The 115,343-nt window shown below is 68.4% G+C and carries 104 protein-coding genes and 1 pseudogene (2 of these 105 running past the window's edge); 49 read left to right on the top strand and 56 right to left on the bottom strand.

Going from position 1 to position 115,343, the window contains the following annotated elements; genetic code table 11:
• The 9 genes from EXE57_RS05970 to EXE57_RS05930 form a co-directional block, all read right to left on the bottom strand.
• Positions 1–1,278: the 5' portion of a TraC family protein gene (locus EXE57_RS05970; RefSeq protein WP_135075015.1), read on the bottom strand. Its footprint begins 216 nt before the window's first position; the window shows 1,278 of its 1,494 coding nt (coding positions 1–1,278); the start codon lies at positions 1,276–1,278; its stop codon lies off the left edge, out of view.
• Entirely contained in the window at positions 1,275–1,682 is a 408-nt protein-coding gene (locus EXE57_RS05965; protein ID WP_135075012.1) for a hypothetical protein, read from the bottom strand. Before EXE57_RS05965 ends, EXE57_RS05970 begins: the two co-directional genes overlap by 4 nt.
• A 152-nt stretch (positions 1,683–1,834) precedes the next feature.
• Positions 1,835–4,174, bottom strand: a complete 2,340-nt coding sequence (locus tag EXE57_RS20135; RefSeq protein ID WP_244247010.1) for a hypothetical protein — start codon at positions 4,172–4,174, stop codon at positions 1,835–1,837.
• A complete protein-coding gene (locus EXE57_RS05955; RefSeq protein ID WP_135075009.1) occupies positions 4,171–4,515 on the bottom strand; it encodes a hypothetical protein in 345 nt (114 codons plus the stop codon). The genes EXE57_RS20135 and EXE57_RS05955 overlap by 4 nt, the downstream gene beginning before the upstream one ends.
• Positions 4,512–6,980 (bottom strand): AAA family ATPase, encoded by a 2,469-nt coding sequence (locus EXE57_RS05950; RefSeq protein WP_135075006.1) that lies wholly within the window; start codon positions 6,978–6,980, stop codon positions 4,512–4,514. Before EXE57_RS05950 ends, EXE57_RS05955 begins: the two co-directional genes overlap by 4 nt.
• Positions 6,981–7,108: 128 nt before the next feature.
• On the bottom strand, positions 7,109–8,557 hold the full coding sequence (locus EXE57_RS05945) for an SCO6880 family protein (protein ID WP_135075003.1): 1,449 nt from the start codon (positions 8,555–8,557) through the stop codon (positions 7,109–7,111).
• A 6-nt stretch (positions 8,558–8,563) separates the two neighbouring features.
• Complete coding sequence (locus EXE57_RS05940) at positions 8,564–9,841, bottom strand: TrbL/VirB6 family protein (protein ID WP_135075000.1); 1,278 nt, start codon at positions 9,839–9,841, stop codon at positions 8,564–8,566.
• 10 nt (positions 9,842–9,851) lie between these two features.
• On the bottom strand, positions 9,852–10,157 hold the full coding sequence (locus EXE57_RS05935; RefSeq protein WP_135074997.1) for a DUF6112 family protein: 306 nt from the start codon (positions 10,155–10,157) through the stop codon (positions 9,852–9,854).
• 32 nt (positions 10,158–10,189) lie between these two features.
• Positions 10,190–10,480, bottom strand: coding sequence for a DUF6112 family protein (locus tag EXE57_RS05930; RefSeq protein ID WP_244247009.1), 291 nt, complete (start codon positions 10,478–10,480; stop codon positions 10,190–10,192).
• A 126-nt stretch (positions 10,481–10,606) separates the two neighbouring features.
• Between EXE57_RS05930 and EXE57_RS05925 the strand changes: the two genes are divergently transcribed.
• Positions 10,607–13,003: an AAA family ATPase gene (locus tag EXE57_RS05925; protein ID WP_167305832.1), complete on the top strand. Its 2,397-nt coding sequence runs from the start codon at positions 10,607–10,609 to the stop codon at positions 13,001–13,003.
• A 15-nt stretch (positions 13,004–13,018) separates the two neighbouring features.
• Here the strand turns inward: EXE57_RS05925 and EXE57_RS05920 are convergent, their stop codons facing one another.
• The 6 genes from EXE57_RS05920 to EXE57_RS05895 all read right to left on the bottom strand — a co-directional run bounded on the left by EXE57_RS05920 (position 13,019) and on the right by EXE57_RS05895 (position 17,918).
• Positions 13,019–14,137 (bottom strand): C40 family peptidase, encoded by a 1,119-nt coding sequence (locus tag EXE57_RS05920; RefSeq protein ID WP_135074991.1) that lies wholly within the window; start codon positions 14,135–14,137, stop codon positions 13,019–13,021.
• 7 nt (positions 14,138–14,144) lie between these two features.
• The gene (locus tag EXE57_RS05915) at positions 14,145–14,810 is read right to left on the bottom strand and encodes a hypothetical protein (RefSeq protein WP_135074988.1); all 666 of its coding nucleotides are present in this window, start codon (positions 14,808–14,810) and stop codon (positions 14,145–14,147) included.
• Positions 14,811–14,895: 85 nt separating this feature from the next.
• Positions 14,896–15,834: a ParB N-terminal domain-containing protein gene (locus EXE57_RS05910; RefSeq protein WP_135074985.1), complete on the bottom strand. Its 939-nt coding sequence runs from the start codon at positions 15,832–15,834 to the stop codon at positions 14,896–14,898.
• Positions 15,827–16,675, bottom strand: coding sequence for a serine/arginine repetitive matrix protein 2 (locus EXE57_RS05905; protein WP_135074982.1), 849 nt, complete (start codon positions 16,673–16,675; stop codon positions 15,827–15,829). The genes EXE57_RS05910 and EXE57_RS05905 overlap by 8 nt, the downstream gene beginning before the upstream one ends.
• A complete protein-coding gene (locus EXE57_RS05900) occupies positions 16,672–17,016 on the bottom strand; it encodes a hypothetical protein (protein WP_135074978.1) in 345 nt (114 codons plus the stop codon). Before EXE57_RS05900 ends, EXE57_RS05905 begins: the two co-directional genes overlap by 4 nt.
• A complete protein-coding gene (locus tag EXE57_RS05895) occupies positions 17,013–17,918 on the bottom strand; it encodes a bifunctional DNA primase/polymerase (RefSeq protein WP_135074975.1) in 906 nt (301 codons plus the stop codon). Before EXE57_RS05895 ends, EXE57_RS05900 begins: the two co-directional genes overlap by 4 nt.
• A gap of 188 nt (positions 17,919–18,106) precedes the next feature.
• Here EXE57_RS05895 and EXE57_RS05890 point away from each other — a divergent pair, with 188 nt between their 5' ends.
• From EXE57_RS05890 to EXE57_RS05880, 3 genes are all read left to right on the top strand, one after another.
• Positions 18,107–18,961 carry a class I SAM-dependent methyltransferase gene (locus tag EXE57_RS05890; RefSeq protein ID WP_135074972.1) on the top strand — a complete coding sequence of 285 codons (855 nt, stop codon included), beginning with the start codon at positions 18,107–18,109 and terminating at the stop codon, positions 18,959–18,961.
• 71 nt (positions 18,962–19,032) lie between these two features.
• On the top strand, positions 19,033–20,370 hold the full coding sequence (locus EXE57_RS05885) for a DUF262 domain-containing protein (RefSeq protein ID WP_135074969.1): 1,338 nt from the start codon (positions 19,033–19,035) through the stop codon (positions 20,368–20,370).
• On the top strand, positions 20,367–22,313 hold the full coding sequence (locus tag EXE57_RS05880) for a DUF262 domain-containing protein (RefSeq protein ID WP_135074966.1): 1,947 nt from the start codon (positions 20,367–20,369) through the stop codon (positions 22,311–22,313). Before EXE57_RS05885 ends, EXE57_RS05880 begins: the two co-directional genes overlap by 4 nt.
• Positions 22,314–22,401: 88 nt before the next feature.
• Here the strand turns inward: EXE57_RS05880 and EXE57_RS05875 are convergent, their stop codons facing one another.
• The 12 genes from EXE57_RS05875 to EXE57_RS05820 all read right to left on the bottom strand — a co-directional run bounded on the left by EXE57_RS05875 (position 22,402) and on the right by EXE57_RS05820 (position 33,148).
• On the bottom strand, positions 22,402–25,455 hold the full coding sequence (locus EXE57_RS05875; RefSeq protein ID WP_135074963.1) for a LysM peptidoglycan-binding domain-containing protein: 3,054 nt from the start codon (positions 25,453–25,455) through the stop codon (positions 22,402–22,404).
• Complete coding sequence (locus tag EXE57_RS05870) at positions 25,452–25,871, bottom strand: TadE/TadG family type IV pilus assembly protein (protein ID WP_135074960.1); 420 nt, start codon at positions 25,869–25,871, stop codon at positions 25,452–25,454. The genes EXE57_RS05875 and EXE57_RS05870 overlap by 4 nt, the downstream gene beginning before the upstream one ends.
• Positions 25,868–26,290: a TadE/TadG family type IV pilus assembly protein gene (locus tag EXE57_RS05865; protein ID WP_135074957.1), complete on the bottom strand. Its 423-nt coding sequence runs from the start codon at positions 26,288–26,290 to the stop codon at positions 25,868–25,870. Before EXE57_RS05865 ends, EXE57_RS05870 begins: the two co-directional genes overlap by 4 nt.
• Positions 26,287–26,703, bottom strand: a complete 417-nt coding sequence (locus EXE57_RS05860) for a TadE/TadG family type IV pilus assembly protein (protein WP_135074954.1) — start codon at positions 26,701–26,703, stop codon at positions 26,287–26,289. The genes EXE57_RS05865 and EXE57_RS05860 overlap by 4 nt, the downstream gene beginning before the upstream one ends.
• Positions 26,672–26,866, bottom strand: a complete 195-nt coding sequence (locus EXE57_RS05855) for a hypothetical protein (RefSeq protein ID WP_135074951.1) — start codon at positions 26,864–26,866, stop codon at positions 26,672–26,674. The genes EXE57_RS05860 and EXE57_RS05855 overlap by 32 nt, the downstream gene beginning before the upstream one ends.
• A 31-nt stretch (positions 26,867–26,897) precedes the next feature.
• A complete protein-coding gene (locus EXE57_RS05850; protein ID WP_135074948.1) occupies positions 26,898–27,797 on the bottom strand; it encodes a type II secretion system F family protein in 900 nt (299 codons plus the stop codon).
• Positions 27,794–28,594: a type II secretion system F family protein gene (locus EXE57_RS05845; RefSeq protein WP_244247007.1), complete on the bottom strand. Its 801-nt coding sequence runs from the start codon at positions 28,592–28,594 to the stop codon at positions 27,794–27,796. Before EXE57_RS05845 ends, EXE57_RS05850 begins: the two co-directional genes overlap by 4 nt.
• A gap of 53 nt (positions 28,595–28,647) precedes the next feature.
• On the bottom strand, positions 28,648–30,123 hold the full coding sequence (locus EXE57_RS05840; RefSeq protein WP_135074942.1) for a TadA family conjugal transfer-associated ATPase: 1,476 nt from the start codon (positions 30,121–30,123) through the stop codon (positions 28,648–28,650).
• Complete coding sequence (locus EXE57_RS05835; protein ID WP_135074939.1) at positions 30,120–30,881, bottom strand: hypothetical protein; 762 nt, start codon at positions 30,879–30,881, stop codon at positions 30,120–30,122. Before EXE57_RS05835 ends, EXE57_RS05840 begins: the two co-directional genes overlap by 4 nt.
• Positions 30,881–31,447, bottom strand: coding sequence for an SAF domain-containing protein (locus tag EXE57_RS05830; RefSeq protein ID WP_244247006.1), 567 nt, complete (start codon positions 31,445–31,447; stop codon positions 30,881–30,883). Before EXE57_RS05830 ends, EXE57_RS05835 begins: the two co-directional genes overlap by 1 nt.
• 136 nt (positions 31,448–31,583) lie before the next feature.
• On the bottom strand, positions 31,584–32,543 hold the full coding sequence (locus EXE57_RS05825; RefSeq protein ID WP_135074933.1) for a hypothetical protein: 960 nt from the start codon (positions 32,541–32,543) through the stop codon (positions 31,584–31,586).
• Positions 32,528–33,148, bottom strand: coding sequence for a hypothetical protein (locus EXE57_RS05820; protein ID WP_135074930.1), 621 nt, complete (start codon positions 33,146–33,148; stop codon positions 32,528–32,530). The genes EXE57_RS05825 and EXE57_RS05820 overlap by 16 nt, the downstream gene beginning before the upstream one ends.
• 367 nt (positions 33,149–33,515) lie before the next feature.
• On the opposite strand from EXE57_RS05820, the gene mobF reads away from it, so the two are divergent.
• The 10 genes from mobF to EXE57_RS05770 all read left to right on the top strand — a co-directional run bounded on the left by mobF (position 33,516) and on the right by EXE57_RS05770 (position 46,014).
• On the top strand, positions 33,516–37,037 hold the full coding sequence (mobF, locus tag EXE57_RS05815; RefSeq protein WP_244247005.1) for a MobF family relaxase: 3,522 nt from the start codon (positions 33,516–33,518) through the stop codon (positions 37,035–37,037).
• Positions 37,038–37,529: 492 nt separating this feature from the next.
• Positions 37,530–38,615 (top strand): adenine-specific methyltransferase EcoRI family protein, encoded by a 1,086-nt coding sequence (locus EXE57_RS05810; RefSeq protein WP_208542985.1) that lies wholly within the window; start codon positions 37,530–37,532, stop codon positions 38,613–38,615.
• Between the two features lie 21 nt (positions 38,616–38,636).
• Complete coding sequence (locus EXE57_RS05805; RefSeq protein WP_135074927.1) at positions 38,637–39,659, top strand: DNA adenine methylase; 1,023 nt, start codon at positions 38,637–38,639, stop codon at positions 39,657–39,659.
• A 2-nt stretch (positions 39,660–39,661) separates the two neighbouring features.
• Entirely contained in the window at positions 39,662–40,219 is a 558-nt protein-coding gene (locus EXE57_RS05800) for a hypothetical protein (protein WP_135074925.1), read from the top strand.
• An 8-nt stretch (positions 40,220–40,227) separates the two neighbouring features.
• Complete coding sequence (locus tag EXE57_RS05795; RefSeq protein ID WP_135074922.1) at positions 40,228–41,409, top strand: AAA family ATPase; 1,182 nt, start codon at positions 40,228–40,230, stop codon at positions 41,407–41,409.
• On the top strand, positions 41,394–42,734 hold the full coding sequence (locus tag EXE57_RS05790; RefSeq protein WP_167305831.1) for a 5-methylcytosine restriction system specificity protein McrC: 1,341 nt from the start codon (positions 41,394–41,396) through the stop codon (positions 42,732–42,734). Before EXE57_RS05795 ends, EXE57_RS05790 begins: the two co-directional genes overlap by 16 nt.
• A gap of 31 nt (positions 42,735–42,765) precedes the next feature.
• Positions 42,766–43,557 carry a hypothetical protein gene (locus tag EXE57_RS05785; protein ID WP_135074916.1) on the top strand — a complete coding sequence of 264 codons (792 nt, stop codon included), beginning with the start codon at positions 42,766–42,768 and terminating at the stop codon, positions 43,555–43,557.
• Complete coding sequence (locus EXE57_RS05780; RefSeq protein ID WP_135074912.1) at positions 43,554–44,261, top strand: hypothetical protein; 708 nt, start codon at positions 43,554–43,556, stop codon at positions 44,259–44,261. The genes EXE57_RS05785 and EXE57_RS05780 overlap by 4 nt, the downstream gene beginning before the upstream one ends.
• On the top strand, positions 44,258–45,067 hold the full coding sequence (locus tag EXE57_RS05775; RefSeq protein ID WP_135074908.1) for a GIY-YIG nuclease family protein: 810 nt from the start codon (positions 44,258–44,260) through the stop codon (positions 45,065–45,067). Before EXE57_RS05780 ends, EXE57_RS05775 begins: the two co-directional genes overlap by 4 nt.
• Positions 45,068–45,108: 41 nt before the next feature.
• A complete protein-coding gene (locus EXE57_RS05770) occupies positions 45,109–46,014 on the top strand; it encodes a PGN_0703 family putative restriction endonuclease (RefSeq protein ID WP_135074905.1) in 906 nt (301 codons plus the stop codon).
• Positions 46,015–46,126: 112 nt separating this feature from the next.
• Here EXE57_RS05770 and EXE57_RS05765 read toward each other — a convergent pair whose 3' ends face one another.
• The 4 genes from EXE57_RS05765 to EXE57_RS05750 form a co-directional block, all read right to left on the bottom strand.
• Positions 46,127–47,626, bottom strand: coding sequence for an ADP-ribosylglycohydrolase family protein (locus tag EXE57_RS05765; protein ID WP_135074902.1), 1,500 nt, complete (start codon positions 47,624–47,626; stop codon positions 46,127–46,129).
• Entirely contained in the window at positions 47,623–47,907 is a 285-nt protein-coding gene (locus EXE57_RS05760) for a hypothetical protein (protein ID WP_135074899.1), read from the bottom strand. The genes EXE57_RS05765 and EXE57_RS05760 overlap by 4 nt, the downstream gene beginning before the upstream one ends.
• Before the next feature lie 11 nt (positions 47,908–47,918).
• Complete coding sequence (locus tag EXE57_RS05755) at positions 47,919–48,785, bottom strand: ARPP-1 family domain-containing protein (protein ID WP_135074896.1); 867 nt, start codon at positions 48,783–48,785, stop codon at positions 47,919–47,921.
• 73 nt (positions 48,786–48,858) lie between these two features.
• Entirely contained in the window at positions 48,859–49,569 is a 711-nt protein-coding gene (locus tag EXE57_RS05750) for a hypothetical protein (protein WP_135074893.1), read from the bottom strand.
• A gap of 100 nt (positions 49,570–49,669) precedes the next feature.
• Between EXE57_RS05750 and EXE57_RS05745 the strand changes: the two genes are divergently transcribed.
• Positions 49,670–51,586 (top strand): hypothetical protein, encoded by a 1,917-nt coding sequence (locus tag EXE57_RS05745; protein WP_135074890.1) that lies wholly within the window; start codon positions 49,670–49,672, stop codon positions 51,584–51,586.
• A 58-nt stretch (positions 51,587–51,644) separates the two neighbouring features.
• The gene (locus EXE57_RS05740; protein WP_135074887.1) at positions 51,645–52,052 is read left to right on the top strand and encodes a hypothetical protein; all 408 of its coding nucleotides are present in this window, start codon (positions 51,645–51,647) and stop codon (positions 52,050–52,052) included.
• A gap of 379 nt (positions 52,053–52,431) precedes the next feature.
• On the opposite strand, the gene EXE57_RS05730 is transcribed toward EXE57_RS05740, so the two are convergent.
• The 3 genes from EXE57_RS05730 to EXE57_RS05720 are packed head-to-tail and all read right to left on the bottom strand — an operon-like array spanning position 52,432 to position 53,791.
• Complete coding sequence (locus tag EXE57_RS05730; protein ID WP_135074881.1) at positions 52,432–53,223, bottom strand: protein NO VEIN domain-containing protein; 792 nt, start codon at positions 53,221–53,223, stop codon at positions 52,432–52,434.
• Positions 53,220–53,537, bottom strand: a complete 318-nt coding sequence (locus EXE57_RS05725) for a hypothetical protein (protein WP_135074878.1) — start codon at positions 53,535–53,537, stop codon at positions 53,220–53,222. Before EXE57_RS05725 ends, EXE57_RS05730 begins: the two co-directional genes overlap by 4 nt.
• Entirely contained in the window at positions 53,537–53,791 is a 255-nt protein-coding gene (locus EXE57_RS05720; protein WP_135074875.1) for a hypothetical protein, read from the bottom strand. Before EXE57_RS05720 ends, EXE57_RS05725 begins: the two co-directional genes overlap by 1 nt.
• 149 nt (positions 53,792–53,940) lie before the next feature.
• Between EXE57_RS05720 and EXE57_RS05715 the strand changes: the two genes are divergently transcribed.
• From EXE57_RS05715 to EXE57_RS05705, 3 genes are all read left to right on the top strand, one after another.
• Entirely contained in the window at positions 53,941–57,405 is a 3,465-nt protein-coding gene (locus EXE57_RS05715) for a TM0106 family RecB-like putative nuclease (RefSeq protein WP_135074872.1), read from the top strand.
• A 237-nt stretch (positions 57,406–57,642) separates the two neighbouring features.
• Positions 57,643–58,122, top strand: a complete 480-nt coding sequence (locus EXE57_RS05710) for a hypothetical protein (RefSeq protein ID WP_135074869.1) — start codon at positions 57,643–57,645, stop codon at positions 58,120–58,122.
• 357 nt (positions 58,123–58,479) lie between these two features.
• Positions 58,480–59,358 (top strand): phage tail tip lysozyme, encoded by an 879-nt coding sequence (locus EXE57_RS05705; RefSeq protein ID WP_135074866.1) that lies wholly within the window; start codon positions 58,480–58,482, stop codon positions 59,356–59,358.
• Between the two features lie 216 nt (positions 59,359–59,574).
• Here EXE57_RS05705 and EXE57_RS05700 read toward each other — a convergent pair whose 3' ends face one another.
• From EXE57_RS05700 to EXE57_RS05680, 5 genes are all read right to left on the bottom strand, one after another.
• Complete coding sequence (locus EXE57_RS05700; RefSeq protein ID WP_135074863.1) at positions 59,575–60,648, bottom strand: hypothetical protein; 1,074 nt, start codon at positions 60,646–60,648, stop codon at positions 59,575–59,577.
• Between the two features lie 1,342 nt (positions 60,649–61,990).
• Positions 61,991–63,517 (bottom strand): hypothetical protein, encoded by a 1,527-nt coding sequence (locus EXE57_RS05695; protein ID WP_135074860.1) that lies wholly within the window; start codon positions 63,515–63,517, stop codon positions 61,991–61,993.
• Between the two features lie 1,791 nt (positions 63,518–65,308).
• Complete coding sequence (locus EXE57_RS05690) at positions 65,309–66,589, bottom strand: alpha/beta hydrolase family protein (RefSeq protein ID WP_135074857.1); 1,281 nt, start codon at positions 66,587–66,589, stop codon at positions 65,309–65,311.
• Positions 66,582–67,586, bottom strand: a complete 1,005-nt coding sequence (locus EXE57_RS05685; protein ID WP_135074854.1) for an NAD(P)-dependent alcohol dehydrogenase — start codon at positions 67,584–67,586, stop codon at positions 66,582–66,584. The genes EXE57_RS05690 and EXE57_RS05685 overlap by 8 nt, the downstream gene beginning before the upstream one ends.
• The gene (locus tag EXE57_RS05680; RefSeq protein ID WP_135074852.1) at positions 67,583–68,371 is read right to left on the bottom strand and encodes a DUF4386 domain-containing protein; all 789 of its coding nucleotides are present in this window, start codon (positions 68,369–68,371) and stop codon (positions 67,583–67,585) included. Before EXE57_RS05680 ends, EXE57_RS05685 begins: the two co-directional genes overlap by 4 nt.
• 100 nt (positions 68,372–68,471) lie before the next feature.
• On the opposite strand from EXE57_RS05680, the gene EXE57_RS05675 reads away from it, so the two are divergent.
• Positions 68,472–71,366 (top strand): ATP-binding protein, encoded by a 2,895-nt coding sequence (locus EXE57_RS05675; RefSeq protein WP_167305830.1) that lies wholly within the window; start codon positions 68,472–68,474, stop codon positions 71,364–71,366.
• A gap of 275 nt (positions 71,367–71,641) precedes the next feature.
• Here EXE57_RS05675 and EXE57_RS05670 read toward each other — a convergent pair whose 3' ends face one another.
• The gene (locus EXE57_RS05670; RefSeq protein ID WP_244247004.1) at positions 71,642–72,283 is read right to left on the bottom strand and encodes a response regulator transcription factor; all 642 of its coding nucleotides are present in this window, start codon (positions 72,281–72,283) and stop codon (positions 71,642–71,644) included.
• A gap of 23 nt (positions 72,284–72,306) precedes the next feature.
• The gene (locus EXE57_RS05665; protein ID WP_167305829.1) at positions 72,307–74,043 is read right to left on the bottom strand and encodes a sensor histidine kinase; all 1,737 of its coding nucleotides are present in this window, start codon (positions 74,041–74,043) and stop codon (positions 72,307–72,309) included.
• Between the two features lie 107 nt (positions 74,044–74,150).
• Here EXE57_RS05665 and EXE57_RS05660 point away from each other — a divergent pair, with 107 nt between their 5' ends.
• From EXE57_RS05660 to EXE57_RS05650, 3 genes are all read left to right on the top strand, one after another.
• Entirely contained in the window at positions 74,151–74,801 is a 651-nt protein-coding gene (locus EXE57_RS05660) for a TRAP transporter substrate-binding protein (protein ID WP_167305828.1), read from the top strand.
• Positions 74,802–74,816: 15 nt separating this feature from the next.
• Complete coding sequence (locus EXE57_RS05655) at positions 74,817–75,572, top strand: hypothetical protein (RefSeq protein ID WP_135074838.1); 756 nt, start codon at positions 74,817–74,819, stop codon at positions 75,570–75,572.
• Between the two features lie 92 nt (positions 75,573–75,664).
• Positions 75,665–77,281: a right-handed parallel beta-helix repeat-containing protein gene (locus EXE57_RS05650; protein ID WP_135074835.1), complete on the top strand. Its 1,617-nt coding sequence runs from the start codon at positions 75,665–75,667 to the stop codon at positions 77,279–77,281.
• 472 nt (positions 77,282–77,753) lie between these two features.
• Here EXE57_RS05650 and EXE57_RS05645 read toward each other — a convergent pair whose 3' ends face one another.
• On the bottom strand, positions 77,754–78,722 hold the full coding sequence (locus tag EXE57_RS05645; RefSeq protein WP_167305827.1) for a GlxA family transcriptional regulator: 969 nt from the start codon (positions 78,720–78,722) through the stop codon (positions 77,754–77,756).
• A 421-nt stretch (positions 78,723–79,143) separates the two neighbouring features.
• Between EXE57_RS05645 and EXE57_RS20320 the strand changes: the two genes are divergently transcribed.
• The 8 genes from EXE57_RS20320 to EXE57_RS05610 all read left to right on the top strand — a co-directional run bounded on the left by EXE57_RS20320 (position 79,144) and on the right by EXE57_RS05610 (position 84,817).
• Entirely contained in the window at positions 79,144–79,272 is a 129-nt protein-coding gene (locus EXE57_RS20320) for a hypothetical protein (RefSeq protein WP_279633192.1), read from the top strand.
• Positions 79,273–79,312: 40 nt separating this feature from the next.
• Positions 79,313–80,113 carry an alpha/beta hydrolase gene (locus tag EXE57_RS05640; RefSeq protein ID WP_135074829.1) on the top strand — a complete coding sequence of 267 codons (801 nt, stop codon included), beginning with the start codon at positions 79,313–79,315 and terminating at the stop codon, positions 80,111–80,113.
• The gene (locus tag EXE57_RS05635) at positions 80,089–80,880 is read left to right on the top strand and encodes an MBL fold metallo-hydrolase (protein ID WP_135074826.1); all 792 of its coding nucleotides are present in this window, start codon (positions 80,089–80,091) and stop codon (positions 80,878–80,880) included. The genes EXE57_RS05640 and EXE57_RS05635 overlap by 25 nt, the downstream gene beginning before the upstream one ends.
• A gap of 279 nt (positions 80,881–81,159) precedes the next feature.
• Positions 81,160–81,771: a sulfite oxidase-like oxidoreductase gene (locus EXE57_RS05630; RefSeq protein WP_135074823.1), complete on the top strand. Its 612-nt coding sequence runs from the start codon at positions 81,160–81,162 to the stop codon at positions 81,769–81,771.
• Positions 81,768–82,490 carry an FAD-binding oxidoreductase gene (locus tag EXE57_RS05625; protein WP_244247003.1) on the top strand — a complete coding sequence of 241 codons (723 nt, stop codon included), beginning with the start codon at positions 81,768–81,770 and terminating at the stop codon, positions 82,488–82,490. Before EXE57_RS05630 ends, EXE57_RS05625 begins: the two co-directional genes overlap by 4 nt.
• Before the next feature lie 226 nt (positions 82,491–82,716).
• Positions 82,717–83,976, top strand: coding sequence for a type III sulfide quinone reductase, selenoprotein subtype (sqr, locus tag EXE57_RS05620; protein WP_135074820.1), 1,260 nt, complete (start codon positions 82,717–82,719; stop codon positions 83,974–83,976).
• 1 nt (position 83,977) lies between these two features.
• On the top strand, positions 83,978–84,292 hold the full coding sequence (locus EXE57_RS05615) for a TusE/DsrC/DsvC family sulfur relay protein (protein WP_135074817.1): 315 nt from the start codon (positions 83,978–83,980) through the stop codon (positions 84,290–84,292).
• Between the two features lie 15 nt (positions 84,293–84,307).
• Positions 84,308–84,817 carry a DsrE/DsrF/DrsH-like family protein gene (locus tag EXE57_RS05610; RefSeq protein WP_135074814.1) on the top strand — a complete coding sequence of 170 codons (510 nt, stop codon included), beginning with the start codon at positions 84,308–84,310 and terminating at the stop codon, positions 84,815–84,817.
• On the opposite strand, the gene EXE57_RS05605 is transcribed toward EXE57_RS05610, so the two are convergent.
• Positions 84,814–86,469, bottom strand: a complete 1,656-nt coding sequence (locus tag EXE57_RS05605) for an alkaline phosphatase family protein (RefSeq protein WP_135074811.1) — start codon at positions 86,467–86,469, stop codon at positions 84,814–84,816. The genes EXE57_RS05610 and EXE57_RS05605 overlap by 4 nt on opposite strands.
• A 211-nt stretch (positions 86,470–86,680) precedes the next feature.
• On the opposite strand from EXE57_RS05605, the gene EXE57_RS05600 reads away from it, so the two are divergent.
• The 5 genes from EXE57_RS05600 to EXE57_RS05580 are packed head-to-tail and all read left to right on the top strand — an operon-like array spanning position 86,681 to position 92,367.
• The gene (locus tag EXE57_RS05600) at positions 86,681–88,030 is read left to right on the top strand and encodes a (Fe-S)-binding protein (RefSeq protein ID WP_208542984.1); all 1,350 of its coding nucleotides are present in this window, start codon (positions 86,681–86,683) and stop codon (positions 88,028–88,030) included.
• Entirely contained in the window at positions 88,027–89,535 is a 1,509-nt protein-coding gene (locus EXE57_RS05595; RefSeq protein WP_135074808.1) for an FAD-binding oxidoreductase, read from the top strand. Before EXE57_RS05600 ends, EXE57_RS05595 begins: the two co-directional genes overlap by 4 nt.
• On the top strand, positions 89,535–89,834 hold the full coding sequence (locus EXE57_RS05590; protein ID WP_135074805.1) for a hypothetical protein: 300 nt from the start codon (positions 89,535–89,537) through the stop codon (positions 89,832–89,834). The genes EXE57_RS05595 and EXE57_RS05590 overlap by 1 nt, the downstream gene beginning before the upstream one ends.
• Entirely contained in the window at positions 89,834–91,321 is a 1,488-nt protein-coding gene (locus EXE57_RS05585) for an APC family permease (protein WP_135074802.1), read from the top strand. The genes EXE57_RS05590 and EXE57_RS05585 overlap by 1 nt, the downstream gene beginning before the upstream one ends.
• Positions 91,318–92,367: an LLM class flavin-dependent oxidoreductase gene (locus EXE57_RS05580; protein WP_135074799.1), complete on the top strand. Its 1,050-nt coding sequence runs from the start codon at positions 91,318–91,320 to the stop codon at positions 92,365–92,367. Before EXE57_RS05585 ends, EXE57_RS05580 begins: the two co-directional genes overlap by 4 nt.
• A 98-nt stretch (positions 92,368–92,465) precedes the next feature.
• Here EXE57_RS05580 and EXE57_RS20445 read toward each other — a convergent pair.
• Positions 92,466–92,639: pseudogene (locus EXE57_RS20445) on the bottom strand (hypothetical protein); the annotation flags it as partial.
• Between the two features lie 156 nt (positions 92,640–92,795).
• Between EXE57_RS20445 and EXE57_RS05570 the strand changes: the two are divergent.
• From EXE57_RS05570 to EXE57_RS19640, 4 genes are all read left to right on the top strand, one after another.
• Complete coding sequence (locus EXE57_RS05570; RefSeq protein ID WP_135074796.1) at positions 92,796–93,632, top strand: alpha/beta fold hydrolase; 837 nt, start codon at positions 92,796–92,798, stop codon at positions 93,630–93,632.
• Positions 93,633–93,756: 124 nt separating this feature from the next.
• Positions 93,757–93,882 carry a hypothetical protein gene (locus EXE57_RS20315; protein ID WP_279633191.1) on the top strand — a complete coding sequence of 42 codons (126 nt, stop codon included), beginning with the start codon at positions 93,757–93,759 and terminating at the stop codon, positions 93,880–93,882.
• A gap of 268 nt (positions 93,883–94,150) precedes the next feature.
• Positions 94,151–94,648, top strand: a complete 498-nt coding sequence (locus tag EXE57_RS05565) for a hypothetical protein (protein ID WP_135074793.1) — start codon at positions 94,151–94,153, stop codon at positions 94,646–94,648.
• 238 nt (positions 94,649–94,886) lie between these two features.
• The gene (locus EXE57_RS19640; protein ID WP_167305826.1) at positions 94,887–95,060 is read left to right on the top strand and encodes a hypothetical protein; all 174 of its coding nucleotides are present in this window, start codon (positions 94,887–94,889) and stop codon (positions 95,058–95,060) included.
• Between the two features lie 49 nt (positions 95,061–95,109).
• Here EXE57_RS19640 and EXE57_RS05560 read toward each other — a convergent pair whose 3' ends face one another.
• Both EXE57_RS05560 and EXE57_RS05555 read right to left on the bottom strand, forming a co-directional pair.
• Entirely contained in the window at positions 95,110–95,760 is a 651-nt protein-coding gene (locus EXE57_RS05560; protein ID WP_208542983.1) for a DUF4389 domain-containing protein, read from the bottom strand.
• A 123-nt stretch (positions 95,761–95,883) separates the two neighbouring features.
• Positions 95,884–96,897 (bottom strand): zinc-dependent alcohol dehydrogenase, encoded by a 1,014-nt coding sequence (locus EXE57_RS05555; protein ID WP_135074787.1) that lies wholly within the window; start codon positions 96,895–96,897, stop codon positions 95,884–95,886.
• 196 nt (positions 96,898–97,093) lie between these two features.
• Here EXE57_RS05555 and EXE57_RS05550 point away from each other — a divergent pair, with 196 nt between their 5' ends.
• Positions 97,094–97,780: an SRPBCC family protein gene (locus EXE57_RS05550; RefSeq protein WP_135074784.1), complete on the top strand. Its 687-nt coding sequence runs from the start codon at positions 97,094–97,096 to the stop codon at positions 97,778–97,780.
• A gap of 7 nt (positions 97,781–97,787) precedes the next feature.
• Here the strand turns inward: EXE57_RS05550 and EXE57_RS05545 are convergent, their stop codons facing one another.
• Genes EXE57_RS05545 through EXE57_RS05530 form a run of 4 tightly spaced genes read right to left on the bottom strand, consistent with a single transcriptional unit; the run spans position 97,788 to position 102,272 of the window.
• Positions 97,788–99,413 (bottom strand): NAD(P)-binding protein, encoded by a 1,626-nt coding sequence (locus EXE57_RS05545; RefSeq protein ID WP_208542982.1) that lies wholly within the window; start codon positions 99,411–99,413, stop codon positions 97,788–97,790.
• Positions 99,413–100,414 (bottom strand): thiamine pyrophosphate-dependent enzyme, encoded by a 1,002-nt coding sequence (locus EXE57_RS05540; RefSeq protein WP_135074778.1) that lies wholly within the window; start codon positions 100,412–100,414, stop codon positions 99,413–99,415. The genes EXE57_RS05545 and EXE57_RS05540 overlap by 1 nt, the downstream gene beginning before the upstream one ends.
• A gap of 9 nt (positions 100,415–100,423) precedes the next feature.
• Complete coding sequence (locus EXE57_RS05535; RefSeq protein ID WP_135074775.1) at positions 100,424–101,698, bottom strand: transketolase C-terminal domain-containing protein; 1,275 nt, start codon at positions 101,696–101,698, stop codon at positions 100,424–100,426.
• On the bottom strand, positions 101,691–102,272 hold the full coding sequence (locus EXE57_RS05530; protein ID WP_135074772.1) for a 2-oxoacid:acceptor oxidoreductase family protein: 582 nt from the start codon (positions 102,270–102,272) through the stop codon (positions 101,691–101,693). Before EXE57_RS05530 ends, EXE57_RS05535 begins: the two co-directional genes overlap by 8 nt.
• Positions 102,273–102,444: 172 nt before the next feature.
• Between EXE57_RS05530 and EXE57_RS05525 the strand changes: the two genes are divergently transcribed.
• From EXE57_RS05525 to EXE57_RS19925, 4 genes are all read left to right on the top strand, one after another.
• On the top strand, positions 102,445–103,929 hold the full coding sequence (locus EXE57_RS05525) for a glycosyltransferase (RefSeq protein WP_167305825.1): 1,485 nt from the start codon (positions 102,445–102,447) through the stop codon (positions 103,927–103,929).
• A 93-nt stretch (positions 103,930–104,022) separates the two neighbouring features.
• Positions 104,023–105,174, top strand: coding sequence for a YibE/F family protein (locus EXE57_RS05520; RefSeq protein ID WP_135074766.1), 1,152 nt, complete (start codon positions 104,023–104,025; stop codon positions 105,172–105,174).
• Positions 105,175–105,245: 71 nt separating this feature from the next.
• The gene (locus tag EXE57_RS05515; RefSeq protein ID WP_135074763.1) at positions 105,246–106,754 is read left to right on the top strand and encodes an MFS transporter; all 1,509 of its coding nucleotides are present in this window, start codon (positions 105,246–105,248) and stop codon (positions 106,752–106,754) included.
• A gap of 22 nt (positions 106,755–106,776) precedes the next feature.
• Positions 106,777–107,007 (top strand): hypothetical protein, encoded by a 231-nt coding sequence (locus EXE57_RS19925; RefSeq protein WP_208542981.1) that lies wholly within the window; start codon positions 106,777–106,779, stop codon positions 107,005–107,007.
• On the opposite strand, the gene EXE57_RS05505 is transcribed toward EXE57_RS19925, so the two are convergent.
• Positions 106,971–107,444: a MarR family winged helix-turn-helix transcriptional regulator gene (locus EXE57_RS05505; RefSeq protein ID WP_135074760.1), complete on the bottom strand. Its 474-nt coding sequence runs from the start codon at positions 107,442–107,444 to the stop codon at positions 106,971–106,973. The two genes, EXE57_RS19925 and EXE57_RS05505, sit on opposite strands and share 37 nt — an antisense overlap.
• A 246-nt stretch (positions 107,445–107,690) precedes the next feature.
• Here EXE57_RS05505 and EXE57_RS05500 point away from each other — a divergent pair, with 246 nt between their 5' ends.
• Positions 107,691–108,638: an endonuclease/exonuclease/phosphatase family protein gene (locus EXE57_RS05500; protein WP_135074757.1), complete on the top strand. Its 948-nt coding sequence runs from the start codon at positions 107,691–107,693 to the stop codon at positions 108,636–108,638.
• Here EXE57_RS05500 and EXE57_RS05495 read toward each other — a convergent pair.
• From EXE57_RS05495 to EXE57_RS05485, 3 genes are all read right to left on the bottom strand, one after another.
• Entirely contained in the window at positions 108,628–109,275 is a 648-nt protein-coding gene (locus tag EXE57_RS05495; RefSeq protein ID WP_135074755.1) for a DUF2238 domain-containing protein, read from the bottom strand. The genes EXE57_RS05500 and EXE57_RS05495 overlap by 11 nt on opposite strands.
• A 48-nt stretch (positions 109,276–109,323) precedes the next feature.
• Positions 109,324–110,499 carry a hypothetical protein gene (locus tag EXE57_RS05490; RefSeq protein ID WP_135074752.1) on the bottom strand — a complete coding sequence of 392 codons (1,176 nt, stop codon included), beginning with the start codon at positions 110,497–110,499 and terminating at the stop codon, positions 109,324–109,326.
• A gap of 124 nt (positions 110,500–110,623) precedes the next feature.
• Positions 110,624–111,586 carry an NAD(P)/FAD-dependent oxidoreductase gene (locus EXE57_RS05485; RefSeq protein WP_135074749.1) on the bottom strand — a complete coding sequence of 321 codons (963 nt, stop codon included), beginning with the start codon at positions 111,584–111,586 and terminating at the stop codon, positions 110,624–110,626.
• Positions 111,587–111,651: 65 nt separating this feature from the next.
• Between EXE57_RS05485 and EXE57_RS05480 the strand changes: the two genes are divergently transcribed.
• From EXE57_RS05480 to EXE57_RS05470, 3 genes are all read left to right on the top strand, one after another.
• A complete protein-coding gene (locus tag EXE57_RS05480) occupies positions 111,652–112,242 on the top strand; it encodes a helix-turn-helix domain-containing protein (RefSeq protein ID WP_135074746.1) in 591 nt (196 codons plus the stop codon).
• Positions 112,243–112,351: 109 nt separating this feature from the next.
• Positions 112,352–112,909: an HdeD family acid-resistance protein gene (locus EXE57_RS05475; protein ID WP_135074743.1), complete on the top strand. Its 558-nt coding sequence runs from the start codon at positions 112,352–112,354 to the stop codon at positions 112,907–112,909.
• 76 nt (positions 112,910–112,985) lie between these two features.
• Positions 112,986–114,206, top strand: a complete 1,221-nt coding sequence (locus EXE57_RS05470) for an endonuclease/exonuclease/phosphatase family protein (RefSeq protein WP_135074740.1) — start codon at positions 112,986–112,988, stop codon at positions 114,204–114,206.
• An 8-nt stretch (positions 114,207–114,214) separates the two neighbouring features.
• On the opposite strand, the gene EXE57_RS05465 is transcribed toward EXE57_RS05470, so the two are convergent.
• A complete protein-coding gene (locus EXE57_RS05465) occupies positions 114,215–115,042 on the bottom strand; it encodes a hypothetical protein (RefSeq protein WP_135074737.1) in 828 nt (275 codons plus the stop codon).
• 24 nt (positions 115,043–115,066) lie between these two features.
• Positions 115,067–115,343, bottom strand: the 3' end of a protein-coding gene (locus EXE57_RS05460; protein WP_135074734.1) for an MXAN_6640 family putative metalloprotease. The gene runs 1,199 nt beyond the window's last position; 277 of the gene's 1,476 nt are visible here — the last part of the coding sequence; its start codon lies beyond the right edge, outside the window; the stop codon is at positions 115,067–115,069.

Genomic DNA, 115,343 nt, shown 5'->3' with positions numbered 1-115,343 from the left:
CTCGGCGTTGGCGAGGAGTGACGAAGCGAGCGCGCGCATGGCGGAGCCGGAGTCGCCGACGTTGTCGAGGTCGGTGAGCTTGTGGAAGATCAGCATGTTCGCGATGCCGTAGTGCCGTGCGAGGCGCCAGTGGGCGTCCATCCGGCGCAGTAGTGCGGGGTGGGACATCAGGCGCCAGGCCTCGTCGTACACGACCCAGCGCTGGCCGCCGTTCGGGTCAAGCAACGCCGACTCCATCCAGGCCGAGGCGCACGTCATCAGGACAGAGATGAGGGTGGCGTTCTCGGTGACGCGGGACAGGTCGAGGGAGATCATCGGGAGGCTCGGGTCGAACGCCACCGTCGAGGGACCGTCGAAGAGCCCCGCGAGGTCGCCCGCGACGAGGCGACGGAGAGCGTGACCGACCAGTCGTCCGTCCTCCGTGAGTCGGCCGTCGGGATCGTCGGCCGGATCCGGGGCAAGGAGCCGGTCGACGACCATCGGGAGGACTGGGACGTCGGCGCCGCGGACGGTGCGGTCGATGGCGATGTCGACAGCTGTGTGCTCGAGTGGGGTTAGGCGGCGGTCGAGCACGGTCTCCGCCAGGGCACCCACGAGGTCGCGGCGACGGGATGCGACCTGGCTCGCCCACTGGGCGTCGTCGTGCCCGGACGGACGGTGGCCCTCGTCGAGCGGGTTCAGGCGGTTGGCCATGCCATGTCCCAGCGCGATGGCCCGACCGCCGACGGCTTCTGCGACGGCGGTGTGCTCGCCCTTGGGGTCGCCGGGGACGTAGACGCGGCGGCCGAAGGGGATCGATCTTGTGTAGAGGCTCTTGGCGAGGCAGGACTTGCCGGAACCGACGATCCCGGCGAGTACGAGGTTCGGTGCGGTGATGAGGTCGCGGGCGTAGAGGATCCAGGGGTCGTAGACGAACGAGCTCCCCGAGTAGAGGTCCTGGCCGACGAACACGCCTTCGCTGCCGAGGCCGCCTTCGGCGAGGAAGGGGTACGCGCCCGCCAAGGTCGCCGAGGTGTCCTGGTGGCGTGGGACGCGGAACCGTCCGGGCGTCCGCAGTGTGGCGGGGCCGGGTTCGCCGGCCCGGGGGAGCGTCACGGTCGCGCGCTTCTCGGCCGACAGTTCCTCGGCCTTGCGCTTGGCTTCGGCGCGCCGGGCTTCGCGGTTGGCGGAGAGGAGTTCTCGTGCCGCGGCCTTGCGGAGCCTGCGATCGTGCCGCCGTTCTCGTCCCGGCGAGACGAGTACGGCGGAGTGGAGGCGCCCGTCCTGCCACCCGGTCACAGCGACATCCCTGGCTGGTGCGTGGAGCGCTGAACTGGAGCGAATGACGGGTAGTCGCGGATGTCGTAAGCGATCGTCGCCTCGATCTCGTGTGCCCGATCTACGCATTCGGCGACCTGGTGGATCATTTCGGCCGCGCGATGGAGTTCCCAGGACTCCCTGTACGACGCTGCCCGCCCGGCGTAGGCATCGCCGTTCATCCAAGCCTGCTTGCGGGTCGGCCCGTCGTGGAACTCCCCGAGCTGGTGCAGTGACTGGCTCAGCGATGCGAGAGCGGAACTGATGGAACCCAGAACTGCGTAGATCGCGGTCGGATCGTCGATCGTGCGCGTCGCGTGAGCAAGGCCGCGGACTGCTTCCCGGAGTTCGTCAGCGTCGGCGACCGGGTCATTGAAGGTGGGCATAGGTGGCTCCCTCGGTCGATGGGTCTCATCGATGAGGTGCGCCTGCTGCTCCGTGGTGTCGACTGAAGAGCACCCAGGGTTCGACGTTCCCTTCATCGGGGGTATCGACGCAGGGGTCAAACAGGCAGTACCGCTGATCTGTTTGCTTGGCTCTACAGCCTCACCCTGTGCCAGTTGGCCATCTCGCGCCAGGCGGGCGTTTGGAATGCCCATGCCGCGATCAGGGCGTGTGCGGCACGCATGCCGTCCACGGTTGTCCCGTAGTGGTGGTCGGGGCCTCCATCCCGATACTCGACGAGATAGGTGCCGTCGTCATTCCGTGAGGTCTGCGCATATGTCTGGCCGCTGTCGTCGTCGAGGACGTCGACAATCAAGTAGGAGCTCTCGCCTGACTCGACGCCTACGAGCATCATGAACAGGGCGTCTTCGGAGGGGTGGTCAAGCGTGTCGCCCGATTCTGACGTAGCTCGCAGGCCGGTGCCCTCCACTCCGCCGACAACCGTCCACGATTCGTCCCCGGCGTCGACATCCCGTTCGATGAGGGCCGTCCGCCCTTCGCTGACGGCGATTGATCCAGCGCTGCCGACCGAGTAGATGGCAGGTTGAAAGGGCAGAGGCCAGACGATGGCGGTGACCTGCGGCAGGTTCTGGTCGTAGGGATGAGCCATGACCTCTCGGTGATACCCGAGCGCGGGCAAGGACGACCCACCAACTATGAAGCCGAATCGCTCGTCGGACGCCAATCGAAGGTAGACGTACGTGTAGCTCGGGGACTCGGACTTGTTGAAGCAGCGGATGGCATCCGAGGTTGCGACGAAGATGTCGTGCTCGGTCTCAATGGTCGTGGAATGGGCGCCTCGCTCTGTCACCGCCCGGCGGGCCGTTGCGTGCTCGCTGGTCAGGTCGGCGCCGGCCCAAAGCTTCTGGGCGCTTGGCAGTACGCCAGCCCTGGCCCCAGTTCCAGAGCGATGGTATGAACCCAGCGCTGCGGTGACGATCGCCGCGGGGGACATGGCTGGGGCACCAGTGGAACTTGCCCGGATCATGTCCTGGACCACGTTTTCGTTCTGGCACGCGATCAGTTGAAGCAGGTGGGCGTACTCCACATCGAGCGAGCGCCGAGCTGCGCGGAGGAGCACCTCGGCGAAGGAATACGAACTTCGTAGGTCCTCGCTAAGGGGATACTCGACCAGCAGATCAACGAGCGTTCGCCACTCGTCGCTCTTAGGATCCCCATCCAGCAGGCGGCTGATCGTACTTTTGTCTTCGTTGCGAAGGGCCAGCACTGGTTCGAACTCGGCGCGTCCGGCCTCTGACGCTCGCAAGGCGGTCTCATCGTCACAAAACATTAGGATCTCTGGTTCCGCGGATGCTAACTCCAGCGCAAGACCCGCTGGAAGTGGGCGCATGCGGTGAGCGGCCGCCATTTCTGGACGCATCCAGGGCGACGGGTACTTGTCCAGAAGCGCTCGGAGAACGTCTTCGCCGAGGTCGCCGGCGTGCGCATAGCGGTCGATCAGGGCTTCTGAGATGCGGCGCGAGCCCAAATGCGCCAGGCGCATTTGAAGAGTTTGATCGTCTGTCTCAGCCGCCAGCTCTTCCCGCTCAGCCACTGTCATGCTTGAGAACGACTTGGGTCGACTTCGCGGAGTCGGAGGGGGCGCCAGGCGCCACGAAGATCCTGTACCGATCAGTTCCGGGACTCGAACACACAATGGATCGTCGTCTTCAAGGTCGGCCCCGGTGCTCCGGTCCAGGAGTCTCTCAAGTCGTCCGGAAGAAACCGCGAGGGCCTCTGCCACGACCTTCTTGGGCTTGCCCATAGAGACAAGGATCTTGGCGGCAGACGCATATCTGTCCTGTACGCGCTCCTCCTCGGTCTCTTTGGCCGATCGTTGGGCGAAGTAGGCAATCCAGCCGCGCCGGCGTGACGACGCGGCGCCGATCCAGTCAGCCAGAAGCGCTTCTCGATCGGCGTTCCGGCTGCATAGAACTAGCCGGTCCATTACCTCGCGGGGAAGGCCCAGGAGGATCTCTTGGGCAACTCGTTGAACTTCATCTCGGGCCCGCTCTTGGCGCTCCCGGTAGTTGGCTGATGCCCACAGCTGCTGTTCAATCTCGGACCGGAGGCGTGGGTCGCGCCCGGCGACCTGCGTGGCGAAGTAGTCGTCGGCCGGATCCTCGCCTCCCCATTCCTGGAGTGCGTCGAAGTCAGGATCCGCGAGTGCGCCCTGAACGATCCTCTCTGCCTCGCGTTCGAGATCCTTGCCAACGGTCGTGTTGAAGACCTCCCAGGCGGCGTTCTCGATCCTCCTCCTCCGCTCCTCTGGCAGGTGGGCGGCCAGATCGGCTGCGACCTCTCTGCCTTCGTGCCCTCGGGTGAAACGAGGGTCATGAGCGATCCGGTCGATCAGGTCGCGTGTCTCCGCGTCGAAGAGCCTGTCGTTATCCCAATCGAAGTAGGGCGACTCGAAGTCGTCGGATTCGCTCATGCCGACTCCCGACGCTGGGTCAACTCGGCCACGAGACCGATGAGGTGCTCCGCCTCTGAGTACGTAGGCGCAAGCTGATAAGCGTGTTGGTGGCATGCCTCGCTGAGTCGGTTCCACGCGAACTCGGCCTTGAATGTCAGGTCTCGCTCGTCTGCGTAAGCGCCCTCGAGGCACGACAGCTTGCTTCTCTCGGAGGACAACTCCGCGCTAATGCCCTTGGCTCGGAGGAGGTCGAGGATGAGCGCTTCAAGCGCGGTTCGAGCAAGCCAGCACGCGCGTCGCACGGCGAGCGCCGTGTCCAGCTCTAGTTGCGCTTCCGCCTTCGCGAGCAGGGTGCTCATTTGGCGCCGGTCCGAATATCGTCCACCAGTCGCTTTGCCTTGTAGTGCGCGTCGTCCGGGTCGACCCACCCGCTCAGACCTTTGTGGAACCCGGATGCGGCGATGCCCAGAGCTGCTTTCCGGTGCTCAGGGCTGGACCACGCCTGGGCTAGGTGTTCTGCTGGTTGACCGCCGAAGATGGCGAGGTTCACTCGGCGCTTGGTGGCATGGGTGTCTGTCCAGACCTTCTCGAGCTCATGAATGCTGGCCCCGTGTTGCAACTGCGTGGCGAAGTACCGGTCTTTTGCGGCGGACTCGATCGCGAACCGATAGAGGCCAGGGAGTGTCCGGCGCAGGTCGTCCTCTGAGAGGTTGCCGTTCTCCCACTCTTTGATGAGTCCATGCGCGTCCGCGAGATAGCGAATCGTTGGGTCTTGCGACGTCGTGACCGTCACGTGTGAGTTCGAACCGCGGTTGACCTCGAGGATCGTCGCGTCGTACGACGAGCGTCGCAGGGCGGCGGGCAGCCGGTCGTCGTGCGAGAAGACGATGACCTGTCGAGTCCTGCTCAGCTCCCCTAAGAGTTCGACGAGGCCATCGACCTTCGCCGGGTCCATCGCCTGCACGGGATCGTCCAGGACGACGAACCGGAACGGCGAATCTGCAAGCGTTGCCCGCGGCAGGAAGAGCGCCAAGGTGAGGGCATGGAGTTCACCTTGGCTGAAGACTGCAAACGAGCCGACGGGTTCGCCATCGATCGCCCCACTGACCCGGAGGCGTCGCGAGGTGTTGGTGCCGGTGAGCTCCAGGCCGCCAAGCTCGACGTTGCTCTCCTGACGTAGCCGCTGCCACGCTTCACGAGCCTGGGCCGCTATGGGCGCCAGCCGTTCGTTCTTCAGGCGGAGGTCGTTCTCCTTCAGCCATTTCTCTGCCGCCTGCAAGTGTTTGACGATCGGCTCGGTCTGCTTCCACGACTCCCACTCATCGCACCAGCCCGCTATCGCACCAGCCAGCGGCTGCCACTGATCATCGAGCGCCGAAACTTCCGCCGCCGCAGCCTCTCGGAGTGACGTGACCGCGGCGGTGAGAGAAGGGAGGGAGGCCTCGACATGGGTTGCGAGTGCATCAGCGCCGTCAGCGTCCTTGGAGACCGAAACGTTGCTCCAAGCGCTCCAGGCCTCGTTGGCCCCTTCCACTGCCGCAGCGACGGATTGCGTCGGCGAGGACCGCAGCACCGCCGGAGGAGGCTGTAGCAGCCTTCGGAGTGCGTCGAAAGCATGCTCGAAGGTCTGGTGCGCCAGTTCAACATCCTCGAATTGCTTCCGCGAATGCTCAGCGAGCTCTCTGCTCGTCTCCGCCCAACTGGCATCCAAGTCGCCAGCACGGCAGACGGGGCAGGTCTGGTCGCCGTGGGTCGCATGCAAGAGGAGCCCCTGCTCCAGCAGTTTCAATCGGTCCCGGTTGCGTTGTGAGACCTTCGCGCCAGCGTCGGCCAGCCCGTTCTTCGCATCCCGGAGCCTCCTGACCGCCGCGGCGGTGGCCAGGTCCTCGGGCGAGGAAAGCGTCGCGAGCACGCGGAGTCCGGGCAGCGGGCCGCGATCCACTTGCTGGCCACCAGTCGCCAGTGCGCGCAGGGCGGCGGTGTCGGGGTCGGTCCTACGTAGCAGCCTCGCTGCCTCGACGGCGCGCTCGTCGGTCGATTGGGCGGCCCGGGCTTGGAGTTCCCGACGCTTCGCCCCAGCGACGGTCCCCGGGCCCTTCCGTACGTCCGATCTGGCCTTGAGTCGCTTGACGGCGTCCCCGAGTTGTTCCACACCCAGGATGCTGGCCAAGGCGTCGTACAGCTCGGACTGCTTACCTTCAAGCATTCCGCCAAGTTCGTCATACGACAGGATCGGTCGGAACTGCTCGAGCGCTCTTCGCCAGCCCAGATGGTCGATCCCGTCGACCTGGGGCTCGCCGCGTACCTGCGCCTTTACGCTGCGCGATTCGACCGACTTCTCGTTGGCGGCCCAAGTCGCTGACACCGTGATCGGACCGACGCCTTCCTCCACAAGGCTAACGGAGACCTTGGAGGAGGGGTGATGAAGGTTGCGCCACTGATCACGCCACTCGGCACTCTTGTTCGTCCAGCGGTACGTCCCACCCGTGAGCACGAGCTCGAGTGCTTCGGAGAAGCTCGACTTACCCGATCCATTCCGTCCCGCGACGACTGTGAGTCCCGGTTTCGGTGCGATCCTGAGTTCCGATTCCTGTCCAATACCGCGGAATCCTTCGACGGTGATGGACGTCAACACCACGCCGTTCGCGTCGGGCCCCCCGACGGCAATGGATCGCTCAGGGCGGCTTACGGGCTGACCATCGTTGAGATAGCCGTCCAAGGCCTCGTCACGCTCGAGAGCGGCCAGGACAAGGAGGGCTGCCTCGTCATCGAGGTCCGTCTCGCGGAGTTGCTCGTCTACCCACTCAGTGAGGTTCTGGGACACGCGTTGAAGTTACCGAATAGCGCCGACGGAATACGAGGGTTGAGCTGACCTCGAATCGCCGCGGCCGTGCTTTGTCGGCAGCGCGGTACCGACCTGCTTCTTGTTCTGGTGGAAGGAGCGCTCGCGCGTCAAAGAGCGCGGCACAGGGGGAGCGATGCGACGGCGAAAGCCTGGGCCTGTTGGCCCCAGAGCCGCCGCGTCTCGCACGACGCCTGGATTGCGGCTTGCTCGATCGCAGCAACCGCCCGCTCGAGCTCATCAGGATCCGATGCGCTGACGGCGACGAACCCACTCGTCCTCAGCACCCCGTGGCCGGCGGTGAGGTCCGCCTCCTGCTGGAGCACGTCCTGGTACTCCGCAGTCTGCTGGGCATCCTCGATCTGGCCGATCTTCTGACGCTGGGCCGCGTCGGAGATGTACTCGGTCTTCATCTTGCGGATGTCGCGGGCAGCGCGGTCGGTGCGCATCGGCGTGTAGAGGAGTGTGAAGGTCCGCCGGATCCCCGAGGACAGCAGCAAGGGCGCGAGGAAGTCGGGGTACACGAGCGACCGCGGCCACTCGCTGATCCAGAGCACGCAGTGGTGCGCGGAGTCGCTGCGCAACGAGTCCCAAGATTCGGTGACCGCGACGGGGCCTGCGGTGGCGAGGTCCCGGCCGATGTCGCCCTGGCGCTCAAGTGCGCCCGCAACGGCAGGGTCGTACGCGGACCGCAAGATCAGCGCAAGGTCGCCCGCCGTCAGCCACTCGCCGGGGGAGAGGTCGGCAGACCGAAGAGCGGCCAGCATGGTCGCCATCTCCTGCCGGAGTACGGCCGCCGCCCCTCGCATGCCTCCGCCGGCAGCCCGGATCGCTCGCCCGGCAACCTTCATGTCCAACGAGATGGAAACGGTCGAGGCATGGCGCTCACCCGCGGGCCCAGCGCGGTCGACCAGCTCGCCGTACGTCGTCGACGCCCACGAGCCTGAGCGGTTGCCGTGCTGCTCCCACCACTCCGCCAGACCCTTGCCGGAGTCAGGGAGCGTCCGCTCCATCACCTGGACGGAGGCGATTCGCCCGGAGCGGCATGCCGTCGCGAGGACCCGGCCCCACGAGACGACACGGCGTTCCTGCTCAGCTGGGTCGAGGAGCACGAACGCGGGATGGGAGACACCGACGATCGCGGTCAGGGTCGCCGCGTGCGGGTCGTGAACCATCACGGCCGCGGTCTCGGGATCGACCCACTGATGCAGCCGAGCCGCGTCACCGGGCAGCGCCAGCGTTCCCGCGGGACGCGGCTTCACGACGCGACGGCGATACAGCAACTGCCCGCCCGCTGATCGCCACAGCCAGCGCGCGCCGATCGGCGCCCACTCGATGAGCTTGCGCCCGCCGACACCGACGAACGCAAGCGCGACGAAGAACAGGATGATCGGGAAGGTCATCACCACGGCGCCGACGTACAGACCGATGATCAACGTGCCCGACGCGAGGCTGGCCATCACGAGTTGGGGGCCGGAGAGACCGAGCAGAACGCCGCGTCGGGTCAGCCGCGAGAACTTGATCGGGGTCAGCGCCGGTTCGCGGGTCGTCGTGGCCACGGCCGCTCACTTCTTCCCTGCGGTGTCGACCAGCGTCGAGTCCGCGACTGGGGGTGGGACGGTCGAAGGACTGGCGGACTCATGTGCCTGTGCCTGGCCGGTCGCCTGGGCGGCGACGAAGTTGCCGAGCTGAGGACCGGCCGCGGCCGCCTCCTTCGCGACCACGACTCCGCCGGCAACTGCACCGCCCGCCGCCGCAGCACCTCCGGGGGCGCCACCTGCTGCGGCGCCTCCGCCGCCGGTTCCACCTGATGGTCCTGTGGCCGCAGGCGAGGCGCCGGACGTCGTACCGCCGCCACCGCCCGCGCTGCTGTCGCCCAAGACCTTCGCCGGCTCGCTGCCGGTGCGGCGCGAGAGCAGGATCGGCATCGGCCGGTTGAGTGATGCCTTGGCCTCCTGCTCGGCCGACATCGCGTGGTACATGTCAAAGCCCATGAAGGCGATAGCCTTGTAGGTCAGGTACGGCGCGAACCCGGCCATCAGCATCAGTACGACGCCCGCCATTGGCTGGCTGACGGACTCCAGATCGGCATCGACCGGCGCCGAGACCTGGGCGGTGGCGAGCAGGAAGATCACCATGAGGACGACCTTCGACAGGATCATCGCGATCACGAACGTCGCCCACCGGCTCAGCCACGTCCTGGTGTGGTCCCAGCTGGCGCCGGCGAGGGCGATCGGTGCGAAGACGATCGCGATGAGAAGGAGTGCCTTGCGGATCAGGAGGCTGATCCAGACCACCATCGCGCCGATGATGGCGAGGCTGGCGAGGAAGATCGTCAGGATCGCTCCGGCGCCGGGGGCGCTGAGGTTGATGGCGCCGAGTCCTGCGGCGAGTACGGCGACCTTGTCACCCATCTCGTTCATGTTGGTGCCGGCGGCGTTGACGATGCCGATGCAGAGCTGGTCGGTGACCTCGAGCGCGGTCGCGAGGAGGGCGAGCGCAACGAAGGATCCGAGGATCGACTTGGCTAGTCCCAGCGCGGCTCTGGACAGGGCCGCTGGTTCGCGGCGGATCATGCCGCCGATGACCTGGAGCATGAAGAAGCCGAGCATCACGAAGACGCCGACGCCGAACATGATGTTGTAGACCTTCGTGTACTCGCCGCTGGTCACGTCGACGTACGTCGTGGTGTCGATGACCTTCCAGACGGAGGTGAACATCCACTCGGCCGCGCCACCCATGCCCTGAGCAAGCCAATCGAACGGTGCCGTGACGACAGCCCCGGCCGCGTCGCCGGCGGCGTTGCAGACCTCGTGGATAACGGGTACGTCGCAGAGGCCCATGATCGATCCCTCAGACCTGCTGGCCGACGTTCCAGAAGAAGTTCACGAGAGTCACCGACGCGCCGCAGACGATGGCGGCACCGAGGGCTACGAGTGCGCCGAGCTTGCCCCGGCCCGCGAGGTGCGGGTTCGACGAGTTGGCACCCAGCGCCCACACGATCGCCGAGATGATCAACGCGAGGACGGCGAGGACCAGCCCGACCGTCATCGAGGCGCCGACGATCTTCTTGAGCTGGCCGATCCCTGGCAGGCCGTTCGAGTTCGGGTCGATCGAGATGTCGAGGGGGAGCAGGAGTGCTGCTGTGAGTAGGTCCATCGGAGGCTCCTGACGTCGGACGGGCGGACGCCTTAGAGGTGCGGGCCGATGTCCAGCAGCCAGTTGGCCCACGTGAGCGCGGCCCCCGTGAGCACTGCTCCGCCGATGGCGACGAAGCAGCCGAGCTTCGCCTTCTGGGCGGTGTGCCAGCTGCCCGAGCTGGAAGCGATCGCCCAGGTCGTTGCCGAGATGACCAGCATCAGCACAGCGACGATCAGTCCGTATGTCAGGAGGGCGCCGACGATCGCACGGAGTTCGCCAGAGCCACCGACGGCGCCGAAGTTGGGATTGACATCATCGGCCAGAGCCAGACTTTGGATCACACAAGGTAGGTGGCCGAACTCGTCCGATCAGGTCCCTAGGGCGCGATTGCTGAAATGAACCTGCTGCGGCCGCTGGGGTTGGCTAGCCTTCTTGGGCTAGCGCCCGCTGGAGATGCAGGAGTTGAGATGGCACACCTGCACACCCCGCTGCCATCCGGTGACGGGATGGGCGGTGAGCGGATCCACGCCGAAGCTCATGTCTCGTTTGGTGGCGACGACAGCCATCTTTGGTTCGGAGTGAACTATCTCGCGGGAGTCACGGACCTTGACGCGATCGTGGCTGTGGAGTCACTAGGTGTCTTCGTGATTGAGGTGAAGGGAGTCCCGCTCTCGGAAATCGAGCATTACGGCCAGGGCTCTTGCAAGATCAGGAATCGGCCGGGCACCAAGACTCCTCTCCAGCAGGCGCTCAAGGGACAACAGCGGCTGGTTCAGTTCCTTCGCTCGTCCTCGGGAATGAAGCACATCCCATTCGTGCACGTGACGGCTGCTTTCCCCAGGATTCGCCGCAGCGACTTCGTCTCGAAGTGGGCACATCCGGGAGTGATCGCTCAGGCGAAGAGCATGATCTTCGAGGAGGATCTTCAGTCTGCCGAAGCCCTCCGGGCGGTCCTCGCCTCTGTCATCGACCACCCGCCTATTGGGGGTGGTGAAGACCGACGGTTTCCGCTCACAGCGTCAGCGATTCAGAGCATCGCGTCCGCCATCTCCCCGGATGAGGCAGTTGGGCCCACGAGCAACGACGTAGAGCGCATGCGGGTGGTGGAGCAGTCTCTCAACAAGACCCGCCGCCTATACGTCCAACCCGTCGATGGCACCGGCATCCGAGAGGTGCTGTTCAGCGGACCGCCGGGCACTGGCAAGACCTTCCGGCTCCTGGAGATTGCTCTCGGTCATGCACGAGCGGGGCGGAACGTGGTGCTAGCTTGCCACAACAAGGTCTTAGCCTCGGAGCTTCGTCGCATGCTGCTGGCGGACGTGGTGACTGGTGATCGGTCCGAGAACCTCGACGTGCTTGACGTTCATCAGCTGCTCGAACGATACCCGAATGTCAGTGAGGACCACGAGAACGCGAGCGGGTTCGATGGATGGGTGTTGGCGAAGGTCCGACGACTGATTCGGGACGAGCAGCCCACCGAGCGGTTCAGCACGGTGCTTGTCGACGAAGCCCAAGATGTTGAGGACTGGATGTACGAGCTGCTGCGCTGGTCGAGCGAGCCAGATGCGGAGTGGTTCGTCGCCGAGGGACGAGGCCAAGCCCTGTACCGCGATGACCCGGCCCCGTGGCTGACCGCCTACAAGTCTCGTGTCGAGAGCGCGAAGCGTGCACACCGGATGCAGCGGGTTTACCGGAGCGGGAGGGCGGACCACCTCGTCGCCCGCTGCACGCACGAAGTCTCCCCAAGTCTGGATGGCATCCCGGATTTCGTGGCTCGTCACCCGGTCGTCGAGGACCAACTGACGCTCGACCTGGGTGGCGAGGAGTTTGATCGGTTGGGTGAGCCCCCGGCCTTTGCCAACCTTCCCGCGTTGCCTGACGAGCTGACAGTCGCCGAGTACCGGGACGGAATGGTTCGTGCCTATGCGCGCCTCATTACCGAAGAGCTTGAACTACTCGAACGTCTTGGCTCTCCCGGAGACCTCGCCATCCTGGTGCCGAAGCCCCACGCCCACCAGCAGCGTGGCAACGCCGGTGACTACGTCGGGCAACGTGTCATCCGCGCACTCGAGCTCGTTGGATGCCCGTACATCGATCAGGTCGACAACGAAGCGCGACGTAGCCTCCGTCCCGAAGGTGCCGTACGTCTGGTGACGTACCACTCGTCCCGCGGTGTCGAGGCCTCCCGGGTTCTCATCTTGGGATTCGAGGAACTCGGACGGAGCATGGGCGGGCCTCTCGCCCGACAACGCAACCTCGCCTACGTCACGTTGACCCGTGCGAAGTTTGGTTGCCGCTTGGCTGTGTCGGCCGCGCGGACAGGTCCGCACCTCGACTTCGTTCAGGCGGCGGCCGGGGCTGTCCGGCGCGAGCTGGAGTTGGCTGAATCGCAGGCGACGACGGATCCGGAACCTATCCCGGCTCAGGTCGGCTGGGAGGAGGGGGAGGTCGTCAGGTATGTCGCCGACCGGGGCTTCGGGTTCATCGCATGCACGGACCGTGAAGTGTTCTTCCACCTCGGCAACGTCTTCGGCGTCCTGGACGCGGACGTCACGCCAGGTCTCCGCGTCTGCTTCGCCTCAGGCTCGCAGGACGGAAAGGAGCGTGCGACCTTCGTAGCTTCCGAGCAGCCGGCAGGACTGCAGGAGCCGCCCCTTCAGGATCACTCGGCGGCGCTCGTCGCGGAGCCCATTGGAGATCGAGGCTTCGGCTTCGCGTTGTCGCCAGTCCACGGGCGAGTCCTGATGCACAAGTCCGTGCTTCCCGTCGCAGTTGACGCTCTGACGGTGGGTACGCGCGTCGATATCAAGGTGGAATCTGGGGCAGACGGCAGGATGCGCGCGACAGATGCGGTGTTGCGCTAGAACGATCCGCAGGTGCTAGCCGAGCCGACGGATCGTGATGACCTCGCCCGAAAATTCACCGATCGTCCCGTAGCGGACGACGTCGCCAGTCCGGGGCGCATGGAGGATCCGGTCACCGCCAACGTAGATCGCGACGTGATGCGGGCCGCCCGCACCCGGGTAGCTGAAGAAGATCAGGTCCCCGGGCTTCTTCTTGTCAGAGGGGATGCTCGTGCCGGCGTGGATCTGGTCGCCGGAGTAGTGGGGGAGACGGATGCGTCCGCCCGACGCTTGGTACGCGGCGTACAGGACAAGCCCGGAGCAGTCGAAGCCACCGCTTGTGGGCCCCTCGAAGTTGCCGCCGCCCCAGACGTAGGGCTTGCCGAGCTGGGATGCGGCGGCCTTGATGAAGTCGCCAGCGAACCCTGGGGGAAGATTCATCGGCACGTCGCCCACCGGCTGAGCACACGCGAGGTCGCTCGAGAGCGATACGCCGCTCAGCGTCGCCAGGACCTTCTCCGCGATTGGCTGGTTGACGGCGTACCGGTCGGGATAGGCCGAGACCTGCACGGCCTGGGCCGCGGCGCCGGGGTCCATCGATGCCCATCCGTCGATGTCGAGCAGGCCACGGGGCGAGCCGTGGTTCGGGCCGCTGGGTCCGCCGTAGAAGGCGCGGGATGACCAGACGGGGTCCATCAGGTTCTCGACGCTGCCCCATCCGGCGGCGGGGCGTTGCTGGAAGAGGCCCACGGAGTCGTGGTCGCTGCCGTCACCGTCGTTCGGGATGTTGCCGGAGTTGGGGTAGGCGCCGATGTTCGACAGGACCCGCAGCGACGACTCGATCAGCGCGGTCATGATCGCGATCATCTGGCCACGGGCCGGGACGTTCTCGCTCTGGCCGGTGGCGATGATCGCGGCGGCGCGGGTGAGCTGCTGCTGGTTCAGGGTGACGGTCTCGCCGCTGGTGTTCGTCGCGCTGAGGCTGTCAGGCACCGGGCCGCTGACGCCGAGGCTCTCGGTCGCTTGACCATCCCACATGCAACTGCCCGAACCGGCCGCCGCCGGGCTGATGAGCGTCGCGACGCCCAGGACTGCTGCGCCGGGGGCGAGGAGTACGGCGGCCGCCGCGCCAACCGCGAACAGCTTGAAGCCCACGGCGTCGTCACCTGAGTGGGTTGTCGACCTGCGAGAGCCGCAAGACGTGACAGCGATCGAACGAGGGCTCGCAAGCGACGAAGACGGTGAACGCGACCGGGTGCGAGGACTCAGCACTCTCGCCGTTCCAGACGCCCGTCCGGTGCCGCGTCCCAGCGATGGTGACGGCCGTCGTGCCCGGTCGAAGGTGCCCGTGGGCTTGCTGGACCGCAGCGGTCCAGGACTCGGGGACGTACGCGTCATCAATCTCGAGCGTCTGCCGTACTTCCATTGCCCCGAGGTCGAGCCATTGGTCGACGGTCGGCAGGTAGGTGGCCACGTCGGCGATCAGGCCGGGCGTCTCCTCACCGGAGGGGTCGGCGTCGGCCAGGACGGCGGCGGTGTAGTCGGTGGGCAGGAAGCCGAGGCTGGTGTCCCAGTCGAACAGTGACGACGCGACGGCGCGTGAGTACGCGATCGGATCGCTCGTGTGGGGGAGCGCGCGATCTTTGAGCGTGACCACCGGCGTCGCCTGCTCCGGGATCGCCTCGAACTCTCCGGGCGGTGGAGGCGCCGGGGTGGACTCGGCGGACTGAGGTCCACGCACGAGTCCGTAGACGCCGACGGCGAGGGTCGCGAGGGTGAGAACGCAGCCGAGGATGACGGCGATCTGGCGCCAGGTGAGGTTGCGCATCGAGGCTCCGAGGTCGAGGTGGCGGACACTCGGGAGGTACGCCGATCAGGCCGACGCGGCCGCCGTACGTACTTCGTGGAGCCGGTCACGCAGCTCGATCGTCTCGGCGACGACGCGCTCGAAGCGCGCCCAGTCGTCGTCCTTGAGTGCAGCCGCAAGCTCCGGCGACGTCGTACAGCGCGGTCCACCCCTCGAGCTCGGACCACATCAGCACGAACGACCGCGGACTGTGGTGCTTCGGAGCGCGCTTGGCCTTGCTCCGCAGAGCCCGGAGCCGCTGGGCGTTCTCTTCCTCCTGGACGCGCTTAAGCGCCTCGGCGGCGAGCCGGGCGACCTCGTCCTGCTCCTCATGTGACGGGGAAGGCGGCTGGCTCGCCAGTTCGACGGCGGCCTTCACACGGTTGTACGCCGGAGCGACCGGCGCGTCGTTGTCGATCTGGCGCAGCATGTTGGCGGCGAACTCGCGGACGGACCCGCCGAGGCTGTTGTCCTCGGCGACAGATCTGATCCAGTTGATCCGCTCAAGGCGCTGAGACGCGTTGGTGCCTGTCACGATGTGCGCGGCGATCGAGCGGGACTTCCCGCGCGGTGGTGATGACTCATCACCACCGGTGGCTTTGCCATCACTGCCGGTGCGGCCGAACCACGTCGCTGACTGTCGCCGCTGCGAGTCTTCTTTCTCCAAGACCTTGATCTCGTCGTACAGGCGTGCGGCCTCGACGGGCGAGAGCGGCTTGCGCTGCTCGTTCTCGTCCTGTTGAGCCAGCAGGTGCGAGAGTTGGTCGGAGATGCCCGAGCGGACCCACACGCTCAAGGTGCGCCGGCCGAGCCGACGCAGCGCCTCGAGGCGGCGCCAGCCGCATACGAGGACACCGTCGGGGGTGACGGTCACGGGCTGGAGGAGGCCGACCTCCTCGATCGACCGCATCAGGGCGCTCATATCGCCGAGGTCGCGACGATGGCGTACCCCGACGGTGATCGAGTCGATCTGGCGCTCGAGCTCGATGTGGCCCTTGTCAGACATCGATCCTCCTCGCGACCTTCGGGGCAGAGTCTCGGATCTCCACGACGAGCCCGTCGTCGGCGAGCAGGTCGACGACCTTCCAGTCGCAGACGAGCATGGCAAGCACGCCGACGCCGGCACGTGTGGCGGCCGTGGCCTTGTCGGGGTTGCCGAGCACGACCCGGAGCACGGTCGCCCAGGAGTCGCGGTCCAGGTCGAGTGCGGCTCGGCCGGCCTGGTCGCGCCGGAGGTAGGCGTGGGCGACGTGCCTGTTGCCGGCCCCCATCAGCCGTGTGGCGATGTAGTCGAGGGTGCAGGTCGCGCTGTTGGCAGGCCAGCCCAGGGCGACGAACATGCTGATCACCAGGTTGAGCGCCTCGAACGCCGTGGTCGGGGCGGTCTCGCCGAGTTTTGGCCGCGGCTCGGACGGGGCCGGATCGACGGTTGACGGGCCGCGGCTCTCGGCGAGGAGTTCGAGGAAGCCTGTCTCGTCCTCGCCGAAGCGACGCGCGTCGTGGTGTCGCATGACCTCGCGCCGGCGCGCCTGAGCGGTCGAGCAGAGCAGTCCGGCAGCGCGTTCCTCGGCGATGAGGCTGACCTGGACGGCACGAGTGATGACCGCCCACGGGTCGTCGGCGCATCTGACCGCGCGCGTGCGCATCGCCTCGAAGGCGGCGTACGCCGAGTCCTCCGGCTCGCAGTTGTGGGTGCGCGCGAGCGAGTGGTACTTGCGGATCGTGAACTGCATGAGCCGCTCCGCCTCGGGGTCGTGGCGCCAGGCCCAGTAGCCGACGCTGTCGCGCTCGTGCAGGCGTTGCAGGAGGCTTCGCAGCCCTTCCGGGGTGGCGAACGAGGCGTTCACAATCCCAGTCCTTCCTGGCGCGGGGTGGGCGTCGCCGACCGCTCCGGTGCGGGGTGGCGGAGCGTGCGGGTCGTCGTGGTCGGCGTACGGCGCGCTCGCCGTACGAGCTCGGCCTGGAGATCGATCCCGCGGCCGACCATCGGTCCGAGGTACGAACCCAGCTCGGTGGGGCGGACCCAAGCGACCCGCTTCGGCGTCTGCGCCTGTGACGGCTGGGCCGACTGAAGTGAGGGGTCGCGATGCCGTGCGAGCTCGTCGCTGCCGGACGCGCCGCCCTCCGGGACGGTGGGCTGCTCCGGCGGGCGGTAGCTGTGTCGGCGGTACTCGGTGTGCGTGTTCACAGGTGGATTCCTTCACTCGCTGGGGTAGGGGGGCGGCTCCCGGGGCCGAGCCGAGAGGCGATGCGGAACGCGGAGTTGACCGTGGTCTCGATCTCGCGGTCCGGAAGCCCGGCGTACTGCGCGGCCGGCATGAGCCAACTCAGAGCGTCGGCGTGGCTGAGCCCGTTCTCGGCCATGCGGCACGACGCCCAGAAGAGGGCGTGGTTGCGGCCGCCCTCCGGAGTCAGCGCGACGGTTCGGGCCAGGGCCTCGGGTCGGCACCCGGTTGAGGACATGCCGGCGGGTGGCAGCGGCCGCGCTGGTCGGGGTGGCTCCAGAAACCGGCGGAGCTCGACCGCATCCACGGGCTTCGGTGCATGGGTGGCGACCGCGATGACGTCGTACGAGCGCGTTGCCCCGTCGACCGCGATCCGCGACGGTGGAGCGATGACGTAGCCGCCGTCGCCGCGGAAGTCGACGTGCGCGGTGGGCGCCTGCCAGCTTCGCTGCTCCTGGCCGCGGACGTTCGGGTAGTAGGCGTGGAGACCGCCAGAGGGAGTACGCACGAGCCACGCCCACGCGTCGCCGAAGCCCTCGCTGCGTGCTCGCTCGAAGGCAGCGAAGCCGCTGGCCGAGGAGTGGACGTCGACGTCGACGACTAGCACTCCGGTGGGCCCGCCGGTGGGCAGTCCGATGTTCGCGTCAGGGGTGCGTTGCCACCATGCGCGGACGACGCGGGCGACGGAGGTCGCGTCGTGGAAGCCGTAGGGCGTCAACGGCTGCTTCCCGCCGGGCACGCACGGGAACACCGGGATTCCGAGGTTGGCGTAACGGAGTGCCGCGGCCGCAAGGGTGGGTTCCTGGGCGACTCGCTGCATCGTCGAGACCGACCACGTCGCGATCGGGTTGTTGGGGTCGAACATGCCCCCGACGATGCGCCGTCAGGTATCCACGATTTCGGGATACCTGCCCGAATCCGGGAGCGGGATACCTGCGTTTGCGCAGGTCAGCAGGTATCCCTAAGTTCTTCTGCTTCCCGCGCCGCTCGGTTCTGTCGGTGGCCGAGACGATGATCTGACAGGACCGGACGAACGAACCCAGGACAGACCCGATGACGCAGGACCGCATTGCCCAGGCCGACCTCGAGTGGTGGCTCTCGCGAGCCGCGGAGCTTGAGTGGACCTTTGCCAAGACTTACGCCGAGACGGCGCCGCACCACTACGTGGTCGAGAACCGCACGCCCGGCGTCACGCACGATGACATGGTCCGCGCCGCCCGCGTCATCCACACGTATGGTCAACCGGGCAAGTACTACTCGCTGACGAAGATCTACTTGGTCAGCCCTGACGGCCGGTACCGGTGGTGGACCGAGGACAGGCACTTCACGGACACAACCCTGGTGAACAGGGCAACGACCGAACTGTTCTACGGGATCCAGAACGCGCAGACCACGATCAGTGGCATCGAGACGACCTTCGACGGAATCGCCACGTGGTGGGATGCCACGCACCCGATCGCTGATGGCGAGCCTGATCGCGTGAAGCAGCTCCTTGCCGGCGTCCGAGGCACGTACCCGCCGCACGTGCTCGACATCGGCTGCGGGACCGGGCGCGTGCTGGATCTCGGGATAGTTGCGCCCGAGCGCTACGCCGGAGTCGACTCCAGTCAGGCCATGCTCAACCTGCTTCTCCGCAAGCACCCCAAGGCGGCGGCCATTTATCCCGTCGACATGCGGGAGGCACTCCGCTACGGCAAGTTCACGCCCGGCCAGTTCGACTGGGTCGTCGTCGACTCGTCCGTGGAGCTGAGTGAGGACGAGCGACGACGAGTCGAGCAGATGGCTCGCCTGGCCGTGATCGACGTCGACGGCAACGACTGGTCGGTCTGCGACGTCTCGGAGGAATCCGCGAAGCGGATCCTCGCGCATCACGACGCCCACGACTCGACTGAGCCCCACCGCCGCTGATTACGGCGGCCGCCAGGGGCCGTACCCGGTGACTACGATCCAAGCGAGACGGAAAGACAGGAGCGCAATAGGTGGCGATTCGTGAACACGGCGTCAGCGCCGTCACCGTGGGCGACCTTCTCGACCCCATCAAGCACAACCTTCAGATTCCGCACTATCAGCGTCCATACAGCTGGGAGCCGGCCACAGCTCTTCAGCTTGTCGACGACATTCTTGACTCACGCGCCGATCCGGACCGTTCCGACATCCCGTACGTGCTGGGAGCCGTCATCTTGCACGAGGACGGCGACGGGGGGCGCCTCGACGTAGTGGACGGTCAGCAGCGCCTACTCACCCTCAGGATGATTCTCGGGATCCTAGACGGCCACGACCTCCTCAGCACCTCCGCGGTCGGCGCGAACGCGGTCTCCCGCGTTTGGACAGCCCTCGGCCGGCGGCTCGGACTCCTCGAACCACCTGACGCACACGACCTCGCGGCGTTCATCCGGGATCGGTGCGAGGTCGTGCGCGTTGTGACAGATGACGTCGACGAGGCGTTTCGCGTGTTCGACTCCCAGAACTATCGAGGCAAGGCCCTCGCTCCTCACGACCTGCTGAAGGCCCACCACCTCCGCGAAATGCGCGAAGAGACCCCGCACATGAAGGCTGCCGTGGTCCAGGCGTGGGAATCAGCGAAGGATGAGGACCTCGACAGGCTTTTCTCGACGTACCTATACCGAATTGCGCGTTGGTCCCGAGGTGATGGCGCGCCTGGCTTCACCACCCAGGACATCGGCATGTTCAAGGGGATCTCCGGGACGTCGTCCACCCTTACGCCCGCCCACCGATATCACCTCGCTGCGCAAGCTGCGCTGCCTCTGTTGAGCGCGTGGGGGGCGAGCGGTTTGAGTGACCGGGAACTCGGACGGTGCAAGTTCCAGCTCGATGCACCACTGGGATCCGGCAAGCCATTCTTTGACATGGTTGCGTTCATGCTCGAGGAGCTTAAGCACCTCGTCCGGCAGGGATTCCCGGCTGACTTGGCGCCCTACTGCCATTTCGATCTTTCAGCTCTGGCAGACGCCGACGTGCTCGACGAGCGCGCGGCCCGCAGTCGCTATCGGTACGTCAGCGAGCTCTACCTTGCTGCGCTTCTGTACTACACGAACAGGTTCGGCGAGGCCGACCTTGAGCAAGCAAGGCCGCAACTCTTCGCGTGGGCATACGCATTGCGGACCGAGATGTTGCGCGTCCAGTACCGGTCCGTCGACAACCGCGGGCGCGGTGAGGGTTCGAGCTCCGCCTTCGGGCTCCTGCGCCACGCGAACTCGGGCCGGGTCGTCAATCAGCTCCCGCCAGCGGGCAAGCCCTACAGCGACGGTCATGAAGCGGGCCTCGTAGAGGTTCTGAAGGAGTGGTCGGCGCGATGACCGAGCTCCTTGATCCGCAGTTGCGATCGGTGGCGCAGCTCTTCGACGAGGACGAAGCGATCTACACCGTTCCGATCTACCAGCGGAACTACGCCTGGGGAGCGCAGCAGATCGAACAGCTCATCGGAGACGTGCATGACGCGCTCGCCGATGGCGACGACGGCTACTTCCTTGGAAACCTCATAGTCACTAGGAGACCGGGCCGTGAGGCAGACTACGAGGTGATCGACGGACAGCAGCGCCTCACGACCCTCTATCTGCTGCTCACGATCCTCTCCCAGGACGGCGCGCATCCGTACGACGCACACCGTGATCGACTTCGCTATGAATCTCGGTCTCGGGCCAGCGAGGCACTCCGCCGTGTAGTGACTGAGGCGTCGCGTCACTCGGCTTCGATTCCCGATACAGCGACCAACGAGGACACGGGTATCCACGAGGGCTACAACGTGATCCGTCAGTTCCTCAATCAGCATCCAGAGCTGCGCGACGATGAGGATCGGGGCCAGTTTGCCGATTTCCTGCGTCACCGCGTTGCGGTGGTTCGTGCCGCGTTGCCGCCGAAGACGGATCTCAACAGGTACTTCGAGATCATGAACACCCGGGGACAGCAGCTGCACCAGGTGGACATCGTAAAGGCCCGACTCATGAGCCGACTGCCCAACGAGGCAGAGCGCGCATGCTTCGCCTGGATCTGGGACGCCTGTGCGGACATGGACTCCTACGTCCAGATGTCATTGACTCGCGGCGACCATGCACGGCGCCGTGAGCTGTTCGGTGACGGATGGTCCTGGCTGAAGGCGGCGAGTTTCGGCCGGCTTCTCGAAGTTCATCAAACAACAGCCGCTGTCTCAGGCATGATGGACACCGCGCCTGCTACCTCAATGTCGCTCGACGCTGCGCTGGCGCGCTATTCGGCGATCGGCGTGTCCGCCCCCGGCGAAGACGCCGAGAACGTTCGCTTCAGATCGACCATCGAGTTCCCGGCCTTTCTGCTTCACGTGCTGAAGGTCATGAGCCGAGACGAGGGTGAGCACGAAGGTCAACTCGATGACAAGCGCCTCATCAAGCGGTTCGATGAGGCGGCCGCCGCTGGGGACCCGAGCGACGAAGCCGAATGGGTCCGCGATTTCGGCCTCGCGCTCCTAAGGCTGCGCAATCTGTTCGACGGGTTCATCCTGAAGCGCCAGTACACCGCGAGCAATGGCGATGATGGCGACTGGTCGCTGCAGCGGCTCTTGCGTCGACGTTCAAAGGGACGCTCGATGACCGGATACATCAACACGCTCTCAAAGGTCGCGACCGAGATCGAAGAGGACGGGGATGTTGACCCGGCCACTCGAGAACTGATGCTCATCCAGTCAATGCTGCGAGTCACGTACACCTCGCCCCGGACGATGCACTGGATCACCAAAGTCCTCAGAGTGCTTGACCAGAATGATCCAGACCAGATCCAGGGGAGCCAGCTCGTCGACGTTCTCCGGGCCTACGCCCGAGACAAGGTTCGTGAGGCGTTCTTTGGGGAGGGTCACCCCGAGGGCTTCAACATCAGCCGCATTGTGTTCACGTATGTGGACTACCTGCTGCTGTCCGATCCTCAGAAGTCCGAGTTCCGGTTTAGCTTCCGAAACTCGATCGAGCACTTCTATCCGCAGCACCCAGATGAGCAGCAAGCCGGCGCGGCGGTCTCACCGGAGCACCTGAACCTTCTTGGCAATCTCGCGCTTGTCAGCGTCGGCGCGAACTCAAAGTTCAGCAACAGCCTTCCGCGAGCGAAGGCAGAGAACTACCGGACAACGATCGAGGCCCAGAGCACCAAGCTGCAGGTGATGGCAGAAACGACTCGCACGCATGGTTGGGGCGACCAACAGGTGCTGCAACACCACGACGCGATTGTCAAGCTGCTCATGTCCGATCTCGGACTGTCCACTGCCGCAGGGGAGTAGGGATCGGCAGTGCCCGCGGGACAGCCCATGGAGGCATCGCCGTCGAGGCGAAGGGGGGTGCGTTCCAGACGGGTGGTTCGAAGTACATCTAAGACCCTGATGCTCGGGCCTTCCGTCGGTGAACGCCGGGATGATCGTCCGACGTTGGCGGCGTGGATGAGCGCCTGTCCTCGACAACTTCCGCGCTTCGAGGCGGCAGCTGGATGGGCCCATAGCCGTCATCGCTCCGGTTCGAGACGCCACTTCGCATCCGGGCCTCAGCCTCGTTGAGGTTCCCCATGGCTCGATCGACGGCTATGCGGTCGAGATTCGCGATCTCGTCGTACGGCGACGCGGCGAGGGTGACGCTGGACGCGAAGTCGGCAAGACCGAGGTCGCCGACGGCCAACGCGTGGGTGGTGACGATGTGTCCGACATCGACGATCGCGGCGGTCATGATGTGGTCGAGTCGGTCGCCCTCAAGAAGCCATCCCCACCCGTCCTTGCGGAGGTCGGTGAACGGCTCGCCGCTGACGAGGTGCAGCGCGGCGATGAGGTCTGCCATCCCCTCGGCGCCGCGGCTCTGGCCGCGGGCACGAAGCCGCCTGAACAGGTCGAGATCACAGAGAACGCGGTCGAGGGCGTAGGTCGCCGGGACGCCGTCCTGATGGGTCTGCTGAGCGCGCGGGAGGAACGGCTTGCCAGCGCGGCTCTGCCCGAGCCACTTCCGGATGATGCTCAGATCGGACCGCGCCTTCTGAGGACGGATGGAGAGGTCCTCTGCGAGCTTCTCTGCGGTGACCCCGTTCGGGTGGAGCGCGAGGTAGGCAAGGAACTCGACGTAGTAGGGCCGGCGGTGGGCCGTGGCTTTCGCGTCGCCCAGCGTCCTGACCGTGACCGGACCCAGCAAGGTCACCTTCGGGGCCACAGGAACCGGGGAATCCCATCGGGCGAGATCCTCGTCCAGGTCCGGATCGGAGGCATGAATGGCCGCTGCGGCTTCCGGAGACGCGTTGGGGGCGAGAGTCTCGACGTCATCGACGGTCGTCGCTGCGCAGTCGGCATACACGTGGGTGTCGAGCGGCAGAAGTGACGAGGCGCCTGCCTGCTGGCCCTCTGGGCGCGGTTCCGTCAGTTCGTCGACGAGCGCACCCGCGCAATCCGTCACGGTCCGTTCGTCGGCGGCACGGGGGACCGGCACCACGTCGGCCTCCGTAGTGAGATCGATCAGCGCGGCACACGCCTCCGCCTCGGCGGCAGTCAGCCCCGCGGAAGTGAGATCCAGGTCAAGGGAAGGGATCCGCAGACGGCCGTCGGCGCTCAGGTGGACATCGACGTACGGCGGGGAGGGTTCCCCTCCGACCCTGACCAGAGCCAGGCCGGCGCGTCCCGGGAAGCCAACGAAGGCCCCGGCCAGGTGCGTCAAGTCCGGACCGCTGGCGCCGCCCACGATGACCGCGGCGTGGAACTCGTCCGGCTCTCCGGTCGGGCTGGCGGTCGCGAGGTCGTCGGCCAGAGCGCGAAGGAACGCGTCATCTCCGGGTTCGTGGACGCGGACGAAGTCGCGGTTGATCGAGGCCAGTTCTCCGCCGATTCCCAGCGCCTCGATGTGCACGGGAGAGGCCCAAGGGTTGACGACCAACTCCGCCATGAGATGGCGAGCCAGGGCGGCGCTACGGTCGGCGTCCCCTGACAAGGCCAGCGCACGAAGCTCCTCGAGGTTGAGCAGCACGAGCGCCCCGTCGTCTGCCTGACCGACGCTGACCAGCATCGGGTACGGCGGCAGTGCGTCCGGGGGCGGAGTCGGGACCGCCTCGACAGGGATGTGCCAAGCGGCGCTTTCTCCGGTCCATGGCTTAGGGAGTTCAGCCGGCTCTGCGAGTGTCAGCAGGATTCGGCTGGAGGAGAGCCGGACGGAGAGCAGGCGAGGTGCAGGGGCCAGTCCCCGGAGCGCCGCATCTAGCTCCTCGATCAGATGGGCGGTGACGGATCCCGACACCTGCACGGACTTCTCGACAGCCCGCAACTCGTCCGGCGGTGGGGCGATGATCCTTCCGGGTCGGCGATAGCGGAGCTGGGTTCGCCGGTGCTGTCGCAGCACCAGCCAGAGCGACCCGGCCAGGAGTGCTCCAGCGCCGGCCAGCCCCGGGAGCAGCCAGGTCGGGATGGTCTCGTCCTCGGCGGCGTCGGCGAAAGCATGCTCGGGTTCGGGGTCGGATGCTTCCGGAGCGGGCGGAGTAGCTCCGTCGGTAGGTGGAGTCGCGTCCTGCCGAGGCGGCTCCTGGACGTGCTTCGGCTCCTGAGGCTCGACCGGATCCGACTGTCCCGGGATCGTGAGCTTCCAGCCGGGCAGGATGAGATCCGGGTCGGAGAGGCGGGCACCGTTCGGTTGGACGGTGTCGCGCGATGCTCGGAAGATCGACGGGTACGCGTCGGCGTCGCCGAGTTGGTCCTCGGCGATCTCGGACAGGGTGTCACCGGGCTGGACGACGTACGAGCCGCCCGAAGGGTCGTCCGCGACGGGAACCTTGAGCACGGTTCCGGGCAGGAGAAAGTCGGGACGTCCGTCGAGGACGGCCTCGTTGAGGGCGACGAGTTCGACGTACCGCGTGCCGTCACCGAGTCGTTCTTCCGCGATCTTCCAGAGGCTATCCCCGCGCTTGACCGTGTAGCGCTCGGTCTCCGGCTGCACCGTCTGCAGGTGGTCTTCTGCTCTCGGCTCTGCTGGCGCATCCACGGCAACTGCTACGTGCGGCTCGTCCGGCAACGGTGCGGCGACCGCAGCATGCGCGCGAGGCTGGGGCAGCGCCGCGCTGACCGCCGGGACGGCGACAAACAGCAGCGCCGCGGCCGCGACTAAGCGGTCGGCGGCGAGCTGAGGAACCGCGAGACCGGGGAGGCGCGGCGTACGGATGCCGCGAGCCTGCGACACGATCGACGCGACGAGTTGGCACGTAAAGACGGCCCACGCGATCCAGCAAATGACGGTGATGACCTGGAGGGCGAGAGTGCCGTCGTCCTGGGCCGTCAGCCTCGACCACGTGAACGCGCTCGGGTCGGGGAGCGCGTCGATGGCGATGAGCACGACGGGCACGCCGACCACGAAGGCGACGAGCGTGAGGGTGGCCAGGAGGCCGCGCAGCCTGGAGTCGGTCTTGTTCATTGCTCGCTACCTCCGAGGGTGCGGACGAGTCGCGCGGTCGCAGTGCCGGTGACGTCGAGGCGGTTGATGCCGATGAGACCGAGGAACTGTGGGTCGTAGGAGTCCGTGACCGTCACGGTGATCGTGGTGCCGTCGTTGATGGCGACCGTTCCGGCGACGCCGGCCGCGTCGAGGTAGCGCTGGGCGGCGGCACGCGCGGCGGCGGGGGAGATCGCGAGGTCGTGGCCTTGGATGGCGGCGCTTCCTTCGACCTCCTCGCCACCGGCCCGTGCGGCCTGCGCGGCGACGTCGTGGGCTCGCTCGTGGGCGTGGACCTGGCCTCCGAGGTCGACCGCCAGCCCGACGAGGAAGATCATCACGAAGCTGGACAGCGCCAGCCACACGGTGATGGAGCCGCGCTCGTCCCGGCGACTCATTGTTCCCGCCAGGTGTCGATCGGACTGGACATCGTCGCCCGCATGACCCGGGATCCGGGGACGCCGGGAACAGCGAGATCCGACAGGTCGAGTCGGCACGAGACGGTCACGTTCACCGAGCCAGGAACGCCAGGCTGCTTGTCGAAGTCGCTCGTGTCGACGGCGACGTCGATGGCCGAGCACCCGATCTCCTGGTTGGTGATACTCGAGGTGGCCGCCGCGCGTGCATCGGCTCGGGCGACGTCCGCGTTGCGGGCGAGTGAGGCTGACCGGGCGGCATCGGCGGCGGCGGCCTGAAGCGCCTGATGGGTGGTCGCCGTACGGCCTCCGAAGATGACCAGGCCGACGAAGAGTGCGAAGGTGGGCACGCCGATCGCCGCTTCGAGAGCTGCTGAACCGCGTTCGTCCCGGCGGATCACGGCGCCGTCACCTGCTCGACTGGCACGCTGGCGCTCTGAGTGATGCGGACCTTCCACCCAGGAATGACGCTCAGAGAGAAGCCGCTGACCGTCACGGTGGCAGTCGTGGCGGTCCGGTTCGCACCCGTCGAGGTCGCGGTGATGACGTCATCGCCACCGGCCTCCGCGAGGAAGTCGTTGGCGGCGCCGACCCCGTCGGACTCCAGGCCGTGCTCGGCGCCAGCGGCCCTGGCGCCCTGCTGCGCGGCCGCGATCGCGACAGTCTTCGCGTGGTAGTAGAGCGCTGCCTGCATCCCGAGGAACATGACCGCGAACAGTGCGGGCAGCAGGACAACCAGCTCGATCGAGACCGAGCCCCGTTCGCCGCGTCGCCGGCGGCGGCTACTTGATCTTGCCCGCTTCTGAGGTGACATAGTTCGTGACCGCGAGGACCACGATGCCGACGATGCCGATGACTGCGACGGCCCAGAGGACGTGCTCCATCGTCACCGACCCGCGTTCACTGCGGCGGGATGCTCGCAGGTCGTCGTACGTGCCGAGTGCTGCGATCTGCAGCAGGACCAGAACCTTCAACATGGGTTTCCTCCTGTGGATGTGTCCTTCCGTGTCACGAGTTCGTGAACATGCGAAGCAATGAGGGCGCGACGAGAAGCGCCATGAAGATCACGCCCAGCAGTGAGCCGGGCATCGACATGCGCTCGCCGACGGCGTTGGCCTGGGCGAGTTCGACGTTGAGCATGGCCGTGCGCATGGCGGCGGAGCGGGCGCGGAGGGTGGCGTACACGCCGGCTCCTTCCTCGCCCGAGAGGCGCATGATGTCGGCGAAGTCGTCGAGCTCGGGCAGTCCGAGTTCCTCTGCCAAGGTGTGCAGCGCGTCCCAGGGCGGCAGTCCCGACCACCGCGAGCGGGTGAGCTCCTCGGACAGCCGCGTGAACACCCACGAGTCGCCGACTTCAGCCGCAGCCTCCATCGCCTGCCGGTGGCCGATGCCGTTGTTCCGCTCCAATGCCACAAGGTCGATGTAGGCGCCGAGCGCTCGGGCGAACTCGGTCCGTGCCTTCTTGGCGTCGTCGAGGGCGTTGTAGTTCGGGATGAAGAACATGACGGCGGCCAGCGCGAGCGACGCGACGGCCGGGAGCTGGAACGGGATGCTCAGCCCGAAGGCGTTGAAGAGCGTGACGAGCACCGGCGGGATGACGAGGCCGAGACCGGCGAACATGAGCTTCTCCCCGTAGAACTGCGCGACCGGGATCCGCAGCAGCGCGAGTTCGCGAGCCGGCGTACGAACCCAGAGACCAGGCGGCAAGACGCGCAGGCCCCACAGGCCGAGCCGCTCCTTGCTCGACCGCGCGGCGTCGGTGGCGGTCGAGCGCGGACGCGACGAGGAGACTCTCTCGAGCGCGTCGGCGAGGTCGGGCTCCGCGGGCAGAAGGCGGGCAACGAGAAGCACGAGGCCGAGGCCGACGAGACCTCCGGCAAGAATCGCCAACTGCAGCCCGGTGATCATCGCGACGCCTCCGCGACCGCGCGGGTCGCCAGGAACCGGGGGAGCGGCTTGCCTGCGGCCATGCGTCGCATCCAGATCAGGGTGGCGACGTACGCCGACAGGAGGAGCACGAGAAGCACCTGGCCCACAGGGGTGCGGTACGGGTCGACGTACGTCCCCGACAGCGCGAGTACGACGAGCACGCTGGCGCTGATCAACGTGACCCACCGCGCGGTGGCTCGCGGCTTTGCCCGGTCTGCCTCGACCTGGCGGCGCGCTCTTACGTCGGCGCCGACCGACTCGGCGAGTCCTTCGAGGACACTCGCCAGCCCGGCTCCGCGTCGACGGGCGCCCAGGATCAGGTTGGCCGCGATCAGGTCGCCGGTCGCGTCGTCGAGTTCGTCGGCGAACGCGCGCAGCGCCTTCTCGGTGTCCCACCGTGCCCGCAGCCGGGTCACCAGTCGGTGGACCTCATCGGCGATGGGCGCGGGCGTCGACCGCAGAGTGGCGACCAGTGCTTGCTCCAGCCCGATGCCGACGGTGAGGACTCCGGAGAGCGATCGCGTCCATTCCTCCATCGCCTCGAGGCGGGCGATCTGTGTGGCCGCCGGCGGCGCACTGAGCAGGATGGGCAGCCCGATGACAGCGACCGGCGCGATGACCAGCGCCAGGATCCAGCCCGTGATGAGCCATCCGACGAGGCCGAGCGCGCCACCGGCAAGAAGCAGGACTCGGGTTCGCCGATTGAGGGCGCGGCGCCGACTGGCTGCCGTGGGCTCCCGCGGCGGAATCGCGGTTGGGCGCAGGCCGACGACCACCCCGAGGAGCCCCAAGGCGACGAGTCCACCCGCGAGTGCCGGAAGGGCCGCGGTCATGTCCGGACTCCGAGCTGTTGACTACCGAGGTACGCCGCCAGGTCGAATCCGTGCTGGGCGAGTCGGCGGTACTCGTCGGGCAGGACATCGGGGACTGCGGCGCCGGTGGCATGGGCGCGGAACACGTGCGTCGTCGCGTAGCCGGGCTCCTTCTCGCCTGGGGCCAGCGCGATGACCTCCGCGACCCGCCTCGTCCGCTGAGCCCCGCCCGGCACGACCTTGGTCTCCAGGCTCAACTGGACGATCAGGTCGACGGTCGCCGCGAGCTTGCTGGTCGCGAGACCCTGCGTGACGTGCGGACCCGCCTCCATCGCGCAGGTCACGAGCTTGCGTACGGCGGCCACGGCGTCGGCCGCGTGAGTGGTGGAGATGGACCCGGTGCCGGACTCCATCGCCTTGATCATCGCCCAGATCTCCTTGCCACGGACTTCGCCGACGATCTGCCGCGAGAGGTTGAAGCGGAAGGAGTCGACGAGTGCCTCGTCGAGCGTGAACTCACCCGACTGGCGCCCGTCAGGACCACGTTCACCCGATCCGGGCCGGGCCTCCCAGGGGATGACCACCTTGTGCCGGCCGAGCTCGTGGAGGTGCAGCTCGTACTCGGTCTCGAAGGTGCCGATCGCCTCGAGCTCGTCGATCTCGGCGCAGAGAGCTCGAACCAGCGTGGTCTTCCCAGCCCCCTGGGCGCCGGCTACCACGATCGAGCACCGAGCCCGCACGGCAGCTCTCAGGAACGAGGCGACGACGGGCGTCATCATGTCGCGCTTGACGAGGTCGTCCAGCGTCACCCGCATCAGCCGGTGCCGACGGATCACGACGGACGGTCGCGTGGTCACCCACGCCACGGCCGCGAGCCGTGAGCCGCCGTCGAGCCTCATGTGGAGGCTCGGTTGCGCCTCGGAGAACGCCCGCGCGTTTACCTCGCTGCGCGAAGCAAGGAAGACCAGGAAGTCGATTAGCTCCTGATCGGAGTCGGCCACCGAGGGGCCGGGAACGAGCGTTCCGTCGATCAGCTCGAGCTGCACGTTGTCGTGACCGACGATGACGATGTTCTCGATCCGGTCGTCATCCACCAACGGCTGGAGGCGGCCGAGGCGGAACAGGGAGTCGAACACGGCCTGCGCGGTCGCCTGCTGCTTCGAGGGACTCCACGAACCGAGGCCGGCGTCGACACCCTCTGCCATCGCAGACTCGATGAGGTCCAGCACGATCGATCGGCCCAACTCCTGTTGCGCCTCCTTGTCGAGTCGGGCGCGACCTGACTGCACGGCCTGGCTCAGCTGCTCGGACGCCTGGGCCCGCAGGGTCGAGACGAGCGACCAGTCGACGTCGGAGGTGGCCGGGGGCGGCGTCGCAACGGTCGCGTCGAGACCGCTCGACACCTCGTGGGGGATGCCGTTGGTCGTCTGGCTGAAGAGTGGCAGGCGCGTCAGGTCGCCGTACTCGTTCGCGAATCGGTAGGTCTCGGTCATGCCCGTGCCTCCTCGAGCGCGAACCGACCACGTGCGATGTGCGCCTGGACGGACTGCACCGCGGCCTGGAGCGCGCGGACGTAGGGACCGGTCTCGAAGTGCTTCGGAGGCGCCGCTCCACGGTGATGAACGGCCGCGGCGGCCGGATCGTCCGGCAGGTCGGCGACGACGGGCATGCCGAGAACCTTGGCGACCTCGGAGGCCCGGTAGGGCTGGCCCTCGCCGACGAGAAGCAAGCCGGGGTGACGCCATCCGCTGGCGGGATGACGGACGGTCTCCGCCCACGAACGAGCTGCCGAGATCGCCGGCAGGGTGGCTCTGGTGATCAGGAGCGCCGCGTCGGCGGCGTCCAGCAGCGGGGTCGGCGAGCCGATGAGGCCGAGCCGGCCGGCGTCGACGATGACGTCCAGGCCGTTGTCATTCAGATCGCGGAGTGCGGCCGCCAACGGCTCCCAGATGTCACGCAGCGCCGTGGCCTGAGCATGCGACCGGATGCCGGCGACGAGCGAGACGTTCGGGCTCAACGGACGTACGACGTCCCGCAGCGCGTCCGTCGTGCCGAGGGGTGAGAGGGCGAGCTCGATCAACCCGGCGTAGTACGGCGTCGTGCCGCGGAGGAACCCGGCGAGCACGCTGGATCCGCCGGTCGGGTCGGCTTCGACGAGGAGCACGGGCCGTGGCCAACTGAACGCCATGCCCACTGCGGTTGTGGTGACGCCGGGCGAACCGGAGGCCGATGTCAGGCACACGATCGCCATCACTGGGCTCCCGAGTCGAGGATCAGCGCGACGTTGCCGGTCGCAGCGCGGGCCGCGAGGACGCTCGCGTCGGCGTACGGCACCAAGACGTTGACGACGGTGTTGCCGGTGGTCTCGTCTATCGCTGTGTCGACGACCTCGGCAGCGGTGAACTGAGGCGCGCCGGACGGGGCATCGCCATTGGCGGCCGGGGTGACGATGATGCGGACCTTGTCGCCGCCGTGCATCGGGAGCGCTGGGACCTGGGCCGGGGTCAGCGAGATGCCGACGATCGACTTGCCCTCCGGCGGCATCGGTGCGCCGGTCGTCGACTCGGTCGTGATCAGCCCGCCGGCAGAGATATCGAGCGCGGCGCGCTGGCCGACGATCTCGTCGTACGCCGAAGCAGGGAGTGGCTCCAGAGCCGGGTCGTCGCTGATCCGGATGCGCCGGATGTCGTCGGCGGCGATGACCTCGCCTCGATGGATCGTCTTCGTCGCAGCGAGGACCTCCTCGGTGCTGGTCGTCGCGTTCCATGCCCATGCCCCGAGAAGGCAGCCAAGGGCGGTGACGACGACGGCGGCCACGACGAGACCGGGGCGCCTGCGAAGCTTCGGCGGGGGAGTGACCGGCGGGCCGGCGTCGGGCGCAGTGCGGTGTGGGCCGGGCTTCCGGTCCTCTCGGGCAGTCGTGGTCACTTCGTCCCTCCCCGCGCAGCGCTCGTCAGTTCACGAGCACCTGCGCTTCGCCGATCCGGATCTGGGTCGAGCGGTTGAGGCCGTCGAGGCGGATCGTCCCGGTCTGGCCCGCGCCCGACCAGGTGATGACCCAACTCGAGGTTGCGGTGACGGTGTACGCATCGTCCGTCTGCCCCGCGCTCGACTTCTTGTAGGTGTGGCCGCAGTCGGGGGAGTCCTTCCGCCCGAATTCCGGCTTGTACGGCGAGCCCGCCGTATCGCAGACGACCTCGGTTCCGTCGCCCATGTCCCAGGTGATGTGGAGGACCTTCGCGGTGGCCGTGACTGTGATGCCGCCGGCGGAGGCGCTCTCAGTGATGGGGCCGACGGTGTGGGCGTTCGGGTACTTGGCCCACATCCAGACGGGCATCCCGACAAGGCCGACGCTGTTCGGACCCGGCTCAGGCGCGATGCCGATGTTGATGGCGGACAGATGCATCTCCTCGATCGCGATCTGCGCCACCTCGCGCGGAGTTGGTCCGGTGCCGGAGTTCGGCGGCGGGTCCTGCGACCAGATCGTGATGAGCAGACCCGTCTGCGGCTGGTCGCAGTAGTACACAGCGCCGTCGCCAGGCTCATGACCCTGCCAGCTCGGGTCGCCCGCAGGCGGCGGAGGCTCGACCGGGCTGATGTAGCAGTGGTACGTGTTCGACCAGTAGGCGCCCTCCTTCGTGCAGGGAACCGGCCCAGGCGGTGGCTTCGTGACGCCCTGGCTCGTGCCGTCCCAGTAGCAGGCGGCCCCGCTGCCGGTGTCCTGCGGGCCGTCGTCGCCCGGCTCACCTGGCGTACCCGGCGTGCCCGGCACCTCGATCCAGATGAGGCACTCGCCCGTGGCCGGGTCGGTCTGCGAGCACACCGTGTCCGCGTATGACGGAGCGTGGACGAGGACGGAGAGGCCGGCGGCGGTCAGCGCACTCAGAAGGAGGCGAGTCAGGATGCTGCACATGGCGTCTGCTTGAGGTCCTGGCCCGTCGCCACGCGCCAGCCGCCGATCGGGTCGGCGGCGTACTTGTAGTTCGCGACGGTGTAACGCGTCCACCCGGTGTCCGGGCGGTCGGGGGAGACGATCGACTTGCCATTCTTGTCGAGGACGTCGACCTTGCTGACGTCCCAGCAGACGTCGATGACGACGGTCGGCACCTTGCCGGCCTTCGGGTCGGAGTTGTCGAGATTGACCGACTGGACCTGCAGCTCGTTGATGGCTGTCGTGCCGGTCTGCCGCTGGCCCTCGTCGCGCGACCGGTCGATGAGGGTCGTGACGGCGTTGAGCTGCGCGCTGGTCGCGACGGACTTCAGCTTCTTGAGGTCGGGCGCAGGATCGCTGCGGAGCTGGTCGACCACCGTGAAGTAGCTCCGGACCGCGTCGGTTGCACCGGCGCTCGCCTCGTCCGACGGAGAGCTCGGCGAGGCGCTCGTCGCCGCTGAGCTCGACGGTGTTGACGACGGCTCGGCGGTCGCCGGGGGGTCGGTGTCGCCGCCGCCACAGGCGGAGACCGCGGCCAACATCAGTGTGCCGGTCGCCCAGGAGATCAGCCTGAGTCGATTCATCATGCGGTTCCTGTTCCTCCTACATGTGACTGAGGAGGCGGACGCCGCTGCGGACGGATCCCGAGCGCCGTCTGCGCCTCATCGTAAAGCCCGAATGTGGATCTGGCACCCCCGGTCGCTCTCGCCTTTCCGGGCCACCCCTCAGGTGCTCTCCGTCCTCCAACTGTCCCGACCTCACCCCGCCCTACTCTTGAGGCTCCCTTCTCCTCCTGGTCCCCGCCACGCCTTCTGTCTCGCCACCCGCTCTTCCCTGCCCTTCGTCCTGCCCGCCAGTTTCTCCAACTCAGCCCTTCTCGCCTTCACACGGTTTGCAGATCGAGGGGTCTGTGGAGGGAGAAGCGCACCTGAGGGCTGTGGAACGGAAACGGCCGTGACGGTGTCGCTGCGGCGGATGTCCGCGGGCAGCGGCTACCAGTACCTGCTGCGCAGCGTCGCCGCCGGTGACGGCAGCAGAGCCCTGTCGACGCCGCTCACCCGGTACTACTCCGAGGTCGGTACGCCGCCTGGCCGCTGGCTCGGCTCCGGAGTCCGTGCGCTGGGGAGCGGTCAGCTGGCCGCAGGGATGCAGGTGACCGAGGAGCAGCTCGCGCTGCTGATCGGCATGGGGCGGGACCCGATGACGGGGGAGCAGCTCGGACGCGCGTATCCGACGTACAAGCGCCTGGCGGACCGCATTTACGAGCGGGTGGCGGCTCTTGATCCGGAGATGACGCAGGAGGACTGCGCGGCCGAAACGAGCCGGATCGAAGCCGAGGAAACCGCTGCCGGCATGCGCCATGCAGTCGCTGGTTTCGATCTCACCTTCAGCGTCCCCAAGTCGGTGTCGGTGCTGTGGGCAGTCGCCGACGCGGCCACCCAGGAGCGGATTGCGGAGGCGCATCACGCGGCTGTCGCCGACGTCATCGACTTCTTCGAGCGGGAAGTGGCGGCGACCAGGGCGGGGATCTCCGACAGCGACGGCGCCGTGGCCCAGGTCAGCGTGGCAGGGGTCGCCGCCGTCGCCTACGACCATTTCGACTCCCGGGCCGGAGATCCACAGCTCCACACCCACGTGGTGGTGTCCAACAAGGTGCTGACGGTGATGGACGGACGGTGGCGCAGCCTCGACGGCCGCCCGGTGTTCTCCTCCGTCACGGGACTGTCGGCGCACTACAACGCCCTGCTGGCCGACCGGCTCCGCCGCGACATCGGGATCGATTGGGAGCTCCGCCAACGCGGCACCGACCGCAACCCGCAATGGGAAATCGTCGGCATCAGCGATGAGCTCATCGCAGAGTTCTCGAGCCGGACCCGCGAGATCGAACTCAAGAAGGACGAGCTCATCGCTGAGTACGTCGCACGGCACGGTCGGATGCCGTCGCCCAAGGCCGTCGTGGAGCTGCGCGCCCAGGCAACCTTGGCGACTCGGCCACCTAAGGAGCTCCGGTCGCTCGTTGACCTGACAGCCGAGTGGCGACGCCGCGCATCTCAGCGACTCGGCGCGGACGCAACCGCGTGGGCAGCAACACTTCTTGGTGCCGGTGGCGCTCCCCTCACCGTCGACGACGTTCCTCTGGCCGTGATCGAGGCGATCGCCGCCGATGTCGTGGCCGCTGTCGAGGTGAAGAGGGCGGTGTGGACTCACTGGAACCTCATGGCCGAGGCGTCGAAGCAGACGATGGACCTCCGGTTCGCAACCACCTCGGATCGCGAGGCGGTCATCGCCATGGTGGTCGAAGCGGCTCAGCGGCAGTCGGTGTCGCTCACGCCGCCGGAGTTGGCAAGCACTCCGGTTCCGTTCCAGCGCGAGGACGGCACGAGCCTCTTTCGGCCGAGGCACTCAGTCAAATACTCATCGACCGCGATCATCGAGGCCGAAGCACGCCTCCTGGAGCGCTCGGAAGCCACGACTGCACCGACCGTGCCCCCCAGAGCGCTGCGACGGGTTCTGTCGCATTCGAGGGCCCGACTCAGTTTTCAGCAGCGCGCTGCCCTCGAGAGCATCACCGCGTCAGGTCGTCAGGTGGACCTGCTCGTCGGTCCCGCGGGTGCGGGCAAGACCACAACGATGCGGGCTCTTCGATCCGCCTGGATGGTGGAGCACGGACAGGGCAGCGTCATTGGTCTGGCGCCCTCCGCGACAGCCGCGCAGGCACTGGCCGACGACCTGGGGGTCGCCTGTGACAACACGGCCAAGTGGCTGCATGAGTACGACCAAGGACGCACGGAGCTGCGCGCTGGACAGCTGGTGATCGTCGACGAGGCCACGCTCGCGGGAACGACCACGCTCGACCGCATCAGTGACATCGGAGAGGCCGCCGGAGCCAAGGTCCTGCTCGTCGGTGACCCCTACCAGCTTCAGTCCGTCGAAGCCGGAGGCGTCTTCGCCCTCCTGGTCGCCCGTCGTACCGACGCCCCGGAGCTGACCGATGTCCATCGCTTCGTGAACGAGTGGGAGAGGCACGCCTCCCTCGCCCTTCGCCGCGGTGAGGTCGAGGTCATCTCGACGTACGTCCGCCAGAAGCGAATCCGCGAAGGACAGACCGACGAGATGCTCGACCATGCCTACGAGGCGTGGCGTGCGGACTGCAGCGCCGGCAAAGCCAGCGTCCTCGTGACCGAGTCATCCCACGCCGTTCGGGTTCTGAACGAGCGGGCTCGCGCCGAACGGCTGCTGCTCGAAGGCCCCATCGGTGGTCGTGAGATCCCACTGGCCGCCGGTAACAGCGCCTCCGTTGGGGATGTGGTTATCACCCGGCGCAACGCGCGCACCCTCCGGACATCTCGGGGCGGCTGGGTCAAGAACGGTGACCGCTGGCGCATTGTCGATATCCGGAGGGACGGCTCCGTGCTCGTCGACCGGCTCAATCCGCGCCGTCGCGCCAAGACTGTGCTGCCCGCCGAGTACGTCCGGGAGTACGTAGATCTCGGCTATGCCATCACCGCCCATCGGGCCCAGGGCATCACTGTCGACACCTCCCACGTCGTCGTCACAGCGTCCACAACCCGGGAGAATCTCTACGTGTCCATGAGCCGCGGCCGGGAGTCGAACATCGCCTACGTCGCGCTCGACCAGCCGGACGACAGCCACTCGTCTCCCGAGCCCGAAGGCGTCACGGCCCGCACCGTGCTCTTCGGCGTGCTCCGGCACAGCGGCGCAAGCGTGTCCGCGCACCAGACGATCGAGGCCGAGTACGCAATCCACGGCGGCATCGACCGCCTGGCCGCCGAGTTGGAGACGATCGCGGCCGATGCGCAGCGCGACAGGTTCGTCGAACTCCTGCGCCGCTCCGGTCTGACAGCCGAGCAGCACGCAGCGTTGGTCGCCTCAACAGCTTTCGGGCCGCTGACCGTTGCCCTACGCCGAGCTGAGGCATACCACCACGACCTCGCCCGGCTGGTGCCGCGAGTGATCGCCCAGCACGGGCTGGTCGACGCCGAAGACGTCGCCGCCGTCCTCCGCTACCGGATCGAGAAGGTGGCCTCGGCCGCCCCGCACGGCTGCCGCCTCCGCCCGCGTCTCATTGCCGGCCTCATCCCCGAGCCGCTCGGCGAGATGAGCGACGATGACCGCCAGGCTCTCGACGAGCGCAATCAGTTGATCGAGAGTCGGGCCCGTGCGCTCGCTGAGGATGCGGTTGCCATGGCGGAATCGTGGACCCGGCGCCTCGGACCGATACCTAACGGTTCGGTTGAGCGCGGTCTCTGGCTCGAAGCAGCGGGCACGGTCGCCGCCTACCGTGACCGCTACGGCGTGAGCTCGGAGTTACCGGCCGGTGGGGGAGCCAGGAGCGACGCGCAGAAGGCCGATCGCGTCCGTGCGATTCAGGCCGCCCGCCAAGCATCGGCCACGGCCGAGTCGGTGGGCGCGAGGGTGCCAACGACAGCGGCGACATCCGTTCCCACTCTTTAGACCCCCAGCAGGCGAGCTCCTCCACAGGTCCAATGTCGGCGGGTGGGTGATCGGGGCGGGCACGCGTACCGAGGAACCACCGACCTCGAAGGACCTCCTCGTGATATCTCTACTCGGCCTACCTGTCATCGGCGCCGTCGCGCTTGTCTGGCGCTATCTCCAGATCTACGCGCCCTCCAATGTGCTGATCAGGTTGGTGCTCTCGAGGCCGCCCCATTGGCGCACCGCCATCGGATTGGTCGCTCTTGCCGCTGCCTTGGCACTGGCCCTGCACGCCCTCGGTGCCGCGATTGCGGCCGGAGCTCCAGGTTGGCTCAACCTCGTCGTCCTGGTGCTCGCCTGGGACGCCGTCAGGGGCTCCCTGCTCGGAGTGCACACCGGACTCCGAGTCGTCGGAGTCGTTAGCAAGCGGATCACGTCACCAAGGAGACGAAGGTGTCGGGTTGTGGACCCGCGGGTCTCACCAGGACTGTCGGATCGCTCGACTAAGTTATGCGCAGCGGTCTGGAGCGTAAGGCGCCGGGAGACGGACGGAGGAAAGAGATGACAATCACAACCCGGAACCAGGACTTCCGGGAGGCCCGGCGCGCTAAGAAGGACGAGTTCTACACCTCGCTCAGCGACATCGAGCTCGAACTCGAGCATTACACCGGCCATTTCAAGGACAAGGTCGTCTACTGCAACTGTGACGACCCGCGAGCCAGCAATTTCTTCAACTACTTCGCGACCAACTTCGAGAAACTCGGCCTGAAGAAACTCATCACCACCTGTTACCGAAGCCGCGACGCCGACCGGTTCGGCCGAGGCGACTCCGACCAGGCCGTCATGCTCGAGTACACCGGCGACAAGAACGGCAACCTGGTCCCGGACATCGAGGAGATCGGCATCGTCCCGATGACCGGCGACGGTGACTTCCGCAGTGCCGAGAGTGTCGAGCTGCTCAAGCAAGCCGACATCGTCGTCACCAACCCCCCGTTCTCGCTGTTCCGACCGTACGTCGCCCAGCTGATCGAGCACCAGAAGCAGTTCCTGATCATCGGCAACATGAACGCGCTCACGTACACCGAGATCTTCCCGCTCTTCCAGAACGACCAGATGTGGTACGGCCCCAGCATCCGCAGCGGCGATCGCGAGTTCCGGGTGCCCGACGACTACCCGATCACCGCCGCAGGGTCGCGGGTCGACGAGGACGGCACGAAGTACGTCCGGGTGAAGGGGGTTCGCTGGTTCACCAACTTGGACTACCCCGGCCGCCACGAGGATCTCGAACTCGAGATGACGTACAGGCCGGAGGCCTACCCGACCTACGCGAATTTCAACGCGATCGAGGTCAGCAAGACCATGAATATCCCGGTCGATTACGACGGACCAATGGGCGTGCCGATCACCTTCCTGGACAAGTACAACTCCGGCCAGTTCGACATTCTCGGCTCGAGCAAGACGCTCGGCCGCCCGATGTCCGAGGTTGCGAAGAAGGGCACCTACGTACCCGGCGGGCCGCGCTTCTATCTCCCGAACGGCGACGGCACCTACCGCCGGATGTACGACCGCATCGTCATTAGGAACAAGCAACCGTGAGCGCACGGCGGGGAGGTGGCCATGTCGTATCGTTACCTCGGTAACAAGACCCGCCTCGCCGACTGGATCGTCGGCGAGATCGCGCGCGTCCTCCCAGCAGGTTCGTCGATCGCGGACCCCATGTGCGGCACCGCCTCGGTCTCGATCGCGCTAGCCCGCGCCGGCCACTCTGTCACGGCCGCCGATGCCCTGACCTTCCCGGTCGTCCACGCCCGAACCCGGCTGCTCGCCAAGGAGGAACCGGCCTTCAGCGCGCTGGGTGGCTACAACAAGGCGCTCGGCTGGATGCGCTCGGCTGCGCCCGTGGAGGGCTACTTCTTCAGGGAGTTCGGCGAAGCCGGCGCTCCGGCGAACGGTCGTGCCCCACGGCTGTACTTCTCATCGACCAATGCCGCGCACATCGACGGCCTCCGTGACGGGATCCGCAAGCTCGCCGCAGCTGGCGCGCTCACCGAGGTCGAGCACAGCGTGCTGCTCCACCACCTGATCCTGGCCACCAACAAGGTCGCCAACATCAGCGGCACCTACGGCTACTTCCGGCGCACGATCTCTGGGCCGGCACTGCGGCCGCTCACATTCGAGCCGCTTAAATTCGACTGCACGCCCGGCGAGCACACCGTGCTGCACGGTCCGGTCGAGGACCTCGCTTCAACTCTCAAGGTGGACGCGGTCTATCTCGACCCGCCGTACACCAAGCGCCAGTACGCCGGGAACTACCACGTGCTGGAGACACTCGCCTGTGAGGACGAGCCGGTGGCTGCAGGCGACGGCGGACTTCGTCCGTGGACGGACCAGGCATCGGACTTCTGCTACCGCCGCAGCGCCGGCCAGGCGTTTCGGGAGACCCTCAAGCGCCTCGACGTCCCGCACGTCTTCATCTCCTACAGCGAGGACGGCCAGGTCGGCGAGGACGAACTCGCTTCGATTCTGAGCGACTTCGGCAGGGTCACGCTCCACGAACAGCCTCATATGCGATACAGAAGCAATGATCGTGTGAAAGATGGCGATGTGCTTGAGCGGCTTTATCACGTCGAGGCTTTCTGACCATGGCCCAGAAACTGAACATCGATCGCATTTGGTGGCGGAACGTCCAGCCGGGCGAGTTCTACAACATCGAGCGGTACCCGCAGATCCAAGGCGGCGGTGGGTCGCTATACATTGAGATCCCGAGCTCAATGGTCGAGGCGACGCTGGATTTTCTGGACGCGACCGGCGCTAACGTTGACGCGCTGCCCGTTATCACGATTGAGGCAGGCGTAGTAGGCCATCCGGGGCTCACCGGCCCGATTGAGTTTCAGCGGAAGAAGGGCAGCCGAATGCGGATTGCCCGTCAGAATCGCCAGCAGACCTCATCGGCTCGACACCCCGCCTGGATGGCCGCTCGAGGCTTCCCGAGCGCGCCTGACGACGTCGCCAACAAGGAGGCGGCGCTGCCGTACTTCCCCGAGGGCGGTCTCCGGATCTACATCGCCAAGACCGTCGAGGGCGACTACTACGCCGGGTTCACCAAGGGGCCGCGTCCTGACAACATGAAGCACAACCACCCGATGTGGGACCTGTACCCGCAGGGCAAGGTCGTTGGCGGCGTGATTGATGCGGACTGAGGTTGGGCATGGCTGACAAGATCGACGACATCCTGTCTTCGTGGGGTGCCGGTCGGAACGCCCTGCTCTACGGACCGCCGGCCACCGGCAAGACCCGGTTGATCAGCGAGCTGTTCCAGGCGCTCAACACGCCACCGGAGGCCCACCGCGGGATTCTCTTCGACCCGAACGACAAGGAGACGCCGTTCAGCCGGCCTGAGCAGGAAATCACGATCCCGCAGCCGATCAAGGTCGTGTGGACGACGTTCCACCAGTCGTACGGCTATGAGGACTTCGTGCTGGGGCTGCGGCCCAAGATCACCACTGAGGGCACGCGCCTCCAGCCGTGGGCCGGCGTCTTCCTTGACGCTGCGCTTGAGCTCGAGGATTCCGAGTCGCCGTACAAGTCGGTCGTGATCTTCATCGACGAGATCAACCGAGGAAACGCTGCCCGCATCTTCGGCGAGTTCATGACGTTCCTTGACTTCGACTATCGCGACGGTGGCACGGTGCCTCTCCCGGTGCCACTTCGGCAGCTGACCTATGACGACGGCGAGAGCGAGGAGCTGCTGCGCCCGGGTGGCAAGGCGACGAAGATCCCTGAGGGTTTCACGTTCCCCAAGCACGTCTACATTGTGGCGACGATGAACAGCGTCGACCGGGCAGCCGTCCCCATCGACAGCGCCCTGGCGCGCCGGTTTGACCGGATCGAGATGCGCCCCAACCTTGACGTCCTGGTCGAGCACTGGGGCATGGACAAGACCGCAATCCCGACGCCGACCGAGGACAACTGGGAGGAGCTCAGCCCGTTCGAGACGGCCTACCTCCTGCTCGACCGCCTCAACGTCGCCATCGCTTCCGACCTCGGCCCCGAGTTCGAGCTCGGCCACGGCCTTCTCACGCCCGTGGAGGCAATCAAGCCAGCCGCCGGCCGGACCACCCAGCCAGTCGAGGAGAAGGACGCCTGGCGGAGCCTCGCCAAGACGTGGGACGACGTCCTCTTCCCCCAGCTCGAGGACCGCTACTCCGGCCGACCCGAGCAGCTGATGGACCTTCTACATGTCGATACCGCACCGCCGGCCGGCGAGTACGCCTGGACATTGCGGACGGCTAAGGGCGGCACGGTTGAATCCCGCACCCTCGAACCGGTCCGGGTCAGCGAACTCGACATCGACGTCGTCAAGAGGTCGTTCAGGTGGCTGACACGCTGACGGCCCCGCTGCCCATCGAGCTCCAGGAGTACGGCGCACCCGTCGTACGTCACGCAGAAGACCTCGACCTCCGGGCGCTCGCTGAGGCGAACAAGCGTTGGAAGAGGGCATTGGGTCTCTCCGGTGACCCCATCCGGGTGGAAGACATCGGCGACGGCCTGGTCAAGCTGCGAGCCGAAGCCGTCACCGGCGTCGTTCGTGTCGGTGGCACCGACATCGAGATCGCGCCCAAGTTCTTAAGCGCCGCCGACGACAGCTGGCAGACGGTCCTGTGGCGCATTCTTACCGTTGTCGAAGGTGGCCATGTCGATGACAACCTCACCTCTGCGCACGAGCTCGAGTCGCTGTCCATGCCCGACCTTCTCGCCGAAATGTTTCTCGCGTCCTACGCCAGGGGTGCTGCTCGCGGTCTGCCTCGCGGTTACCTGACCGAGCAGTCAACCGGCGGCACGCTGCGCGGCAGTCTGGACCTCGCGAGGCTGGGTGAGTGGGTGGCGCGCCCGTGGGATCTCCCTTACGTCGCTGATCTGCTGACCGATGACACCCCATTGGCTCGGCTGCTGCGCTGGTCGGCCGAGTGCCTCGCCGCAACGGTAATAGCACCTGGCCGTGCCCGGGCGGTACGCGAGATCGCGGCTGGTCTGTCCCACGTCGGGAGGCAGCCGCCACACCTGCTCGACGCCCAGCGCATCTCGCTCGGCATCCAGCACCAGGGGCTCGAGGCCGCGCGGGTCGTCGGACTGCTGCTCCTCGAAGGTTCAGGCGTTCACCACGCCAGCGGCGACCACGCCCTGTCCGGGTTCCTCTGGAACTCCGACGTTATCTACGAGAACTACATCTACTGGCTTTGCCAGCGTGCGGCCAGTCGGCGCGGGGAACGAGTCAACAAGGGAGCGGTCAAGTTCGGTGAGGTCATCGCCGGCGAGGGCTCCAAGTTGGAGACCACACCTGACGTGGTGTTTCGGGATGCCCAAGGGACACCGGTCGCCGTCACCGATTCTAAGTACAAGCGCTTGGGCACCCGACCGAAGGCGCCCGACACGTACCAGGTGCTGACGGCCGGGCATGTGCTCGGCTGCCAGCGCATATCGCTGACCTACCCGGTCGCTCAGGACCGCGAGCCGACAGTCTGGCGTGTCTCCTCGGCATTGGGAGGCAAGGACGTCGAGTTGACCGCACTTCCGTTGAATCTGATGTCGCTGGCACGGCCTGAAGGACCGCAGGCCCTGATTGACAGCGTGGTTAGCTGGCTCGACGGCGACCTGTTCGCGACACAGCAGAGCGGCCTCGATGACGGGGCCGCCGGTGCCGACGAATCGTCGTGATCCTGTCGGCAGGTTGCCGTAGTTTCTGGCCATGAACAACCAGGGCCGTGAGTCGATCCGGTTCACCCTGAACGGTCAGCGCTACGAGTTGAGCCGTGAGGACGTCGAGAGCCGCCTGGCGGACGTCGCGCCCGACGCGATCCGCAAGCACGCCGTGCGAGTGAACGGCGCCTGGTTCCCGGCCATTCAGGCATTCGAGGCGGCCACCAGGATCCCGCGATCGGAGTTCATCTCCCACACCGCTCGCCGGCACCTGGCAGCGCTGGGATTCGAGATTGCCGGCGACATCGAATCACGCACGACCTCGACGAGGGTAAGTCCCCCGCTCATGCCACCGTCGGCACCGTTACCGGCGACGGGGCTATGCCGAGACGTCAGCGCGCCGGCCGAGCACGGAGGGGAGTGGCACACCGAGGCCAACGTCCAGGCGGCCCTGGTGACGGCGTTGGCCGGCGATGGGTGGCGGATTCTGTCGGTGGCCAACACGGCGACCAAGGAGCACGGCATCGACGTGATCGCCTCCCGGGATGGCCAGACCGCCGGCGTCGAAGTGAAGGGGTACCCGAGCCGCGGCTACGCCGACCCCGCGCGTGCAGGAGAGGTCAAGCGCACTAGCCCGAGCACGCAGGCCGGTCACTGGTACTCCCAGGCGGTACTAGCTGCGATGCGTCTACGGGGCAAGGAGCCGCAGTGGCGCAGCGTCATCGCTCTGCCCGACTTCCCGCGCTACCGCGACCTGCACGCCGAGACGGCCGGCTCGCTCGCCTCGGCGCAGATCGAGGTCTGGTGGGTAGACCGGGCCGGCGCAGTGCACCGGCCATGATCGCCGCCCGTTGGTACGCGAGGCCGGAGGGCGATGGGCTGACGCTCCGGAAGCCGCCGCGGCTGGCCAGCTGGAACAAGTCGACGGACCCGGACCAGGTGCGGCTCCGGGAGTACCTCGAGGACACCGCGAAGCTGCTGGCGCCCGCGATGGTGGCCAGCGGCCCCTGGGCTCTCCTGCTCGAGGTCGGCCTGCCAACCGGTCGCGACCTCGTCGACATGGCCGACCTGGACAACTACGCCTTCCCTTTGGCCAGTCGACTCCGGACTGCGGACCTGGTGTCGGTGTGGTGCAGCAAGCGGCATGCGGACAGATCGCGAGTCCTCGTCGCGCCCGCACATGTGACCGCCGGCCCCAGCGGCACCTACACGGTCCGCACGACCGCCTCGGCCCAGACGACCGCGTACAAGGAGCAGGTGCGTTCAGCGGTCGTCGGTGCTGCCGCGATCCCCGCTGGTGCCGTGCAGCTGCAGGTGGCCTTCGCCGTTGGCCCGCAGCGCAATTGGCTCACCCTCTGGAAGCCCACGATCGACGCGCTCGACCCGCTCCTGGGCCGCACACGCGAAGACCGGGACTGGCACCCCCAAGATGGTCGGATCACGGACCTCGGTCTCCACGTTACCGTCGACTCTTCGCTCGGCCACGACGTGCTGGTCAGCATCGCCGCGGCGGCAGCCGCAACCGGAAAGGCACTTTCTCGATGACGCTCACGTTCGCCTCGGTCATCGCCAGCGCAGGCATCGACGCGGCCGAGGCGCTGGTCATCCGGCACGCCTACGTGCGCGAGCACGAAGACGGGACTGTGGGAATTCACGGGGACTCGTCCGACGCCGAGATCATGGCGTACACGAGCGTCCAGTCGGCCAACACCCGCACCTTCCCCGCCGCGCCGCCCCGGGTCTGGATCGTGTTCCGGCCCGAGGGCGGTGACCGCGCTCGGCTGTGGTCAGTGCTCGTGAATCACGGCGAGACAGCACACGACGGGTTGCGGCGCACGTTCCACCTCGAGCCGTCGGAGCTGATGAGCGACCTGCGGAACCGCTTGGTGATCCAGTGGCGGTCGCCGCGCACCTGGAGGATCAACGCGACGACGGCGGCCGCGTACCCGGTGATGGAGATCGCCGACGCCGAGCCCGTGAGGTTCCCGGGCTTCGACGCACTCACCCTCGATTACCCCCAGCTGCAGGCCGTCATCCGCGAGCACCGGTACGCCGCCTGGCGCACCGCTCTCTCGTCGGTCATCGGGGTCTACCTCATCACCGACACGCGCGACGGGCGGCAGTACGTCGGCAAGGCTGACGGCGCCGAAAACATCCTGCAGCGCTGGGCGGCGTACGCGACCAACGGCCACGGAGGCAACGTGGAACTCCGCAACATCAATCCGGCCAGCTTCCGTCTCTCGGTGCTCCGCGTGTTCGATCCCGCCACACCGACTCGGGAGGTCGACGTCGCAGAGAGCCACTTCAAGCATGCCCTCGACTCACGCCGTCACGGCCTCAATCGCAACTGAACGCGCGCATTCTGACGGCGCCTTGCATTACACATGTCTCCATGAGCGTCATCGACCCGTCGCTGCCTTGGAACGACTCCGCGTGGTCGGAGCCCTCGGACAACAAGTGGCAGGCGCAGCTGCGGCGGCAGCAGGCGTGGTGGAGGGAGAAGCGTCTCGGGCTGCCCGCCGGCCCGCGAGTCGGACATGCTCGCCTCGTGTCGTCGATGCTTCCCGACGACGTCGACCTCGCGACCAACCTCATGTGGCCCGAAGCCGTCGCTGCGGCGGAGAACGCACTACTGGCGCTGACGACAGAGGGCCGCCCCGGCCTGATCCAGGAGGAACGGCTCCGGCGCAACCTGCTGTCGTCCCAGCCCCTGTGCTTCAACGTGTTCGGATACCTCGGCGCACACGAGCAGTCGCTGCTGCCGTGGGTCCGCACGATCCAGCCGGAGGCGGCCTCCATCGACAACATCCGGCTCGAGTGGGCGCCAGCGACCGGCACACTCGGTGGATCCGCCTTCGACGCCTTCGTTTCGTACCAGACCAAAGCCGGGAACCGCGGCTTTGTGGGCGTCGAGGTCAAGTACGCCGAGGACCTGGCCGCCGCGCAACCCAAGCCGGCGAACGACAAGTACAAGGCTCCGACACTGACTGGATCCTGGAAGACCGGTGCGGTCGAGCGGCTCGACAAGCCCAAGCTCCGCCAGTTCTGGTACAACCAGCTCCTCACCCAGGTCGTCCTCGCTTCGGGTGAGTACGACGAAGGATTCGGCGCGGTGGTTGCGTGCGCGGCCGATCACTCCGCGCGGGAAGTCACTGCGACCGTCGCTGCCGAGCTGACCGACCCGGCTGCGCTTCGCTTCTCCTCGATCGAGGACGTCGTCGCGTCCGTGCAAGGCCACGACGACTGGCAGACCAGGTTCACCGAGCGATACCTGACCTACGCACAGCGGGCTGGATGACGAGACAGTTGGACTAGGCGTCGCAACGGAAGCCCCGATGCCCGTGCCGTCCGCCTGAGGCTCCATTCGAATCAGACGCTCGTCAGCGGAAGCAACTCGCCCAGCAGGTCACTCAAAGATCCCCACCGGCGGGATCCGCAAGTCCCGACACGGCGTCCCATACCCGGCCCCACCCGCGGGTCGAGGCCAACGCCGTCCTCACGTCGCGCCGCGCGTCAGCGATGGAGTGTCCGAGCAACACGCCGTAGGCAACCGCGACGCTCGGCGTGCGCTGCTCTGCGGCGACGCAGTGCAGCAGAACCCGCTTGCCTTCCTCGCGCAGTCCGCACACTGCGTCGGCGGCGTCGTACAGGGTGAACTCGAGGTTCTCGTTGGCAGCCGGGTCCTCGCTGTCCATGAGGCGTGAGTGGATGACTTCGTTCGCCCCGGCGAAGCACTCTTGGTCGCGGCCGACGCGGCACATCGAGACGACCGCGTCGACCTCGTGGCCGCGGGTAGCGTGGGTACCGAGCAGCACTCCGTCGTCGTACGGGTGCGGGACGGGATTCGACGACGCCCACTCCGAGTAGGGCACGACGCCGACCGCCGGCCAACCCTTGTAGTCCGGCTGGCCGCTGTTGACGGTGAGTGCCGCGAGGGAGACGAGCTCGATGCCGTCGAGACCGGGCCAACCGTGGAGCGCACGGCGCCAGCGCCAGGGTACGGCGCTCGCGCCCCAGCGCGCGCCGAGGAGGCCTCCCGCGATAGCGGCGACGGTGTCGGTGTCGTCGCCGATCCGGACGGCGCTGTGCAACGCGAGCTGGAGGTGGCGGCACGGCATCCGCTCGGGAACCTCCGTGGTGACGATCGCTGCGACCGCGGCCTGGAGCGCAGTGACCGTGAACCCGTTGGGCCTGAAGCGCTCGCCGGGCACTCGCTCGCTGCGGTTCCGGTCGACGTCGAGGGCGTCGTCGAGGCAGGCCTGCCACTTGGCGCGTCGCGCGTCGGGGAGCAGGTCGAGTCCGGCGGTGATCGCGAATCGGCCTTCCAGCACGGTCGCCCGAATGGCCTCGCACCACAGCACACACGAGTCGCCGGCGAGCGGGTCGCCGTGCGTGAGCTCGGCGACCGCGCGCGCGGCCTGAGCGAGCCGGTCCCGGTCGTCGAGGTGGGCCAGGGCGACGGGAGCCGTCCGCATCAGAGCGCCATTGCCGGCCGAGTGCGTCCGGGCTGCGGAGTAGGCGGCAGCTTCCTCGGCCATCACGCGGCCAGTTCCGACCTCCCCGCTCGTGAGGCGGTTCCGCGTCGCCCGCAGCACGGAACTCGTCTGGATGCCGATGTCGGGCGGGTTGCTCCGGTGCCACTGGAGGAAGCTGTCAGCGATCTGGTCGAGCGCGGGGGCAGTGGTGAGGTCGGCGCCGGCCGCGGCGACCCGCGCGATTGCGACGGCCATCGAGGTGTCGTCGCTCCACTCACCGGGCGCGAAGTTGCCGAGGCCTCCGCCCGTCATCGCAGCCTCGACAGCCGGGGCAGGAGGGGCGGAGAACTCGTAGGGCACGCCGAGCGCGTCGCCGGCCGCCGACGCGAGCAGCACTCCGGCCGCTCGGTCGTGTTGAGCAGTCGTGAGCTTCATCCGAACTCCTTCCGTGTGCCGGTGGCGCCACCGTGAGTGGTCCAGTAGTCCTCATCAGTCAGGTCACCGCCGATCCAGGCCGAGGTCACCTCGAGGAAGGTGTTGTGGTCGTCGCGCTCGCCGAGCGATCCCGCCATCCGCATCTGGGTGGCCTCGGTCTGTGTCACGCCGTCGGGCGCGCCTTCGTCGAGCGTCATCACGCGCCGGATCTCGGCGCCGGCCTCGGTGGCGGTGATCTCGCCGGCCCTCAGCCTGGTGAGCACGTTCTGCACTTCGCTCATCACGACTCCTCTCAGACTGCCTGCAGCAGCGGGTGGCGGCGGTAGGACGCGCGCAGGTGCACGGTCGAGAGGCGGTGGCGCAGCTCGGCGACGTCGAGGTGCTCATTCGTCGCTCTCCCGAGCCTCCCCATCTGACCGACGTCGGGCTCTAAGTCCAACTGGACTTGCGCCAGCCGCTCGGCGAACCGCCGCGCGCGGCGGGCGGGGGTCGGCAGAGCCGGCGCTCCGTAGGCGTCGAGTGCGGCGGCGCGGTAGAGCGGCCGGAGCTGCTCGCGCAGCGTCGTCGGGTGGTCGAAGACCTCGAGCAGCAGCGGCTGCCCGCCGACGCCGATCAGCACGCCACACTGACCGCCGATCGGCCGCACGGCGGCCGAGAGCACCTTCGCCTGCTCGTCGGCGGACGCCGTGTCGAGGCGCTCCGCGAGGGAACCGGTGCGCGAGACGCGCCCTGCGATGGCGTCGTACGACGCGATGCGGCGCCAAACCTCCTCCTGCCCACCGGCGCCGTACCCGTCGCGAACCACGAGGTTGGCCCGCCGGCCGCGGGTCGCCTGGGTGGTGGCCCCGGCCCAGCGACTCTGCTCGACGCAGGCGACCTCGATCGGCATCGCTCCGCCTGCTCGCACCAGCGTGGAGCGGGTCGCCATCCGGTGCTGCATGCCCTCCTCGAAGAGCTGGCCATCGAGCACCAGCACTGGCTTCTCCCCACTGTTGGTGACCTGGAGCGTCGGCACGCTCGGCCCCGTGTCGGCCTCGGTGACCGTCAGGCTGGCCGACGCGGTGTCGTAGATGCGGAGCGACCGCACGTGACCGTCGTGCCAGACCGGGAAGACCGTGATCGCACCGACCGCGGTGCCCTGTCCGATGTGGAGCTTCATGCCGCCACCCCCTTCTCCTGCCCGCTGGTCGGGCGATGGGAACAGGGTGGCGGGCAGCCTCGTCAAGAGGGGGTCAGCCGACTGACCCCCGCAGCTCCTCAGGAAGGTCCGCCCAACCGATGGAGCGCGTCAGATGCACCAGGTAGTGGCCGAGCTGCTCGTAGCTCTCAAGTTTCGGCCCCCACTTCTCCGCGTTCACCCGGTCGCGAACCTTGATCAGTGTCTTCACCACCGCAGCTTCGCCCTTGCCGGTGATGGCCGCGGCCGCCGCAGCAACGTTCGCCGGCTTGTTCTCCCCCTTGATGAGGTAAGCGAAGGTGGCGGCCACAACTAGACGTTGGTTGGGGGTGAGAGTCAGGTGTCCGACTGCGTACCTGGTTCGCGATCTGAACTCGTCACGCACAAGCACGTCATCCTCGGCCAGGGGCAGGCCGGCCCCTGCATCGGGCCCAATCACGACGCCGAGCTGGACGAAGTCGTCGAGCTCGGGGAAGGAGAGCAGACATTCGCCTGCCTGCAGCGCCACCAAGGCGGCCCGGTCGAAGGTGTGATCACCCACGTACGGATCCTGCACCCGCATCCGCGGGCGAGGCCCAACCTGCACGACCCAGCCCTGCTCCCAGGGAAGGAAGCGGCAGAGCTTGCTCGGTACCCAGCTGTTCGGGAGGTGAAGGCCGTATCCCTGGGTGCGACCCACAGAAAGGACCTCCCAGCGCGGGATCTGCCACGGCCCACGCACGGTGTCCCTGTACTTGAGGGTGACGCGGCCCTGAAGGTCGTCCATCGCTGCAGGCTAAGGCAGGGTCAGCCGACTGACCCCCGGTTCGGCTCCAGCCAGTCCATGCTTGTCCTGATCGAACGCCTACGACGAGAACGGAACCGGGATGACGACGAACCTCCGCGACGACGACAAGGTGTTGCTCGTCAAGGTCGACCACTCGGCGGCACTTGCCGCTGACCACGACGCGCTGTACGAGCTCGCGCGCAAGTGGTGGAAGGCGTCCGCCACCCAGGTCCAGCCCGTGCGACGCGTCCTCGCGATCGTCAACAACAAGGTGCTCGCCGCGTACGAGCCGTACCGCTGGGAGGTCGCAACCGATCCAGACCTCCTGGGACGCGTCGCCTTTCACGGCGACGTCGCACCCGACGCCGACCAGTGGGTCGACACAGACGTGAGCCACCTCTTCCCTCAGGGTGCAGCGAACCCCGTCCGCTACACGACGGTCGCCGCGCTGAAGCCGGCGGGCGGCGTCCCGTCGCCGGATCGTGACGACCCGATGGGGCAGGCGGTCGCGCCGTTGGCGGGGGAGGAGCCCTTGATCCTCTTGCTGCGGATCAACAAGTCGTGGCACGACGGCATCTCAGATGTCGACCTTTACGACGTCACTCGCCACTGGTGGGTGATGTCGGCGACGAAGGCCGAGCAGGTCGTGCGGGTGCTCGCCGTGGCGAACGGCATCGTTCGCGAGGCCTACCTTCCCGTGGCCTGGGGGCCGTGCCCCGTGCCCGGCGAGGAGCACCGCATTGGGTTCGACGGAGTGGTGGCCGAGGATCGCGGCCGCTGGGTCGGTGCTGACGTCTCGTCGATCTTCCCGCCCGGGTCGCAGAACCCCGTTCGCTACGTCAGGGCCGCCGATCTCGACATGCCGACTGTGGGGTCCCTGAGCGGCGATCGGAGCATCGTGGTGAGCTCCGAGGACACCAGCTCTCCAGGACTGCCCGAGCTGGTAAATCCGCTGCTGAAGGCATTCGAAGCCGACCTCATGTGGGCCATGTCGCGTGGCGCTCAAGAGCTCTTCCACAGCAACACCATCGCCGCGCTCCTCACCGAGCACCCCCGCGCTGCCGCGCCGCTGGCTGGCCTGTTTGCCGACGACGACGCGGCCACGGAGTGGAACGTGTGGCGCGAGTGGAAGCACCTGGACCTCGTCGCTGAGAGCGCGAGCGGTCGCGACCGGTTCGTTGTCGAGAACAAGTTGTACTCGGTGCCGTACCCGGCCCAGCTCGCCAACTACCGCTCGAAGCCGCTCCCGTGGGCGAAGAACCCTGGGAGGACCGGCGACAGCGAGACCAGTTACTACCTCCTGTCGCTGATGGCACCTGCCTTTGAGCTGCCCAGCCCCTGGCGATGGGTCCCGTACGAGCACCTGCTCCGCGCTCTCGGCCGGCTCGACCCGACACACTTCGGTGAGGACGCGACGCTCGTCGAGCGGTACCGCGTGCTGGTGCGACGGCTCGTCGAGCTCAAGGACGCCGTCGACCCCCAACAGGACGTCGAGGGCCCCTTCGCCGTGAAGGAAGCGTTCGGGATTCTGCCCAGCAAGTACTTCCTCGGTCCTATCCAGCGGATGCGATTCTCCGGATTAGCACAGCTGATCTCCAATGAGTTCGGCGAGCAGCTCCCGCTGGTGGTCGACATCAGCAAGGCCGAGGGCTCGATCACGTACACCCGCCGGCTGTCCGATGACCGCGCCGTCGGATGGCAGTTTCAGGGAGGCCAGCTTCGGCTGTTTGTCCTGGTCCAGGACGCCGGCCTTGCCGGCAAGGGCGACCGGCTCGCGGCCGCCCGGGCCGCGATCGCGGACGCCGAGTACGTCTCTCTCGCCGACTTCTCATCCGTGGCCACCGTCCTCGGCGAGCGTCTCGGGCCACTCGTTCAGGGGCCCGGCGAGTGGCGCAGGTTCGCGCCGGACTTCGTCTACCGGTACTGCAAGGTCGACCCCACCACCTCGTCCGCCCAGCTCGCCGAGGCGCTTTCAGAGCTCACCCTCCACGTCAAGACGTGGGGGACTCTCGATTGACCACTCGCCTGACCGATTCGCCACCCGAAATGTCGGACCTCAGTGGAAAGATCACCACGTGACAGACACTCGATTCGCGACAGTCGTCGAAGACCTGGAGACCCTGCTCAGCGTGGTTGACGTCGACGAAGTCCGCGACATCGAGACCCTGCTGATGTTCCTCTTCGCCAGGCCGGTCCAAGTTGGCGATGTGTGGGACGACGAGGTCGGGGCAGCAGCTCTTGAGGTCGTAATCGCGGGCAACGACGAGAGCATCGGATCTGCCTACGAGTTTCCGCTGAGCGTGATGGATCTGGCCCGCGCATGCGCCGAAACGGTGGAGGAACTCGGCGCCTACACCCGTGATGGCTTCGCCTTGGAGGAGGCGGCGCCCGACGTCTCGTCCATGGGCGAGACCGAGCTCATCACCGCCTTGCAGCAGGCCCTCGGCCAGGTCCGCTTCTTCAACATGATGGACGACGATTGAGCCTCCAGTTCGGCGGATAGTGTCGGTCCCTCGCTCTACGGTGATCACATGATGCTTCCCCCGGACGACGTGGAGCGTGAGCCGTACGACGTCCCCCGCGGCGCCTGCCCGGCGTGTGGATCGGACGACGTCACCCACCTGGTCATCGGGCTGCCCTCCGGACCGGAGGCGATGGAGGGCGATCCCGACTGGGTGCACTGGGTCGGCTGTGTGCACGCCGGGTTTGACCGGGAGTGCGGGTCATGCGGTGCCACCTGGAGTACCCGTCCCGTGTCTGCTTGTGTTTTAGACGAGATTGCGACCCGTTCGGGGCCGCGGCCGCCGGCGGTGGCCTACAAGAGGGCGGGCGAACGCTAGACGTGCACCAGGTCCGCAGAGATCAGTGGGCGAGGTTGACGCGGTAGACGGTCGGGTCGGCGGCCGCAGTCACCGCTTGACGCTCGTACTCCATCAATGTCGGGTCGGTGAGGGCGTTGGTTACCAAGGCCAAGAGCCAGTCGGGGTCGTTCTCGGCGGTGCGCAGCTCGTTGCGAGTGAGAAGGACGGAGGGCATGGAGCTGGATACGCCTTTGACCTCGAGGTGGCGCTCCTGGCCGTCGCAGCGTGCGGTGAGGTCCCAGCCGCACTTGAGGTGGGCGACGCGGGTCACTGTCCAACCCGCCGCCTCGTAGTGGTGCTGGACCACGGCCTCGGCGGCTAGTTCGACCTTGCGGTTCGTGGCCGCGTCGCCGAAGCCGGCCCCCCAGGTGCCGACGGTGATCGTGTTCGACGTCTGGCGGGGGTCGCCGGGGTGGACGGGGGTCTCGATCGGGCCGCTGTACTCCCGGACCAGCACGGGTACGGACCGCGGGTGTGTTCGGTAGCCCAGGCCTCGCTCGGTCAAGACCTTGACAAGGTCGGTGCGGAGCGGGATCAGGCGGTGGCGGGTCTCAGTTCCGATCTGCAGCAGCTCGGCCCACAGGGTCATGATGTTGCCGGGGGAGCGGTGCCAGTCGTCGTCGTAAGGCGCCGCGGTGTCCCACAGGTAGGCGTGTAGGAGCGCGAGGAGCTCTTCCTGCTCCTCGGCGGGGTAGAGCTTGAGCGGGACCCGTGCCCGGCCTAGCTGGTCGGCTCGGCTCAGGCCGGCCCGGATGAGGTCGGCGAGCAGGGCGTTGGAGTCCTGCGAACTCACGTGTGGTCGCTCGACGGGCCTTGCGGGTACTCGACGCCGAAGTGGTCGGCGATGAGTTCGGTCGTCTCGCAGCCCCAGGTCGAGCGGCGATGCATCGGGTTCGCTTCGTCATCGAGCGAGTCGCTAATACCCGTGCCGGATCCGCAGTCGCGGTGCAGCGCCAGGAGCTTGCGGGCGAGCGGGTCGTTGATCGAGTTGAGGCGACGCATCGCATCCACCCACCGAGAGACTGGTGCGGGGGAGTCGTCGACCTCGTGCAAGACATCCATGTGCCAGGCCGCGCTGGCCTCCTCGTCGTACTCGTAGCGGCTCATCAGCGCATCCCGAAGAACGACGTGATCCGGTCGACCTGCTTTTGGTCCAGCAGCGCGGGCCGGCAGGCGCCGTAGGCGTTGGTCAGGTCGACGATGAGCTGGCGGGTCTGGTCGAGGCTGAGGTCGATGGTCGCCGTCTCGCCGACGGTGCTGGTGACCTTGAGGTCGACGCGCTGGACGTCCTCGTCGACGTAGCGGGCGTGCGCACCGATCTTCTTTGCCTTGACGGCATCGCTGCGTTTGAAGATTCCCACGGGTGAATCGTGGCACGTCGGCCGCCTGATGGGGGCTGGAACCGTGCGGCCGAGGAGATGGGCAGACACGAACTGGGCGCTTGTGGGGCGAACCTCTGTGGATGTCAGTCGGCGTAACTACAGTCTGGAGTCCAGCGAAGGGAATCCCGATGATCGTGTCGAACGACGACATCCTGTGGTCGGCCAGTGATCTCACCAAGGCAGCGGAGTGCGAGTTCTCCCTGCTCCGTCAGCTCGACGTGAAGCTGGGACGGATCCCCGTGCCCGAGGCTGCCGATGACCCCCTCATGGACCGCATCGCCGAGATCGGCCTCGACCACGAAGCCCGTGAGCTGGCCCGCCTCAGCAAGGGTCTGACGTCCTATGACGTGGCGACGGGCGGTGGCGTCTGCCTCATCGAATACCCCAAGCCCTACGCGCCTGCGCTGCTTGCCGAGCGTCGCGACGAGACCCTCGCCGCACTCGAGGCTGGCGCCGACCTGGTCTGCCAAGCGGCGTTCTTCGACGGCAGTTTCCACGGGTTCGCGGACTTCCTCATCCGCGACGACAACGCCTACCGCGTCTGCGACGCCAAGCTCTCCCGCCACGAGCGGCCCAAGGCCCTCCTCCAGCTCGCGGCGTACGCCGACCAGCTCACCGCAGCCGGCATCCCGCTGACCGACGACGTCGAGCTGCTGCTCGGCAATGGCCGCCAGGTCAGGTTCCCGCTTAGGGATCTGGCGCCGGTGTTCCGGGAGCGCCGGCGGCGCCTGTTGGACCTGCTGCACGGGCACCAAGCAGCGGAGTCGCCGGCCAAGTGGGGGATGCCAGGTGTGCTCGCCTGCGGCCGCTGCGACGTCTGCAGCGAGGAGGTCGCCGACGCCAACGATCTGCTGCTGGTCGCCGGGATGCGGATGACCCAACGGCGCAAGCTGATGGATGCCGGCATCACCACCATGGACCAGTTGGCCGCGGCCACGTCGAGCGTCGACGGCATGTCCGCCTCGACGTTCACAACGCTCCATGCGCAGGCCGCGCTCCAGGTCGCCGGTGGCACCGAGGGAGCGCCCGTCACCGCCGACGTCTTCTGCCCCGACCACCTTGCCGTGATCCCCGCTCCGTCTCCCGGCGACCTGTTCTTCGACTTCGAGGGTGACCCGATGTGGAACGACGGGAACCCCGACTGGTGGGGTTTGGAGTATCTCTTCGGTGTCAGCGAGGTGCCCGAGCCTGGCGCCGAGTCTCCGTTCACGCCGTTCTGGGCCCACGACCGTGCGCAGGAGAAGCAGGCACTTGAGGACTTCATCGAGTTCGTCCGCGTCCGCCGCGAGAAGTATCCCGACCTCCACATCTACCACTACGCGGCGTACGAGAAGTCCGCGCTGCTGCGGCTCGCGGCCAAGCACGCGACCTGCGAGGCTGCCGTCGACGAGCTGCTCTCCGCAGGCGTCCTCGTCGACTTGTACGGCGTCGTGCGTGGCGCGATTCGGGTCTCCGCGCCGTCCTACAGCATCAAGAAGCTCGAGCCCCTCTACATGGGCGACGACCTGCGTGAGGGCAACGTGACCGACGCAGCGGCATCGATCGTCGAGTACCACGCCTTCTGCCAGGCCCGGGACAACGGCGATGCCGAGGTTGCAGCGAAGCTGCTGGCCGAGATCCGCGATTACAACCGCTACGACTGCGAGAGCACCCGCCGGCTGCGTGACTGGCTGCTCGAGCGGGCTGCTGAGCACGGCGTGACGCCGCGCGCCGCTGAGGTGGCGCAGACGAAGCCTTCCGAGCTCGAACTCACGCCGCTCGAGGTCCAGCTGCGCGAGGGACTGCCCGAGACGGGGCGCACCCCGGACGAGCAGGCGCGGGCCCTGCTGGCCGCGGCGATCGGCTACAACCGGCGTGAGCACAAGCCGTTCTGGTGGGCTCACTTCGACCGGTTGTCCTCGGCGCTGACCGACTGGCGCGATGAGCGCGACGTCTTCGTGGCGGAGTCCGCCGAGGTGATCAAGGACTGGGCGAAGCCGACCCCGCGGTCGAGTCCCCATCGACACGTGCGCCTGGTCGGCCATTGGGGTGCGGGCAGCGTGGTGCACGACGGCGACCAGGTGAGCACCGTTTACGCGAACCCCGCAGATGGAGCGCACGACGTGCCGTCCAACGCATCGCTGGGCTGCTCGCGGAGCGGCGTCGTGATCGTCTCTCGTGGGCGCGACCTCGACGGCCGCGACGTCCTGGTCGTCGACGAGACGCTGACAAAGGACTGCGCGCCCTACGACCAGCTTCCCGACGCGGTCGTTCCCGGGCCGCCGCCGGGCACTGGTGGCATCGACGCGGCCGTCCAGGAGCTGGCCGAGGCGGTTCTCGCGCGCGGACTACACCCACAGCCCGGACTCGACGTCCTTCGCCGCACTCCACCCCGCCTCAGTGGAGGAGGAATGCCGCGCGGTGGGGATTCGGTCGGCGACATCTTCGACGCTGTCCGCGCCCTGGACCGCTCGTACGTCGCCATCCAGGGGCCGCCGGGCGCCGGCAAGACGTACGTCGGGTCTCACGTCGTGGCGCGGCTGGTGCGCGACCATGGCTGGAAGGTCGGGGTGGTCGCCCAGGGCCACGCAGTGGTGGAGCACATGCTCGACGCGATCGTGCAGGCCGGGCTGCCCGGCTCGGTGGTCGCCAAGAAGGTCGGCGACGTAGGCGCGTCCCGCGCCTGGACCGGGATTAGGGACAGTGGCTACGCGAAGTTCCTCGATGAGAACAGCACCGGCTGCGTGGTCGGCGGCACCGCGTGGGACTTCGTCAACACCAAGCGGATCGACCGGGACTCGCTGGATCTCCTGGTCATTGACGAGGCCGGTCAGTTCTCGCTCGCTCACACGCTCGCCGTTTCGGTGGCAGTGAAGAGGCTGCTCCTGCTCGGTGACCCTCAGCAACTGCCACAGGTCAGCCAGGGCATCCACCCCGAGCCCGTCAACGACTCGGCGTTGGGATGGCTAATCGGTGAGCACGCAACGCTGCCTGAGGACTTCGGCTACTTCCTCGACCTCACCTGGCGCATGCACCCCAACCTGGCCGAGAAGGACTCGAAGCTCTCGTACGAGGGCCGGCTCCGAGCGCACCCTCGCACGGCCGCACGCGATCTAGCAGGCGTGGAGCCCGGCCTGCGCGTCGTACGTCTCGACCACCAGGACTGCTCCGTCGAGTCGATCGCGGAAGCCGACGAGGTGGTCCGCCAGGTCGAGAGCTTGATCGGTACGCCGTGGACTGCGCCCGACTTCTTCGAGGGCACGCGGCCGCTGACCGCCGAGGACTTCCTCGTAGTCGCGCCCTACAACGCCCAGGTTCACGCGGTCCGCCGGGCGCTGGACGAGCGTGGGTTCGCCGAGGTGCTGGTCGGCACGGTCGACAAGTTCCAGGGCCGAGAAGCCGCCGTCGTTATCGTCTCGATGACTGCATCGTCGATCGCCGACGTACCGCGTGGCATTGACTTCCTGCTCGACCGCAACCGTGTCAACGTCGCGATCTCGCGGGGGCAGTGGCTGGCTGTCCTCGTTCGCAGCGGTCGCTTGACGCAATTCTTGCCGACGTCCACCACCGGACTGCTCCAGCTAGGGGCATTCGTCGGGCTCTGCGAGGAGTAGAAACCACGAGTCACCGCTCGGGCGCCTTGCACAGGCATTTGGCATTCCGAACTATCAGCACGTTGAAGCCTATTCAGTCGACGCACAAGGCCAACCCCAGGCTGTCGACGCACCCATCTCGGCGCCGTAGCTCTCTGCCTGAGAGCGTCAGCTGATCGTTCCTTCAGGCGCAGATCGGCGACTGATGGCTGCAGCCGACCGCTACTCTGCCTCGAGTCAACGGAACGGGGGAAGTTGGTGCCTACTGAGAACCAAGTGCGCGGCGAATGGGGCGAAAAGCAGGTTGCGAAACTCGTCGATTGCCAGGTGTGTCGCGCCCGCAAGTTGAGTCAGCTGGCGGGAAGCTTCCCATCCCTTGACCTCGTTTGCCGCAACTGTGGCGGATATCTGGCACAGGTCAAGACCCCGAAGATGGATGCCGCCAAGGCGCCGGACTGGCGCCCGCGGACTCTGATGGGCGCGGGCTGGAACCCACTGCAGGTGCAAATGTCCATCGGCTCCATGCGCGACTTGTATGTGGTCGGGGCAATTCCGCATCGGAGCACTTATCGCTTGGCGTGGATTGATCGAGTGCCGGGGCCAGCGCTGCTTGCTAATGCCGATGTGTTCGAATACAGGCTCGCCGTAATTGGGGGCGGGACACGTCGGCACGCCATGTTCAACATCGCCTATCACCGTATCCCGCCTGCCTGCGTGATCAACGTATTCACCGCGTGAAGCGCATAGTCGGATGGAAGCCGTTCCGACGAGCACCCGGGTCTGCTGCACGATCAGGTGACAAGTTGGGTCACGCAGCCTAAGTGGCTGGCGCGGTCATGATGGTCTCGAACTCGATGGGGGGGGGGCATCGGCCGAGGGCGTCTTGCCTGCGGCGTAATGCTTTGGCGGCCACAGGTGGCCCAACTGCGGGAAGGGGTGCAAGACTGGCTCTCGAGACGTCGTGATCTAACTGGGCGTCGAGGGGCCGGTCCGCTCGTCTGGTCGTACTCGGAGAAGTCACGGAAGCATGGTCGATCACGACCGGAGTTCCGGCTTGGACCGCTCGGCGGCGTCGGCGAGTGATAGGACCTAGAATTGAGCATCCGACGGAGCTTGAGATACGGGGATCGCGGTGACGACGTACGCGAACTCCAACAACTTCTCGTTGACCGGGGCTTCGACTCTGGACAGATCGACGGCATCTTCGGGGACCAGACGGAGCAGGCTGTGGTCAGCTTCCAGGCTAGTTGCGGGCTCGACCAGGATGGTGTCGTCGGCCCGCGCACCTGGGGGGCCCTCGGCTCTGATGAGGAGGTTGAAGGGTCGCCTGAATCCGCGCTGGAAACCTCGACATCGACGCACGCAGATTGGACATCTGTAGACGGCCCTGGGCGCATGCGGTACGGCATGGCCAGGCTGATCGAACAGTACGGCTATCCCGTCAACGGCGCCGCGGGGATCGTCGGAAACTTGTGGGCCGAGTCCGAAGTGCTCCCAATGCGAATTGAAGGCAGCTCGTCTACGACGCCGATGCGGTCCCGCAACTTCTCAGGTGCCACGGTCGACTTCACAGCTACTGAGATTATGGGTCGCGATCGGGGGGCCCAGGTGGGACCGGCGCTCCCCGGCGTGGGTCTCGCGCAGTGGACCTCGGGCGGTCGCAGAGGCGGCCTGTTTCAGCACGAGTATCAAGGCCAGACGCTCGGGGCAGAGATCCTCTTCGACATGGACGCCCAGATCGACTACTTGGTGCATGAACTTCGGAATCAGTACCTTCACGTGCACGCCGTCCTTGCCCACGAGGACGTTAGCGTCGAGAACGCCTGCGATGAAGTCCTCTACAACTTCGAAGTGCCGGGTTCGGTGCTGGATCAAGCGACGAAATTGCCGCGGACCGATCCCCGCGTGCAGCGAGTCTTTCAGGCCCGCAGGATTCATGCCCGAGCCGCAGTGCAGTACTACGAGGAGCACTAGTCAATTGACCGAGCGGCTCGCTCATGGTCCGGGCCCCAGCGACGCGTTCCGCAGATCCCTCTAGAGCTGTCACCGCTCGAGGGGCGGAGGTCAGCGTTCAAGAATCACGCCCTCGCATGGATACTCACGCGGCGGCAATCGCACAGCCAAGCCTTGTCACGCTGCGTCGCCGCAAAAGACTCGCTGAACAGGCGAAATGGCTGGAGGAGAGAGGTTCTACAATTCCAGTTCTGACACCCGCATCAAACCCTCAAGCTTGGTCTCGGCAGTAAAGAACCAATCCCGGTCCACGACGACATTATTCGTGTCTGCGGGGACGGAAGTATCCGCGCTCTCGCCGGGGATCAGGATCGCTTCCAAAGAATGCTCGCGAACTCCGTCGTGTGACAGAGTGGCGCATCCGGTGAGTTCAAGAGTGGCTGCACTAGCGCTGGTTACGACCAAGTTGCCCGCATCGAGCACGCTAACTATCTCATTCGCTTGACCAAAAGTCTTGTACGCACTCATGTAAAGAGTCGACTCGAGAAATGGGTGGGGGCCGTCCAACGAGAGGGACAACTTGAATTCACGGGGCTCTGGCGACGACAGGGCCGCCGCTAGGACGCTCTCTTCCGACGCTCCTCCCAGTTCTATCCAAACGTAGAAATTCCCTACTTCCGACACATTCGGTTCGATCGCCTTGATCACCAGTTCGTCCTGACTAACCCCGCGAGCTCCAAACTCTGCAACGTCATGAGGGAACTCCACGTGTCCGCAGAACTCCAGATCCATCATCGCGGCTGCCACTCGCAAGCCCTCGGAATACGGAAACAGCGGACAAACCTCTACAATAAACATCCCGTCCTTGGACACACCAAATCTCAATCCAGTGGAGTCACGCACGAGGCCGTAATGCTTGGGAACCGTCACCTTTGTTTCGGTTTTCGCATTGTACAATATTTGTGAAAATGATGGGCAACTGTCCAGCAGGAATGAGAGTGACTCATCAGCGCGGTACAGATCGCGGCGGTACCAGCGGCGGTGCCTATATGCATAAGTCGTTGATGGAGCTGGGGGCGTTCCACCTACTAATCGGCGACGCATATCTGAGAGTGGTAAGTGATCCGAATCCAGTCGCCGCCTAGCATTCATTTCGCTCATGAAGCGCTCTTGCTGCTGCTGCAGATTTCGATGGGCCCTCGTCGCCATATCGACATGGGTTTGGTGAGCCACCCGGTCCTGATTCAACTGCTGCTGCAGACGTAGCTGGCGTTCTACGCTTTCACGTGCAAGCCGCCCTGGGTCGTTCACAAAGTTCGATGACACGGCCAACCTCACTATCAGCCCACTGAATCGCTACATGGGGGAAGCAGAGGCATGCGGCGCAAGACCCAGCCGACTATTTGGGCTCCATCATGGCTCAACTGCTCCTGACGCGACGTCCGTTCAACGCGAAAGGGCCCGACGCCCGAGACACTCTGGGGACGGTCAGCCCGTTTGGAGTGCTCTTCGGCCTCCACCAGAAGGCCTCGAATCACCAGCATATGGGTTGCTATCCACGCGAAATTGGGCGCGACCGACGCCCTCGCGAGCTTCCCTTGCGCGACGTCGGGGACCGCCCACTCTCCATTCTGCAAGAAACTTTCGAAAAGCCAGGGGCGGCTTAAGCTGGCGACCAACAGGCCGAACCGCAGATGGAGACGTTTTGCGCTGATGGGCATTGAACCCAGTTGTCGAGTTGCGCGCGCTTGTTCGGCAACATGGCGCATGGACGGCGACATTGATTTCACGACGCTCGCCCACCTGCCCTGAAACTTTGGCCCGCTGTCCGTTAGTTCCACTAGGCTCTCGGCAGTCGCGTCGATCCGAAGGCCTTCGGTTTCGTCCCACCAGGAGAGTGCAGGGGCGGGACCGGGTCCCTGCGCCGCAGCGAGATTGGAGTTTAAGGCGGTGGAGTTGTAAAGGTCGGTGTACGCAGTTGGGGCAGAGGTACGGTCCTCATCCGCGCCGACAGCCTCTGATGCCTGTTCAGAGGAACTAATTGTCAGTTCATGGTCTACCCAATTTGATGACCGAATATCATACCAGTTGGAGGGTGTTATCGTGGCAGCGCGAAATTCCGTGCCAGGGACCGTAATGGACGCCTGTCTACTCAAGCGCCAGCGCTCTGCCGCCTCAGCCTGAAGTTCAGCGAAACTACTACTATCGCGACTGCCAGGAATGTAGCTACGGTTAACCAATTGATACCAGTAGGTATCTGGTGCGTCGGCCGCATCCATGCGAACGCTGTAACCGTCACCGACGTCGACGATGGTGCTGTTGCAAATGTGAGCGGACTCCTCCAACGCGTATGCCCGCCTCGATTCTTCGGTATCCCCAACGAGAAGTTCATCGCTCGATACCGATCCGCCATAAACACTGAGCCGGAGACTCGAGGTGCCCGGCTCATCGGAGGCCTCTCCCAATGGTATCAACGCTTTGACCGAATCCAGGCGACGGATCGCGTCGTATAGATCCTTAACGGTGAGCATAAGTCCGACAGACAGACCTGAAGCTGGTCACACTTCCATCCCTCCGAGCGTCAGGGCCGTTGGTGCAGGCCCGCGGGGTTGGGCTTGACGAGGCGCCGGTCATCGATGCCCTGGAGTCACCGTCAAGGCGACGGAGAAGGTTGCTCTGTGTACCCGCTTGAATCCTCCTGCGGCGAGCGGGGATTGATCTGAGAAACATAGCCAATAAGCTGGATGCCTTCTACTTTCAGCCCCTCCTTGGTTTCCTTGGCTTCCAGGTCTTCTTTGCCAGTTTCCTTCGCGTACTTCGCCTTTAAACTGAACGGCCCGAAACCAACAGAGGCCGAACCGCCGTTACGGGACGTGGCCTCCGACCAATCCTTCTTCCAATCCCGCCAACTGATTGTCAGGTCTTTAAGCAGAATGAGCCCGACTGGAATGGACGGTAGGAACGCGGGCTCGCGGCCTTGGCTCGGGAGCTCTTGAGCGGCTGTTCCATCCGAAATGCAGCCTGCAGGGTAATCACCCAGCAAGAACCAGTTCGGCAGATTGAGAAGCGCCGTGTCCAGCCAAGGTCTATTGATGTCGACGGCCGCGTACTTGAACTCCACGTTGAGGTCCTCGACACTCTCCTTCACTGATTCTTTGGAATCCATGTGCTCGAAGTCTCCCCCGGCAGACCACAACCCAAACCCGACAGAGGCTCCTGCGCCATATTCCGTCTTTTCTCGGTCCTTACTCTCGGTTCGGTGAAGATCCGTCTTTGAGTACTTAGTCCATCCACTGTCATCGTAAGGGTCTGCCCAATTGGATGGAGTAATGAACGTATATGGGATCGGACTTAGACCCTGCGGCATACCGGCCTGCCCGTCACGCCAGGCCGCCCTCGCAAGTGTCAGCAAGGCTGTAACAGGACTCATCCCCCTGCTGGCGAGTTCCTGCAAGGCGCTTTCTACTTCCTTTTTGTATCCGAATCCTTCCCACTTCATATACGCGTGCTTTTCTGCGTCGATTAAGGGCAGACCATCTATCAGAAAGTCTGCCATCTTGCCTTCTTCTTTATACTCGGAAAAGACCCTGTTCCTTGCGATCACAGCGGCCGCGTGTTCCTTGCGGTACTGTTCATAGGCCAACATCTTTGACGAGGGCACTTCTTGGCCCGCTTCATTCTTGGTCTGAACAACATCCAACAGCGCCGCGTACTTTGCCTCCATTTCCTTGGTCAACTTCTGTGACTCCAGAGTCGACTGGGCGCCGGTTATGATCGCATACCATGTGCGGTGGATGCTGGTCGCTCCTGGATAAGGGGTCCAGTCATCAGCGATCTTGAGCTTCTTGTCAACGAGAAAGAACGTGTTCACGAACGCTTTTACTGCAGCGCTCTGTTTCTCGTTCTCCTTTCGTATCCTGGTCTCCTCGTCGGCCTCCGGCTCTGTGTTCACCTGCTTTGGGTCCGTGGCGTCCGCGGCCGGAGGCGGGTTCTTAGTGGCGTTGATGGCTGGGCCGGATGGACCGAATGGTGAATAGGGGTTCGCGTAGTCGTCAGGCCGGATGGGCAGAGCCACTGGGCGAAACGAGATGTAGAAGCCTTCTGTAGGCTTGCCGCTTTCCGGATCGAGTCCAGCTGCGCGAGCCTTGAGGTCCCTAAGGAGTTTCTGGATGTCTGACATCGGCCCTCCCCGGCGAGTGCAGAGCAATGCTTCGTCCAAAAGTCCTCCCCCCCTTGGTCCGTGTCAAGGGGCCGCCGACGGCGCGTTCCGCGCGACGGGTGTACAAGTTCGCCGGTCTTATCGACCGCAGTGTGCGAAACCCGTGGAAGCAGAACCGTCTCCTGCACCGAGCCAGACCGCACGGTGTCGCGGATCCCTCGACGCGAAGTTGTACCGGCGAGCAGCTCGCCTCGGTCGCAGGGGGACGCGGCGCACCCTGGCGGTAGATCCGCGACGCCGGTTGCCAGAGGATGCAATGGGACGGTGACGGGTCGGGCGACCGAGTTGCGCCGAGACCGCCAGGCCGGCTGCCGGAGAAGCGGGAAATGGCGAGGGTGAGGGCGGCGATGGCGCATCCGTTGATCTGTACTCGCCGCGTAATGGACGAGGGCGAGCATCAACACACGCTGCCGATCGACCAAGGACCGATCCGCAGCGTTTGTGCAGGAGCGGTGTTTGTTGCGGTCATTCGGCGTCTGGACGACCGCAGCCGGCGCCCGCTTGGATGGCGAAATGGATTGGTCAAGGCTGCCCACACTGGAACAGGCCTGATGAGAGCCACAAGAACACCGCCTGGGCCCCCGCAAGAGGTTGGCTGCAAGACCAAGGCGTGGACGGCGAAGACTACTAGGGCGGGGTGGATTCGCTCGAGCATGCCCACCTGGAACCTCGCCCGAGGACTGATCTGAAAGCGGGCGACTGCGCGGTCGACATCCCTACCACGTTGGCGCGGTCAGCGCTCAATCGACCATCCGACAACAGACGGAACGCCCACTTGCCATGCGGGCGCCCGGCCGCACGTCGACGGCCGGCCCCCACGCCGTGCCAGATGCGGTGCTCAACGTCCGACTGCGAACCGGGTTATCGTGGATGGCTTCCGGGAGGGCCGCCGGTCTCCGGCGGGGGGTCGTAGATCTGCTTGACCTCCTCGGCCGTCTTAGAATCCACGCCTAATTTGTCGACTATGCGGTTGGCCGCGTTCCCCGATTTGTTGGAGCTCTTGCTGAACATGCCAGCAAGTCCGTTCCTAATCCGATTGCCAAGACTCATGACGCCCTCCCTGGGTAATCAATCCTAGACCTGACCGTGGGCCGCTACCAAGCAACGGGCGCGCACCGGAGGGCTGCCCCGAGCTTGGTTGACACCTGACCTCTGAGGTTTCGGCCCCAGACGGAAGGATGTCCCTGTGACAAAGCCCCATCCCTAGGAGTTCCGCGACGAGGTCGTGGCCGTGGCTCGCGTCGAGTGGCGGCTCGCTTGAGAACAGGATCAACGGCATCGACCGAAGCTCGAGTACACGGTGGTTTCCGTGGAATTCGGTCTCGCTCTGCTCAAGAAGATCGGCGGCACATGCCCTGTGACCGCATCTTCCTGATCATCGACTGGAGGCGGTGGCGGCAACGACTCTGAGGCGTGCAACTTGGGATGCGCCAGATCGAGGCGTCCCCAGGGTGGCTGCCCGGCGGCGACGCAGGAGTGAATCGACCGGTCATCAGAACGTCATCAGAAACGGCGGGCAACTGTTCCGAATCGTTCCGATACGGTTGAAGGCGTCCGATGGGGAACCCCCTCAACAATCCGAGGTCTCCCAGAGGGACCCGAGGTGTGAGGTAGCCCGGCACAGGCATCCGATCTTGTCCAGAGGTCGCAGGTTCAAATCCTGCCCCCGCTACAAAGGTCGAGAGGCCCCCACAGCGTGACTGTGGGGGCCTTTCGCATGTGCGCAATCAGGTTGCTCCGCCCCAGTTCCGCTCAGGGGTAGCCGCGAGTCCGGACTTCCAGGTCGTCTCCCGCGTCAGGTATCACCCTGAGGGCGGCCGTCGAGTCCTTCGCCCCGAGCTCTGCCCGCAGGAAGGCGGTCACGTGGTGGGCAACCACGTCACGGGCTGAGGCCCGGTTCCAGGCGGGGTCGTCGCAGAACCCGAACGGCACCACGGTCATCACCCGGCGCACGGATGCGCAGGGGCCTGTGAACGCGAAGTGTTCGGCGCCGATGAGTCCCACCTCGACTGCTCGGGGGGCGTCTGCATGGTCGTAGGTCAGGCGTGCCCCGGTGGCGTACGGGGTGTCGCGGTCGGCCGTGCCGCCCAGCGCGGCGACCGGCACGTTGAGCGAGCGCAGGCCCGTCTCCCCGAACATCACGGCGTCACCGGCCATGGAGACCACGGCATCGACCCGGTTGTCCGACCAGTCCGGCCACAGCCCCTCGGGCAGGGCCGTCAGGCCTGCCCGGTCGGCCATGTCGGCCAGGCTCGGCTCGAGGGCGCCGCACAGGAACACACCGGCGTCGTCCGCACGCCGCGCATCCGCACACGCGGTCCGGAGCGACTGGGTGTCCAGGCGCGCCCCGCCCATGACCTGGGCGGCGTAGCCGCCGTAGGAGTGTCCGGCCACGGCGATGCGGTCGGTGTCGACCAGCGCTGAGACGGCGTCACCGCCTTTGGTGAGGTGGTCGATGAGGGCCCGGAGGTCTTGGGGTCGGTCGACCGTGGCTTGCCAGAGCTTCGAGGGGTCGAGGGGCTCCTGGTGGGCGGGGGAGACGACGACGAAGCCTCGGGTGGCCAGGTGCTCGGCGAGCCACCCGTAGGCGCCGGGGCCGAGCGCGAATCCGGGGGAGAGCACGACCAGCGGGTACGGACCGGCGGTCTCGTCGACAGGCGCGTGGCGGCGCGCCTGCCCCGGGTAGGTCGCCAGCGTGACCGGGTTCGTCCCCGAGAGCATGCCGACGGTGTACCGGTAGGTGACGCGCTGGCCTGCGCTGGTGGTTGCGGGGTACCAGACGGTAGCGGGCAGCGGGGTGGAGCCGGGCACGGTGAGGTCGCGGACCCCGACCAGGTGGGGTCCGGGTTGGGCGTAGGGCACCACCGTCGGTTCGAGGGTGGAGTGCTCGGGTGCGGTGCGGACCATGCCGAGGCCCATCGCGACCGTCCAGCCGAGGAGCACCACGGCACCCAGGGCGGTCAGCCCGGCGCGGGTCGTCCAGCGGCGCAGCCGCGAGGTGCCGGGGGCGGTGCGCGTGGTGGGTTCACGCATGACGTTGCACCTCCCGCCAGGTGGTGTCGGTGACCGCGACCGCGACCTTCCCGCGGCCGTGACCACCAGCGAAGTGGGTCACGGCAGCCGCCACGTCCTCCAGCGGGTAGACCGCCGAGACCACCGGCCGCAGCCTGCCCTCCTGCACGAACCCGGCGAGGGTGCGGAGGTCCTCGGCGTCGTCGCGGTGCACCAGGACCCGAAGCCGTTGCCTCACCAGCGCGTTCAGCGCAGCCGCCTGGAGGAACCGGCCAGTGCCCTTGAACCAGCGGCCGCCGCTGCCGCCGACCAGCACCAGGGTGCCGTCGGGTCGCAACGCACGGCGGTACTCGGCCAGAGCGCGGGCACCGACCAGGTCGACGACCACGTCGAACCGCGTCGGGCCAGCGGCGAGGTCGTCGCGGGTGTGGTCCAGGACGTGGTCGGCGCCCAGTTCGCGAACCAGGCCGCCGCCGCCCGGCCCCTGCATCGAGGTGACCTCGGCACCGAACGCCTTGGCGATCTGGACGGCGAAGGTGCCGACGCCGCCTGAGCCGCCCACGATGAGTGCGTGCTGTCCGGAGCGGACCCCGCCGGCGTCGCGAAGCGCCTGAAGCGCAGTGAATCCCGACACCGGGACGACGGCGGCCTCTACCGACGACAGCGTGGGGGGCTTGAGGACCAGCTGCTGCTCGGGGACCGCGGCGAACTCGGCGAGCCCGCCCTCGCCCCAGCCGAAGACCTCGTCGCCTGGCACCAGGTCGCGGACCTCGGGGCCGGTGGCCTCGACCACCCCGGCGATCTCCCGGCCGGGAGTTTGGTGGCGCGGGCGGAGCAGCCCGATGGCGGGTCGGGCGACGTAGGGCCAGCCGGCCATCAGGTGCCAGTCGTCGCCGGCCACGGCGGCGGCCTCGACGCGGACCAGCACCTGGTCGCCGGTCGGCGTGGGACGGGGTACGTCTCGGACCCGCAGCACCTCCTGCGCAGCGCCGTAGCGCTCATGGACCACGGCCCTCATGCCGTCACCCCCGTCTGGGAGTCGACGCCGTCGACGTCGCGCTGCCCGGCGTCCATCCGCACGCCCCTGAGGAGGAGCCAGGCGATCATCGAGAACTCCGCGATGACTGCTGGTGCCAGCAGCACCGGTGACAGGGTGCCGTCGTAGCCGGGGAGCAGGAAGAAGCCCAAGCTGTCGGCGGCGTACCCCACGCCGGCGACGCCGAGGATCCCGCCGAGCCAGCTGGGGAACCAGGAGGACTTGATGAGCAGGTAGGCCAGCACCAGCAGGTGGGCGGCGAAGAAGACCAGACCGATGAGGTAGCCGTAGGAGTGGGCCTCCATCGTCAACCCCACCAGGGCGTCACGGTCGTCGGTCGACAACCCGGCACCAGGGCCGGCGGGGTCGAGCAGGAGCAGCGCGGCGAACTGGGCGAGCAGGATGGAGCCCAGCACCGCGGCCTGGGTGAGTCGGAACGCCGCCGCCAGCGTGGACAGGGTCCTGCTGACCGGGCGCAGCAGCACGTAGAGCAGCACCGCCACCGCGACGTCGCAGAGCACCATCAGCGTGTCGGCGAGGAAGCCGACGCGAAACAGGCCCGACGACTCGGTGATGTTCGCGGCGGTCGCGGCCGCGCTGGCCGGGTCGACCAGTGTCCCGCGTACGTAGAGCTCGCTGAAGAGCCCGCAGGTGAAGATGACCAGGTAGAAGACGCCGGCGGTCCGGGCGACCGCGCGCGGTGTCCAGCGCCGCGACGTCGTGGGTGCGTTGTTGACGGGATTCGACGTTGTTGTGAGTGTGTTCATGGCTCGACGTTCCCGGGAGCCGGTCGAGACGCGGTCCAGATCGGGTCGAGCCTGGGTCGAGACCCGCACGGGTCTCCAGGGGCGGGAGGGGCGCCACACCGTGGCCGGGAGCGAGGAGCAGACGCCCGGGCAGGTCGAAATCCGGCTGCTGGGCGGAGTCACTGCCACCGTGGCCGGCGACACAGTCGACCTCGGCCCGCCGAAGAGCCGGACCCTGTTGGCGGCGCTCGCGCTGGCCTGCGGAGAGACCCTCCTGGTCTCCCGGCTGGTCGACCTGGTCTGGGGAGAGGGTCCGCCCCGGACGGCGGAGAAGACCCTGCAGACCTATGTGATGCAGCTTCGCGGGGCGCTCGGGTCCGCCGCCGTGCAGCGCTCCGGTGCCGGGTACCGCCTCACGGTGGATTCGCGCTGCGTCGATGCGGTGCGCTTCGAGGAACGTCTGGCTTGCGGTGACATCGACGGCGCCCACGCCGAGTGGGCAGGGCCGCCGTTGGCGGGACTCGAGGCGCCCGGCCTGGCGCCGCAGGTGGCCCGCCTGACCGAGCGGTGGATGGAGGCCACCGAGGCCCGGGTGGCACGGCTGGTGGAGACCGACCCGCGCGACGCGATCGCGGTCCTGCGTGGGCTCACAGCCGAGCACCCGTTCCGCGAGGAGCTGTGGGCGCTGCTGATGACCGCCCTCTACCGGGCCGGCCGACAGGCGGAGGCGCTCTCGGCCTACCAGACCGCCCGAGAACGGTTCGTCGACGAGCTCGGTGTGGAGCCCGGTCCACGGCTGCAGCAGGTCGAGGCGATGATCCTCGACCACGACGACCGGCTGCGACCCGTCCCCGCTGGTGTTGCTCCGGCGGCCGCACCGGGGGCGCCCCCCTCAGCCAGCCTGCCCACGATCACCGCCCCGCTGCTGGGTCGCCACCGGGAACTGGCCGAGGTGGAAAAGTCCCTCCAATCGTCGCGCGTGGTGACTGTGACCGGGCCCGGTGGCATCGGGAAGACCCACCTCGCCCTCACCGTCGCGACCCGGGCCGAGACCTCTTACCCCGACGGGGCGCACCTGGTGGACCTCTCCGACCGGGGCCCCGACGCCGACGTCGCCCGCGCGGTGTTGGACGCGCTTGCGCTCCCGGAGGCACCCGGTCGGCAGCCCGTGGAGACCGTCGTGGGAGCGCTGCGGCGACGGCAGACCCTGCTCGTTCTCGACAACTGCGAGCACCTCGCCAACAGTGCGGCCACCACCTGTCGGGCACTCACCGACCGGTGCCCGGGCGTCCAGATACTGGCCACATCCAGGGAGCCGCTGGCCATCGGCGCCGAGCAACTCGTCCCGCTGCCGCCGCTGGACCCTGCAGGAGCCGGCACCGAGCTCTTCGCGCAACGCGCCCTCGCGGTCGACCCGCACTTCGACCTTGCCGCCTGGCAGGGGGACGTCACCGAGATCTGCCGCCGCCTCGACGGAGTGCCGTTGGCCATCGAGCTCGCCGCCGCGCGCTCCCGTGCCCTCACCCCGCCCCAGATGCTCGACCGACTCCAGGACCGGCTCCGCCTCCTCGTCGGCGGTCGGAGGGACCGCGTGGAACGACATCGCACCCTCCGAGCCACCCTGGACTGGTCCTACGACCTGCTCAACCCCGCCGAACAAGCCACGTTCGGCCGGCTCTCCACGTTCAGCGCACCGTTCGACCTCGACGCCGCCGAACGCGTCGCCGTCGACGTCGACCTCGACCCGGTCGACGTCGACGACCTGGTGGGCAGCCTCGTGGACCGGTCGCTGCTCACCGTGACGACCGGACCGCGCGGCGAGCGGCGCTACCGGATGCTGGAAACCATCCGCCACTACGCCGCCGAGACCCTCTCCAACTCCGGCGCGCGCCAGGAGGCGCAGCGCCGGCACGCCGACTGGTGCCTGAGCGAGGTCCAGCAGATCCACCAGCTGCTCACCGGACCAGATGAAGTCGCCGGCGTCGAGCGGCTGGAGAACCTCTGGCCCGAGCTGCGCACCGCGGTCGAGCGAGCCCTCGTCACCTGCCACCCCCAGGACGTGGTCGACCTGGTCGAGCCCGTCGCCGGGGAGGTGCTGCTCCGCAGCCGGCAGGAGATCGGCGACTGGGCCGAACGGGTCCTCGACGCGAGCGCCGGCGACCCGGAGCTGACCGTGTTCGGGCTGGTCTGGACCGCCCACCGCCACGCCCTGGCGCAGACCCCCGACGCCTACGACAGGCTCGTCCAGGACCACTCGGAACCAGAGGACCCGCTCGTACGTCACGGCCGTGCGTTCGCCCATGAGGACTGGGAAGCACTCCTGGACCTGGTCCCCGCCGCGGAGGCCGAACGCCGCCGCCGCGGCCAGCCGTTCCTCGCCGAGCTCATGGAGACCGACATCCTGGCTGCCTACCTCAACCTCGGCCGCTTCCCCGAGCTCGAGGCACTGGCGCCGGTGCTGACGCAGCGCTACCGCACCCACGGCCCACCCACCCTGCTCAACTGGACTCTGATGCTCCACGGCTACGGCGCCGCGTTCCAGGGCGACCACGACCGCGCCGACCGCCTGTTCGAGGATGCCGCCCGGGTCGAGGTCCCGGCCCGGACCCACACCCCCACCACGGCCGTCTCCGCCCGCGTGGCCTTCCGACGCGGCGACACCCACACGGCCTACATGCAGCTCCTCCACCACGTCGAAGACCTCCTCGACACCGGCAACATGCAGGGCGTCGGCGTTGCCGCCATCGAGCTCGTCCGGATGATGCACCTGGCTGATCGGCTCGACGAGGTGGCCCGACTCGTCCGATACCTGGAGGCCAGTCCACTTCTCGAGTCGCCGTACTTCCGCGGCTTGGTCTCGGATGCCATCACCGCCAGCAACCCGGCCCAGGTTGCCGAGATCTCGGATGACCTTGCTGCAGCCGAGTACATGGTCGAGCTGCTCGAAGCTGTCGTGCGATCAACGGCTGCACCCGGAGGTGCCGCAAGGTCCGACGGAGACGATTCCTCTACGTGACCGGGGTGTCCCGCTCCTGTGGTTCGATCCGAGCATGAGCAACGGGTGGCAGATGCCATGGCAGGCGTCTCGTGACGCGGGGGAGCGGCGACCTTCAACACCTGGAGCGCAGCTCGGCGAACTCCCCCCGCTACGAGGATGGAGCGGTCCTCACTGTGACAGTGAGGGCCGCTTCTGTTGACGCAACCATCTCCAGCCCCGGGACAGGACGTCAGCTGGGTGCCACGAGGTGAACGATCAGGTGTCATGCGCGCGTCGAACTCCGCACGGCGTCTTCATCCCCGGTTGCGCAGCAGCTCCAGCACGGCCAGGACTCGGCGGTTCTCGCCCTCCGATGGCTGGATCCCCAGCTTGTCGAGGATGTGCTCCACGTGGGTGTCCACGGTCTTGGGACTGATCCCGAGGACGCGACCGATGCCCAGATTGGAGCGACCCTCTGCCATCAGACGCAGCACCTCCAGCTCCTTGGGTGTCAGCGCTTCGAGTCCGCGAGCGCGCCCCGTCGAGCTCATCAGCAGGGTGACCACCTCGGGGTCGACCACGGAGCCCCCACCAGCCACGGTGCGCACGGCGTCCGCCAGCGCCGTGCCGTCCTTGACGCGGTCCTTGAGCAGGTAGCCGGTTGCACCCCCGGCCGAGAGGGCGCGTACGGCAAGCGACCCACTCGCGTACATGGACAGCAGCAGCACCCCGACGGTGCTGCCTCGAGCACGGAGCTCCTCGAGTGCCCGGATTCCTTCGTCCGTGTGCGTCGGCGGCATGCGGATGTCGAGCACGACAACGTCGACCTCGCCGATGTGCGTCTCGAGGGCGCTGCTGAGCTGGTCTGCATCGGGCACGGCAGCGAGCACCGTGCACCCCGAAGCGACCAGGAGCTGACAGATGCCTTCCCGGATCAGAAGCGCGTCCTCGGCCACGACGACGGCGGGCGAGCCCTGGCTCATCTCAACACCACGTCCGGCAGGGAGACCGTGACAACGGTGCCGCTGTCGCTGCTCGTGATCGTCGCGCGGCCATCATGTGCCTCGACCCTGTCGATGAGGCCCCGCAGACCGGAGCCTCGCGACGGGTCGGCGCCCCCGACTCCGTCGTCGGCTACGGTGAGCCGCAGGGGTTCCCCGAGCGTCATCGTGACCGAGGCCGATTGTGCCCCGGCATGCTTGGCGACGTTGGTCAGGCACTCGGCCACGACGAAGTAGGCGGTCATGCTGCGTGTGGGGCCAGGGTCCCCCTGGCCTTCGACCTCGACCGAGACCGGCGCAGGACATCTCGCTGCCAGCTCTTGGACGGCGTCTGCGAGACCCCCGTGGACGAGGGCCGTGGGCGTGATCCCGCTCGCCAGCCGACGCAGCTCCACGAGCGCACGGCCGAGATCCTCGGATGCCTCTGCCAGAGTCGCGTCGAGCTCTGCTCTCGATTCCGCGTCGGTCTGTGCCGCCGCGAGGTTGAGCTTGAGGCCGGTCGAGATCAGAAGCTGCTGGGCGCCGTCGTGCAGGTCGCGCTCCAGCGACTTCCTCGCCTCGTCGGTGGCAGTCACGATGCGGGCCCGAGACCGGCGTACCTGCTCGATGCTCTCGCGGAGCTCGTCAGTGAGCCGCCGGTTCTCGGTGGAGAGCCGGAGAGCCTCGGCGACCGCGTCCAGCACTGAACCGTCAGCCGGCAGATCGCGCGTCGCTGCGACCACGAGCGCGATCGGCTCAACCTCGGAGTCGACCCGCAGGACTCGGCTCGTCGGCGCACCTGCGGTCGGGTCGGCTTCCTGCGCCCCTGCGGAGTCGCGATAAGCACCTGGTCCCGGGGCCCACCACCACACCCTCGCTCCGGGGTCCCCGATCGCCCGTGCGACCAGCTCCTCGAGGCGAGCTGGATCCCGGTGCTCACGCGCCTCCAGCAACAGGTCGGCGACGTGCGCCCTGCTCGGCAGACGTCGCACGATCTCGCGCACGCACAGGACGAGCATCAGCAAGAGGCCAGCGCCCAGGAGCAGGGTTTGTGGGACGAGATGTCCGACGAGCACCGTCACGAGAGCGACCCCGAGGGCCAGCTCGGCCACCCGGGTGCGGCCGGGTCGTCGTAAGAGCTCCCCCAGCGCACCACTGATGGCAAGCACGCCGATGGACGCTCGAAGCCATGGTGACCATCGCTCGAGCCCAACGTAGGCGGCCTCGCCATCCAGCAACGCGAGGGGGTTGGGCTGACAGCGACACCATCCCCACGCGGCTGGGTCATAGGTGAGAGTGACGGCACCGGCGACCGCGCCCGCCAGGAGAGCTGATGCAACCACAGCCGCGCGTCCCAGGCGGCCTGCGCTCCCACCGCGGCTGGTGACCAGTACCAGCCAGGCGGCTGCAGGCACGAGAAGGGTGCTGACGGCGCCGAGCGCGACCCACAGTCCCGAAAGCTGCGAGACTCCCAGCGCGAGCCCCGCAGCCGGCGAGGTGACAGCGACGACGATCATGGTCGCCCCGACCTGGCGGCGGGCAGGAGCCGCCAGACCCACGTACCCCGCGGCGAGGGCGTAGGCCGCGCCGACGACCGACGGAGCGAGCACGTCGACGAGGTCTCGGTAGGGCACCGCTGATGCCAGGAGGAAGGCCGCGACCACGTTCACGACCACGCCCCCAGCCGCCATCACGACGAAGACGACTGGTCGGGCTCGATCGCCGCGCACGGTCACGTCCTCAGGATGCCGCACCACCGGTGTGTCTGCCGTGGGGAAATCCTCCATCTGCCGACAGGTTTCACCCCATGGCGCCGGCCACGGTCTCGATCTACCGTCGTGACATGCGGAAGCTCCGCCCGTCGCTGGTCCTGGCCACGGTCGGCGTGTGCGCACTCTTCGCCTCGGGCTGCGCGGAGCCCCTGAACGGCCCGTCCTTGGTGCTGACACTGGCGACGCCCGACCAGCCTGGCGACCCTGACGCGCTTCACGTGGAGCACTTCGTGGACGAGGTGCAACGCCTCTCGGAGGGCACGATCCGCATCGACCCGCAGTGGGACGCGGAACCCGAGGGGGTGCACGACTGGGACCAGCACGTGGCCCGCAGCGTCGCCGACGGCGAGTTCGACTTGGCGCTGGTGCCCGGTCGCGCCTGGGACGAGCTCGGTGTCGCCACCCTCCGCGCGCTGGACACGCCCCTGTTGGTCACGAGCCTCGACCTGGTCGAGTCAGTACTCACCAGCGACCTGCGCGGGGAACTGATGGCCGGTCTGCCCAGGGCGGGGGTGGTCGGTCTCGACATCTTCCCCAGCGAGCTGCGGCATCCCTTCGGCTACGGCAAGCCACTGCTCGACGCGGACGATTACCGTGACGCGGTCATCAGGGCGCCGACCTCCGCCACGACCAGGATGTTCCTCGAGAGGCTGGGCGCGACGGTCGTGGACGACCCGCCGGACCCTCGAGTGCAGCGCGGTGACGAGTCGAGCTACAGATAGGACAACCACGGCGACGTGGCGACAGGGAACCTCACGTTCTTCCCGAAGACCGAGACGTTGGTGATGGATGCCGACGTGCGCGAACGGCTTCGTGACGACCAGTGGGAGGTGCTTCAACAGGCGGCCGCAACGACGCGCTCGTGGTTGTTCGACAACCTGCCGAGCGACGCCGAGAGCGCCGCGGAGTTCTGCGGGCGTGATGGTCGCATCGTCGCCGCCGGACAGGCCGACATTGTGAGCTTCCAACCTGCAGCGGCAGAAGTGCGGGAGTGGCTCGAGGAGGATGAGGCGACCCGCGAGATCATCCAGGCCATCGAGGACCTCAAGGACAGTTCCACCGGAGGACCTGGACCGGTCACCGGCTGCCCCGAGCAGCAGCCTTCAGACTCCAGCGGAACAAGCGCGCTCGACGGCGTCTACACCTCGCTGGTCACGGAGAAGGCTCTGCGAGATGCCGGGGTCACGGATCCGGCTCTGATCCGCGACGACGCCGCCCGCTACGTGTGGACCTTGGCGGACGGCATCTGGCGCTACGAAGCCACCGCAGATCACTACCTCCAGATGCCGCACGCGAGCGGTCATTACACCTACGAAGCCGGGCGGTTCACGTTCTCCTGGCCCGACGGCACCTACATCAGCGCCCGGCTCGAGATAGATCGCGACGGGACCATTCGCTTCCATGATCTGGTCGACAGCGTGCCCGAGCTGCAGGCGGAAACCGACGGATTCTGGAGCGCTCCATGGCGCCGGATCGGCGACCTTCGCGAGTGAGCACGCTCGCTGAGGCGGTGGTGAGAATCCCCATCACATGCCGGTGACTTCACCCGATCCCAGCGCACCCAGACGCTCTTAGCGTTCCCTGCATGAGCACACGTAAGAACATCGCCGTCCTCGCGCTGGCAGTCGCGCAGACGGCCGCATGGACATCACTGCCGGTTCTCGCGGCACCCCAGGCCCGGCAGTCCGCCTGCGTGGCGGCCGAGGCCTGCTACGACACCCTCGCGGAAGCACTGGAAGCGAGCGAAGCCGGCGACACCGTGCGGCTTTCCGCCGGAACCTTCACCGGCGGCGTCACGATCGACCACAGTGTCCGACTCGTCGGCGCAGGCTCGGCCAGGACCATGATCAAGGGCGGCGGACCGGTCATCACGGTCACGTCCACGAGGGCGCGACGGCCCGCCGTGCTGATCTCGCGTCTGACCGTGACGGGCGGGGTGAGCCACGGTGACGGCGTGAACGCGTACGGGGGAGGCATCTTCGTGGCTCCCGTCGAGGTCGAGGACGACCTGGAGCCGGGGGCACACCTGACCCTCGACCGCGTGACGGTGACACGCAACCGGACCGCACCGACGACGACCAGCCCCTCTCCGTCCGGTGTCAAGTGTCCCGACGGGGACTGCCCCTACGCCGGCTCCTACGGCGGCGGGATCGGATCATTCGGAGATCTGACGATTCGACGATCCCGGATCACCGACAACACCGCCGGTGGCCGTGCCAGCGACGCCATGGGCGGTGGCATCTACAGCGAGCTCGGAGACGTTCGTGTGCTCGGATCTCAGGTCAACGCCAATCGCGCGCACCCGGCGGAGATGGAGATCGGACGATTCGCCGAGGGCGGAGGCATCTTCGTCCACTCCGGCACCCTGCAGGTGAGGCGATCGCATGTGGACCGCAACCGTGCCGACCTGGTGACCGGCTGGCCGGTGGAAGCGCAGGGCGAGCCCATCGACATCAACGCGCACGCGGGGGGCGTCCATGCCGGTGAGCACGTCCCGACCCTGGTGGTTGACTCCACCGTCAATCACAACGTTGCCCGGGCGATTGATCCTGTCGGTCAGCCGCTGGCCTTCGACGCCGGCATGCTCACCCACCTCAGCCGCCTGATCATGCGCAACTCCGAGGTCAGCTACAACAAGATCATCGTGGACGCCGCCACGACGGAGGACGTCGCGCCGGTCGGATCCGCTCTCGAGGTCAACCAAGAATCAACGATCACCGGCTCAAAGATCGTCGGCAACTCTGTGCGCGTCAACAGCGACCACGGCGTGGCCGTGGCGACCTCCGGCCTCGCCGTCTACGACTTCACCGAGACCGGGAACCCTGGTCTGGTGGTGGTCCGCGACACGACGATCTCCGGCAACACCGCCGTCGCCACCAGCAAGACGGGCTCTGCCTCGGTGGTCGGTGCCGGACTGTTCAACAACACGCTGCTGCGGATCGAGGACTCGCACATCCGCGACAACCAGGGCGCCGCATCGGCTCCGGACGCGAGCGCCCAAGGTGGTGGTGTCTGGAACGGCGTCTTCCTATCCGGTCCGCCCGTGGAGCTGACGCTGGTGCGGTCGAAGGTGGTCCGCAACGCGTTGACGGTCACCTCGGGCGGCGAGAGGCAGGGCGGCGGGATCTACAACTCCGAGACGCTCGAGCTCAGGCAGACGAGGGTTCTCGACAATCGGCCAGACCAGTGCTTCGGCTGCTGACCGACTGACTCCCGCGGTGGAGCGGGTCCGTCCCTGGTGGCGGACCCGCTCGAACGCTCTCCGGGTGGTGGGTCAGCCAACAAGTCGCCAACAAACCCGCTGGTGCGATCGCGGTGCAGGACGCAACCGTGGTGACGCCCGAATCTGTCCCACCCGCGAGTTCTGATCAGGCGGTGAGCAACGGGTGGCAGATGCCAGGGCAGACGCCCAGCGCCGCGGGGGAGTGGCGACGGGCAACGGGACGAGCGCAGATCTGCGGGGTCCCCCGCTACGAGCTGGAGCGGCCCTCACAGTGACTGTGAGGGCCGCTTCTGTCTTGCGCAATCCTTACCGGCCGACCTCGTCCGTTGCGCCGGCTCCGCAGGTGAATCACGCGGTCGGACGCGTTTCGACACGCAGTCGCAGTGGCAGATGAGTGCGTTTCCCGGCCCAGAGGAACACACGTGCTCAGCCCGACGAGCAGAACGCGAGCTCACACGGGCAGGGGCGCCCGGAAGGCTGCGCGGTAGTCGCGAGGGCTCGCGCCTGTGTGCAGGAGGAAGTGCCGACGCATCGCCTGGGTGGAGCCGAACCCCGACGTGTGAGCCACGTTCGTGATGGTCAGGTCCGTCTCCTCCAGCAGTGCCCGCGCCCGTTCGACTCGCTGCCGCGAGATCCATGCCTGGAGGCTCTCGCCCGTCTCGGTTCGGAACCGCCGTTCCAGAGTGCGGGGGCTCATGTGCACGTGCCGAGCCACGATCTGGAGGGTCAGCGGCTCCGCGAGGTTGTCGAGCATCCACTCCATCGCCGGCGCCAGGGGACCGGTCAGCGGGCGGGTCGTGGAGGTCGCGTACTGCGCCTGTCCGCCGACCCGGTGCGGCGGGCTGATCAGGATGCGCGACACGTCGTTGGCGTAGGCCTGGCCGTGGTCCAGCCGGAGGATGTGCAGGCACAGGTCGGCCGAGGCGAGCATGCCGCCGGAGGTCAGCACCGAGCCGTCGTCGACGTACATGGCGTGCTCGACGAGCTCTGCGGCCGGGAACGCGGACCGGAACTCCTCGGCCAGCGCCCAGTGCGTCGTGACCTTGCGGCCGTCGAGGACCCCGGCCTGGCCGAGCACGAAGGCTCCGGCGCACAGCGACACCATACGGGCACCGCGCGCTGCCGCGGTGGCCACGGCCGCCAGCAGGGCTGGGTCCTGGGGCACCCACGGCGCCTCGAGGCCGGGCACGATGACGGTCTCTGCATCGGCCAGTTCCGAGAGGGGGCCCAGCTCGCTCATCGAGAAGCCGAGCGAGGTGCCGAGCGCGCCGCCGCCGCAGACACGCACGTCGTACGGCTCCTCGGTCTCGTCACGAATCTTGGAGAAGACCGACGGCCGGCGGCCGAATGCCTGGGCGGCCACGGCGAGGTCGAGCACGAAGGTGCCTGGCAGGGCAACGATCACGACGCGGTGGGCCACAGCCGCTCCTGTCCCGAATCGTTCGAAGGTTGACGCCCGGCGTGCTGCCGGGAGGCTCTGACGCTCCGAGACTGGGGCCATCGGCACGGAAGGACGGTCATGGAGCCCCACAGCATTATCCCCGGCCACGGCTCTGGCGGCACCCCCTCGCGTATCCGGGCGGGATCGCTCGCCGATCGGTGCCAGACCTACCGGCACCTCGCCGAGGGACCGTTCTTCGACAACAGCCGGGACGGCCAGGACCCGTCCCGAGGCATGCGAGACGCCTTCTGGCTCCACAATCTCCAAGCCGGCGCGCGCAACGCCTACGAGTGCGTCGCTGCGTCCCCCGCGACGTACTTCCTCGCGGACCTCGACGAGGTCGGCGTGCCGACGTCGGTCGTCCACGGTGACGACGAGCACGTCGTCCCCTTCGAGGCCGGTGGGAAGAGGCCGGCCGGTACGCGTCGCCGGCGCTCAGCTGATGGTCTGCGCCGGCGCTCCGCACGGCGTCACCGTCACGCACGAGGACCGGCCCAACAACGACCTGCTCGAGTTCCTCAAGTCCTGAGCCTCGGGCGAGATTTCCGTCGACAACAAGGAGTGCGCACATGACGACACATCCGGACACCATCGTCCTGGTCCACGGCTTCTGGGTCACCCCGAGGAGCTGGGAACACTGGATCACCCACTACGAGGCCAAGGGCTACCGCGTCCTGGCGCCGGGCTACCCGGGTTTCGATGTCGAGGTCGAGGAGCTACGGGCGAATCCGCAGATCATCCTCGACGTCACCGTCCCGGACATCATCGCCGAGATCGAGGACATCCTCGCCGGCCTCGACAGCAAACCGATCATCATCGGCCACTCCGCAGGCGGCGCATTCACCCAGATCCTGCTCGACCACGGCTACGGCGCCGCCGGCGTCGCCATGAACTCGGCTCCCACCGAAGGCGTGCGGGTCGTGCCACCGTCCCAGGTGAAGTCCACATTCCCCGTCCTCAAGAGCCCCGGCAACCGGAAGCGGGCCATCGGCCTGAACTACGAGCAGTGGAGGTACGCGTTCACCAACACCTTCCCCGAGGAGGAGGCGCGCGCGACGTACGAGCGCTACCACATCCCCGCCAACGGCGGGATCCTCTGGGGCAGCGTGCTCGCCAACTTCCAGCCCGGCCACCAGGACACCTGGGTCGACTACAGGAACGACAAGCGAGCACCGCTGCTGTTCGTCTCCGCCTCGGAAGACCACATCATGCCGCCGTCGGTGCAGCGGTCGAACGCCAAGCACTACAAGTCCGACACGGTCACCGAGGTCAAGGAGTACGACGGCTACGCCCACCTGCTGCCCGCCCAGCACGGCTGGCAGGCGATCGCGGACGAGGTGCTCGAATGGGCGATCGCGCACGCCCGGTGATCCTCACCCACGTCGGCGGGCCGACCGTCCTCATCGAGCTCGGCGGCTGGCGGCTGCTCACCGACCCCACGTTCGACCCGGCCGGCGGACACTACGCGTTCGGGTGGGGCACCTCCTCGGACAAGGTCGTCGGCCCCGCGCTGTCGAGCACCGAGCTCCCGGATCTGGACGCGGTGCTGCTCTCCCACGACCACCACGGCGACAACCTCGACCGTGCCGGCCGGGCCTTGCTGCCGGCTGTGCCGACGGTGCTCACCACCCGAAGCGGGGCTCGTCGGCTGGCGCTGCAGGGTGTCCGCGGCCTGCGAGCCGGGGAACGGACCGTCCTCCGGGTGGCCGACCGCGCGCCGCTGGAGGTGACGGCAACTGCAGCGCGGCACGGGCCCCCGCTGTCGCGGCCGATCGCTGGCGCGGTGGTGGGGTTTCTGCTCCGGTGTGACGGCACCACGGTCTGGGTGACCGGCGACACGGTGCTCCACGGCGCGTTGCGGCGGTTCGCCCGGGACCTGAGGGTCGATGTGCTGGTCGTCCACGTCGGAGGCGTGCAGTTCGGCCTGACCGGTCCGGTGCGGTACACGCTCACCGGCAGCCGGGCGATGGAGCTCGTGGGCCTCGCGCTGCCTAAGGTGGCGGTGCCGGTGCACTACGAGGGCTGGTCGCACTTCGTCGACGGGCCCGCCGGGTTGGCGGCAGCCATCGCGGACGCACCCGCAGACGTGCGAGACCGCGTCCGCCGGCTTCCGATCGGCACGCCGATCAAGCTGTGACGGGCGACGGCCCCACCGCAACCAGGAGAGTGCTCGGCCAGCACCGCCCCTGGCGTGTTCGACACGGAAGGGATCAGGTCCGTGCTTCCCACAGGCAGCAGCAGAATCCGTTCGGGGGCGCCTCATACCTCGGCAGGACCCGGCCGCGCTTGTGGTCGTCAACCCCGGGCCGACGCCGAGGAGCAAGGGTCTCGTTGAGCAGGGCCGGGTGGCTCGAGCCCGAGTAGGCTGCCGTCGAGAATGACCTCGGCCACACCACCGTCCACGAGGAGGCGCCAGATGCCGGCGACCCGAGGATTCTTCCGACGACGACCCGACGGCCCCGCGGGCCGCCTGCCTCCCGGGCAGTACGACGTGGGTGGGAACTGGCCGGTCCTGACTGCCGAGGTGACGCCGCGGATCGACCGCGAGTCCTGGACCCTGGGCGTGGATGGTCTCGTGGACCGGCCGACGACCTGGACCTGGGACGAGGTGCAGCAGCTGCCGAGGTCGTCGTACCACGGTGACATCCACTGCGTGACGACCTGGTCGAAGTTCGACGTGGTGTTCGCCGGTGTCTCCGTCGACAGCCTCCTCGAGGCTGCCGGGCCAGATCCGCGGGCAGAGTTCATGATCGCCCATTCCTCGACCGGCTACACGACCAACCTGCCCTTGGCGGACGTCACCGGCGGCAAGGCGTGGGTCGTGTGGGAGTACGACGGGCGACCCCTGACGGCCGAGCACGGTGGCCCGGTACGGCTGCTGGTCCCGCACCTGTACTTCTGGAAGTCCGCGAAGTGGATCAGCCGGCTCGAGCTGACGGTGGAGGACCGCGCCGGGTTCTGGGAGCGCAACGGCTACCACGACCGCGGGGACCCGTGGCTCGAGCAGCGCTACCAGGGTGATCCGTGACCACGGATGAGTCCTTCGCGTCGGTGGGTGCGGGTTCGACGGCGTGGACCACCGGACGCATCATCACCAAGGACTTCCCCGCACCACACCTCGTGCGGCTCCGCATGCACGTCGAGGATCGCCATCGCCACTGGCCCGGCCAGCACTACCTCATCCGGTTGCGTGCCCCCGACGACTACACGGCCCAGCGCTCCTACTCCGTCGCGTCCGACGACAGCGACCCCCTCGTCGAGTTCCTCGTCGAGAGGCTCCCTGCCGGAGAAGTCTCGGAGTTCCTGGCCGACGTGGCCGAGGTGGGGGATCTCCTCGAGATGCGAGGCCCGATCGGGCGCTGGTTCAGATGGGACACCTACACCCCGGCGCTGTGCCTGGTCGGCGGGACCGGCGTCGTCCCTGCGGTCGCGATGACCCGTGCGGCACGACACCACGGCCGCTCCGACCTGATCCGTGTGATGGCCGTCGGGCGCAGCCCTGAAGCGCTGCCCTACGCCGAGGAGCTGGCCGCGGCCGGCGCCGCCATCGTCTACACCCGTCATCCCACCAGTGCCCGCCCGCCGGGACCCCCGACCCGGGCAGAGATCACCCCGCTCCTCGCGGGTACCCAGCTCGCGTACGTCTGCGGGTCGTCCCGGTTCGCCGACTTCGCGGAGACCCTCCTGGTCGAGGCTGGTCTGAGCGCAGAGGCGATCCGCGTCGAGCGGTTCGGCGTCACCGGCTGAGCTCGACGACCCACGGGCGACTGCGCTTCTGGGTCAAGGCCTCACGGTGTGACGTCCCCGTGATGCGACTGCCGGACCTCGATGACCCGACAGACCGAACGCCCGACCGTCGACAAGATCGGGCTCCACGGCTGCCTTGGGTCCCGGCAGGAGGGGACCTTCGCCCCTGCCCCACATACCCCCCGGGGTTTAGTTTCGAACTGTGGACGAGACGCAGGAGAGAGACATGAAGCACCTGGTGATCCTCGGCGGTGGCACGGCCGGGACCATGATCGCGAACAAGCTGCGGCACCGGCTGGACCGCACCGAGTGGAGGATCGCCGTCGTCGACCGTGACGACGAGCACCACTACCAGCCGGGCTACCTGTTCGTGCCCTTCGGCGGGTACACCCACGAGCAGGTCGTGAGGTCGCGGCACACCTTCCTCCCGGACGGCGTCGACTTCGTCTTCGGCTCGGTCGACGAGATCGACACGGGGGAGAACGTCGTACGCCTCGACAGCGGGCGTGCGCTGCCCTACGACCAGCTCGTCATCGCCACCGGCTCGACGCCGCGCCCGGACCAGACGCCCGGGATGCTCGGCCCGGAGTGGCGGCGCAGCATCTTCGACTTCTACACGCTCGAGGGCGCCGAGGCCCTCGCGGACGCGCTCGCCCGCTTCGACGGCGGAAGGCTGGTCGTGCACGTCACCGAGATGCCGATCAAGTGCCCGGTGGCGCCCCTGGAGTTCACCTTCCTCGTGGAGGCCTGGCTGCGTGAGCGCGGGATCCGCGACCAGGTGGAGCTGGTCTTCGTCACCCCGCTGGACGGGGCGTTCACCAAGCCGGTGGCCTCGGCACACCTGGGCGGGATGCTCGACGAGCGCAAGGTGCACGTGGAGACCGACTTCCTGGTCGAGCGGATCGACTCGGAGCGGAAGGTGCTCGTCTCCTACGACGACCGCGAGGTCCCCTTCGACCTGCTGGTGACGGTCCCGCTCAACATGGGGGCCGACTTCGTCGCGCGCTCCGGGCTCGGCGACGAGCTCAACTACGTGCCCGTCGACAAGCACACCCAGCTCTCGACCGAGTTCGACAACATCTTCGCCATCGGGGACGCGAGCGACATCCCGGCTTCGAAGGCCGGCTCCGTCGCGCACTTCTCGGTCGAGATCTTCGTCGACAACTTCCTGCAGCACATCGCGGGACGACCGATGACCGGGGCCTTCGACGGGCACGCCAACTGCTTCGTGGAGTCCGGCGACGACAAGGCGCTCCTGATCGACTTCAACTACGACACCGAACCCCTGACGGGCAAGTACCCCCTCCCTGTCGTCGGCCCGATGGACCTGCTCAAGGAGACCCGGGCCAACCACCTCGGCAAGCTCGCCTTCCGCTGGATCTACTGGAACGTCCTGCTCCCCGGGCGTCCCGTCCCGCTCCCGGCACTGATGTCGATGGCGGGGAAGCACGTGCCCACGACCGCACCAGAGAAGCAGGAGGCCTGAGATGCCCACCACCACGATCGACAACCACGAGATCCACGTCGACGACGAGGGGTTCATGACCCAGTACGACGAGTGGACCGAGGACCTCGGCACGGTGCTCGCCGCCCAGATCGGGATCGAGATGAGCGACGAGCACTGGAAGGCGATCCGCTTCCTGCGCAGCGACTTCCCCGAGCACGGTGAGACCGCGACGCTGCGTCGGGTCGCGACGGTCGGCGGCATCCCGACCAAGCAGCTGTTCACCCTCTTCCCCAAGAAGCCGGCCAAGAAGATGGCCTACGTCGCCGGGCTGCCCAAGCCCCGCGGTTGCGTGTGAGAACAGGAGACCGTCATGACCACCACGCAGAGCGCCCCGATCATCCCGTCCTTCGACGAGGAGGAGACCGGGCGCACGCTCGCGATCATCTGCTCCAAGGGCAACCTGGACATGGCCTATCCCGGCCTGATCCTGGCCAACGCCGCCCTCGGCGAGGGCATCGAGACCCACCTGTTCTTCACGTTCTGGGGCTTCGACATGATCAACAAGAAGACGATGGGCGACCTGAAGTTCACGATGCTCGGCAACACCGCGACGCACATGCCGCAGGGTCTCGGAGGCCTGCCCGGGATGACCGCGATGGCCACCCACCAGATGAAGAAGTCGATCGAGGAGATCGGGGTGCCCGAGGTGCCCGAGTTCCTCCAGCAGATCGTCGACTCCGGTGGCCACCTGTGGGCCTGCCGGATGTCTGCTGACATGCAGCACCTGGAGGAGGCCGACCTCTACGACGAGGTCGAGGGCATCATCAGCGCGTCCGACTTCATCGAGAAGACCGACGGGGCCCAGCTGCTCTTCATCTAGGGCCTGGTCCTGGGCAGTCGGTAGGCCTTGCCGTCCATGTCGTACGACGGCGTGATGCCCAACGCCCTGAGGATGGTCGGCATGATGTCGACCGACCTCACCTCGGCGCGCAGGTCCTTGCCGGACAGGCCGGCACCGGCGAACACGATCGGGATCTGCTGCGACGTCCGCTGGATGCCGCCATGGTCGCCGAGGACCGAGTAGGTCGTGTCGTCAGGCAGTGTCGCGACCAGGTCGGGACCGTAGGGGGCTGCCTGGGTGTCGACCAGCTCCTGTGCCTTGCGGGCGAACCACGACCTCTCGCCACCGGATGTCATGCGGTCCCACCGGACCCGGGAGACCCGGTCGAAGTGGTCACCGCGTCGCTGCCACACGGCGGTGACGTCGGGGAGCCTCTTCATGACAGCGGCCGCCTCGGCGACCGATGCCCGCGACCGGTCCTCCAGCCAGACGTTGAGAGAGGAGTCGCTGTAGGAGAGCCCGACGTTCTCCGTGTCGATCAGCGGCTGCAGGGCCTCCTGCGGCTGGTCGTAGGGGTCGTCGTTCTCGGGGTCGCCGTAGTACCAGTTGTAGTAGCCGTAGTCGTCGACCGGCTCGAAGTCACCGTGCCAGTGGCCCTCCGCCGCGGCGACCGACCCGTGGTCGGCGGTGAGCACGACCAGCGTGCTGTCGAGCTCGCCACTCTCCTCGAGGGCGTCCATGATCCGGCCCACCTGAGCGTCGGCGGTCGCCGTCGCGAACTCCATGTGGGTCATCGGGTCGAAGCCCGGCGTGGCGTCCTCCGGGTCGTTGACACCGCCCCACATGTGGGCGGCCTTGTCGATGCCGGGCAGGCTGACGAGCAGGCCGCTCCACGCGTCCCGCTCCTCGGCCATGATCTGGAGCGCGGCGTCGGTGGCCCAGATGTCGCCCCCCTGGTGGCCCGGCTCGTCACCGACGACGTAGCGGTCGTCGGTCGCCGGGTAGAGCTGGGCAGGGAACTGCAGCGTGTCGTAGCCCTTGTCGCGCTCCACCCAGTAGCGCGAGCCACAGCTGCCCTCGATGTACGACGGCACGCCGGGACCGGTCGGCTTCCGCCACCGCACACCACCGACCTCGCAGGGGTCGGCGCTGGTGAATGTCGAGACCGACGTGTCGGCCGACCCGGGGCCGCTGAGGCCGTAGGCGGCGTACCCCTTCGGGCTGACGGTGAAGACCTTGCCGGTGTCGTCGAGGTAGTCCGACAGGTGCGGGTAGCCCGCGTGCTCCTGCAGCGCGGACATCTCGTCGTATCCGAAGTTGCTGGTGATGTAGAGCCCACCCGGATCGCCGAGGACCCCGTCGACGTCCCGGTAGCCCTCGTTGGTCCACCCCATGTTCTTCGGGAGCATGCCGGAGGTGATCACGTTGTGGGTCACCACGGTCACCGACCCGGTGTGGCCGAGGTATCCGCGCGGGGTGTCGACGCCGTCCTTCATGAGGGCCTGGACGTGCTGCATGTCGTACTTCTCGACGATCTCCTTGCTGAGGGCGTCGACGACGATGACCACGACCTTGTCGGGCGGGGTCGGCGGCTTCGGCCTGACCGCGGCGCCGGTCTGGGCGCCGACGAGCGTGCCGGCACAGACGAGGCTGACGGCCGCGAGAGCGACGAGAAGATGACGACGAGCCATGGCCTACCCCCTGGTCTCGCGACGCCACCATCGCCGCAACGATCCTGCGACTCTAGCGACTGCGATGTGACCTGCGCCACACCCTGGGAGGTGTGGGCGTCGAGGGCGGGGTCCGGACGTGACGGCCACCTCGCCCCTTGTGGCGCCCAGCCGGCGAGCCGTATCTTGCGAAGACTGTGTGACCTGCATCACGTCCTTCAGGAGGTCCGGAGTGACACAGCTCGACCGGCAGGGCCCAGCGGATCCGGTCTCCGTCCCGTTCACGCCCGGGATGCGCGACAACCCCGACGAGCTGGCGGAGATGCCGGAGGAGATCGCGCGTGCGGTCGAGGAGCCCGCGGACCCGACGCCGACCGAGGAGCTCACCGCGGAGTGGCGCAACGCGTCCTACAACTGCTTCTCCTCCGGCCACAAGTTCTGCCGCGAGGTCTGCCCGGTCATGCAGGTCACCCGCAACGAGTCCTGGACCCCGACGGCGTTCCACGCCAACGTCGTGGCGATGGACAAGGGCGAGCTCACGATCGAGGACGTCGCCGCCGACTACGTGAACTGCACCCAGTGCGGTGCCTGCGAGCTGCGTTGCCCGAACACCCTCTTCACCGGGGACTTCTACCGGTTCCGCACCCGCACCGTCGACGTCGTCAAGGCGGTGCGCGCACTGGCGGTCGAGAGCGGCGTGCACCAGCCGGCCTGGCAGAGCTGGAACGCGCGGACCGACGAGCTGACCCACGAGCCGGTCCTCGGCGAGACCCCGATCGACCAGGAGCACGTGCGCGACTGGTCCGAGGGGCTCGACCTGCCGATCGGAGGGGAGACGGTGCTCTTCGTCGACTGCGAGGCTGCGTTCTACCGGACGTCGGTCCCGCGCGCGGTCGCCCAGATCCTGCAGCAGGCGGGTTACGAGTTCGGGCTGATGGGTGAGCAGTGGTGCTGCGGCGGTCCGGCCGCCGAGATGGGGTACGTCGACCAGGCGATGCGGTTCGCGCGGCACAACCTCGACAACTGGCGCTCCACGGGGACCAGACGGGTGCTCGTGCTCGACCCGCACGACTACATCTCGTTCACCGAGGACTACCCGAAGTACTTCGGCGAGGAGTTCGACCTCGAGGTCGTGCTCGTGGTCGAGGTGTTCGCCGAGCTGATCCGGGAGGGCAGGCTGACTCCCTCGGTGCCGATCGAGCGCGCCATCACCTACCACGACCCCTGTCGGCTCAACAAGCGCAAGGGCATCTGGCAGGAGCCCCGCGAGATCCTGCGCGCGATCCCGGGGCTGGACTTCAGCGACGTCGACCGGGTGACGCAGTGGTCCTACTGCTCGGGCGGCGGCGGCGGTCTCCCGGTCGAGAAGCCCGAGCTCACCGCGGCCATCTCGGCCAGCCGGCTCGAGAAGGCAGCAGCCCTCGAGGTGGACACGCTGGTCAGCGCCTGCCCGTGGTCCGAGCGGCCGCTCACCGAGGCGGGGGAGGCGGTGGACATCGACGTCGTCGACATCCACGAGCTGCTCGCCGAGTCGCTGGGGATCACCGTCGGCGGCTCGCGCAACGGGGGAGCAGGGGCATGACCATCGCGGTGGAGCGTCTCGACGAGCTGGTCACCGCGCTGCGCACCGTGCTGCGCGACGAGCAGATCCTCACCTCGAAGCCGGACCGCTACAACCGGGCCCGGGTCCCCGCCCCGTTCCCGGTGCACCGCTGGTCCGAGCGGCTGCCCGACCTCGCGGTGCTGCCCACCAGCACCGACGAGGTGGCCGGGGTGGTCCGGATCGCCCACGACCTCCGGGTGCCGATCGTGCCGCGCGACGGAGGCACCGGGCTCACCGACGGCGCCGTACCGCTGCGCGGCGGCATCGTCGTCGACGTGAAGCGGATGAACCAGGTCAAGGAGCTCGACCTCGAGAACCGCACGGTGACGGTCGGGACCGGCATCAGCATGCTCAAGCTCAACGAGGTCCTCGGCAAGCACGGCCTCTTCTACCCCGACGACCCGGCGTCGTACCCGTGCTCGCTGGTCGGTGGCCGGATCGGCACCAGCGGCTGGTCGCTGATCGGCTCGCGCTACGGCCACACCCGCGACCTGGTGCTGAGCTTCGACCACGTGCTGCCGACCGGGGAGGTGATGCACGTCGGCGACGGGATCGGCCACAAGATCAGCAAGTCGTCCAGTGGCTACCAGCTCAAGCACCTGTTCATGGGCCACCAGGGCACGCTCGGCATCGCGACGGAGGCCACGCTCAAGCTGTTCCCGAAGCCGGAGGCCGAGCTCTCGCCCTTCTGGGCGTTCGACAACTACGACGACGCCTACCGGTGCGTGGGGGCGCTCGCCCGCGCCGGGGTCGCGACGTTCGCCGGGGCCGTGCTCTTCGACGAGTGGAAGGTCGCCTACCTCCGTCGCGACGACGAGGCCTACATCCCGCAGCCGGGGGACGTACGGGCGCTGGTGTGCGCGGTGATGTACGGCTACGAGGACGAGGTGCGTCCGGCGGGCAAACGGCTCTTCCGGATCGCCCGGGAGCACGGCGCCCGCTACCTCGGCGACGAGATCTCCGAGGGCGACTGGGCCGCGCGCCACGACCGCTACGCGACCCCGCTCCACGGCCGGACGAAGTCGGGCCAGGTGGTGCCGATGAGCTGGCACTGCGAGGACGCCGCGATCAACTACACCGACCTGCCGTCGGTGTCGAAGGCCTGGCACGAGATCGTCGCCGACCTGCGCCGGCGTACGGACGTGTTCGACGACTGGGGCATGTTCACCTACACCTCCGGCAACACCGGCGTCGACTACCTCACCGAGATCGACGTCGGCATCTGGGAGCAGCAGCTCGACGACCGCGCGTGGGAGATGTGGGTCAGGGCGAAGCGCGACATCGCCGCCGTCGCCCTCGCCCACCAGGGCTCGATCAGTGCCTGCCACGGCTCCTGCCGCGAGGGCGAGGTCGACCTGGTGCCGGACGAGCTCGGCCGCGGCTACGACGTGATGCTCGACCTCAAGCGAACGCTGGACCCGCACAACATCATGAATCCCGGGAAGTACCTCCTCGACCGTGCCTACGACACAGGAGCTCCCTGATGAACGACGCGCCGCGACCACCGATCGGTTACCGCTACCGCGAGCAGCACACCCCGCCGGAGCCCACCCGGGTCTCCGACGTCGCCGTCACCACCCACGAGCACGTCTACGAGGTCGACCCGCGGCTGATGGAGCGCTGGGTGCTGCAGCAGACCTTCCCCAACTGGGACAGCCTGCGGATCATGAACAGCCGGCACGACCACCTCGAGTGGATGCACCGGCACTTCGCGTCGACGGTGGTCACGGGCTCGGAGCTGCTGGCCGAGGTCGAGGCCGAGTCCGACCGTACGGGTGCCTGATGGCGCCCAGCAGCGCCCCCGGCCCGCACGCCGACGACCTCCACCTCGAGCAGCTCGGTTACACCTCGGAGTTCCGGCGCGAGATGAGCCCGTGGGCCAACTTCGCGCTCGGGTTCACCTACCTGTCTCCGGTCGTCGGCATCTACACGCTCTTCGCGATCGCCCTCGCGACCGGTGGCCCGCCGATGATCTGGTGGTTGCTGATCGTCGGCCTCGGCCAGCTGCTCGTGGCGCTGGTGTTCGGGGAGGTCGTCTCGCAGTTCCCCGTCGCCGGCGGTGTCTATCCGTGGGCGCGCAGGCTCTGGGGCGTCAAGTGGGCCTGGATGACCGGGTGGGTCTACCTGATCGCCCTGTTCGCCACGATCGCCGGAGTCGTCTACGGTGCCGGCCCCTACCTCGCCCAGCTCCTCGGGTTCGAGGCCGGCACGACCTCGACCGTGACGTGCGCGCTGATCCTGCTCGCCCTCGCCCTGGCCATCAACCTGATGGGCACCAAGTGGCTGGCCTACGCCGCGATCATCGGCTTCACCGCCGAGCTCCTCGGCGCGCTCGCCGTCGGGGCGTGGCTGCTGATCTCGGAGCGGGTCCAGAACCTGTCGGTCGTCTTCGACACCGCCGGCGTGGCCGACGGGGGCAGCTACTTCTCCGCGTTCGTGGCCGCGGCCCTGATCGGCATCTTCCAGTACTACGGCTTCGAGGCCTGCGGCGACGTCGCGGAGGAGGTGCCGGACCCGACGAGGCAGATCCCGAAGGCCATGCGGATGACGATCTACGTCGGCGGCGCCGCCGCCATCTTCGTCTGCCTCTCGCTGCTGCTCGCGGTCAAGGACTACGCGGCCGTCATCAGCGGGGAGGACCCCGACCCGGTGACCACGATCCTCCACGACGCGTTCGGCGTCACCGGCACGAAGGTCGTGCTCGTCGTGGTGATGGTGTCGTTCCTCTCCTGCGCCCTGAGCCTGATGGCCGCCGCAAGCCGGCTGATGTACTCGTACGCCCGCGACGAGATGATCGCCTTCTCGCACCTGCTCCGGCACTTCCAGACCACGCGCCACGTGCCGCCGTACGCCATGGCGGTGGCCGCCGCCGTGCCCGCCGTGATCGTCCTGGGGTCGGTCTTCTCGACCAAGGCGCTGACCTCGATCATCTCCTTCGCCACGCTCGGCATCTACCTCGGCTTCCAGATGGTCGTGCTCGCCGCGCTGCGCGCACGCCTGAAGGGATGGCGGCCGAGCGGTCCGTTCAGCCTCGGGCACTGGGGGATGGTCGTGAACGTGTCCGCCCTGGGCTACGGCGTGCTGGCGATGGTCAACATGGCGTGGCCCCGCACCCCGGACGTGCCCTGGTACGACAACTGGTTGGTCCTGCTCTCGGCCGCCGTCGGTGTCGGGGTCGGCGGGATCTACATGGTGCTCGCCAAGCCCTACCTGCGCAGCGACGCCCGGCACGGGGACGCCGTGCCCACCCGAGAAGGAGTCAAGGAATGAAGTTCAGCTACGTGATCGTCCCGACGTACCCGCTCAGCGAGTCGCTCGCCACCATCAAGCTGGCCGACGACCTCGGCTTCCACGCGGTCTACGCCGCGGACGAGACCTGGTGGAAGGACCTCTGGCTGCTCTTCGCGGCCGCGTCGGCCCAGACCTCCCAGATCAGGATGGGGCCGAGCGTGTCCGGGGTGATGCTGCGCGAGCCGACGCTGATCGCGCAGGCTGCCGCCACCCTCGACGAGCTCAGCGGTGGCCGGGCGGAGGTGGTGCTCTCCAGCGGCAACTTCGGGCTGCTCACCCAGTACGGAATCGACTGGTCGACGACCAAGCCGCTCTCCCGGGTCAAGGAGGGCGTCGAGGTGATCCGGACGTTCCTCGACGACGGCGCGATCACCCACGACGGCGAGTTCTTCCAGTACCACGGGCTGTTCACCTTCGCCCGGCCGGTGCAGGAGCGGCTGCCGGTGAAGATGGGCGCGATGAAGGGGCCGAAGTCGTTCGAGGTGTCGGCGGAGTTCTCCGACGGCTGCCACCACGCGCTGAGCTACACCAAGGAGGCCTACGACTACATGATGGAGCACTGCACCATCGGCGCCGAGCGGGCCGGCAAGAACGTGCAGGACCTCGACCTGGCCGCCTGGGTGGTGTTCGCCTGCGGCGAGGACTCCGCGAAGGCCAAGGACGCCGCCCGCAGCATGGTCGGTCTCTACGCCTCCTCGATGCCGCACGAGCAGCTGCGCCGCAACGGCGTCGAGCCCGAGGAGATGGCCCCCATCATCGAGGCCATCGGTGCCGGCGACATGGCGAGAGGCATCGAGCTCACCACCCCCGAGATCGCCGAGCGGCTCTCCATCGCGGGCACGCCCGAGGAGTGCGCGGAGAAGCTGCAGCGGGAGATCACGTCGACCGGGATCAACCACCTCATCCTGGCCGTCGTCGACAAGGCCATGGTCAAGTCCCTGATGGGCCGGGAGATCGACGGCGTGGCCGACGTGGACACCCAGCTGCAGCTCGTCCACGACCGGGTGATGCCGGCGTTCGCCTGAGGCCCCACTCCGCGTCCCGCCGGTCTCACGCCCAGACGCAAAGGGGGCGGGTACCGGTCGGTGACCAGCAACGCCGCGTACGCCTGGACCCGCAGTCGCCAGCGGCCGGCGCCGACCGCGACGTCGACCAGGTCACGCGGGCGGCGGCCGGTGAGGAGGGCGAAGCAGGCGCCGATCCGGACCAGCAGCGTCGCCAGGAACAGTCCGGCGACGATCCGCCGCTGCTGGTGAGCACGGTAAGGCGGCCCAGCGCACCCCTGGAGCAGGCACACCTCGGGCCAAACGACCCTCGACCCGGGACCAAGGCCACGTGCCCACAGGGCGCCGATCGGCTGGACTGGGCGAAGGAGGGAGCCTCCGATGGTCCACCGACGGGCATGTAGTCGTCACCGGACCGGGTGCACAGACCAGCTGTGGCGGTGGAACCCATGGGCACGATGACCTGGCGCCGCACCCGGGTCCAGGGTCGCCCTGCTGCCTACGGGGAGTCACGTCCCGGGGACGGCTCGGAACGGCCGACGGTCCTCTTCCTGCACGGCTGGGCCCTGTCGGACCACAGCTACCGCGGAAGCCTGGACCGCCTCGCGCGAGCAGGGTTCACCGTGCTGGCACCCGCCCTCCCGGGGTTCGGGGGGACGGCGGGCCTGCCGCCGGAGCAGGTCTCGCTCGGTGGGTACGCCGACTGGCTGGTCGACTTCCTGGACGAGGCGGGGCACTCCGGCGAGGCCACGCTGGTGGGCCATTCGTTCGGCGGCGCGGTCGCCATCAGGTATGCCTTCGAGCAGCCGGAGCGGGTGTCGCAACTGGTCCTCGTCAACTCGATCGGCGGGGCCACGTGGTCGGCCGACGGGCGACTGATGTCCGATCGTTCACTCGGTGACTGGGGGGTACACCTCGGTGCGGAGCTGGCTTCTGCTCGCGGCCTCACCCGGGTGCTGCCGGTGATCGCCTCCGATGCAGTGAGGCATGCATTGCTCAGGCCGGGAACCCTCTGGCGGGTGGGTCGTCTGGCGCGGGAGGCAGAGCTCGGGATGGAGCTGGAGGAGCTCAAGCGACGTCGCCTCCCGGTGGCCGTCCTGTGGGGGCGGGAGGACGCGGTGATCCCGTGGGCCTGCGCGGAGTCGTTGATCGAGGCCCTGGGAGACCCACAGGTGGTGACCGTCCCGGGCAACCATGGCTGGTTGATCAGCGACCCGGGGCGGTTCGTCGAGGTGCTGACCAACGTTCTCTCTCTGGTGGACGGCAGCGACGGTGAGGTGGCGTGACCGCGGTCGCGGCCCTCCCGCCACCCACGGTCCCGGCCCCTGCGCGCCCGGGGACCCTGAGGGTGTCCCGGGAGGCTTCGTCATCACCTCGGACGCCTCCTGGGACGTGCTCGAGGCAGCCGCAGTGATCCCCGAGGTGCGGGCGGTGCCGGCCGACCTCGATCCCGATGACTCGACCGCCCGAGCCAGCGACTTCCCGGGACGCGGTCCGAGGTCTGTACCGCGCGACGGCGGCCGGATGATCACCTGATCCACCGATCCGGGCCCAGGGAGGGAGACTCGGCCCGAGCCGGAGGCCAACGGCCCGTCGCCTACGGGCCTTCGGCCCTGTGCGGTGCGCCGCGTCGCGACCAGCCTCGAAGGAGGAGCACTGGGGAGGACGTGATGGAAGCAGTTGCCGACGATCGACCGGTCGGCCGCGCGGAAGGGCAAGGCCTGCCATGAGGGTCTGGAACGCCGTCTGGCGAGGTGCCACGGTCCTGACAGCGTGTCTGGCGCTGGCGGGGACGTTGATGGCCATGCCGTTCGAGGTCGTGCTGGCTTCCGGGTTCATGATGGCGACCTTCGGGGCGGTGATGGGCCTCTGCCTCAGGTCCGACCTCCCCCAGGTGAGGCGCCCCGTGGTGGGTGGTGCGGTCCTGTGTCTGATGCCCTTGCTGTACGCCGGGTTGGGGGAGCTGCTGGGGGCTGCGTCATTCGGGGTGGTCGTCCTGCTGGCCCTGACGAGTCCCTGGGCGGTCGCTCGGATCACGCGGTGGATGCGTGTGCCTCTGGTCCCCCATGAGACCCACGCGGCTGCGACCGCTCCGCTGGAGGAAGCCCTGCGGCGCCAGTGGCAGGAGTCCACGCGGCTCCTCGATGCTGCCTCGACACCTCGCGAGCGGCTGATGGTGGTCAACGTGCGCGCCGAGATCCTGGACGACGTCGTACGGTCGCACGGGTCACTCCCGGCCTATCTGTGGACGACCGACTCCGGCTCGGGTGGGGGGAGCCGACCGCAGCCGGGTGGCGGATGAAGCCGCTTCGATGGTCGGGTCGTGGCGGGCGGGCCAGCTCGCTCGCCGTCTCGGTGTCCCAGGCGTCAGGGGCACTGACCGTCGACGACGCCATCGCCAGGGAAGCGACGGACCGGGCGGTGTGACAGGACCTTGGCCCTGCGTCTCTCGGCCGAGGTGCCCTCCCGGCCGCAGTCTGGCAGGGGGACGCTCGATGAAGGACCGGGACGTGGACCGGCGGAGCGAGACGAGGGGCACCATGGACGAGAACGAGAAGCGTCGAGCACAGGAAGAGGCCGTGCAGAGGAAGACCATGAGCAGCGCGGACCGGTCGAGGTTCTGGGCAGGACTGAACACCTTCCTCGCCACGGCCGCACGACGGGAGCACGAGCGCGGAGCATCGGAGCAGGACGGACACGACGACCGTTCCTGAGCCGGCGGCCGGGCGCCGCCGCACTCGCACGAGCTTCCCCCTGCCGGTCTCAGGCCCGGAGGGAGAACGGCGGGTACCGGTCGGTGATCAGCAGCACCGCGTACGCCTGGACCCGCAGCCACCAGCGGCTGACGCCGACCACGAAGTCGAACAGGCCGCGCGGGTAGCGACCGGTGAACAGGATGGCGAACCACGCGGCGACGACGGCGAAGAAGGCTCCCACCGACAGCACGACCAGGATCAGGAAGTGGGGGATCGCGAGGAACCACTTGACCAGGGGGAGCCAACGGTTCAGCTCGCGCTCGACCTCCGGGTAGTCGAGGTCGAGGTGGACGGCCTGCTGCTCGACCGTCGACGGGTACTGGTCGGTGAGAAGACCGACGTACGCGCCGATCCGGGTGCTGAACCGGGTGAGCTCGAGGGCGAAGTCGAACCACCAGCGGGGGTAGCGCTGCCGGAAGAGGATCATCAGCAGCGTCGCCAGGAACAGCCCGGCGACGATCCCGCCACTGCTGGTGGTCACCGTCTCGCTGCCCTGCTCGTAGACCGTCTGGGTCGCACCGGCGGTGAGCGCCCCGTAGACGATCGCGATCGGGATGACGAGCACGAGCCGGAAGAACGTCTTCACGCGGTCGTGCTGCTCGGCGTAGTCGACCTCCAGTCGCGCGGGATAGGCCGTCGGGGCCTCAGGCATGGACATGGGAACCCTCCCTCTGCAGGGCACGGACCGCTTCCGGGCCACCTCCACCCTGCGCGACCGGCGGCTCGGGTGTCCCGGGTCGTTGGTCCCGACTCGGGGCGAAAAGGTGCACAGCGCAGCTCGTCATGCTCCGAGGTCGAAGACCAACCTGGCCGGGACCTTGCCGCTCAGGACTTCCTCGAAGCAGGCGTTGACGTCCTCGAGTCGACGGGTCTCGGCGACGACACGGGTGCGCCCGCGCGCGTGCAGCTCGAAGCACTCGCGGAGGTCGTTGCGGGTTCCGACGAGCGACCCGATCACCGAGATGCCCTTGAGCACGGTCTCGAAGACCGGCAGCTCGAGTCGGTTGTCGGCGGGCAGGCCCACCAGGACCAGCCTCCCGTTCGGGTTGAGAGCGGCGTGCGCGGCACGCATCGAGGCGGGGGAGGGGACGGTGACCACGGCGACGTCGACACCGCCGATCTCAGCGAGCGCGGCCGCCTGGTCGCCGCGCGCGTCCACGACGTGGTCGGCACCGAGCTCCGCCGCGAGCTTCAGCTTCTCGTCCTCGACGTCGACCGCGACGGTCGTGGTGCCGAAGATGCCGGCGTACTGCAGGGCGAGGTGGCCCAGGCCGCCGATGCCGACGATCATCGCGGTCTCGGTCGGCTGCGGGCGGGCCACCTTGAGCGCCTTGTAGGTGGTCACACCGGCACAGGTGAGAGGCGCGGCGTCGAGGGAGGACACGGCGTCCGGGACCCTGACCACGTGGCTGGCGTACGCGACGGCGTAGTCGGCATAGCTGCCGTCCATCGTGTAGCCCATGTACTGCGGCGCCAGGCAGTAGGTCTCCCACCCAGCGACGCAGTACCGGCAGCTGCCGCAGGCGTGCCCGAGCCAGGGCAGCGCGACCCGGTCGCCGACGGTGACCGGGGAGGCCCCGGCACCCACCTCGACCACCCGGCCCACCCCCTCGTGCCCGGGAATCAGCGGCACCTTCGGCTTCACCGGCCAATCGCCACGGGCGGCGTGGATGTCGGTGTGGCACAGCCCGCTCGTCTCGATCCGGACGAGGACCTGGCCATCACCGGGGCGTGGCGTGTCCACCTCCCGGACCTCCAGCGGTGCTCCCAGGGCGGGGACGACGGCAGCGCGCATCTCGTTCTCCTCATCGGTGGCGTTTCCACCAGCCAACTGGCCGGGACGTGGTCCGCGGCAGGTCGGGAGTGCCCCTCCCCGGGGGTCCAAGGTCCCGACGAGGCGTTGCCGGACCAGGGTGCGGGACCCAGGCGGGCCCTTCGGCCCTGCCGCAGACAGGACGGTCCCGGGACCGTGGACCGGGGAGGGGATCGACATGGCACGCACGGCCTCGATCGTCGGGGTGACGGCGCTGCTCGGCTACGCCACCCTGCAGGTGCTGGGAAGGCGGTCCGGGTCGACTGCGGCTGAGCGACGCGCGCCGCTGCCCGGTGACGAGGTCGTGGGCCGCCCGCAGATGGTGATGGATCACGGGGCCACGATCGATGCGACCGCCGAGCGGATCTGGCCCTGGCTGAGCCAGCTGGGATGGCACCTGGGCGGGTTCTACACGCCGTCGTGGGTGGACCGGCTGCTGTTCCCCGACAACTGGCCCAGCCTCGAGAGGCTGGACCCCAGGTTGGTCAGGGACCTGGCAGCCGGCGACCGCATCCCGGACGGCAGGCCGGGCACCGCTGAGTACGTCGTCGACCGGGTCGACCCGCCCCACGTGCTCGTGCTGCGGTCCACGACGCACATCCCGCCCGGCTGGGACCGCTCGCACGGAGTCCGGTTCCTCTGGACCTGGTGCTTCTCCCTCACCGACCTCCCGGGCGGGCGCACCCGGGTCCATCTCCGGGTGCGTGGACGTGGCGAGCCACGGTGGTTCATCGCCCTGTACGTCGCCGGGATCGTCCCCGCTGACTACGTGATGTCCACCGGCATGCTGCGCGGGCTGCGACGACGGGCGGAGGGCAGCCAGGTTCCGGTCGTCTCCGGACGCGAGCCGCTGACGCAGTCGTGACGCGGGCTCAGATCTCCTCGGGCACCATCTGGATGGCGCCGGAGGGGCACTCGGCGACGCACAGCCCGCATCCCTTGCAGTAGTCGAGGTCGATCAGGTAGTCGCCCGGCGGACCGAGCTTGATCACCGCGTTGTCGGGGCAGATGGCGTAGCAGTTGTCGCAGCTGAAGCAGTTGCCGCACGAGAGGCAGCGACGAGCCTCGAGGAGGGCGGTGTCCTCGTCGTGGCCCAGCACCACCTCGTCGAAGGTCGACTCGCGCCGCGCCCGTTCGAGCACGGGCCGGTGGGACCGGGGGGCCTCGGAGTAGTACCACGTGTTCAGCGTGTCGAAGGTGGCCAGTGCCGGCCGGGCAGGGGGCTCGGGAGCGGCTCCCGACAGCCAGTCGTCGATGTGCCGGGCCGCCCGCTTGCCGTGGCCCACGGCGACGGTCACCGAGCGCTCGTACGGCACCATGTCGCCGCCGGCGAAAACCCCCGGGCACCCGGTCATCAGGTCCGGCCCCACCGCCACCACCCCGTCCTCGACCACCAGGCCGGGGACGCCGTCGAGCAGCGACAGGTCGGTCTCCTGGCCGAGGGCCAGGATCAGCGAGTCGGCATCGAGCTCGTCCAGCTCTCCGGTCGGTTGCGGGAAGCCGGTCTCGTCGAGCTCCATCCTCTCGACGACGAGCCTGCCCTCGTCGACCTGCTTGATGGTCGTGAGCCACCTGAAGAGGATGCCCTCGTCCTCGGCCTCGGTGAGCTCGGACTCGTGGGCCGGCATCCGGTCCCTCGTACGGCGGTAGACAACGATCGCCTCGGCGGCGCCGAGCCGCTTGGCCGTGCGTGCGGCGTCCATGGCGGTGTTGCCTCCGCCGTACACCGCGACCCTCCTGCCGAGGAGCGGCTTCTCACCCTCCTCCAGGCCCCGCAGCATGCTGACGGCGTCGAGCAGGTGGGCGGTCGATCCCGCGGGGATGTAGGCGCGCTTGCCGAGCTGGGCGCCGACGGCGAGGAAGACGGCGTCGTAGTCCTCCCGCAGCGCGTCCAGGTCGGTCACCTTCGCGTCCAGCTCCAGTGTCACGCCGAGGTCGAGGATGCGCTGGACTTCGGCGTCGAGGACGTCGCGGGGGAGTCGGTACTTCGGGATGCCGAAGCGCATCATGCCGCCGGTCATCGGGCCCGCCTCCTTCACCGTCACCGCGTGCCCGCGCCGGGCCAGGTGGTAGGCGGCGGCCAGGCCGGAGGGTCCTGCCCCCACGACGAGGACCCGCTTCCCGCTGGGAGGTACGTCGACGGCCACGGTCCAGCCGCGGCGGATCGCCTCGTCCCCGACGAACCTCTCGACGGAGTTGATCCCGACGGCCTCGTCGAGCTCGCCCCGGTTGCAGGCGGTCTCGCACGGGTGGTAGCAGACCCGACCCATGATCGCGGGGAACGGGTTGTCCTCCATGATCCTGCGCCAGGCGCGCTCGTACCCGTCGCCACCCTCCTCGGCCTCGTAGAGCCAGCCCTGGATGTCCTCGCCCGCGGGGCAGGCGTCGTTGCAGGGTGGCATCCGGTTCGTGTAGACGGCCCGCTCCGTCCGCCACGAGCCGGTCCTGTTGGCCCGGCTCGAGCCGACGTCGAGGGTGATCGCGAACGGCTTGTCCATCAGTCCTCCCCTTCCGGGAGCAGCCCGAAGCGGGCGATGGTGCGGTCGGCCCGTGCCTGCAGCCGCGCGACGACGTCGGGGCGACCGGGGTCGCCGAAGAGGTGCGCGTACCGCTTCTGGGGCCGGAGGTACTCCTCCACGGGCACCTGCCGCCGGATCGGCGAGACGTCGGTGAGCTCGCCGTGCTCGGCCTCGAGGACCGGGAACAGGCCGCTCTCCTTGGCGAGCCGGGCCAGCTTGACGGTGTCCTCGGACGCGGCGCCCCAGCCGAGCGGGCAGGGGACGAACACGTGCAGGTAGCGGGCACCGCGGAAGCGCATGGCGGTCTCGACCTTGTGCTCGAGGTCGTGGAGGTCGGCGACCGTGGCGGTGGCGACGTACGGGATCTCGTGCGCCATCGCGATCAGGGGGACGAACTTGCCCTGGCCGAAGGCGTTGCCCGGCTCGGGTCCGAGCGCCTTGGTGTTGGCGGTGCGGGCCGCCGGGGGAGTGGCACCGGAGCGCTGGACGCCGGTGTTCATGTACCCCTCGTTGTCGTAGCAGACGAACAGCACGTCGTCGTTGCGCTCGAACATGCCCGAGAGCGCCCCGAAGCCGATGTCCACGGTGCCGCCGTCACCCGCCTGCCCGATGACCCGGATGTGGTCGCGGCCCTGCGCCCGCAGCGCGGCGGCCACCCCGGAAGCCACGGCCGGGCCGTTGCCGAACAGGGAGTGCAGCCAGGGGAGCTGCCAGGAGGACTCGGGGTACGGCGTCGAGAACACCTCGAGGCACCCGGTCGAGTTCACGGCGACCAGCTGGCCGTCCGTGGCACGCATGGCGGCGTCCAGGACGTAGCGCGCCCCCAGTGCCTCGCCGCACCCGCGGCAGGCCCGATGGCCCGAGGTCAGCGAGTTGGAGCGGCCGGTCCGCGCCTGGACCGTCCGCTGCTCCGGGTCGAGCAGCCGGTTGCCGGCCACGAAGGTCCCGGTCTGGTAGAGCTTGAGCTGCTGGAACGCCATCGTCGTCTCCTACCCGGGTGCGCCGTCGTGGACGCCGGACGCGACGGTGCCGAGGGCGCGCAGCATGTGCTCGGCGTGCGGACCCGGCCGGGCGCCGTGGCGGGAGCGCTCGAGCTCGCGCTGCACGAGGGCGTGGTCGAGGTCGTGGAAGTGGAGCCGCGTGGGGTCGAGCCGGTCGCCGAGGACGTCGTCCACGAGGCTGCGGACGCCGGCCCGGGTGATCGGGCGGCCGCCCAGCCCTGCCACGACGTCGTACACCTGTGCCGGCAGGCCGCGCAGGGCGTCGCGCGTGTTCTGTCCGACGATCCCGCCCGCACCGACCGCGAAGGCCCGCTCCACGACCACCACCCGCGCGGCACGGCCGAGGGCCTCGCGCACCTCGGTCAGCGGCCAGGGCCGGAAGCAGGTGATGCCGAGGGCGCCCACCCGCAGGCCGTCGTCCCGCAGCCCGTCGACCACCTCCTCGACCGTGCCGAGCGTGGAGCCGAGGGTGACGACGACCGTGTCGGCGTCCTCGAGCCGGTAGGGCTTGAGCAGGCCGCCGGAGGGGCGTCCGAACGACTCCCGGAACGCGTGCGCGACCCGGGGGACCTCGTCGAGCGCGGCGACCTGCTTGGCGTGCATCAGGTACTTGACCTCGGCGAACGCCTCGGGGCCGACCATGGCCCCGATGGTCACCGGGTCGTCGGGGTCGAGCGCCTGCTGCGGGACGAACGGGCACAGGAAGTCGTCCACCTGCTCCTGTGACGGCAGCTCGACCTGCTCGAACGCGTGGGTGAGGACGAAGCCGTCCATGCACACCATGACGGGGACCGAGAGGGTCTCCGCGAGCCGGAACGCCTGGGCGTGCAGGTCGACGGCCTCCTGGTTGGACTCGGCGTAGAGCTGCACCCAGCCGGAGTCCCGCATCGCCATGGAGTCGGAGTGGTCGTTCCAGATGTTGATCGGAGCGCCGATCGCGCGGTTGGCGACCGTCATCACGACCGGGAGCCCCAGCCCCGAGGCGTTGAACAGCGCCTCGGCCATGAACAGCAGGCCCTGGCTCGAGGTGGCGGTGTAGCTGCGGGCGCCGGCAGCCGAGGCACCGATGCAGGCCGACATCGCACCGAACTCGGACTCGACCATGAGGTACTCGCACCCCGCCAGCTCACCGGTGCGGACCCGGTCGGAGAGCGACTCGACGATGTGGGTCTGCGGTGAGATGGGGTACGCGGCGATCACCTGCGGCCGGCACAGGGTGACGGCGCGGGCCACGGCCTGGGAACCCTCGATCTGGCTAGGCACCGGCCGGCCTCCTGGTCGTGGTCCGGACGTGCTCGTGGGCGGCCTCCGCGGTCCGCACGTTCCCCTCGCCGACGTCGCCGGGGAACCGCTCGCGGAACGCGGCGCACACCGCGGCCAGGGAGACCTCGCCGGTGAGGGCGGCGAAGGCGCCCAGCAGGGCGGCGTTGGGGAGCGGTCGCCCCAGGTGCTCGCGTGCCAGCTCGGTGGCCGGCACGGTGACGACGTGGGCGGGCCCGAGCCGTACGGCCAGCTCCTCGAGCCCGAGCGACGCGACGCTCCGGGTGGTGTTGAGCAGGAGGAACCCGCCCGGCTCGAGCCCTGCGAACAGGTTGACCTCGTGCAGCAGCGTCGGGTCCTGCACCAGCACCGCGTCGGGGTCGGTGATCGGCTCCCGGAGCCGGATCGGGCGGTCGTCGATGCGGCAGAAGGAGACGACCGGGGCCCCGGTTCGCTCGGAGCCGAAGGTCGGGAACGCCTGCGCGTGGCGACCCTCGTCGAACGCCGCGACGGACAACAGCTCGGCCGCGGTGACGGCGCCCTGGCCGCCCCGACCGTGGATGCGTACGGCGAACACGGCGCCTCCTCTCCCCGGCCTGGTGTGGTGCCAGCGTCGTACGCGGAGCCGCCCCGCACCCAGTGACCACGGTCAGGTCCCGGAGGGTCGAACGTCCCGACCTGCCCTGCCGGGCAGGCTGACGCCGGTCGGCCGTGGCGGGAGGAGCCCGGACCGGGGACAATGTCCAGCCATGGAGGCGGTGAGGGTCCAGCCGGTCGACCTCGAGCGACTCGCCGGGCTCCTCCCTGCGGACCGGGTCGTGCGGCTCGAGGCTGCGGTCGAGCAGGCCCGTGCGGCGTTCGGTGACCGGGTCGTGTGGCACGTGAACGCCACCGCGCGGGGTGGCGGGGTCGCCGAGATGCTGCAGACCCTGCTCGCCTACGCGCAGGGCGCCGGGATCGAGAGCCGCTGGCGGGTGCTGGCCGGTGACCCCGAGTTCTTCGCCGTCACCAAGCGACTGCACAACGTGCTGCACGGTGAGCCGGGGGACGGGGGGCCGCTCGGCCCGGCCGAGCGCGACCACTACGAGCAGGTCCTCCGCGCCAACCTGGCGGACCTGGCAGGTCAGGTGTCGCCTGGGGACATCGTGCTGCTCCACGATCCCCAGACGGCCGGGCTGGCCGCGGGACTGCGCGCCCTGGGTGCGCGGGTCGTGTGGCGGTGCCACGTGGGACGAGACCTGGCCGACGACGTGACGCGGTTGGGATGGGACTTCCTGCGCCCGTACGTGAGCCACGCGGAGGCCGTGGTGTTCTCACGGCGGGAGTACGCGCCGGACTGGGTCGACGACGACACGCTGTGGGTGATCCCGCCCTCCATCGACCCGCTCGCGGTCAAGAACATGGCGCTCGCCCCCGAGCTCGTGGTGGGGATCCTGGCGAGGGTGGGCCTGGTGACGGACGGCGGCCGTGAGTCCGCGGTCGACTTCCTCCGGCGTGACGGCTCACCCGGGACCGTACGCTCCCACCGCCGGTCCGGTGGGCTCCTCCAGGACACCGGGCCACCGCCGCCCGACGTACCCCTCGTGGTGCAGGTGAGCAGGTGGGACCGGCTCAAGGACATGGCGGGCGTGATGGAGGGCTTCGTCCGGGCCGTCGAGGACGACGACCTCCTCGGCGCGCACCTCGTGCTCGCCGGGCCCGAGGTCTCCGGCGTGGCCGACGACCCCGAGGGCGCGCAGGTGCTGTCCGACTGCCGGGAGGAGTGGCGCCACCTGGGCGCGGCCGTTCGCGGCCGGGTGCACCTGGCCTGCATCCCGATGGACGACGTCGACGAGAACGCCATCATCGTGAACGCGCTGCAGCGCTACGCCGCGGTCGTGGTGCAGAAGAGCCTCGTGGAGGGCTTCGGGCTGACGGTGACCGAGGCGTTGTGGAAGGGACGACCCGTCGTGGCCAGCAGGCTGGGTGGCATCCAGGACCAGATCGTCGACGGTCGTGACGGTCTCCTCGTCGACGACCCCTACGACATCGAGGAGTTCGCAGCGGCCCTGCGCCGGCCCCTCGCGGATGCCGCGCTCGCGGCGCGACTGGGGGCTGCGGCACACGCGCGGGTGCTGGAGGAGTACGTCGGGGACCGCCATCTCGAGCAGTACGTCGACCTCTTCTCGGCCCTGGTGCGTGGCACCGATCCGGGCGGCCCCCGCACCGGCGGCCCGGCCGTCGACGGCCGATAGGGTCGGCGACCGAGCCCGGACACCCCGACCTGGTGAGGACCGCAGCCCATGGGTGGACACCACGCACGACACGCAGCCCCGGAGCCGGCGCGCATGCGGCGGGTCGCGCTGGCGGTGATCGTGCCCATCGCGGTCGTCACGCTGGCGGCCCTGCTGTGGCTGTGGCCCTCCGGCGACGGCCTCCCCGAGCAGCAGCGGACGGGAGCCGACCAGGTCACCGGCGAGATCATCGCGGTGCTCGCGGAGGAGTGCCCCGAGGAGCTGCCCGACGAGGTCAACGGCTGCGGCACCGCGCGGGTGCTCCTCACCGACGGGCCCGACGAGGGGCAGGAGGTCGAGACGGCGCTTCCGAACGGCACCGGCGCCCCGGAGGTCGCCGAGGGCGACCAGGTGGTGCTGATCGAGAGCAGCAACCCGGAGGGGACGGTCTACTCGATCGTCGACCACCAGCGCACCACCCAGCTGTGGGTCCTGGTGGCGGCGTTCGTCCTGGCCCTCGTCGCCTTCGGTCGCTGGAAGGGCGTCACGGCCCTCGCCGGGCTGGCCGTCACGTTCGCGCTGCTCGTGTTCTTCGTGGTGCCGGCGATCCTGGCGGGCGAGCCACCGCTGCTCGTGGCCATCGTGGGATCCGCGGCGATCATGCTGACGGTGCTCTACCTGACGCACGGCTTCACCCTGTCCACGACCGTGGCGGTGCTCGGCACCCTGGTCAGTCTCGCGCTCACGGGCGTGCTGTCGGCGGTCGCCGTCTCCGCGCTGCACCTGACGGGCGTCACCGACGACCTGTCCGCGTCCGTCGGCATGTCGCAGGGCGTCAACACGCAGGGCCTGCTGCTCGCCGGGATCGTGATCGGCTCGCTCGGCGTGCTCGACGACGTGACCGTCACCCAGTCGGCCACCGTCACCGAGCTGGCACGGGCCAACCCGGCGTACGGCTTCGGGCGGCTCTACCGAGCCGGCAGCCGGGTGGGGCGCTCGCACATCGCGTCCGTGGTCAACACGATCATCCTCGCGTACGCCGGCTCGTCGCTGCCGCTGCTGATCCTCATCGTCGCCAACAACGAGTCCCTCGGCGGCGTCGTGACCGACCAGGTCATCGCGCAGGAGATCGTGCGGAGCGTGGTGGCGACCCTCGGCCTGGTGGCGGCGGTCCCGCTGACGACCGGGCTCGCTGCCTTCACGTTCCGCAAGGTCGGCGAGCCCGCGCCGTCCTCCCAGGCTGCACCGCTCGTCCGCGGCGGGTGAAGTGAGGCGGGCCCGCCCGGGCCTAGCCTCGGCAGTCAGCGCCGACTCCGGCATCGTCGAAGGGAGGCCGGATGAGCGACGTCACGAAGGCCACCACGACCCGGGCGGGTGGCGTGCTGGCTGCCACCTGCATCTCCACGCTGGTGGTCAACGCCAACACCTCGGCCGTCAGCATCCTGCTCCCCGCGATCTCGGAGGACACGGGGATGTCGGTGACGACCCTGCAGTGGGCCGTCACCGGCTACTCGCTGGTGGGGGCCGCAGTGATCGTGACGTCGGGGTCGCTGGGCGACGTCTTCGGGCGCAAGCGCATCTTCCAGCTCGGCCTGCTGCTGTTCGTCGCCTCGTGCATCCTGATCGCGCTCGCCGGGTCGGGCGGGATGGTGATCGCGGGCCGGGTCATCCAGGGCGCCGCGGGCGCGACGATCCTCGCCTGCGGGCTCAGCCTCCTGTCGGTGGCCAACGAGGGGGACGCACAGCTGCGCGCCGTCTCCCTCTGGGGGGCGGCCGCAGCCGTGGGCGCCGCCGCCGGACCGCTCGTCGGCGGGCTCCTGGTCGGCTCGACCGGCTGGCAGGGCCTGTTCTGGATCGACGCCGGCATCGCGGTCCTGTGCATGGTGCTGACGTACGCGACCGTGGCCGAGTCCCGGGACCCGGAGCGGCCCCGCTCGATCGACTACGCCGGCACCGCCCTGATCGCCCTCACCCTGGTGCCGCTGATCCTCGGGGTCAGCGAGAGCGGCGACTGGGGCTGGTTCTCCGCCAGGACGCTCGGGTGCTTCGCCGTGAGCGTCGCGGCCGGATACGCGTTCGTGGTCGTCGAGCGCCGGGTGCCCGTACCCCTGCTGGACCTCGCGCTGCTGCGCAACCGGGTGCTCGTGGGGTCCACCATCGCGATCCTGATCGGCGCCGGCACCATCAACGGCCTGATGTACCTGCTCAGCCTCTACTTCCAGGACCCTGCCGCCCTGGACTTCAGTCCGCTCCAAGCCGGCCTCGCCACGCTCCCGGCGACCGTGGGGCTCGTCGTCGTCGCGCCGCTGGTGCCGAAGCTGGCGGCCAAGATCGGGGCGCGGCAGACGATCGGCCTCGGATTCCTCCTCACGACGGCGGGGTTCGTGGTCGTCGGCCTGGTCGACGCGTCGTGGGCCTACACCGCCTTCGTGCTCCCGCTGGTCGCGATCGCCGTGGGCATGGGGCTCTCCAACGGCCCAGCGTCCTCGGCGGCGACCGCCTCCGTCGCGGAGGAGCAGGTCGGCGCGGCCTCGGGGGTCTCCAACATGGCGAGGTACGTCGGCGCGGCCGTGGCCACCGCCCTCGCGGCCACGATCTACGGCACGGTGATCGGCAACCAGACCGGCGACGGGGCTGCGGCGGGCGATGCGCTCGCCTCGGGCCTCGCGGCGGCCGCGTGGATGATGGCCGTCTTCAGCTTCCTCGGCGTGCTGATGGCGCTCGTGATGGCGCGGCACCGCCTCGCGAAGGGCACCCTCGCCGACGCCGCAGCATCGGCCGCGGCCCACACCCACACGCTGCCCACGTCGGCGACCACCCATGCCGAGGCAAGGAGGACCCCGTGACCGCGACCGACCGCAAGCGCTGGTGCCCGGTTCCTCGACCGCGCCGCACGAGCGGGAACGCGCGCTCGTGGACCACCTGCGCGACGTCGCCCCCTGGGGCGTCGACGTCGACGTGACCACGGAGGCGACCGGCTCGCCGTTCCGGGCGCGCACCGACGGGCCGGCGTACGACGCGAGGCGCGGTTCGATGAAGGAGGCCTGCGGCCTGGCTGCTCGTCAGCCCCGGGGCCGGGGCGGGCGACCACGGTTGTAGCCGGCCAGCAACCGGGTGAGCGTGGTGACGTCCTCCAGGGTCCAGTCGTGCACCCGCTCGGTGACGGCCTGGCGGCGCGACCGGTGCACCTCGACGGCGAGCTCCTCCCCGGCCTCGGTCAGCCGCAGCACCACGTCGCCCGGCCCCTCCGACTCCGTGACCCGCTCGATCAGTCCCTTGCTCTCCAACGTCGCCACCAGCCGGCCGATGACCGCGGGGTAGCCGTCGAGCTCGGCCGAGAGCTGGTCGACGACCACGCCGTTGGAGGCCCGCAGGTAGTCGAGCACCGCGAACTGCTCGATGGTCAGCCAGCCGTGCAGCTCCGGGGCCTTCCGGCGGGCCCGCCGTGCCAGGGCCAGCAGCTCCTGCTCGAGGCGCCGGACGGCCAGCAGCCGTTCGGTCGCCTCGCGGACGGGGTCGCGCTCAGGCCGGGCCATGGTCCGGACACCCGCCGACCCCCGAGTCGTGGCGCGCTCCGGCCGGTCGCAACGGCCCCCGTGCCCAGCGGCAGTGTCCCCTCACCACGTCCTCCTCGGCTCCGACAGTGACGCTAGGCCGCCCGGCGGGCGGGGCGGTTCCCCCGAATCGGGTCATTGGGGCTGGTCTGGTCGGCTCCGCCCGGGACGGTGCCGCCGTGGGACGATGACAGGTCCGCTCCACCGCGCTCGGCCGGAAGGAGGGTCGTGACCCGTATCGGCACGTGGAACCTCGAGAACCTCTTCCTGCCCGACGACGCGCCCACCGCGCCCGACCACCGGACGGCGTACGAGGCGAAGCTCGACGGCCTCGCGGCCGTGATCACCGACCTCGGGCCCGACGTGCTCGCCGTGCAGGAGGTGGGGTCGGCAGCGGCCCTCGCCGACCTGGTCGGCCGCCTCGACGGCGACTGGCGCACCGCGCTCGCCGATCCCGACGGGCGGGGCATCCGGGTCGGGATCGTCTCCCGTGCCTCCCTCACCCACGTCGAGCAGGTCCGCGACTTCCCCGACCGGCTGGCGCCCGTCCAGGTGGACGACGAGGCCCACACCATCAACGCCCTCGGCCGGCCCGGGCTGCGGGCCCGCTTCCGCCTGGACCGCCGTACCGTCGACCTGGTGTCGGTGCACCTGAAGTCGAAGCTGCTGAGCTTCCCGGGGGGCAGGTTCAGCCCGAGCGACGAGGACGAGAGAGCACGGTACGCCGTCTACGCCCTGCACCGCCGCGCCGCCGAGGCCGCCGGGATCCGCGCCTACGTCACGGCCCTGCTCACCGCCGAGCCCGGTGCGTCCGTCGTGGTCGCGGGCGACCTCAACGACTCTCCGCAGGCGGCCACCACCCAGCTCCTGCACGGCCCGCCAGGCTCGGAGGTCGGTACCGGCGGGTTCGACCAGCCGGACGTCGGCGACGCGCAGCGGCTGTGGAACGTCGCCGGGTTCATCGACGAGGAGGAGCGGTGGTCGCGCGTCTACCGCGGCCGGCGCGAGCTGATCGACCACGTGCTCGTGAGCGCGCCCCTCGTCCACGACGTGGTGGGCGCGACGACGGGCGGGATCGAGGTCGCCTCGATCGGCGACCAGCCCCTGGCCCGGCGGAACGAGCCCGCCTCGGACCACCGGCCGGTGCTCGTCGACCTCGGGCCGGTCACTGCGTGAGGAGCACCCCGTGCCGACGTCGCTCCTGGGTGGCCACCTCGCGCGCGGAGCGCCGGGAGGCGTGGACGACCAGCGCGGCCGCGAGCGCCCCGAGGGTGCCGAGCGCGAGGTCTCCCAAGGTGTCGGCGTAGGCCGTGACGCGCTCGGGGGAGATGCTGAGGAAGGCGTAGAACTCCGCGACCTCCCAGAAGAGCGCCGCGGAGGCACCGAAGGCCAGGCTCCTCTCGACGAGGGACCCGAGGGAAGCCCCCGCCGGCAGGGTGAGCAGGAGCACCGCCGCGGTCAGCAGTCCGGTGTTCATGAAGTGCATCAGGTCGTCGAACCACACGACGGTGTCGTAGAGGTCGAGCCGGTTGCCGAGGACGTCGGTGAAGCAGGTGAGGGTGACGAGCAGGTCGGCTCCCCACGGAAAGGGGGTGGATACGCGCTTGAGCGCCCAGAAGGTCGGCAGGGCGAAGGCGACGAGGGGGTAGCCGATGGCCCGTAGGCCGGCGCCCTTGTCCTCCATGTGGCCGAGGTCCGGCCGGACGAGTGCCGCCACGAGGAGCATCACCAGGCCCGCCTTCGCGCCGACGTCGAGACCGCGCACCCAGGCCGGTGAGGTCCGCGGGTGGTCGAGCACCAGGGAAGTCGTCACCTCGCGAGCCTAGTCGCGACCCTGCGCCCTCCTGCCATCGCGAGGGGTCTAGGCGTCCGCCCGTCGCCCTGGTGCGCGGCGGCGGGGCTCGGGGGGAGGCGGGGTCCGTCGCGGCGTGTAGTGGACCTCCTTGTCCTTGCCCGGTGCGGCGTCCAGGAGGGCGTTCGCCTTGCGGTCGAGCAGGCCGCTGAGGAGCTGCTGGGCGTAGCCGAAGGCCAGGGCGTACGCCAGGATCTGCCCCTGGGAGTCCAGCTCGCTCAGGCCCGGCACGAAGTCGCCCTGGAGGGCGATCAGCGCGGCCAGGGCGGTGAGGGCGCCCAGCGGCAGCTTGAGGACGGCGAGTGCGAGCGGGACTCCGTACGGAGTGGGGGAGCCGGGCATGCTCCGGATGGAGATCGCGGCCGAGAAGGCGCCGCCGATGACGCCGAGCAGGAAGACGACCAGGATGTCGTGCTTGTCCGAGGGCGGGTCGTTCTCGTTGGTCTTCGTGATCGGCTCCTCGCCGGTGGGGCAGACCCAGGACGCGGTCTCCCCGTCCGCCGGGGTGGGAGTCCAGCACAGCGGGACCCGGTCGGGGTCGTTCCAGACGTAGAGGCCGAACAGGAGCAGCAGCAGGGCTATCACCACGGCGGCCGCGAGCAGGGCGTTGCGAAAGCTCCGCAACCGGGAGTGCTCCCGGTCGGCGACCGCGTGCCCGACCTCGATCGCCTTGGTGAGTGAGGCCCGCGCCGCGTCGAGCGGGACGGTGCCGCGGCGGGTCTCGCCGAGGGCGTGCGCCGCCTCGCGGCGGGGGTCGTCGCGCTGCAGGCCCGCCTCCACCCGGGCGATGGCCTCGGGGATCTCGGCCTCGAGGTCGTCCCAGTCGTAGAGGCTCGCGGCGACCGCCTCGGCCGTGTGCAGGTTCTGGTACGCGGCCTCGATCAGCCGGCCGCCCCACCAGTTGACCACCGGGTTGGGGACGGGGTACTTGCGGTGGGCGGCGTCGTGGGCCCGGCCGATCAGCCCACGCGCGCGCAGGTCGACGGCGTCCTCGGCGTCGAGCCTCGCCATGATCGCGGCCGTCTCGCGGGAACGGCCCCGCCGACCGCGCTCGAGCCGACGTCGCAGCACCCGGCGACGCGCCCGCAGCGCATCGAGCCGGGTGGTGAGCAGCTGGGCGTTGACGTCGACGTTCTGCACCCAGACCCGCTTGACGCGGTCCCCGCGCCGACCGAACCGGCTCATGCGGCCTCCCCCGAGTCAGTACGACCCCGCAGGCCCGCCGCAGGACCGCACCCCGACCCTCCAGTGAAGCACCGTGGGGGCCTGGTGACTCCCCCCGGTCCAGACCGCCGCGCCGGCGCTGGCGTCAGACGGGGAGGTCGCCGAGGGCGGAAGCCGCCCGCTCGGCCTCCTCGGTCACGAGGTCCAGGTTGACCTGGGCGCCGGCCCAGGCGCCGGCAGCAGCAGCGCCGCCGACCTGCGCCGCGAGGTCGACGACGTTGCCGGCCGCCCACACGCCGGGCACGCCGGCCCGGCCGGTCGGGTCGGCGGGGACGTGCACGCCGATCCCGGAGGGGTGGTCGGCGACGGCCACACCGAGGTCGGTGAGCACGCTGCTGCGGGCGACCATCCGGGTCCCGAGCGCCACCGCCTCCCGCGCCACGACCGTGCCGTCGGCCAGCCGCAGTCCGGTCAGCCGGTCCTCGGAGACCTCGACGCCGACGACGCTGCCCTGGACCACGCGGATCCCGCGGCCGGCCAGCAGGGCGGCCTGCTCGTCGGTCGGGTGCGGGGCGTCGTGGAGGAACAGGACCACGTCGTCGCTCAGCTGGCGGAAGAGCAGGGCCTGGTGGGTCGCCATCGGGCCGGTCGCGAGGATCCCGATCGCCTGGTCGCGGACCTCCCAGCCGTGGCAGTAGGGGCAGTGCAGCACGTCGCGGCCCCAGCGCTCCCGGAGCCCCGGGACGTCGGGCAGCTCGTCGACCAGCCCGGTGGTGACCAGCAGCCTGCGGCCGCGGACCGAACGGCCGTCGGCGAGCGAGACCTCGAAGCCGTCGGGCACCCGGGTCGCCCCGGTGGCCTCGCCGGCCACCACGTGGCCGCCGTAGGACCGCACCTCGGCCCGGCCGCGCGCCAGCAGCTCCGCCGGGGGAGTCCCGTCGTGGCCGAGCAGCCCGTGCACCGCGGCCGCGGGGGCGTTGCGAGGGGTGCCTGCGTCGACGACGACCACCGAGCGGCGGGACCGCCCGAGCATCATCGCCCCGTTGAGACCGGCGGCCCCGCCGCCGATGACCACCACGTCGTACTCGTCCTGCATCACGTCGTCCATGCCCCCAGCGTGCGTCCTCCCCGCCGGGATCGCAACATTCGTTGCCGATATGGCAAACTCACCCCATGGACGATCTCGAGCAGGCCCTGGCGACCGTCGGACCGCACCTGCGGGCGCTGCGCCAACGGCGCGACACGACGCTCGCGGACCTGTCCGCGACGACGGGCATCTCGGTGAGCACGCTGTCGCGCCTGGAGTCGGGTTCGCGGCGGCCGACCCTGGAGCTGCTGCTGCCGTTGGCACAGGCCCACGGGGTGACGCTCGACGAGCTCGTCGACGCCCCGCCCACCGGAGACCCGCGGGTGCACCTGCGGCCGGTGAAGGCGCACGGGATGACGATGGTCCCGTTGTCGCGCCGGGCGGGCGGCATCCAGGCCTACAAGATGGTGCTGCCCGCCGGCGGTGGTGACCGGGAGCCGGAACCGCAGAGCCACGAGGGCTTCGACTGGCTCTACGTCCTCGACGGCCGGCTGCGGCTGGTCCTCGGGGAGCACGACGTCGTCCTCGAGCCCGGGGAGGCCGCGGAGTTCGACACCCGCGTCCCGCACTGGTTCGGGGCCGTCGGCGACCGCCCCGTCGAGCTGCTCAGCCTGTTCGGCAAGCAGGGGGAGCGCGCCCACCTGCGTGCCCGGCCGAGCCGTGGGACCTCGCAGTGAGTCGCTGACGACGACGAGACACGCCCGTCGGGTCTCGCCGCCGGTGCACCCGGAGGAGCACCATGGGAGCAGGAGGCGTCACCGAGGGGTGGCGGGAGGGAGGCGCACCATGTCGGAGCTCACGGAGAGGCGACGTACGGGATGGGACCTGGTGCTCGGAGCGCTACTGGTCGTGGTCGGCCTCGTGCTGCTCGCGCACGCAGCGTTCGCCACGGTCGTGTCCGTGGTGTTCGTCGGCTGGATGATCCTGGCAGCCGGTCTGTTCACGCTGACCGCGAGCCTGCTGCGGATCGGCAAGGAGGGCTTCTGGACCGCGCTGCTCGGCGGCGGCACGCTGTCGGTGCTCGGCATCGTCTTCCTCCGCAACACCGAGCTGGCCGCCGTCACCCTGACCCTGGTCGCCGGAGCGATCTTCCTCAGCACCGGCCTCGCCCGCCTGGTGGCGGCCGTGCAGGTGCCGGAGGCGAGGGTTCCGCTCGTCATCGGCGGCGGCATCTCGACGCTGCTCGGCCTGCTGGTGCTCTTCAACCTCTTCGACAGCTCGCTGGTGCTGCTGGGCGTGATGCTCGCGGTCGAGACGATCGCGGAGGGGGTCGCGATCATGGTCGCCGGCCGGGGCCGCGAGCGCGTCACCCTCGGCTCCCACAAGGCGGCGCCCGCCGTCTGAGGGCAGCCACGCGGTCACGATCCGTTCACCTGTCGACGGGTGACGGGCGTGGGCGCGGTCGCCTAGGTTGGTCGGCATGTCCCGGACCCGCCTCGCCGTCGCCACCGCACTCCTCGTCCTGCCCGCCGGCCTGCTGCCGGCCTCGGCCGCCGCGCCGGGAGCCTCCGAGCGTGGAAGGCCTGATCCCGATGTGCGGTTCCAGACCTACAACGCCTCGCTCAACCGGGCCGCCGAGGGCCAGCTCGTGAGCGACCTCTCGACGCCGGGCAACGCCCAGGCCCGGCAGGTGGCCGAGATCATCCAGCGCACCCGTCCCGACGTGCTGCTGATCAACGAGTTCGACTACGACGAGGAGGGGCTGGCGGCCGACCTGTTCCGGAGCAACTACCTCGAGGTCTCGCAGCGCGGCGCCGAGCCGATCGACTACCCCTACGCCTACGTCGCGCCCGTCAACACCGGGGTGCCGAGCGGTCAGGACCTCGACAACAGCGGGACGGTCGGTGGACCCGGTGACGCCTTCGGCTTCGGCTTCTTCCCCGGCCAGTACGGCATGGTCGTCTACTCCCGCTACCCCATCGACACCGACGCGGTCCGGACCTTCCAGGGGTTCCTCTGGAAGGACATGCCCGGCGCCCTGCTGCCCGACGACCCGGCCACCCCGGCGCCCGCCGACTACTACTCCGCAGCCGAGCTCGACGTCTTCCGGCTGTCCAGCAAGTCCCACTGGGACGTGCCGGTCGAGATCGGCCGTCGTACCGTCCACTTCCTGGTCTCCCACCCGACGCCGCCGGTCTTCGACGGTCCGGAGGACCGCAACGGCACCCGCAACCACGACGAGATCCGCTTCTGGTCCGACTACGTCCGCGGCGGGCGTCGCGCCGCCTACATCTACGACGACGAGGGTCGCGGCGGCGGGCTGCGTGGCGGGGCGTTCGTGATCGCCGGCGACCAGAACTCCGACCCGCTCGACGGTGACTCGATCCCCGGGTCCGCCCAGCTGCTGCTCGACAACCCGCGGGTCAACGACCGTCGCACGCCGTCGAGCCAGGGTGCCGTCGAGGCCGCGGCCGCCCAGCCGGGCAACGAGACCCACCGCTCGCCGGCCCGCTTCGACACCGCCGACTTCTCCGAGCCGCCGGGCAACCTGCGGGCCGACTACGTGCTGCCGAGCCGCTCGCTGCGGATCCTCGACTCGGGCGTCTTCTGGCCCCGGACGACCGAGCCGTACGCCGACCTGGTCTCGGCCAGCGACCACCGTCCGGTCTGGGTCGACGTCAAGCTGCGCCACCACCGCTGAGGATCGGCTCAGCCGCAGGCGCCGTCGAGATAGTCCATCGCCCGGATCTTCCAGTCCTCGTCGTCGGTGGTGAGCGTCACCCTCACCGGCTCCGCGCCGTCGACGGCGACGTCGAGCCGGAAGAGGAAGGCCTGGGTCGTCTCGCCACGTGCGTGGGCGTCGCACCGGAACGGCGAGAGCCGGACCGGCAGCACCAGCCGGTCCTCGTCCGGTCCGAGCACGGCCGGCAGCCCGCGCGGGGAGAGGTCGAAGAGGATCGACCCCTCGATGCCCTCGACGGCCAGCTCGGAGTCCGGCGACCCGGTGCGGTCGGCGACGAAGCTGCCGACGTACGACGCGGAGGTGCCGCGCCCGACCGTGCGCCACCGGTCCCCGAACCGCAGGTCGGCGACGGCCGCCACCGCCGCGGTGTTGCACGACCGGCGCCACAGGCTCTCGAGGAAGCTCTGGCCGGCCGACTCGAGCCGACCGCGGACCTGCTCACCGCCGGCGACCGCGATGAGGCCGTACGCCGGCTGCTGCTGCACCTCGTCGGTGCAGGATGGCTCGGGCAGCGTCATCCGCAGGTCGAGCGTCTGGCCCGGCATCACGGTGGCCTCGTTCGGCTCGACGTGCTCGCCGCCGTAGCCGGGCCAGTCCACGCCGACCTCGGTCACGTCCACGGGACGGTCCTCGTCGAGGTTGACCACGCGCAGGTTGGCCACCGGGGTGTTCTCGTCGACCCGGTGCTGGCTGACCGAGAACGCGACCCGCGGCGGCGGCTCGGCGGGCGGGCCCTCCGCCTGCTGGGTGCAGCCGGCCAGGACCACCGTCAGCAGGAGGGCAGCGATCCGCACGCCGTGATTGTCACACGGCGCGGCTCAGCCGCGGCGGACGACGTCGACCTTCGCGCGGAAGCGACGGCGGTCGGAGCCGGCGTTCGCGAGCACGACGTAGACGTCCCGGGCACGACGCACGTTGAAGGGGACCCTGACCCGTCCCCGGCCCTGGGCGTCGAGGGAGATCCGGGTCCGGACCACGGAGCCGTCCGGCGCGACGCGCACGACACCCGCACCCGGCGCGGAGGCCCGGGCGGGGCCGTCGACGACGACCCGCAGCTGCCAGCGGCGACCGGTGAGCGCCTCGCCGGGGGCGAAG

This window comes from Nocardioides euryhalodurans, from assembly GCF_004564375.1.
In the GTDB taxonomy this organism is placed as follows: domain Bacteria; phylum Actinomycetota; class Actinomycetes; order Propionibacteriales; family Nocardioidaceae; genus Nocardioides; species Nocardioides euryhalodurans.
This window is presented reverse-complemented; position numbering and strand designations above follow the sequence as displayed.

Coding starts and splice junctions, on each gene's coding strand:
- EXE57_RS05965 (WP_135075012.1), bottom strand. CDS start 1,682: ATGCCCACCTTCAATGACCCGGTCGCCGACGCTGACGAACTCCGGGAA.
- EXE57_RS20135 (WP_244247010.1), bottom strand. CDS start 4,174: ATGAGCGAATCCGACGACTTCGAGTCGCCCTACTTCGATTGGGATAAC.
- EXE57_RS05955 (WP_135075009.1), bottom strand. CDS start 4,515: ATGAGCACCCTGCTCGCGAAGGCGGAAGCGCAACTAGAGCTGGACACG.
- EXE57_RS05940 (WP_135075000.1), bottom strand. CDS start 9,841: ATGGGCCTCTGCGACGTACCCGTTATCCACGAGGTCTGCAACGCCGCC.
- EXE57_RS05935 (WP_135074997.1), bottom strand. CDS start 10,157: ATGGACCTACTCACAGCAGCACTCCTGCTCCCCCTCGACATCTCGATC.
- EXE57_RS05925 (WP_167305832.1), top strand. CDS start 10,607: ATGGCACACCTGCACACCCCGCTGCCATCCGGTGACGGGATGGGCGGT.
- EXE57_RS05915 (WP_135074988.1), bottom strand. CDS start 14,810: ATGCGCAACCTCACCTGGCGCCAGATCGCCGTCATCCTCGGCTGCGTT.
- EXE57_RS05910 (WP_135074985.1), bottom strand. CDS start 15,834: ATGTCTGACAAGGGCCACATCGAGCTCGAGCGCCAGATCGACTCGATC.
- EXE57_RS05895 (WP_135074975.1), bottom strand. CDS start 17,918: ATGTTCGACCCCAACAACCCGATCGCGACGTGGTCGGTCTCGACGATG.
- EXE57_RS05890 (WP_135074972.1), top strand. CDS start 18,107: ATGACGCAGGACCGCATTGCCCAGGCCGACCTCGAGTGGTGGCTCTCG.
- EXE57_RS05880 (WP_135074966.1), top strand. CDS start 20,367: ATGACCGAGCTCCTTGATCCGCAGTTGCGATCGGTGGCGCAGCTCTTC.
- EXE57_RS05875 (WP_135074963.1), bottom strand. CDS start 25,455: ATGAACAAGACCGACTCCAGGCTGCGCGGCCTCCTGGCCACCCTCACG.
- EXE57_RS05870 (WP_135074960.1), bottom strand. CDS start 25,871: ATGAGTCGCCGGGACGAGCGCGGCTCCATCACCGTGTGGCTGGCGCTG.
- EXE57_RS05860 (WP_135074954.1), bottom strand. CDS start 26,703: ATGTCACCTCAGAAGCGGGCAAGATCAAGTAGCCGCCGCCGGCGACGC.
- EXE57_RS05855 (WP_135074951.1), bottom strand. CDS start 26,866: ATGTTGAAGGTTCTGGTCCTGCTGCAGATCGCAGCACTCGGCACGTAC.
- EXE57_RS05850 (WP_135074948.1), bottom strand. CDS start 27,797: ATGATCACCGGGCTGCAGTTGGCGATTCTTGCCGGAGGTCTCGTCGGC.
- EXE57_RS05840 (WP_135074942.1), bottom strand. CDS start 30,123: ATGACCGAGACCTACCGATTCGCGAACGAGTACGGCGACCTGACGCGC.
- EXE57_RS05835 (WP_135074939.1), bottom strand. CDS start 30,881: ATGGCGATCGTGTGCCTGACATCGGCCTCCGGTTCGCCCGGCGTCACC.
- EXE57_RS05825 (WP_135074933.1), bottom strand. CDS start 32,543: ATGTGCAGCATCCTGACTCGCCTCCTTCTGAGTGCGCTGACCGCCGCC.
- EXE57_RS05820 (WP_135074930.1), bottom strand. CDS start 33,148: ATGATGAATCGACTCAGGCTGATCTCCTGGGCGACCGGCACACTGATG.
- EXE57_RS05810 (WP_208542985.1), top strand. CDS start 37,530: ATGCGCAGCGGTCTGGAGCGTAAGGCGCCGGGAGACGGACGGAGGAAA.
- EXE57_RS05805 (WP_135074927.1), top strand. CDS start 38,637: ATGTCGTATCGTTACCTCGGTAACAAGACCCGCCTCGCCGACTGGATC.
- EXE57_RS05800 (WP_135074925.1), top strand. CDS start 39,662: ATGGCCCAGAAACTGAACATCGATCGCATTTGGTGGCGGAACGTCCAG.
- EXE57_RS05795 (WP_135074922.1), top strand. CDS start 40,228: ATGGCTGACAAGATCGACGACATCCTGTCTTCGTGGGGTGCCGGTCGG.
- EXE57_RS05785 (WP_135074916.1), top strand. CDS start 42,766: ATGAACAACCAGGGCCGTGAGTCGATCCGGTTCACCCTGAACGGTCAG.
- EXE57_RS05780 (WP_135074912.1), top strand. CDS start 43,554: ATGATCGCCGCCCGTTGGTACGCGAGGCCGGAGGGCGATGGGCTGACG.
- EXE57_RS05775 (WP_135074908.1), top strand. CDS start 44,258: ATGACGCTCACGTTCGCCTCGGTCATCGCCAGCGCAGGCATCGACGCG.
- EXE57_RS05770 (WP_135074905.1), top strand. CDS start 45,109: ATGAGCGTCATCGACCCGTCGCTGCCTTGGAACGACTCCGCGTGGTCG.
- EXE57_RS05765 (WP_135074902.1), bottom strand. CDS start 47,626: ATGAAGCTCACGACTGCTCAACACGACCGAGCGGCCGGAGTGCTGCTC.
- EXE57_RS05760 (WP_135074899.1), bottom strand. CDS start 47,907: ATGAGCGAAGTGCAGAACGTGCTCACCAGGCTGAGGGCCGGCGAGATC.
- EXE57_RS05755 (WP_135074896.1), bottom strand. CDS start 48,785: ATGAAGCTCCACATCGGACAGGGCACCGCGGTCGGTGCGATCACGGTC.
- EXE57_RS05750 (WP_135074893.1), bottom strand. CDS start 49,569: ATGGACGACCTTCAGGGCCGCGTCACCCTCAAGTACAGGGACACCGTG.
- EXE57_RS05745 (WP_135074890.1), top strand. CDS start 49,670: ATGACGACGAACCTCCGCGACGACGACAAGGTGTTGCTCGTCAAGGTC.
- EXE57_RS05725 (WP_135074878.1), bottom strand. CDS start 53,537: ATGAGCCGCTACGAGTACGACGAGGAGGCCAGCGCGGCCTGGCACATG.
- EXE57_RS05715 (WP_135074872.1), top strand. CDS start 53,941: ATGATCGTGTCGAACGACGACATCCTGTGGTCGGCCAGTGATCTCACC.
- EXE57_RS05695 (WP_135074860.1), bottom strand. CDS start 63,517: ATGTCAGACATCCAGAAACTCCTTAGGGACCTCAAGGCTCGCGCAGCT.
- EXE57_RS05690 (WP_135074857.1), bottom strand. CDS start 66,589: ATGCGTGAACCCACCACGCGCACCGCCCCCGGCACCTCGCGGCTGCGC.
- EXE57_RS05685 (WP_135074854.1), bottom strand. CDS start 67,586: ATGAGGGCCGTGGTCCATGAGCGCTACGGCGCTGCGCAGGAGGTGCTG.
- EXE57_RS05680 (WP_135074852.1), bottom strand. CDS start 68,371: ATGAACACACTCACAACAACGTCGAATCCCGTCAACAACGCACCCACG.
- EXE57_RS05660 (WP_167305828.1), top strand. CDS start 74,151: ATGCGGAAGCTCCGCCCGTCGCTGGTCCTGGCCACGGTCGGCGTGTGC.
- EXE57_RS05650 (WP_135074835.1), top strand. CDS start 75,665: ATGAGCACACGTAAGAACATCGCCGTCCTCGCGCTGGCAGTCGCGCAG.
- EXE57_RS05640 (WP_135074829.1), top strand. CDS start 79,313: ATGACGACACATCCGGACACCATCGTCCTGGTCCACGGCTTCTGGGTC.
- EXE57_RS05635 (WP_135074826.1), top strand. CDS start 80,089: ATGGGCGATCGCGCACGCCCGGTGATCCTCACCCACGTCGGCGGGCCG.
- EXE57_RS05630 (WP_135074823.1), top strand. CDS start 81,160: ATGCCGGCGACCCGAGGATTCTTCCGACGACGACCCGACGGCCCCGCG.
- sqr (WP_135074820.1), top strand. CDS start 82,717: ATGAAGCACCTGGTGATCCTCGGCGGTGGCACGGCCGGGACCATGATC.
- EXE57_RS05615 (WP_135074817.1), top strand. CDS start 83,978: ATGCCCACCACCACGATCGACAACCACGAGATCCACGTCGACGACGAG.
- EXE57_RS05610 (WP_135074814.1), top strand. CDS start 84,308: ATGACCACCACGCAGAGCGCCCCGATCATCCCGTCCTTCGACGAGGAG.
- EXE57_RS05605 (WP_135074811.1), bottom strand. CDS start 86,469: ATGGCTCGTCGTCATCTTCTCGTCGCTCTCGCGGCCGTCAGCCTCGTC.
- EXE57_RS05595 (WP_135074808.1), top strand. CDS start 88,027: ATGACCATCGCGGTGGAGCGTCTCGACGAGCTGGTCACCGCGCTGCGC.
- EXE57_RS05590 (WP_135074805.1), top strand. CDS start 89,535: ATGAACGACGCGCCGCGACCACCGATCGGTTACCGCTACCGCGAGCAG.
- EXE57_RS05585 (WP_135074802.1), top strand. CDS start 89,834: ATGGCGCCCAGCAGCGCCCCCGGCCCGCACGCCGACGACCTCCACCTC.
- EXE57_RS05580 (WP_135074799.1), top strand. CDS start 91,318: ATGAAGTTCAGCTACGTGATCGTCCCGACGTACCCGCTCAGCGAGTCG.
- EXE57_RS05570 (WP_135074796.1), top strand. CDS start 92,796: ATGGGCACGATGACCTGGCGCCGCACCCGGGTCCAGGGTCGCCCTGCT.
- EXE57_RS05565 (WP_135074793.1), top strand. CDS start 94,151: ATGCCGTTCGAGGTCGTGCTGGCTTCCGGGTTCATGATGGCGACCTTC.
- EXE57_RS19640 (WP_167305826.1), top strand. CDS start 94,887: ATGGACGAGAACGAGAAGCGTCGAGCACAGGAAGAGGCCGTGCAGAGG.
- EXE57_RS05560 (WP_208542983.1), bottom strand. CDS start 95,760: ATGTCCATGCCTGAGGCCCCGACGGCCTATCCCGCGCGACTGGAGGTC.
- EXE57_RS05555 (WP_135074787.1), bottom strand. CDS start 96,897: ATGCGCGCTGCCGTCGTCCCCGCCCTGGGAGCACCGCTGGAGGTCCGG.
- EXE57_RS05550 (WP_135074784.1), top strand. CDS start 97,094: ATGGCACGCACGGCCTCGATCGTCGGGGTGACGGCGCTGCTCGGCTAC.
- EXE57_RS05545 (WP_208542982.1), bottom strand. CDS start 99,413: ATGGACAAGCCGTTCGCGATCACCCTCGACGTCGGCTCGAGCCGGGCC.
- EXE57_RS05540 (WP_135074778.1), bottom strand. CDS start 100,414: ATGGCGTTCCAGCAGCTCAAGCTCTACCAGACCGGGACCTTCGTGGCC.
- EXE57_RS05525 (WP_167305825.1), top strand. CDS start 102,445: ATGGAGGCGGTGAGGGTCCAGCCGGTCGACCTCGAGCGACTCGCCGGG.
- EXE57_RS05520 (WP_135074766.1), top strand. CDS start 104,023: ATGCGGCGGGTCGCGCTGGCGGTGATCGTGCCCATCGCGGTCGTCACG.
- EXE57_RS05515 (WP_135074763.1), top strand. CDS start 105,246: ATGAGCGACGTCACGAAGGCCACCACGACCCGGGCGGGTGGCGTGCTG.
- EXE57_RS05505 (WP_135074760.1), bottom strand. CDS start 107,444: ATGGCCCGGCCTGAGCGCGACCCCGTCCGCGAGGCGACCGAACGGCTG.
- EXE57_RS05490 (WP_135074752.1), bottom strand. CDS start 110,499: ATGAGCCGGTTCGGTCGGCGCGGGGACCGCGTCAAGCGGGTCTGGGTG.
- EXE57_RS05485 (WP_135074749.1), bottom strand. CDS start 111,586: ATGGACGACGTGATGCAGGACGAGTACGACGTGGTGGTCATCGGCGGC.
- EXE57_RS05480 (WP_135074746.1), top strand. CDS start 111,652: ATGGACGATCTCGAGCAGGCCCTGGCGACCGTCGGACCGCACCTGCGG.
- EXE57_RS05475 (WP_135074743.1), top strand. CDS start 112,352: ATGTCGGAGCTCACGGAGAGGCGACGTACGGGATGGGACCTGGTGCTC.
- EXE57_RS05470 (WP_135074740.1), top strand. CDS start 112,986: ATGTCCCGGACCCGCCTCGCCGTCGCCACCGCACTCCTCGTCCTGCCC.